Origin of the sequence: Ensifer sp. Root278 (assembly GCF_001429285.1) — a bacterium.
GTDB lineage: Bacteria > Pseudomonadota > Alphaproteobacteria > Rhizobiales > Rhizobiaceae > Ensifer.
Genome location: NZ_LMJJ01000034.1, coordinates 274,901 through 386,615, shown reverse-complemented (window position 1 = coordinate 386,615; position 111,715 = coordinate 274,901). Strand labels below are relative to the sequence as shown.

The following is a 111,715-nucleotide window of genomic DNA, read 5'->3' as shown; positions in this document are numbered from 1 at the left end:
GGCGGCTACCAGTCGGTGCCGAAGCTGTCGTTCCCCGGCGGCGCGCTGATCGGCTGTTCGGCCGGTCTCGTCAACGTGCCGCGCATCAAGGGCAGCCACAATGCGGTTCTGTCGGGCATTCTCGCGGCCGAGAAGCTGGCGGCGGCGATCGAAGCGGGCCGCGCCAATGACGAGCCGATCGAGATCGAGCGCGGCTGGCGCGACAGCGCCATCGGCCAGGACCTGAAGCGGGTCAGGAACGTCAAGCCGCTGTGGTCGAAGTTCGGCACGGCGATCGGCGTTGCGCTCGGCGGCTTGGACATGTGGACCAACCAGCTGTTCGGCTTCTCGTTCTTCGGCACGCTGAAGCACGGCAAGACCGATGCCCAGTCGCTGGAGCCGGCAGCGCAGCACCAGAAGATCGATTACCCGAAGCCCGATGGCGTGCTGACCTTCGACCGGCTCTCCTCGGTGTTCCTGTCGAACACCAACCACGAGGAAGACCAGCCGATCCAYCTGCAGGTCAAGGATCCGGAGCTGCAGCGCACGTCGGAACTCGACGTCTTTGCCGGCCCGTCGACGCGCTACTGTCCGGCCGGGGTCTACGAATGGGTGGAGAAGGACGGCAAGCCTGTCTTCGTCATCAACGCGCAGAACTGCGTGCACTGCAAGACCTGCGACATCAAGGACCCGAACCAGAACATCNGAATGGGTGGAGAAGGACGGCAAGCCTGTCTTCGTCATCAACGCGCAGAACTGCGTGCACTGCAAGACCTGCGACATCAAGGACCCGAACCAGAACATCAACTGGGTGCCGCCACAGGGCGGCGAAGGCCCGGTCTATCCGAATATGTGATCTTTGGATGGCGGCCGCAGGACCTCCGAGGTTCGCGGAAACGAAATTGTTCGAGGCGCCGGAGGGAACTCCGGCGCCTCTTTTGTATTCGCGCGCACCTGTCGAGCGGTAGTCCGATCATCGAAAAGGCAATCCGTGCCGCTATTGGGAAAGTCCTTGCCGGCAAACCCCGTTAGCTTTCATGGTGTCATCGGCTCGAAGCCGACGAATCCGCAGGCCTTTCGGTCCCTGTTGTTTCGAGTTGGACCGAGCCTTGTGACGCTGCCGATCCCCGCGGTGAGATCGGCAGTGCGACGGGATGCACCGCCAGAACAAAGGGAACGGAAATGAAGAAGCTTCTTGCAACGACGTGCCTGGCCGCCGGCCTTCTTGGCCTTGCAGGTGCGGCCTCGGCCGCCGAATGCGGCGATGTGACGATTGCCAATATGAACTGGCAGAGCGCCGAAGTGCTGGCGAGCGTCGACAAGATCATCCTGGCGGAAGGCTATGGCTGCAACGCCGAGCTCGTCGTTGGCGATACCGTGCCGACGATCACCTCGATGATCGAAAAGGGCCAGCCCGATATCGCGCCGGAAGGCTGGGTGGATCTTCTGCCCGACGTCGTCAATCGCGGCTTCGAAGAAGGCAAGCTCGTCGGTGCCGCCGTCGCACTCTCCGATGGCGCCGTTCAGGGCTGGTGGGTCCCGAAATACATCGTTGACGCCAATCCCGACATCAAGACGATCGACGACGTGCTGAAGCACAAGGAGCTGTTCCCGGATCCGGAAGACGCCAGCAAGGGCGCCGTCTTCAACGGCCCGCAGGGCTGGGGCGGAACGGTAGTGACGACGCAGCTCTACAAGGCCTATGGCGGCGAGGCGGCGGGCTTCACGCTGGTCGACACCGGATCGGCCGCCGGTCTCGACGGCTCGATCGCCAAGGCCTATGAGCGCAAGCAGGGCTGGGTCGGGTACTACTGGGCGCCGACGGCCCTTCTCGGCAAATACGAGATGGTCAAGCTCGGGCATGGGGTCGCGGCGGACGCAGCCGAGTGGAAACGCTGCAACACGGTTGCCGACTGCCCGGACCCGAAGAAGAACGACTGGCCGAAGGACAAGGTCCAGACGCTGGTGACAAAGGCTTTTGCCGATCGCGCCGGCCCGGCCATGGACTACCTCAACAAGCGCGCCTGGACCAACGACACGGTCAACAAGCTGATGGCCTGGATGACCGACAACCAGGCAAGCGGCGAGGAGGGCGCCAAGCACTTCCTTCAGGAAAACCCCGACATCTGGACCCAGTGGGTCTCGCCCGAGGTCGCCGAAAAGGTCAAGGCCGCGCTCTGATTGCGACCGATTGAATCCATGGGCGGCGCGATCCTTGCGCCGCCTCTTTGTTTGACCCCCGGCAACAGCAAAACAACAATCGCGGCCGGTGAGATGTGAAGGGGAATTGGAATGGACTGGTTGACCCAGTTTCCGCATATGGACGACGAAAGCCTGCGGGCGCTGAAGAAGGCTATCGACGAGGGGTTCCGGTCGTTCACGCGCGCCTATGGCGACGCAATCGAAGGTTTCTTCGAACCGCTGCAGTTCTTCCTCATCCAGTCGGAGCGCTTCATGACGAAGACGCCCTGGCCGATCATCCTGGTGCTGATCGCGCTGATCGCTTGGGTGGCGAGTCGGAACTGGAAGATCGTCGCCGGCTGCATCGGTACGCTGCTGCTCATCGGCTACTTCGACATGTGGGACGACACGATGAAGACGATCTCGATGATCTTCGTCTGTACCGTTTTGTCGATCGCCATCGGCATTCCGCTCGGCATCGTCATGTCCCGGTCGGACCGGGTCCAGAACATCGTCAATCCGATCCTCGATGTGATGCAGACCATGCCGAGTTTCGTCTATCTGATCCCGGTCGTGATGCTGCTCGGCATTGGCAAGGTTCCAGGACTGATTGCCGTGGTCATCTACGCGATACCGCCGATGATCCGGCTCACCAATCTCGGCATCCGCCTTGTCGACAAGGACGTGCTTGAGGCAGCCGATGCATTCGGCTCGTCGGCTTGGCAGAAGCTCAAGAACGTGCAGATGCCGCTGGCCCTGCCGACGATCATGGCGGGCATCAACCAGACGATCATGATGGCGCTCGCCATGGTGGTCATCGCCTCGATGATCGGCGTTCAGGGCCTCGGCCAGCCGGTGCTGAAGGCGATTGCCAACCAGTATTTCACGCTCGGCATCTTCAACGGGCTCGCCATCGTCGGCATCGCGATCATCTTCGATCGTGTCAGCCAGGCCTATGGCCATCGCCTGCAGAAGCATCGGGAGATCATCCACGGCTGAGCCGAGCGATCTCAGGAAAAGAAAAGGCCCCGGAGCGGAAACGCGCCGGGGCCATTGTCTTATTGGGGAACTTCTCGGTTTAGGTGCGGGTAGAGAGAATGCCGGTCGAAAGCGCCACGCCGATAGCCGTGACGATTGCGGCCAGCATTTCGAACGGGCCGATTTGCTCGCCGAGCAGGATCGCGCCGCCGATCATCGCCAGCACCGGGGTCAGCGCCGTAAAGGCAGCGGCCTGCGTGCCGCCGAGGCTCTTCACCGCAAAGCCATAGGCGACCATGGCAATGAGGCCGGAGAGGATGCCCTGGCTGGTGATCTGCAGGGCGATCTCCTTGACCGGAACGCTGGCAAGCGTGCTTCCGAAACAGGCGGCAAGCGCCAGATGGATCAGGAACGACCAGGCCGCAATCAAAGCGCTTCCCTGCAGCGGGCTCAGGCCCGAACGGCGGAAGGCGTGGGTGTAGATCGCCCAGAGCGTGGCCGCTGCGGGCAACAGCGCGTATCCGATCCACCCTGTGGACACTGAAACGGCAAGGTTGCGCGTCAGCAGGATAGCGACACCGGCGACGATCGCGGCAAAACCCACCATCCGCATTCGGTCCGGACGCTCGCCAAAGATCGTGATGCCGATCAGGGCGGTGGCAAGCGGCATCGATATCGACCGCAAGGAAGCCGGTCTCGGGCTCACCGTCTTCGTGGAGATCAAGGTGGGACGGCACAGCCGCGAGAATGCGCAGCGGCAGCAGGAGGCGCTGCTCGCCATTCCCGAGGTGGTGTCCTGTTTCCTGATCTCGGGCAATGCCGACTTCCTCGCCGAGGTCGTCGTCGAGGATCTCCCGGCTTACGAGACGCTCTTGACCGAGACGCTGCTTGCCTTGCCGGGTGTCACCGACATCCGTTCGAACTTCGCGATCCGATCGATCAAGACCGGCGGGCCACTGAAGTTGCCCGAGCCGCGCTGAACGGTTGCCATTACCGGTCTCCGAGCGCCGACCGGCACGCGCTCCATTCCCGTTAAGTTTCGGCAAGGTTCTGGAATTGGCCGCAATCGCGATTATCTGATCGCGGTGAGCAGCTTTGCCGCGGCAACGGAGTCAGTGACCCATTCATGAAAATCACGGCGATCTTCAATCGTGAAGGCGGAACCTTCCGCACGACGGATATGGCGGCCTATGGCCGGAAGGTCGAGGAGGTCTTCCATACCGCCGGCCACCAGATCGAAATTGCGACGGTTTCCGGAAGCGAGATGCGCGAGACCTTGGAGCGCACATGCCGCCGCGATGACCTCGATGCGATAATCGCCGGCGGCGGTGACGGCACGATCTCGGCTGCTGCCGGGGTCGCCTGGAAAAACCGCATGCCGCTCGGCGTTGTTCCCGCCGGGACGATGAACCTTTTTGCCCGCACGCTGAAGCTGCCGCTCGATATCTGGAAGGTTCCGGAGGTGCTGGCGAATGGCGTGATCATCGACGGTGACATCGGCAGCGCTGATGGCCGGGCCTTCGTACATCAGTTTTCGATGGGCCTGCATGCCCGCATGGTGCGCTATCGCGAGTCTTTCAGCTTTCGTTCGAGGGCAGGCAAAATCGCCGCAAGCACCCGCGCCGCGGTAGGCGTGATTCTCAATCCGCCCGATTTCGAGATCGAGTTCGACGTCGACGGCCATAAGGAGAGCCGTCATGTTTCGGCGGTTTCAGTCTCGAACAATCCGTTCGGCCGCGATACGCTGATGTATGCCGACGATGTCACAGCCGGCCATCTCGGCTTCTACACGGCGCCGCCCCTGAGCCCGCCGGGCGTGGCCAAGCTCGCCTTTGATGTGATGCGCGGCAAATTCCGCGACAGCCCGCTGATTACCGCCATGAGCGGCCATGCGCTCGATCTGCATTTTCCCAAGGTAGAACGCAAGATCAACTGCGTCATCGACGGGGAGCTCCTGCCGATGGGCCGTGACGTCGCGCTTCGCATTCACCCGGGCGAACTCAAGTTGCTCGTCGGCGCCGACCGCGACGGGTCGGTAATCCAGAAGTAGCCGAAGCCATAGCGATCCGGCAGATTGCCGTGGAGATAGGGCAGGGCGAGTTGCTGCGGCTTCATCGCCGCCTCCGGCACGCCGAGCGACTTCAAGATGTCGAGAAGCCCTTCAGGTGGTTGAGCATCGAGCTTGCCGTTGTCGCTCCAGACCACGAGGAGCGGTCCGGCCGGATGCTCGATCGGAGAGCTGCTGCTGTTGCCGGGGACGAAGACCTTGGCACCGTGCAGGCGCGTGCGCACATTGCCACCAAGCAGCTTGTCCGCGGCGATGACCATCGCCGGCTCGGCTCCCTCCTGTCGGACCACGGTATCGACAAGGGTGCTATAGGGAATGCTGAGCCTCGACAATTTGCCGAACCAGGGGCGAACAACCGCGCGTGCCGAGACGACCACCAAAGTGGTGACGATGATGAAGGCGACGAGCAGCAGGAAGGGGCGAACGCTGCGTGTGGTGTCGACGCCGGAAGCCTCCACCTTGAGGGCCAGGTAAAGCGGCAGCAGGACGAGAAAGAGAACCAGCCATTTCTCGCGCATGTGGGTGGCGCCGACGGCGAGCATGATCAGCAGCACGGCGCCGAGGCACAGCAGCAACATGCGCCCGACGACGCGTGTCCAGTGGTTTTCGGCGCGCCAGATCGTCGGCAGGTCCTTGCGGAAGACGAGAGCGAAGACGATCAGGGGAAGTGCGGCGCCGCGAAGCGTGGCGGCTACCAGCGCAACGATCCCTTTGAGCGCCTTCGTCAGGTAGCTCGTCTGTTGGGCCGTTCCCATTTCATTGAGGGTATTGCGCGAGGCGGCGCCGAGATTTTCGAGAATCCAGTAGCCGTGCGGCAGCGCAATCAGTGTGCAGACGGCGATCGCAACCAGAATGCGCCAGTCGAAGAGCCGGGCGCGAAGCTTCGGCTCGGGCAGGATCGCAAGAATCGCGGCGGTTGGGACGAGTGCGAAGTTGTACTTCGAGATGACGCCGATGCCGACCGCCGCTCCAGTCAGGACGTAGGCGAACAGACTTGGCCGCGTCATCGTCCGGACGAAAGCGTAAAGGAACAGCGATACGGCAAACAGTGCCGCGACCGTATGCGAAAGGTCGCGCTGTGCGAGCAGGAAAATCGGCGGAAAGGTCAGCACGCCGACCGTTGCGATCGCGGTCAGGCGTCGATCGCTGAGGACCTCGCGTGCTGCGAGGCCGTAGAAGAGGCAACACAGAAACAGGAGCCCATTCTTCAGCACCGTCATCGTCGCAAGCGACGGCCCAAAGGCCGAGGTCAGCCCGTATTGCAGCCAATTGTAGAACGGGGGCTGCGAACCATAGCCGAGCATCAGGAACTGCGAGACGAAGGCCTGTTCCGACTCGTCGATTTCGAGCGATGTGGAAATGGCGAGGCGTAAGCCGATGCAGAGCAGAAAGTAACCGGCGATCAGCGCAACGACGGTGTTTGGCCGACGATTGACGACGTCAAGCATCGGCCGGGTCCCGGACGAAGACCTGCCGCACGATGTAGTTGGTGGTACCGTCGTCGCGGAAATAGGTTCGCGCCATCATCTCAGCGAGAATGCCTGTCGTGATGAGCTGAACGGACGAAAGGAACAGCATGACACCGACGATCAGCATCGGTCGCGTTCCGATATCGTTGCCGAGGATGAACTTGTCGAAGCCGAGATAGATCAGGATCAGCGCGCTGAGCGCGCCGGTCGCAAGCCCGATCGATCCGAAGAAGTGCCCTGGGCGCGCTTTGTAACGCATGAAGAAGAGCACCGACAGCAGATCGAGAATCACGCGGAAGGTTCTGGAGATCCCATACTTGGATTGGCCGTGCTGCCGTGCGTGATGGGTAACGGGCATCTCGCCGATGCGGCTGCTCGGCACCACGCCGGCGACCCAGGCGGGGATGAAGCGGTGCATTTCCCCCATCAGCTTCACCTGCTTGATGACCGAGGTGCGATAGACCTTCAGGCTGCAGCCATAGTCATGCAGCCTGACGCCGGTGATCTTGCCGATCAGGCGATTGGCGCACCAGGACGGGATCTTCCTGAGCAGGAGACCATCCTGCCGGTTCTTTCGCCAGCCGACCAACAGGTCGAGCTCGCGCTCCTCGATCGCCTTGACCATTTCGGGAATATCGGCCGGATCGTTCTGCAGGTCGCCGTCAAGCGTGGCGATCAGGCGCCCGGCGGCAGCGTCGATGCCGGCCTGCATCGCTGCCGTTTGCCCGAAGTTCTTCTGCAATTCGACAATCTTGAGATCGAGGCCCGGATCGGAAAGAGCCATTCTTGCATTTGCCAGCGTTCGGTCGGTGCTGCCGTCGTCAACGAGGATCAGTTCCCACGGAGACGGAAAGTTCGCCAGCGCATCGCGGACACGTGTGATCAGCGGCTGGACGCTGTCCTCTTCGTTGAACACGGGAATGACGACGGATAGTTCAATGGGGTACATAGGAACAGCTCGTACATGCGGCGCTTACAATGCCGCAAGATTTGGATTGGGCTACATAACCGTTTTCTTGCACAGTTATCAGTGATAACCAACGTTCAATCTTGCGTTTCAACACGGGAAATCGAGACCTGATGACTTCGGATTGCGAGTCCGATCGGCGATCCTGGTTCGCCCGCAACCGGATGACATTACTTTCGGCAGGTGCCATTGCGGCCTATGCGGCCTTCGTCGAATGGTTCTGGGGATGGCCGGCGCTGCTGAGGCAATGGTCCGAGATCGGCTTCAGTTCCGCCGTCTCGGCTCTGGTGCTGCTTGTCGCAACCTATTTCATTCGCTGCTATCGCATCTACGATTACTTCCCGAACGAAACGGCGGGGCGCTTCCTGCCGCTGTTTCGCGTCACCCAGGTCCATAATCTCCTCAACATCATGCTGCCGTTTCGTGCCGGGGAAACGAGCTTTCCGCTGCTGATGCGCTCGGAGTTTTCCGTGCCGCTCGCGCGCGGCACGTCCGCTCTTCTGGTGATGCGCCTGCTCGACCTGCACGCCCTTCTCGTCGTTGCGGCCGTCGGCCTCGTCATCGGCCGCGGATCAGCCGCGCTGTGGATTGCATGGCTTGCCGCGTTCGTCTCGCCGCTTCTCTTCTTCCTGCTGAAGGATCAAGTGATTGCGCTGGCGCGTCGGCTGTTGCCGACAAAGCTCGATGTCATTGTCGACGAATTGGAGGCGGGCGTCCCGGCCAATATCGTCGCGTTCCTGCGCGCCTGGGGCATGACCATCCTCAACTGGGCGGTCAAGGTGCTTGTCCTTGCCTGGGTGCTGGCCTTCATGGGCGTTGCGCCGCTGGCCGCCTGTTTCGGTGGTGCCCTCGGCGGCGAACTTTCCTCGGTGCTGCCGATGCATGCGCCCGCTGGCGTCGGCACCTATCCGGCCGCGATCGCGGCCGGGGCAGTGTCCTTCGGCGCTGGCGCCGATCGCGCCGGAGTGGAACAACTCGCGGCGGCCGGCGTCAACGCACATCTCTTGATCATCGTGTCCGCGGTGGCGGGCACGATGCTGTCGATGGCGCTCGGGAGACGGCGCTGAGCAATTCCAGGAAAAGTGTGAAGCAGTTTTCCGTCCGGAATTGCGCAATTCCAATGGTTACTGGAACGAGGTTTCGTAGAAGCTTCTGAGCTTGCGGGAATGCAGCTTCTCCGGCGGCATGGCCGCAAGCTTCTGCAGCGCAAGGATGCCGATCTTCAGGTGCTGGCTGACCTGTGTCTTGTAGAAGGCGGTCGCCATGCCCGGCAGCTTCAATTCGCCATGCAGCGGCTTGTCCGATACGCAGAGCAGCGTTCCATAGGGCACGCGGAAGCGGAAGCCGTTGGCGGCGATCGTCGCCGATTCCATGTCGAGCGCAATGGCGCGGGCCTGCGACAGGCGCTTGACCGGGCCGCGCTGGTCGCGAAGTTCCCAGTTGCGGTTGTCGATGGTTGCGACGGTTCCGGTGCGCATGATCTGTTTGAGGTCGTAGTCCCGGTAGCCGGTGACCTCGGCAACGGCGTCCTGCAGTGCCACCTGCACTTCCGCGAGCGCCGGCAAGGGGATCCAGACCGGAAGGTCGTCGTCGAGAACGTGATCCTCGCGCATATAGGCATGCGCGAGCACGTAGTCACCAAGGCGTTGGCTGTTGCGAAGACCGGCGCAGTGGCCGAGCATCAGCCAGACATGCGGGCGCAGCACAGCGATATGGTCGGTGATCGTCTTGGCGTTGGACGGGCCGACGCCGATATTGACCATGGTGATGCCGCCGTGCCCCTTCTTCTTCAAATGATAGGCGGGCATCTGCGGCAGCCGTGCGAGCGTATAGTCGGTCTCCGGCTTGTCGGCGCCGGCGGGCGTGATGATGTTGCCGGGCTCGACGAAGGCCGTGTAGCCGTTGCCGCCTTCGGCCATCTGCTGGCGGGCCCAGGCACAGAACTCGTCGATATAGAACTGGTAGTTCGTGAAGAGCACGAAGTTCTGGAAGTGCGTGGCGTTCGTCGCGGTATAATGGCTGAGCCGCGCCAGCGAGTAGTCGATGCGCTGAGCCGTGAAGGGCGCAAGCGGCGAGGGTTCACCGGGGCCCGGCTCGTAGGAGCCGTTGGCGATCTCGTCGTCGGTCGTCGTCAGGTCAGGCGCATCGAACAGATCGCGCAGCGGAATGTCGATGGTGTTTGCCGCCGACGCCTCCACATAGGCGCCCTCGCCAAAGGCAAAATGCAGGGGGATCGGGGTTGCCGATTCCGAGACGGTGACGCCGAGGCCGTGGTTCCGTATGAGATGCCCGAGCTGTTCCTTCAGATAGTGCCGGAAAAGCTTCGGCCGGGTGATCGTGGTCGTATAGACGCCGGGCGCGCTGACATAGCCAAAGGACAGGCGGGAATCGACATGTCCGAAGCTGCTCGTCTCGATGCTGACCTGCGGGTAGCAGGCACGATAGCGGGTGAGGGGCTCATCGGACTTGCCCAGGCCCTCGAACGCTTCGCAGAGGAACCGGGTATTGCGCTCGTAGAGCGCCTCGAGGCAATCGACAGCAGCCGCAGGATCGTCGAAGTATTGCGGCTCGAAAGGCTCAGGCGTTGCGACGGAAAGGACGGAGTGTGAAGAGATTCGCTTGTTCATGTCGCATTATAGGCTGCGGCTTCTGACAAGCAAACGACAAGATATTGGCTTGCACAACCGCGCTGCGGCCTCAGGTCATCGGTTCAACGCGGGCCCGCGAGGATGACCGCGCTGCCGAGAAGGGCGATGGTCATGCCGGCCAGATCCCAGCGGTCGGGCCTGACCCCTTCGGCAAGCCAGAGCCAGAGCAGCGACGCGGCGATGTAGACGCCGCCATAGGCCGCGTAGGCGCGGCCCGCAGCTTCGCTGTCGATCCAGGTGAGGAGCCAGGCGAAAAGTGCCAGGGAGGCCATGCCTGGAATAAGCCAGACGATGGATTTATCGAGCTTCAACCACGCCCAGAAGGCAAAGCAGCCGGCGATTTCGGCAAGGGCGGCAAGCGTATAGACGAGATAGGCGGGCATCGGGGCTGACAAGGGGCTGTTGTGGCGAATCCCACAATCGTATCCAATTAGGGGAAACAAGCAGAAACTCAAAGTGCTGCAGCAACCTTGGCGTATCTTAAAAGAAGCACGACGCTGCAGGTGCGAGAGGACGCCAAGCGCAAGTCGGAAAGAACAAAGGGGCGCGAGCGCCCCTTTCATGCAATCCGATCGGGTGGCACCCGCCTCACGTCATCGATTGACGCTGCAGGGTGACGAAGAGGACGAGGCCCGCGCCCTGTTTGCCGATGCCGGCACCGTTGGCCTTGGAGTAGGCAAGCGCTCCAACCGGTGCCATCAGCAGGCCGGCCAGTGCAAGCACGCGCAGCGAGAGAAACGCGGATGTCGAAAGAGCGGCCAGCATGTTCGTTTCTCCATCAGATCACGCGGTGATCGGTTTCACTTGGCGGCGGAGCAGGGCGTAGCCCGTCTCGTCCCGGGTTAGAGTTTGGCCTGGCAGTATTGCGCCGTATGCGCGGTGCAATCCGTCAGCGAACCGAGATAGGTATTGGTGCGGCGACGTTCGGTGTCCGCGCTGACGGCAGCGGCGAGAGTTACAGCGAAAACGACCATCAGAAGGCTGATGATGGTGAGGCGCCGAGCAAGGATATCCATGGTTCTGTCCGTTGTTTGGAGGCAGGTTCAAATCGATTGAGTGTGTTTTCGCACACCCAAACTGAATTGATGCTGAGATGTCCGTTCATCTGGCGTTCATCTTCGGTTGCATGGCGAGCCGCGCTGCACGGACCGGGAGATCGAGACCGGCGCGATCACAGTGGGTGCGCAAGGAGGAGCCAAGGGGGCGGCGCTGCGAACGGTCGCGTAACAGCGAAGTCCATGGACCGCACATGCAAAAAGGGCAGCCGATGGCCGCCCTTTCAATTCGTCAATGTGTCCGGTGCCGCCGTATCGCGCGCTTAGAGGCGCGTCCAGGTCTGTGACTTGCAGAGCACTTTCAGGACGCAGCCCTTCATCTTCAGCGAATTGCCGTTGACGGCGCCAGAACCGCTATAGGTCTTGTCGGTATCCGGATCGGTGATTTCGCCCGAATAGCTGCCGTCGGTACCGGCGAGGTTGCCGATGCGCTTGCCGGCATGCTTGCCGGTCTTCAGCGTCACGCAAAAGGCTCCGCCACAAGGCACAATCTCCGCGGTCGCGCCGCTTGCGGTCTTCCAGTTGCCGACGATCGGTTCTGCCGCGGCCGCCGTCCCGGCAATGCCAAGGGCGAGCGTCGCGGTCATGAGCAAGGTACGTAACATTCCAGTCCTCCAGATCGAGGCTGCCGGCGTGGTCCGCTCCGCCGGCAGCTTTAGATGTCCTCGTATGCAAAAAGGCAGTCTCCTCACTGCCGCGCGCACGATAGCTTACGCGCACGTAAAGGTAAACAAGCCAAACGGCGGCTTTTGCCGCTTTTTCTTGGCCGTTTCAAGCAGGTCGAAATCTAGGAAATCCTGGCGGCTCTGCCACCGTCGATCTTTTCGTGGTTAGCGTTTGGTTGAAATCGGCAGTTGAATTTTTCGTAAATTTTGAAGCGAATGCGCCGGATTCCCGGACTTCCGATGTTTAACAAAAACTCAAGTTTACCAAGTGTTTGAACTTTGTTTGTCGCAAATTAAGCATGCATTTTAAGCGCGCATTGAAAGCCCTGCTGCATATTGGAGCCATAAGACGAGCGGACAAAAACGCTCCGAAAAACCACCGAAGACGACGCTGCAAAAAGACGGCGCGCTCCGGAAAGGCCCGCAAAGAGGCAAGGTCGAACAGGGACCAAAACAAGTGCTGATCTGGAGCATGGTCCGCCCCAAACGGGCGGGCCGCTTCGGAAGAACCAACCAGGCAAGACAGGGACAAGACAATGGCACGCTTTGATATGCAGATTGCTTCGGATGCCGCGATGGGTGGTGACAACCAGGCGGAAATCTTCTGTGAAATGGGTCTGGCCTATGCGACCGGCCACGGTCGCCCGGTCGATCTCGTCGCCGCCCACAAGTGGCTGAACATTGCCGCGATCAAGGGCTGCGACCGTGCAGTCGATCTGCGCGCCGATCTGGCGATGACGATGAGCAAGGCAGATCTCGCCGCAGCTCTGCGCGCCGCTCGCGAATGGATGACGGTTCATTGAACCAAATGAGCGGCACCCAGAGGGGCGCCGCCCGACAGCCGGACTCTGAAAGCTGGATCAGGCCAGCTTTTTCAGAACCTCGGGCAGCGCGGCCTCAAACAGGGCCATCTCCGCTTCCGGTCCGGTACTGACACGGACGCAGCGGTTAAGGGGCGCCACTCCCGGCATCCGGATGAAGATGCCATGGTCGTTCATCAGGGTATCGACGATCGCGCGGGCAAAGACCGCATCCCGGCCGCAGTCGATCGCCACGAAGTTCGTGGCCGAAGCGAGCGGCGACAAGCCGTTCTCTGTGCCGATCGCAGCGATACGCTGGCGAGAGGCCGCAATCTTAGCCGTCACTTCTTTCAGATACTCCTGGTCCGCAAGCGCGGCGATCGCCGCAGCGACACCAATCCGGTTCATGCCGAAGTGGTTGCGGATCTTGTCGAATGCCTGGGCGGTGCCCGGCGTGGCGATCACATAGCCGATACGTGAACCGGCGAGCCCGTATGCTTTCGAGAAAGTGCGCGTGCGCACGACGTTCGGGCGATCGATCAAGGCATCGATGGCCGGCAGGGATTCGGCCGGCGCTGTTTCGCAGTAGGCTTCGTCCAGAATAAAGAGCGTTGTTTCCGGAAGGGCCCTGGCAAACTCGACGATGCGGTCTGCCGGCCACCAGCTCCCCATCGGATTGTCGGGATTGGCGAAATAGACGAGCGGCGCATTTTCCCGCTTCACGGCCGCAAGCAAGCCGTCGAGGTCCTCTCGGTCGCCGGCATACAGCACCGTGACCAGCCGGCCGCCATGGCCGACAACGTGGTAGTTGAACGTGGGGTAGGCGCCAAGCGATGTGACGACCGGTATACCCGGCTCGATCACACTGCGGACGATCTGGCCGAGCAACCCGTCGATGCCTTCACCGATCGCGATATTGGCCGGCGTGGTGCCGAGGTGGGCCGCAAGTGCCTGCTTCAGGTCGTGGTTTTCCGGGTCGGCGTATTTCCAGGTTCCGCCGGCTGCTTCCCGGATCGCCGAGAGCACGCTTTCGGCGGGGCCGAAGCCGCTTTCGTTGGCTCCGATTCGCGCGGCGATCGGGCGACCCCTCTGGCGTTCGATGGCCTCCGGCCCGACAAACGGAATTGTTGACGGCAGGGATTGGATGAGCGGCGTGAAGCGAGAAAATGCGGACATGCTGAATAATGGGCCCCGTTCGAATAACGTCACGGGGAACTTATCGCATGCTTTGACAATTCGGAATCATTCCCGCGAGAAAAGCTGCAGGAATTCCGGTGCTCTTCGTTTCGCGCCGATTGTCGGACTACAGCCGCGGCTTTGCTTTCTTGACCTGCCCGGTGAAGAACTCTTGCCGGATGATCTCGCGCAGTAGGGTCTGCTCGATCGGCTTGATGAACTGGACACCGATGCGCTCGCCGTTGCGATAGACCTCGGCGCAACCGATCCTGAGCGGCGTGCCGACGATATGCAGATAATAGTGTTGGGGCAGGCCGATGTTGGTGTCGACGGCAAAGCTCGCGCCGCCACGCGAAATGTCGATCATCCGGCAGGATCGCACGGAGACGCTGCCGAGCCCCGGCTGCACAGCGGTCAGCGTGCCAGCGTGCCCGATGGAGAATCGCTCATAGCGCCGCTCGTAGAAAGGCGACGGGACGCAGGAGTACATCGTCTGGTTCTGCATGCGTCATTCTCCGCCAGTGCCGGGTCGGACGGTGCGATCAGTTTCTGATCGCATTCCTTGACCCCGGACAATTCATTTGTCCCACATTGTATCGGTGGGCGATTTCCACCGATGCTAGAATCACTTTTGCAGAAGAAACTTGCAATCCCCTGAAATCGATCACTAAAAATCTAATGTCGCACGGCCTGCTTTGAAGGGTCAGATCCCGCCAGTTGAAAATTGCATGCGGATCAGCCGGCGCAGGAAGTCCGGCGAAAGCAGCATATTGAAGCGCACGCCAAGCTCTGCGCCTTCGCGATGGACCTGCGAACAGCCGATTTCCTCTTTGAATCCCTCGATTTCCAGGAAAAAATGTTTGGGTATCAAGATTGCCGCGTTGAAGTCGAGCATTGCGCCGGCGATCGAGATATGGCGCAGCAGGCATTGATATTTGGTCTTCGCTTTCAGATGCTGGCCGATGACGAGGATGCGGCAGGGCCGTTCGATGAAGTAGTGCTGATGGGTCGTCGCAAGCTGGCCGGGCTTTCCTTCCGCGACATGCATCTTCATGGACATGGCAAGCTCCGAGACCGATAGCCTTTCGCAACCTTCGGCAACGTTGTCGTCGATGGAATCGACGGCCGTGCCGCTATCGTGTTTCAGCTAAGTGCATCGACTTGCTTCGACCTTGCGCCGGCCAACGCGCGTGTCACGGAATAAATTATGATGCGTGCGTACATTGAAAGCCCCCACCTCATACGTAATACTTTGGTCAGGCATGACCGGGACGCCCGATGTGGTGATTCCGCGGGACAGATGGGTGAGGGCATCGTTCGTCGTTTAAGCTGGGCAAGGCGAAGAACGATGGTCGGTGCCGGAGGGAAGGGCATGTTCATGGGGCATTTGCGGCATTGGCTGCCGCTCTCTATTCTTTGTATGGCGTTGTTTGTGTCGGCGTCCGATGCGTGGGCTGCCAAGCGCGTCGCACTGTTGATCGGCAACGAGAAATATGAAGCGACGTCACCGCTCAACAACCCTGCCAATGACGTGGAACTGATGAAGGCCTCCTTCGAGGAGGCCGGTTTCGATACCGTCACGACGGTGCACGACGTTAGTCGCCAGGGCATGGTGAAGGCGTTGCGCGAGTTCGAAGATCTCGCAACCGGCGCCGAAGTCGCGATCGTCTATTATTCCGGCCACGGAATGGAGATGAACGGCGAGAATTTCCTGCTTCCCGTCGACGTGCAATTGAAAACCGACAAGGACGTGGAGGACGAGGCGATCGGGCTCGACCGGGTTCAGCGTTCGCTCGAAGGCGCCACCAAACTCAAGCTCGTTATTCTCGACGCCTGCCGCAACAATCCCTTTGAACAGAGCATGACACGCTCGATCTCGACCAGGGCGGTTTCGCGTGGGCTGGCGCGTGTCGAACCGGAATCAGCCGACCTGCTCGTCGCATTTGCCTCCAAGGCTGGCACGGTCGCGCTCGATGGGGAGGGCAAGAACAGCCCCTTCGCCACCGCACTCGCCAAATACCTGACCGAACCCGGCGTCGATGTCCGCATTGCGCTCGGTAAGGTACGCGATGAGGTGGTGTCGGTGACCAATCGCGGCCAGGAGCCGTTCGTTTACGGGTCGCTCGGTGGTGCGCAGATCTTCCTCAATATCAAAGAGGTGAACATCAGTATCACTAACAATGGCGGCCAACTGTCGCCGAACAGCCAATCCGAGGCGGCTGCCGACTGGCAGAACATCCGCGATCTCGCCGACAAGGATCTGCTAACCGCCTTCCTGGCCAAGCATGGATCGGACCCGGTCTATAAGATGCTTGCCGAAAAGAAGCTGAAGCTTCTGACTGAGGCCGAGCAGACGTCGAGCGTGACGCCTGACGAGATTGCCTGGGAAGCCTTGAAACAGTCGACCGATGCGGCGGCGCTGACGCGCTTCATTGAGCGCTATCCTGACAGCAAGTATAAAGCCGAAGCCGAGCAGCAGATCGCGGCGCTCGAGCCGCAAAAGGGTCTCAACGTCTCGCCGACCGGCAAGGACACCCAGGCCTCGCGCGATTGCTATCTGCTGGCAGGCGAGCCGCAATCGATGCCGGGCTTCCTCGGGGTCAATTTCCTGAAGCTCGATTCCGAGCGGGCTTTGACCGCCTGCGCCCAGGCCGTCAACGAAAACCCGGACGATATGATGCTCGTCAACATGCTGGGTCGGGCGCAAGATGCCGGCCGCAATTATGTCGACGCGCGACGCAACTACCGGAAGGCGGCCGACGGCGGCAACATGTATGCGCTGACGAATCTGGCTTGGTTCTCAGTCTATGGGACCGATGGTCCGGTGGACGTAGACCAGGGCAAGCGCATGTTCGAGGAGGCGGCGAGAGGCGGCAACGCCTACGGCCAGGCGTCGCTCGGCTGGCTCTATCGTGAGGGTTACGGCGGCATCGCGCAGGACTATGCCGAGGCTGCCAGGTGGTACGAGCAGGCGGCCAATCAGGGCTATGCCAACGCCATGGCAACGATGGGTTGGTTCTATCGGGAGGGGCTCGGCCTGCCCAAGGACCTGGCGCAATCGCTGTCCTGGTACAAGAAAGCAGCCGAAAGCGGCGACACCAATGCCATGTCGTCACTCGGATGGGCCTATCAGAACGGATTGGGGACCGAGCAGAATTATGGCGAAGCCAAGGTCTGGTATGAGAAGGCGGCCAATATGGGCGATTCTTATTCCATGGCATTGCTCGGCTGGTTCTACGATATCGGCAACGGTGTCTCGCAGGACTATGTGCAGGCGCGCACCTGGTACGAGATGGCCGCGAATGCCGGCAGCGCCTACGCCATGGGCAATCTGAGCCGTCTCTATGATTACGGCCTCGGTACCAAGGCAGACGCAAAGGAGGCGGTTCGCTGGGCCGCAGCCAGCATCGAGGGCGGCGACCCGGCCAAGCTGGAAGAATTGCGAACGCAGCCCAACAACTTCACGCCGGCGTTCCGCAAGGAAATGCAGGCGCTGCTTAAGAACCGCGGCTACTATGGTGGACCGATTGACGGCGACTTCGGTGCCGCCACTCAGCAGGCGATCGAGCGTCTCGCACGCAAATCGTAGGGCATGAGAGGCAAGACTCGCGGATCTCGGGTTTCCATTTCTATTGCTTGTGAGAATCGGGGGACGGCAAGCGCCGAAACTTTCCAGCTACTCCTACTTGGCTGCACGAGTGGCCTGTCGCTACGCCCACACGTTTGCTTCCTGCCGGCCAGGCCCACACGGAAAATGGGGGGAATTGCCGGAAACCGACAAAAAAATCTTGCATTGGCCGCTGAGTGTCACTAGTCAGGCGCTAACGGAGAGGTGGCCGAGTGGTCGAAGGCGCTCCCCTGCTAAGGGAGTATACCGGAAACGGTATCGAGGGTTCGAATCCCTTCTTCTCCGCCACTGTTCTTTTGGGTCACAGGCGGCCCCAATTTCTTCTAAGTTTTCAGTGATTTGCGGACAGCCCTAATGATGGGCTTGTTGCTGCTGTGACCCAGTCGTGTGACCCAGAAATGTTTTGGGACACCTTGGACCAAGATTCCAGAAGACGATAAAGGCTGTCGGCCAGATGTCTGCCCTTCCGGGTTAGGGAGGCGACCTTTTGACGTGGGTCCTCGCTGTACTCCTCCAGCCTGACCAATCCGCACCCAGGCACGTTTGCCCCTTTCGAAGTCTTGCTCCAGTTTAAATCAATACCGGATCGAGTGGACGTATGAGAGTGAATGGCGATTAGTTACGGGGGCAGGAAGGTCCTCCGGTAGGCCCCTACGAGGATTGCCCTTTTGGTGCAGAGGAATTCGATGGACTGATCTTCGGCCTAGAGACCTCGAAGGAAGTCAGAGATGAACTGACTGCTCCAGCGGCGGCTTATCCCAACATCTCACGGATGGAGGCTCGCCGCGAGCCCTCCAGTTTCGTTCTGCATATTCACCCTACGCAGCCTCTTTCAGTATCCTAAGGACGCTCGCACGGCCTATTCCTACCGCGTTCACTATCTCGGCTGCTGTCTTACCCTCTGTTTTCAGCTTCAGCATCTCTCTCTCTCTCTCTCTCTCTCTCTCTCTCTCTCTCTCTCTCTCTCTCTCGTCCGAGATCTCTGCGGGCCGCGTCCGTCGATAGACGTTCTCTTCCTGCGGGTGCAGGCCACGATTCTCCCCGGACCAGAATCAAGGATGCGTTTCGTTTGCGAATCTCGGCATTGATTCTGATGAATCTTTCGATTGCGAATGGTCCGTTCGGTTCTCATTTCCGGGAGCGAATGCTGTTATAGCCGCTTGCCAACGAGGTGGAGTCGGCGTTTGTGGCCATCCTTTCCCCTATTTTGGGCAGCTTTCTGCCTCTTTCTGAAACAGGCTGCGTCTGTTTCCCTAATGCTAAGCCCCTGCCACCAAAGGCTTTTCTTAATGCTTTGTTAATTTTCTTCCGGGGTCTGCGGCGATTTTGTGTCGTTTCAGCAACAGGGTTCGGCGAAGGGCGATGCAAAGCGCGTGATCTCGCTAGTTGGACGTTGCGCCGATGATCCGGTCTTGTATTTTCAACTCCGGAAGCAAGGGCGGTTGATCGTCCGACTTCTTGAACGTTGGGGATGGGGCAGGGAAAGCTGTCCTTCAGCAAAATACCCAGACCCGTTTGAAACTTTTGACTGGAGGTCAGAAATGAACATCAAGAGCCTTCTTCTCGGCTCCGCTGCTGCTCTCGCAGCAGTTTCCGGCGCACAGGCAGCCGACGCAATCGTCGCAGCCGAGCCGGAGCCCATGGAATACGTTCGCGTTTGCGACGCTTTCGGCACTGGCTACTTCTACATCCCGGGCACCGAAACTTGCCTCAAGATCGGCGGCTTCATCCGTTTCCAGACTTCGTTCGGTGACAACGCCTCGCAGAGCCGTTACAACCAGGCGAACCATGACTTCCTCGGCAACGGCGGCCCGAACTATTCCACTTCGGACTGGGATGCCTTCTCGCGCGCTTACATCTCGTTCGACGCCAAGAGCGACACCGANCCATGACTTCCTCGGCAACGGCGGCCCGAACTATTCCACTTCGGACTGGGATGCCTTCTCGCGCGCTTACATCTCGTTCGACGCCAAGAGCGACACCGAGTATGGCACGCTCACCGGCTTCTTCGCTGCTGAGTTCAACGCCGACAACGACACCGACTCTGGCGACAGCGACTTCATCGACGTTGATGAAGCCTACATCCAGCTCGGTGGCCTCAAGGCTGGTTTCTTCTACAACTGGTGGGATAAGGGCCTGAACGGCGAAACCGACACGCTCGGCAACGTCACCGAGTTCAACTCGATCGCCTACCTCTACGACGGCGGTTCGTTCCAGGCCGGTATCTCGATTGACGAGCTCGAAGGCTGGTCCACTAAGGCAAACGGCATCGGCGTCTCCGGTATCGTTTCGGCTTCGGTCGGCGGCGTTTCGTTCGACTTGCTCGGCGGCTACGACACCGAATGGGAAGAAGGCGCGATCCGCGCTCTGCTCTCGGCTGACCTCGGCCCGGGCGTCTTCCAGCTCGCTGGTATCTGGGCTTCGAACCCGAACACCTACTGGGCTGAATCCGAGTGGACCGTTGCAGCTTCTTACCGCTGGAACGCTACCGACAAGCTCGCCATCACCCCCGGCGTTCAGTACTTCGGCAGCCTGCAGGACTCGTTCACCGACTTCGGTAGCGACGACATGTGGCGCGCTGGCGTAACGGTTGACTACAAGATCACCGAAGGCCTCGCGACCCGCGTTTCGGTTCAGTATGAAGATGCTGACAACAGCGACGACCAGGTATTCGGCTTCGTCCGTCTGCAGCGCGACTTCTAATATCGTCTGACTTCGGTCAGGAGAGAGAAACCCGGCTTTCGAGCCGGGTTTTTTCGTTTCTGAATTGTGCAACGCTCAGCCACGCGCCGGCGACGCGACCCGGTTAAGCCGGGTGCATGCGCCCGTCGAGGTCAATGGTCGAGATGGCCCTCTGAGTGCAGCCGATCGGTGCTAGCTTGGCGCCGCAGTTGTGATGGCGGTGACAAAGGCGCTCACTGCCTGGCGAGGGCCGTCGAGGTGCAGTAGCGGTGCATGGCCTTGACCTCGTGCGGTGAATGCTACCGTTCCCGAATGTCGCTTGCACATCTCGCTTACCGTCCCTTCCGAGAGTAGCCGGGAGTGCTCGCCTCTGATAACCAAAAGCGGCATCCGGGAAAGGGCCCCATACTGCGGCCAGAGATCTGGCAACAATGTCTCAGCGGTCAGGTCAAGCAGTTGCTGCGCGATGGCTACATCAAAATCTGGCACCGGCGTGCCGTCCTCGTCGCGGTAGACCGCCTTTGCCATTTGTAGCCAATCGCGTTCGCCAAGGATCGGGAAATCGGCTCCGTGGAGTTCTTTCAGATAGCCAGGCGCCATGGACCAGCTTGTCGGCTCGCCTGGCTCCTTGTGGAGATAGTCCCGGATGGCCAGCAGGCCCTCGATTTCGATGACGGGCCCAATGTCATTGAGCACCGCGCCTGCAATGAGGCCGGGTGCAACCCCGATGAGGTGGTGCAGGATCAGCCCCCCGCGGGAAGTGCCGATAAAAACTGCACGATCAATCCCCAGATGCGTGCAGGCCGCAATGACGTCGGTTGTTTCGATTGCGATTGAGTAGTGGCTCTTGTCGTCGTCACGCTGCGAATTGCCTCGGCCGCGATAATCGAGTGAGAAGACGGTGTGTCCGCCACCGCACGGTGACGACAAAAAGATTGCGAGTTCGTGAAAATCGCGGCTGTTGCGGGTGAGGCCCGGCAGGCAGATGATCGGAACTGCAGGTGTGGGACGCACAAGGCCGTAGCTCCGCACGTAGAGTTGCAAATCATCAGCCGCGAGGAACCGATGCTCCCGAAACCCGCCTTGATTCATCGTCTGCCTGCCTCCAACCGCTAACGGCAGGATCGTAGCGGCTCGAGGTGAAAGGGCAAGGCGCGTGCATAGCGCGCATTCGCTGCGAATGGCTCGCTAACAGCGCGCTACTTGCGAACGTGGTCATCTGCCTTGTCAGTAGGGCGAGCATTGTCGCCGTGGACCGCCATAGGGCTGATACGAGTTGTCCCAGGCGCGATAGGACCGATAGCGGGCGTAGCACCAGCGCGTATGGGCATTGCCGCTGACTGCACGCGACCCATTGTAGTATCGCGGCTGACTCAGCAAACCGCCGACGATTGCGCCTGCCGCAAGCCCACCAATGAAAGCGCCGACATCATTGTCGTTGTGGTAGTGGCGGCGATAACGGTCGCGATAGTAGCCATCCCGGTAATAGCCGTCCCGATAGTATCCGCGTCTATCGCCATCCCGGTAATAGCCGCGCCGGCCGCCGCGCTCGCAATAAGGAACGACACAACTGGGGCGGTTCTTTCGGGCTTCGCCGCGCTCGTATGGGAACTGAGCCTTTTGAATGTCAGTCGTTCGAGATACCTGCGGAGCGATCGGGAATGCATTGGCAGGCGGAACACTGCTCATTGCCGTCGCCAGAGACAGGGCGATAATGGATAAGGTCTTCATTGTGTTCACCATTTCCTTCAGGAAAGATCGAACCTTCAGAAGGGAAATGGCTTAAGCCGCCTTTTGTGCCGCCGGCGATCATCACGATTGCTTGAACGGCGGGTGGCGCGTTCGGCTATTGCCGCCCCACCCTCAGATCTTCGACGATGTCGGCGTTCTGCCCGAGCCTCGACTTGTAAACCTGATAGTTTTCCATGACCCGCTGCACATAATTGCGGGTCTCCTGGAATGGAATGCGCTCGATCCAGTCGACGACTTCGTCGATCGGTTTGCCGCGCGGATCGCCATAGCGGCCAAGCCATTCCGGAACACGGCGCGGTCCGGCGTTGTAGGCGATGAAGGTCAGGATATAGGACCCGCCAAAACTACTGATCTGTTCGCCGAGATAGTGCGCGCCAAGCGTGGCGTTGTAGCCGGCATCGCTGGTCAGCCGGTCCTGCGAATAGGCAAGGCCATAGCGGCTGGCGACGCCCTTGGCGGTACCCGGCATCAGTTGCAGCAGGCCGCGGGCATTGGCGGTGGAGATGGCTGCGGGATTGAAGGCACTCTCCTGCCGCGCGATCGCATAGGCGAGCGCCTTGCCGGAACCGTCGATATTGGCGCTTGAAGGGATCACGCCGACGGGAAAGGCGAGCGCCGCGACATCGATGCCGCGTCCGAATGCAATCTTGCCGATCTGGAGCGAAAGCTGGTGGTTTCCGGCCTTCTCGGCGCGCGCCGAAAGCAGGGCGAGTTCGCCGGGACTGTTCAGTTCTTCGGCAAGCGCACGGTAGATATTGTCGGCGCGCCAGGCATGGCCGGCGCTTTCAAGGCGGGAGATCGCCCGCACCGCCTCGCGATTTTCGAATTGTGTCCGATCGCCCGCCGACGGGGCAGGGTAGGCGACGTTCAGCGCCTTGCGGCCAAGCCGGGCGGCTGCGAGTTGACCATAGAAGGTGCCGGGGTAGCGCGCCGCATTGGCGAAATACTCGCTGGCATTGCCCGGTCCGCCGGCCTCGGCCGACCGGCCCAGCCAGTACCAGGCGCGGGAGGCGGAAAGCGGGCGGTTTGACGCATCGAGGATGCGGCGGAAATGGCGAGCTGCGATCGCCGGATCTTCCATGCCGCGTAGTGCATACCAGCCGGCGTGGAATTCGGCATCGACGATATCGGTCGCCTCCGTGGCCATATGACCGGCCGCGATCCGGTAGGCGCCCTTGAAGTCGCCGGCGTCGAGCAGGCCTCGGCTGACAACGCGTTGCTCGATCCACCATTCGCCAGGATTGACGAGCACCCCTCTGTCCCTTGGCATACGGGCAAGCAGCTTGGCCGCTTCCTCGTACTTCTTCTGTTTGCGCAAGGACTCGATCTGAATGAAGAGATAGGCGGGATCCTTGCGCCAGGAAGGATCGACCGCCGCGATCAGCGCATCTGCCTTGTCGTTGCCGCGGCTGACTGCTGCCCAGGCACGATAGAGCGACTGCGCCTTGCCGAGATCGCCAAAGCGTTCGGCCTGTTCGACGCGATTGCGGTAGAGGAGCATGGCCATGCGCCGCTGATGATCGGCGGGTGTTAGTAGACTGGAGAACTCCGCGAGAATCCGGGTCTCGATATCCTTGTCGAGCGCGTCCCGTTGCCAAATTCCGAGCAACCGTTTCGCCGCTGCTTCCGTTTGTCCCTGGGCGACAAGGGCACGAGCCAGGATGAGGGTTCCCTCGGTTGTCTCGGGCTGCGTGTTGCCAAAGGCGTCAAGGACGTCCGGCGCCGGCGGGTTTTCGCGATAGAGCGCCCGCTCCGAATTGGCGCGCAGGGATTTCAGGCCGGGCCATCCCTGAAGTTCGCGCTGGGCATCGGCGATCTCAAAGGAAGGAATGCCGCGCTGGCCGGAAACGGCAATCGCCCAGGTCAGGATGTGACGGTCGAGTGCATCGCGGCTCATGGCATTGCGCACGGAAATCGCGGTCGCCGGCTGCCGGTTGGAGAGGGCGTCGAGGCCCGTCTTCAGATCGCTGTTGACCGGGGTGACGATCGCCGGAATGGCATTGGTGGTTTCGTCGACGGCAACCTGCGCGGCCTTGTTCGATATGTCGGGTTTATGCGCCGGAACCGGTATCCGTTCCGGCGTTTCGGAACTGAAGGCCGGCGATGTGAGCAACGCAGCGCCGACGATGGCGGCGACAGGCAGAAAATTTGATCCGCGCATCAAGAGGCCGTGTTCCCCGTGTCTCACATTCAGCTGCCGCCGGATTGTCTGAGGCAAGACTAGCGGCCAATATTGATCATGGCAATCGCACCATGCCGCCCCAGGCCTATGGCGGAGCGGGACCATTATGCGGGCCGAACGTCAAGCTTTTGCATGAAAACCGGCGTGAAATGCCGTGTCACGACGCTTGCCGCAGCCCCCTCACATGATTATGGTGCGGCAGTTTTTTAACCGTCGATTACGGCCAAAGCATGAGTGCATTTTGCGTCTTTGCGCCGTCAGGAGTTGTGCATGTTCAAGGGTTCCATTCCCGCTCTCGTAACACCGTTCACCGCCACCGGCGCGGTGGATGCGGATGGTTTCGTCGCGCATGTGGAATGGCAGATAAAAGAAGGCAGCCATGGTCTCGTGCCGGTCGGCACCACCGGCGAGTCTCCGACCCTTTCCCATGACGAGCACAAGAAAGTCGTCGAGCTCTGCATCGAGGCGGCGGCCAAGCGGGTGCCGGTGATCGCCGGCGCCGGCTCCAACAACACGACGGAAGCAGTCGAGCTCGCGCAGCATGCCGAAAAGGCTGGTGCCGATGCGATCCTCGTTGTCACGCCCTATTACAACAAGCCGACGCAGAAGGGCCTCTTCGCGCATTATGCCGCGATCGCCGAAAGCGTGAAGCTGCCGATCGTCATCTACAACATCCCCGGCCGGTCGGTCGTGGATATGAGTGTCGAGACCATGGCGGCGCTTAGCAAGGCCTATGCGAACATCATCGGCGTCAAGGATGCGACCGGCAAGATCGAGCGCGTTTCCGAACAGCGCATGGCCTGCGGTCCGGATTTCGTTCAGCTCTCCGGCGAGGACGCGACGGCACTCGGCTTCAATGCCCATGGGGGCGTCGGCTGCATTTCCGTCACGGCCAACGTGGCTCCGCGCCTCTGCGCCGAGTTCCAGGAGGCGACGCTTGCCGGTGAATTCGCCAAGGCGCTTGCCTATCAGGACAAGCTGATGCCGCTGCACAAGGCGATCTTTATGGAGCCCGGCCTTTGCGGCGCGAAATATGCGCTGAACCGCCTCGGCCGGATGAGCCGCACCGTGCGTTCGCCGCTGCTGTCGACGCTGGAGCCGGCAACCGAAGCGGCGATCGACGCGGCGCTGAGGCATGCAGGATTGATGAACTGATGGCACCCAAAGGAAGCCAGCGCACGGTCAACAAGGTTGTGGCGGAAAACCGAAAGGCCCGCTTCAACTACGAGATCGTCGACACCTACGAGGCCGGTCTGGTTCTGACCGGCACCGAGGTCAAGTCGTTGCGCGAAGGCAAGGCCAACATTGCTGAATCCTATGCGACGGACGAAGGTGGAGAGATCTGGCTGATCAACTCCTATCTGCCGGAGTATCTGCAGGCGAACCGCTTCAACCATGAAACGCGGCGGCGGCGGAAACTGCTTCTGTCGAAGCGCGAGGTCAATCGTCTGCAGGGCGCGGTCAATCGCGAAGGCATGTCGCTGATCCCGCTGCGCATCTACTTCAACGAGCGCGGTCGGGCCAAGCTCGAACTGGCGCTCGGCAAAGGCAAGAAGCTCCACGACAAGCGCGAGACCTCGAAAGAGCGCGATTGGAACCGGCAGAAAAACCGCCTGCTGAAGGATCGTGGCTAGAGCAATTCCAGGAAAAGTGCGAAACGGTTTTCCGTCCGGAATTGCGTAATTTCAAAGACTTAGATCACTTCAGTGTTTCGATGAGACAATGAAATGATCTAAGCGATCCTTGGTCCGCTAGATCGCCGCTTTAGATTTCGACGGGGTCCGCCACCGGTTCGGCCGTATGCCGCGGCGTGCGTTCGGAAGGCTCGCGGCCGATTTCGGCCCGCAGCGTTGCGAGGTCGATGAAGTGATCGGCCTGGCGACGAAGGTCGTCGGCAATCATCGGTGGCTGGGTGGACATTGTCGACACGACCGAGACCTTGCGGCCCTTGCGCTGCAGCGCTTCGACGAGTGTGGTGAAGTCGCCGTCACCGGAGAAGATGACGAGGTGATCGACGGTCTCGGACTGTTCCATCGCATCGATCGCCAGTTCGATGTCCATGTTGCCCTTGATCTTGCGGCGGCCAAGTGAGTCGGTGAATTCTTTGGCCGGCTTCGTCACGACCTTGTAACCATTGTAGTCTAGCCAGTCGATCAGCGGGCGGATCGAAGAATATTCCTGATCTTCAATGAGGGCGGTGTAGTAGTAGGCGCGCAGCAGGTAACCGCGTTTTTGAAAGGCTTTCAGGAGTTTGCGATAGTCAATGTCAAAGCCGAGGCTCTTCGATGCCGCGTAGAGATTGGCGCCGTCGATAAAAAGTGCGATCTTTTCGCGGGGATCAAACATCGTCTTTCCTTTTCAATGCCGGCGCATCAAATGCCCGCTGCCGGCCGATACGCAAAAATAAGTCGGTTACATTAATAATTGCTGATATTGCAAATAATGTAGGCTAGGCATTGCATTATTCCAGCAGGGCGCTCGCGAATATAGCTAGTTTTAGCAGTTGCTATAGATAGTCCACATCCCTGGAGTGCCTTTTCTACCAGGCGTTTTGGCGTCGAGGCCAATGATGCAACCAGATGTTTGCGGCTAAGGTTTTCCAGCCCATTATGATCGCATTTTATCACGAAGTGTGACGTTACGTGAGCGGCACTTGCAGGAAAAACTTGAACTTGTCTTGTTTTGATTGTATCCGGGCGGCTAATTCCAGAAATCGGAGCCGACGAGGCCGTCGCTAGACGGCCGTTCCGGTTTCGTGTCGTCAATCCGTGCAGCGGCGATGCCGCCGCGCTTCGAGCCCAAAAGGACAGGCAATGGCCCGCGTCACCGTCGAAGATTGCATCGACAAGGTCGATAACCGTTTCGAACTCGTTCTGCTTGCCAGCCACCGCGCGCGCCTGATTTCCCAGGGTGCCGCCATCACCATCGACCGCGACAACGACAAGAACCCGGTCGTTGCGCTGCGCGAGATCGCCGATGAGACGCTTTCTCCCGGCGACCTCAAGGAAGATCTGATCCATTCGCTGCAGAAGCATGTTGAAGTGGACGAGCCCGAGCCCGATCCGGCTTCGCTGCTTCAATCGGAAGCGGAAACCACGTTCACCGAAGTTGCCGAAGACGAAGATCAGCCGGAAGCGATCACGTTCGACCGCATGTCGGAAGAAGAACTGCTGGCCGGCATCGAAGGTCTTGTGCCGCCGGAAAAGAGCGACGACTACTGAGATCCTTCGCGGAACGACCGTTCCTGCGTGTTTTCAAAGCAGTGCGCCACTCGTATGATTGGCGCACTTTTTTATTGATTTCTTCTGGAGCGGGATGAGGAAAAGTGGATGCGGTTGTCCGCCGGCATCCCGCTCTACCTTATGAGAAACGATTACGTTTATGATTTAGGTCGTTTCGACCTAAAATCACCCTGATCCAGAGGACCGCTAGCGAATGATGCGCCAATACGAGCTCGTTGAGCGCGTGCAAAAATACAAGCCCGACGTCAATGAAGCCTTGCTGAACAAGGCCTACGTCTATGCGATGCAGAAGCATGGCCAGCAGAAGCGGGCAAGCGGCGATCCCTATATCTCTCATCCCCTGGAAGTGGCTGCGATCCTGACGGAAATGCGGCTCGACGAGTCGACCATTGCGGTCGCGCTGCTGCACGACACGATCGAAGACACGACCGCGACCCGCCAGGAGATTGATGATCTCTTCGGCGAAGACATCGGTGCGCTCGTCGAGGGGCTAACGAAGATCAAGAAGCTCGATCTCGTCACCAAGAAGGCCAAGCAGGCTGAGAACCTGCGCAAACTGCTGCTGGCGATCTCGGACGACGTGCGTGTGCTTTTGGTCAAGCTTGCCGACCGGCTGCACAACATGCGCACGCTCGACCACATGTCGGCGGAGAAGCGGGCCCGCATCTCCGAAGAAACGATGGATATCTATGCGCCGCTCGCCGGCCGCATGGGTATGCAGGATATGCGCGAAGAGCTCGAAAATCTCTCGTTCCGCCACATCAACCCGGAAGCTTTCGAGACGGTCACTAGGCGACTGGAAGAGCTTTCCCAGCGCAACGAAGGTCTGATCAAGAAGATCGAGGACGAGTTGCGCGAACTGCTTCAGGCCGAAGGCCTGAAGGCTGCGCAGGTCAAGGGCCGCCAGAAGAAGCCCTATTCGGTCTTCCGCAAGATGCAGTCGAAGTCGCTGTCCTTCGAACAGCTTTCCGACGTCTGGGGTTTCCGCATCATCGTCGATGACATCCCGTCCTGCTACCGGGCGCTCGGCATCGTGCACACCCGCTGGCGCGTTGTTCCAGGTCGCTTCAAGGACTACATCTCGACGCCGAAGCAGAACGACTATCAGTCGATCCACACCACGATCGTCGGCCCTTCGCGCCAGCGCATCGAGCTGCAGATCCGCACGCGGCGCATGAACGATATCGCCGAATACGGTATCGCGGCCCACTCGCTCTACAAGGACGGGGAGGGGAACTCGGCGGATCAGGCCCTGTCGCCGACGTCGAACGCCTATTCCTGGCTCAGGCGCACGATCGAATCCCTCGCCGAGGGCGACAACCCCGAAGAATTCCTCGAGCACACCAAGCTCGAGCTGTTCCAGGATCAGGTGTTCTGCTTCACGCCCAAGGGGCAGCTCATCGCGCTGCCGCGTGGCGCGACGCCGATCGACTTCGCCTACGCCGTACACACCAACATCGGCGACACCTGCGTCGGCGCCAAGATCAACGGCCGCATCATGCCGCTGGTCACACGCCTCAACAATGGTGACGAGGTGGAGATCATTCGCTCGGGCATTCAGGTGCCGCCGCCGGCCTGGGAAGAGATCGTCGTTACCGGCAAGGCGCGCTCGGCGATCCGCCGCGCGACGCGCGCCGCGGTTCGCAAGCAATATGCCGGCCTCGGCTATCGCATTCTGGAGCGCACCTTCGAGCGCGCCAGCAAGACGTTTTCGCGCGAAGCGCTAAAGCCGGCGCTGCATCGTCTCGGTCAGAAGGAAGTCGAAGACGCGATCGCTGCGGTCGGTCGCGGCGAGCTCTCTTCGCTCGATGTCCTGCGCGCGGTCTTCCCGGATCACCAGGATGAGCGCGTGACGGTGAAGCCGAGCGCCGACGATGGCTGGTTCAACATGCGCAGCGCCGCCGGCATGGTGTTCAAACTGCCGGGGCTTGGTAAGGATGCGAACGGCGCAGTACAGGTCGAAGGGCCGGAAGCGCTTCCAATCCGCGGTCTCTCCGGCAATGCCGAGGTGCATTTCAGCCCCGCCGGTGCCATTCCCGGCGATCGTATCGTCGGCATCATGGAAAAGGACAAGGGCATCACCATCTATCCGATCCAGTCGCCCATCCTGCAGAAATTCGACGACGAACCGGAGCGCTGGATCGATGTGCGCTGGGATCTGGACGAAGCCAACAGCAGCCGCTTCATGGCTCGGATTGCAATCAGCGCCCTGAATGAGCCGGGAACGCTGGCCGAAGTGGCTCAGGCGATCGCGACCAGCGACGTCAATATCCGCTCACTGTCGATGGGCCGCGTGGCGGCGGACTTCAGCGAGTTGCAGTTCGATCTCGAAGTCTGGGATCTGCGCCAGCTCAACCATCTGATCACGCAGCTCAAGGAGCTTCCGAGCGTGTCCACGGTGAAGCGCCTCTTCGAATGAGCCAACCGGCGCGGCGCCTGCAGGGCCGCCGTGCCGTTGCTCTACATGTCGCTGCCTCAAAAACAGGCACGAGGTGCATGGCAAAGCGGCAAGGCATGCTGTGACTGCATGGCTGCCGCCTTTTCCTGGAACTGGTGGAAAAGGGACTTCTAAACTATCTTCTGTATCGGGAGGTAAACAAAGAGGTTTGCCATGTTCAATCAGTTGAAGAAGATCACCCGCGCACTGCGCGTCCCCACTCAGGAAGAGCGCGAGCTCGCCTATCTCAATAGCTCGGTCGATCGCATCGATCTCGAGTACCGTCAGCGCCAGATCGATCGCGGCCTGTTCCGCAACTACTAAGTCGATCGCGTCCCGTCTGATGGCGGGATGCTGAAGCCATGCGTTCCGTGAATGGCTCGCCTGCGACACGTGCGCGGCGCGCCAGCGGGTTGCAAGCCGCAGGCATGACGCCTATCTTGCGGCCAGCAAACAGGCGGACGCGCCGTCTTGTGCCGGTCGCACGGCTCCAAGATGCGGTCATGACGGCAGAATGTTATTTAGACGCAGAAAACCGGTCACGATTTCCGAAAGGCTCCGCGCACTCCTGTGGCCGCGCAAGGGCTTTCGGCGTGGCCCGCGCTACATTGCCTTGCGGATCCTGCGCCTCTCCTCGACACCGCACTCGATTGCTATCGGGGTGGCTGCGGGCGCGGCGTCGTCGTTTACGCCGTTCTTCGGTCTGCACATCGTCATAGCCGTCGCCCTGGCCTTCGTGTTCTCCGGCAATCTGGTTGCCGCCGCGATCACCACCGCGCTTGCCAATCCGGTGACGATCCCGATGATCCTGACCGCGTCCTACGAGCTCGGCATCGCCATCTTGGGTGTGGAAAGCGCGCACGCCGCCAGCAGCGCCGATGTGATGCGCATGGTCGAGCACTTCGACCTTTCTGCTCTTTGGGGACCGGTCTTCAAGCCGATGCTCATCGGCTCCCTGCCGCTGGCCGCCGCCGGCGCGCTGATTTCCTATCTTGCGGCTTACCACGCTGCTCGCATCTTTCAAAAGCGACGCCGCGCGCGCACCAAGGACTTCGGATCTTCCTCATGATCATAGGCATAGGCAGCGACCTGATCGATATCAGGCGGATCGAAAACTCGCTTTCTCGCTTCGGCGAGCGCTTCGTGCAGCGCTGTTTCACGGAAATCGAGATCGCCAAGTCCGAAGGCCGGAAGAATAGGGCTGCCTCCTACGCCAAGCGCTTCGCCGCCAAGGAAGCCTGTTCGAAGGCGCTGGGCACCGGTCTCGCGCACGGCGTCTTCTGGAAGGACATGGGCGTCATCAATTTGCCCGGCGGCAAACCGACAATGAACCTCACCGGCGGTGCGGCGGAGCGTCTGGCGCAGATGCTGCCGCCCCATCACCGGGCGGCCATTCACCTAACGATCACCGACGATTTTCCTCTGGCGCAGGCCTTCGTGATTATCGAAGCGCTGCCCGTTGCCCCGGTTGAGGGAACGGTTTAGAGCATTCCGCTGGAAAACCCGGTCCGAGGCGATTGAAGGGCAGGCAGCCTGCAGCATATGGGACCGGATTGTACGCAGTTTGAAGGTGGGATCAGAGCTGCGGAAGAAAGTTAAGAGCAAGCCCCGGTGAGGGCGTTGCCATGATAAAGGAAGACACGAGCGTGGCAGAAAAGACAGAAGCGAAGCAGAGCGGTCTCTGGGAAAACGTGAAGGTCGTTATCCAGGCGCTGCTCCTGGCCGTGGTCATCCGTACCGTTCTCTTTCAGCCCTTCACCATTCCCTCGGGCTCGATGATGCCGACGCTGCTCGTCGGTGACTACATCTTCGTCAACAAGTTCGCCTACGGTTTCTCCAAGTATTCACTGCCGCTTTCTCCCGATCTGTTCTCCGGCCGCATTCTCGCCAGCGAGCCGAAGCGTGGCGATATCGTCGTCTTCCGCTTCCCGCCGAACCCCGACATCGACTATATCAAGCGCCTCGTCGGCCTGCCGGGGGATCGCGTCCAGGTGCGCAACAGCATCCTTTACATCAACGACAAGCCGGTCGACCGCGTGCCGGACGGTGCGTTCCGCGCCGACGATCAGTACGACACCGGCGGAGACGTCCCGGTCTATCGTGAGACGATGGACAACGGCGTGTCCTACGACACGCTCGACCAGTTCCCGGATTCGCGCGGCGACAACACCCGCGAATTCATCGTGCCCGAAGGCCACTATTTCATGATGGGCGACAACCGCGACAACTCGGCCGACAGCCGCTTCGACGTCGGCTTCGTCCCGGCCGAGAACCTGGTTGGCCGCGCCAGCATGATCTTCTTCTCGCTCGGCAACGACACCTCGTTCCGCGAAGTCTGGAAGTGGCCGGCGAACCTGCGTTACGATCGTCTGTTCAAGGCGGTCGAATAATGAAGTCGCGGTCGCTGAGCGCGGAGGATCGGGCAAAACTCGAGACCGTGATTGGCTATCAGTTTGCTGAGAAGGAGCGCCTGGATCGGGCGCTCACCCATTCCAGCGCCCGTAGCGCCAAAGGCTCCAATTATCAGCGCCTGGAGTTCCTGGGCGACCGGGTGCTGGGGCTCTGCGTTGCCGAACTTCTGTTCCAGACGTTTCGCGATGCAAATGAAGGCGAGCTGTCGGTGCGGCTGAACCAGCTCGTCAGGGCCGAAAGCTGCGCCATGGTCGCCGACGATCTGGAACTGCACCAGTTCATCCGCACCGGTTCCGACGTCAAGAAGATTACCGGCAAGGCGATGATGAATGTGCGCGCCGATGTGGTAGAGTCGCTCATCGCCGCCATCTATCTCGATGGGGGCCTTGAGGCCGCCCGCGGCTTCGTGCTGCGCCATTGGAAGGATCGGGCGGTCCGCGCCGACGGTGCCCGCCGCGATGCGAAGACCGAATTGCAGGAATGGGCGCATGCCAAGTTTGGCATCGCGCCGACTTACAGAACGGACGATCGTTCCGGCCCGGATCATGATCCCCGCTTCACGGTAACCGTGGAGATCGCGGGGGTCGCGCCGGAGACCGGGATCGACAGGTCCAAGCGTGGCGCCGAGCAGGTCGCCGCGATGAAATTGCTGGAACGCGAAGGCGTGTGGCGGAAAAACTCCGCCGGAAATTGACGGAAAAAATGACGGACATGGAAAAAGATACGGCCGCTGAAGGCGCGCCGACCCACTCGGGTTTCGTGGCGCTGATCGGCGCGACAAACGCAGGCAAGTCGACTTTGGTCAACCGCCTCGTCGGCGCCAAGGTTTCGATCGTCAGCCACAAGGTGCAGACGACGCGCGCGATCGTGCGTGGCATCGCCATCCACGACAACGCGCAGATCGTCTTCATGGATACGCCCGGCATCTTCAAGCCGCGGCGGCGGCTCGACCGTGCCATGGTCACGACCGCCTGGGGCGGCGCTAAGGATGCGGACGTGATCATGCTCCTGATCGATAGCGAGCGTGGCCTGAAGGGCGATGCGGAAGCGATCCTCGAGGGGCTGAAGGAAGTGCACCAGCCGAAGATCCTCGTGTTGAACAAGATCGACCAGGTGCGTCCGGAGGATCTTTTGAAGCTCGCGGCCGCGGCCAACGAGACGATCAAATTCGAACGCACCTTCATGATCTCGGCGCTGAACGGTTCGGGCTGCAAGGACCTCATGGACTATCTTGCCGAGACGTTGCCGGAAGGTCCCTGGTACTATCCGGAGGATCAGATTTCCGATTTGCCGATGCGCCAGCTCGCGGCCGAAATCACCCGCGAGAAGTTGTTTCTGCGCCTGCATCAAGAGCTTCCCTATGCCTCGCATGTCGAAACCGAGAAGTGGGAAGAGCGCAAGGACGGATCGGTCCGCATCGAACAGGTGATCTACGTCGAGCGCGAAAGCCAGAAGAAGATCGCGCTCGGCAAGAACGGCGACGCGATCAAGGCGATTTCGACGGCGTCGCGCAAGGAGATCTCCGAGATCCTCGAGCAGCCGGTGCATCTCTTCCTGTTCGTCAAGGTGCGCGAAAATTGGGGCGACGACCCCGAGCGCTTCCGCGAAATGGGCCTCGAATTCCCGCGATAGGCTTGGGCACATAGGATGCCGGCAAGGGGCAAGCCGTGCGGTGGATGCCGCCTCAGTTTGCCCTGGCCTCAGCGATCTGCCGCTTTCCCAGGGCCGGGCCGATCATCTCGATGCGGTTGGTCCAGATGTAGCCGGAAAACCGCGGCGGGACCAATTCCAGATCCTGCGTCGTATCGATCCCGGTGGTGAAGTCGCCGCCGTGATAGGGGCCGAGCAGGATGATCTCGCTTCCGGCCGCTTTCATGCGCGCGGAGAACCGATCGGGCCAACCCCAGAGAAAATGCGCGTAATTGCCGGGCACGATGACGAGCGTGTTCCTGCAGGCCTCCGGCATCAGACCGGTCCAGCCATAGCCGAGATAGCGCGTTAGGCACGCCATCGTCGACGTCCGGTCATAGCCGCGCATCCCTTCCAGGCGCTTCAGAGTCTCGCGAGTCGGTTCCTCTCCGCCATAGACTCCGAACATAGCCTGCCGCCATTGTGGCTGCGCTTCGATCAGCGTTGCGAGTGCCGCGCCCTCCTCGGTGCGCCGGCTCTTGAAGTTGACGAGAAACCTGCGGTCGGGCAGGGCAGCCAGCACCTCATCCAGCGTCGGCATCTGGCCGACGCCCTTTCCGCGGAAGGGGAAGGTCTTGCCGCCATCGGCCGTATAGCCGTAGCCGATATCGAGGCTCTTCAGCGTCGCCATCGGCGTTTCCTCGGTGACGCCCTTGGCTTCGGTCCGGCAATCCAGCGTCCAGTCATGGAAGACCGCGAATTTCTTGTCCGGGGTAAGATGCACGTCGAGTTCGACGACGTCGGCCCCGGCGTCGAAGGCAGCCTGCATGGAGGCAATCGTGTTCTCCAGATAGGAATGCTGCGGCGTGTCGATGATCGTTGCCGTACAGGTGTCGTTGCCGACATTCGTCTTCGGATAGGTCTGGTGGACGCCTCGGTGCGACAGCAGTTTCGCCGAGCCTGCCGGTGGCGTGACGAACAGCGACGTGTTCATCAGCCAGACGACGGCGGCAAACAGAACAATGGCAGCAACGAACTTCTTCATCCTGATTCTCCTCTTCGAATCCGGATTGCTCGACATTGTGGCGTCAGGATGTTGATACACGCCTCACGTGCGTGTCGCGGATTGCGAACGATGTGTCACCCGCGCGCGCGGTTGACCCTCAGCCGCGCCCTGTGAGACGTAGCTATCGCTGATTTTGCGATCCGGAGAAAAGAGATGCCGCAGCTTGTCGAAGGAAAATGGGTCAAGGGCGACGTTGCGGCCAGCGAGATGAAAGGCGGTGCATTCTACCGGGAGCCGACGCGCTTTCATCGCTGGATCACGCCGGACGGGAGCCCAGGGCCGGATGGCCAGCCGGCTCTGCCGGCCGAGGCGGGGCGCTACCGCCTGTTCGTTTCCTATCTCTGCCCCTGGGCCTCGCGCACGATTGCCTTCCGCAACCTCAAGGGATTGCAGGAGATCATCGGACTTACGGTGGCCAACCCGGTGCTCGGTGAGGATGGCTGGACCTATGACGAGCCGGTCGATGCCGGCGAGCGCGTCGGCAAGATCCGTTTTCATCATGAACTCTATGTGGCGAGCGACCCGACCTATACCGGCAAGGTCTCGGTACCGGTTCTCTGGGACATGCGCGAAGGGCGGATCGTCAACAACGAGTCCGCCGACATCATCCGCATCCTGAACTCAGGCTTTGATCATCTGACCGGCAACCGGCTCGATTTCTATCCGGAGGCGTTGCGTGGCGAAATCGATCGCTGGAATGGCCCGATCTACGAGCGGGTCAACAACGGCGTCTACCGATCCGGCTTTGCAAAGACGCAGGAAGCCTATGATGAGGCGGTGTCGAGCCTGTTCGGCATGCTCGACGAGCTCGAGGCGCATCTTACGGTCAATCGCTATCTCGCAGGCGAGTACCTGACCGAGGCAGACATCCGCTTGTTCGTCACCCTGGTTCGCTTAGATGCGGCCTATCACGGCGCCTTCAAATGCAACATCCGCCGGATCGAGGACTACCCGGCGTTGTCGAACTATCTGCGCGAAATCTATCAATGGCCGGGTATCCGCGAGAGCGTGCGCATCGATCAAATCAAACGCGGCTACTACGGCATTGCCCATATCAATCCGACCCGCATCGTTCCCGCCGGCCCGATGCTGGATTTCGATCGCCCGCATGATCGTGCTCGCTTGCGAGGGCGCGGAGTCGTTGGCGCATAGCCGCGTTTCCTCATTTGCTAAGGAAACAAATCTATGAGGGGCCATAGAGAACCCATTGCCAATCGATGGAAGCTTCCTAAATTAAATGGAAGTTCTGATGGATAGGAGCCCGATGGCGGCTGGCCTGACGAATTTCCGGCGGGGCAAGCACAAGGATCCTGACGCGCCCGCTGGATACCCGTGACGCCACGCCCGAGCCGGTTCTCGCCGCTTCCGGACGTGCTCGCGTCTGTTCGCCATGCGCGCTCACGCAACCCCCGGAAGCCCCGAAAGAGCCGGCCCTTCGCATCTCTCGTGCGCCAGGACACGTATGTAGGTCTGGTAGGGGTGAGATATGAATGCAGCATTGTTGACTTTGCTTCGCCGTCTGGTGCGCAACGGCAATCTGACGGTGACTTTTTCTTCCGGCGAACAGGTCATTTTGGGTGACGGCACCGGAAAACCGGCATCAATCCGCATCGTCGACGCGGAGGCGGAGAATGCGATCGTCCGGGACCCGGGCCTTCGCTTTGGTGAAATGTACATGGATGGGCGCGTCGTCATCGAAAGAGGTGACATTTTCGACGTGCTTTCGATCGTGAAGGCGAACGGCATCGAGAATGCGGCAAATGCCACCAACACGATCACAGGCCTGTGGCATGTGCTGCGCCAGCAGTTGGTGAGCCGCATGCCGGTCAATCGCAACCGGAACAACGTCGCCCATCACTACGATCTCGATCGCAATCTCTTCAACCTGTTCCTCGACGAGGACTGGCAATACTCCTGCGCCTATTTCCAGCCGCGGGGAATATCGCTCGACGCAGCACAGCTCGCCAAGAAGCGGCACATCGCCGCGAAGCTTCTGCTGGAGCCGGGGCAGAAGGTGCTGGAGGTCGGCTCGGGCTGGGGCGGGATGGCCATGTATCTGGCCGAATCTTCCGGAGTCGAAGTCACGGGCATCACGCTCAGCGAGGAGCAACTGAAGGTTTCCCGTGATCGTGCCGCCAGGCGCGGGCTTTCCGATCGCGTCCGCTTCGAACTGCAGGACTACCGAACCCTTGAGGGCCGGCAGTTCGATCGCATCGTTTCCGTCGGCATGTTCGAGCATGTCGGCATCGGCAACTACGGAAATTTCTTCAGCAAGATAAAGGAGCTGCTGACGCCGGAAGGCGTCATGCTGCTGCATTCGATCGGCCAGGTCTACAAGCCCTGGGCGACCAACCCGTGGATCGAAAAGTACATCTTCCCCGGCGGTTATATTCCCGCTCTCTCCGAGGTTCTGCCGTCGGTCGAGCGTATGCGGCTGCTGGTGAAGGATGTCGAGATCCTGCCGATGCACTATGCCTGGACCTTGCGGGCCTGGCGTGAGCGTTTCGTCGCGCGCCGCGAAGAGGCGGTAAGGCTCTACGACGAACGCTTCTTCCGCATGTGGGAGTTCTATCTGGCGGCTTCCGAAACGGCCTTCCTCTACGACAAACACTTCATCTTCCAGCTTCAGCTCTCGCCTTCTCTCGATGCCGTGCCGGTCACGCGCGGCTACATCGAGGAGCGGGAGCGGCAATTGATCGAGTTCGAGAAGCGTCGGCCGCCGCTCGAACCGGTCAACAATTGGGACGAGGCGCCGGCGGAAGAACACATCGAACCGGCTGCGATCGCGGTCTGATGCAAGGGCCATCCCTGTCGCTATAGGTCGACACGGGATGGCCATCTCCCATCTTCTGTGGAGTTCGGAATTTCCTCCGAAGGCCTTCACTTGGCCTCGAAGCCCTGCGCCTTTATGGTCGCCGACCAAACGACTGCCTGTTTCCGCGGATCATCTCCGATCCAAGGACAAAACGTGCAGTGCTTCCAAGCGCTGCAGGAAAGACGGAATTCCCATGGCCAACCCCGCTAAATCCATCGCCGCCATTATTGCCAGCGAAATCAAGGCAGCACCTTCGCAGGTTAAAGCCGCTGTCGAGCTGTTGGACGAGGGGGCAACGGTGCCGTTCATCGCGCGCTACCGCAAGGAAGTGACCGGCGGCCTAGACGATACGCAATTGCGTATGCTGTCGGAGCGGCTGACTTACTTGCGCGAACTCGAGGCGCGTCGGGCATCGATCCTCGAGTCGATCCGCGGGCAGGACAAGCTGACGGACGAACTGGAAGCCAAGATCGCTGCCGTCGAAACCAAGGCGGAACTTGAAGACATCTATCTGCCCTACAAGCCGAAGCGCCGCACCAAGGCTGAGATCGCCCGCGAGCGTGGCCTCGCGCCGCTGGCGGAAGCGATTCTGGCCGATCGCTCCGTCGCGCCGGCCGATCGCGCAACGGCCTTCCTGACCGCCGAGGTGGTTGATGTGAAGGCGGCGCTTGATGGCGCGCGCGACATCATCGCCGAAGGCATGACCGAAAACGCCGATCTGCTTGGCCGCCTTCGCAATCATATGAAGGGCGCCGCCTTCCTGCGCGCCAAGGTCGTCGACGGCAAGCAGGAGGCCGGCGCCAAGTTCTCCGACTATTTCGACCATTCCGAGCGCTGGGCGACGACGCCCGGTCACCGGGCGCTGGCGATGCTGCGTGGTTGGAACGAAGAGGTTCTGTCCGTTGATATCGTCGTCGATCAGGACGACACGTCGCCGGTAAAGCCGGTCGAGCGCATGATTGCCGCCGCCTACAATGTCGGCGCCCATCTGCCGGGTGACAAATGGCTGGCCGAGATGATCGGCTGGACCTGGCGCGTGAAGCTCTCCATGTCGCTGTCGCTCGACCTGATGCGTGAACTGCGCGAGCGTGCCGAAGAGGAGGCGATCCACGTCTTCGCCCGCAACCTCAAGGACCTGCTGCTTGCCGCGCCTGCGGGATCGCGGGCCACGATGGGCCTCGATCCGGGCATCCGCACCGGCGTCAAGGTCGCGGTGGTCGACGGCACCGGCAAGCTGCTCGAAACGACGACCGTCTACCCGTTCCCACCGAAGAACGACGTTCGTGGCACGCAGGCCGAGCTCGCCTCGCTGATCCGCAAGCACAAGGTGGAGCTGATCGCGATCGGCAACGGAACCGGCAGCCGTGAGACCGAAAAGCTCGTTGCCGACATGCTCCTGCAACTGCCGGCGCCGAAGCCGACCAAGGTCATCGTTTCCGAAGCCGGCGCCTCGGTTTACTCGGCATCTGAAACGGCCGCCTTGGAATTCCCCGGCCTCGACGTTTCGCTGCGTGGTGCAGTCTCGATCGCCCGCCGCTTGCAGGATCCGCTGGCCGAGCTTGTGAAGATCGAGCCGAAGTCGATCGGCGTTGGCCAGTACCAGCACGACGTCGACCAGTCGAAGCTCAGCCGCTCGCTCGATGCGGTGGTGGAAGACGCGGTGAACGCCGTCGGCGTCGACGTCAACACGGCGTCGGCACCGCTGCTTGCCCGGGTGTCCGGCCTCGGCAAATCCTCGGCCGAGGCGATCGTCGCGCATCGTGACGCGACCGGGCCGTTTGGAAGCCGCAAGGAACTGTTGAAAGTGCCGCGGCTCGGCGCGCGCACCTTCGAACAGTGCGCAGGCTTCCTGCGCATCCCGAACGGCAAGGAGCCGCTCGATGCCTCCTCCGTCCATCCGGAAGCCTATGGCGTCGCCAAGAAGATCGTGGCCGCCTGCGGGCGCGACGTGCGCGCTCTGATGGGCGACAGTGTCGCCCTGAAGCAACTCGACCCACGGACCTTCGTGGACGAGCGCTTCGGCTTGCCGACCGTCAAGGACATTCTCGCCGAACTCGAAAAGCCGGGCCGTGACCCGCGCCCGAGCTTCAAGACCGCGACCTTTGCCGAGGGCATCGACGACATCAAGGACCTGAAGGTCGGCATGCAGCTCGAGGGCACCGTCACCAACGTCGCGGCTTTCGGTGCCTTCGTCGACATCGGCGTCCACCAGGATGGCCTCGTCCACGTGTCTCAACTCGCGGACCGTTTCATCAAGGACCCCCATGAAGTGGTGAAGGCCGGGGATGTCGTGACTGTCCGCGTCACTGAGGTGGATGTCGCCCGCAAGCGCATCGGCCTGACGATGCGGAAGGATGGTGGCGCTGAGTCAGGCCGCGAGGCCCGTGGCAGCGCACCGAATGGCGGCAACCGTGGCGCGCCCACGCGCCCGCAGAAGCCGCAAGCGCCGTCGCAGGGCGCCTTTGGTGCGGCCCTGATGGAGGCGATGAAGCGCAAATAGCAGCTTCGGCATCGGTTCTGCAGCGCCGCGCGTCATTACGACGCGCGGCGTCTCCGATGGATGGTCTATAATTTAGATAATTGTAATAATCGCGGCTTTCCGCCATACTCTCTCCATCGTGGCAACTGCGCTGTTTTGTGAGCAGTGCGCCGATGGAGCAGCCGGATTTACGGCGGAAAAGGTTAGCGGAAACTCCTCCTCCGCCGGGCATCCGGTGAAAGGAGTTGCGTGATGGTACGCAAGGTGATCCGCGGCTTCGCGCTGGCCGCCCTTCTGGCAGCCGGGGTGACGGCGCGCCCGGTCCCCGCAGTTTCGCAGGCCCCGATAAATTGCGCGAACCGATCCGAGGTGATCGAGTTTCTGGCGCGGCAGTATCGGGAAAAGCCAGCCGCGACGGCGCTCATCAATCCTCAGGCGATCCTGGAAGTCTATGCGGCCGACAACGGCAGCTGGACATTGATCGTCACGGACGTCAACGGCCGTAGCTGCGTCATCCTTGCCGGCAAGAGTTGGGAAGCTCTGCCGCCGCTGCCAGTTCCAAAAGCATAGTCGGCCCTCCCGCCAGCCGAAGCCCTCAGAGGGGCCGGCCGATGCTGGAATAGGCAAAGCCGTGCTTGGCAACCTCGTCCTGGCGGTAGATGTTCCTGAGGTCGACGAGAATAGGCGTCTTCATCGCGGATTTCAGGCGGCGGAAGTCAAGCGCGCGGAACTCGTTCCATTCCGTTACGATCACTAGCGCATCCGCTTCGTTGGCCGCCTCATAGGGATCGCTGGCATAGTCGATGCCGTCGATGATCTTCTTGGCGTTCTCCATGCCTTCCGGGTCGTAGCCGATAATGTGGGCGCCGGCATCCCGCAGCGTCTGCACGATGGCGATCGCCGGACTGTCGCGCATGTCGTCGGTGTTCGGCTTGAAGGTGAGGCCGAGGATCGCGATCGTGTGCCCGCGCACGTCGCCGCCGGCAGCCGCAATCACCTTGCGGCCCATTGCCCGCTTGCGGTTGTCGTTGATCGCAACCGTGGTCTCGACGAGCCGGACGGGCGCGTCATGGTCCTGCGCGGTCTTGACCAGGGCCAGCGTGTCCTTCGGGAAGCACGAGCCGCCATAGCCGGGGCCCGCATGCAGGAACTTCGAGCCGATGCGGCCATCGAGGCCGATGCCGCGGGCGACGTCCTGGACATTGGCGCCGACCTTTTCGCAGAGGTCGGCCATCTCGTTGATGAAGGTGATCTTCATCGCCAGGAAGGCATTGCCGGCATACTTGATCAGTTCGGAGGTGCGGCGTGACGTGAACACGAGCGGCGACTGGTTGAGATAGAGCGGCCGGTAAACCTCGGTCATGACGTCACGCGCCCGCGCATCATCGTCGACAACACCGATGACGATCCGGTCCGGCCGCTTGAAGTCCTCGATCGCCGCACCCTCGCGCAGGAATTCCGGATTGGAGACGACGGCGAAATCGGCGTCAGGATTGGTTTCGCGAATGATGCGCTCGACCTCATCGCCCGTGCCGACCGGAACGGTGGATTTGGTAACGATGACGGTGAACCCCCTGAGGTTCTCGGCGATCTCGCGGGCCGCTGCATACACGTAGGAGAGGTCGGCATGACCATCGCCGCGGCGGGAAGGGGTGCCGACCGCGATGAAGATCACATCGCTGTCGGCGACGGCGGACACGAGATCGGTCGTGAACGACAGTCGACCCGAGGCGACGTTGCTGGCCACCAGATGGTCGAGGCCGGGTTCGAAGATCGGAATACGCCCCTGCATCAGCGCGTCGATCTTGCTCTCATCCTTGTCGAGACAGACGACGTCGTGACCGAAATCCGCAAAACACACACCCGAAACGAGGCCTACATAACCGGCGCCGATCATTGTGATTTTCATAGGCTCTTTCCTTTGTTGTCTGGCGAGCTCTTGTCCGCGAACGCGGAAACCATGCTGGTTTGCACGTATCTATGCCTGCGAGGCCGAGGATCCGGCTTTCCCGCCAGCATTGTAGTATTCCTCATACCAGGCGGCAAAGCGCGCCACGCCTTCTTCCACCGGGATTGAGGGTCTGAAATCTGTCAATGCCTCCAGAAGATCAGGGGAGGCATAGGTGCGCGGCACGTCGCCCTGCTGCATCGGCAGCATGTTGCGCAGTGCCGGTTTGCCGACGGCCTTCTCGACCGTTTCGACGAACGTCATCAGTTCGACCGGCTGGCCGCCGCCGACGTTGACGACACGGAACGGTCCTTGGCGCGACAGCGTGTCCTCGGCCTTCTCGGATGGCACGCGGTTTTCTTCCGCCGGTGCCACGTGCGAGAGCCTGAGGATGCCTTCGACGAGGTCGTCGATATAGGTGAAGTCGCGGCTCATACGGCCTTCGCCATAAATGTCGATCGGCTGCCCCTTGTGGATGGCGTCGACGAACTTGAACAGCGCCATATCAGGCCGGCCCCAGGGACCATAGACCGTGAAGAAGCGGAAGGCGGTGGTTGGAACCTTGTAGAGATGGGCATAGCTATGCGCCATCAGTTCCATCGATTTCTTGGTGGCGGCATAGAGCGTCATCGGCTCGTCGGCGCGATCGGTCTCCGCAAACGGGATCTTCTCGTTGGCGCCGTAGATCGAGGACGTCGAAGCGAGCATCAGGTGCTTCGGGCCGAGTTCCCGCGCCAGTTCCAGGATGTTCCACGAGCCGATGAGGTTGGAATCGACATAGGCCTTGGGATTTTCAAGGCTGTAGCGGACGCCGGCCTGGGCCGCGAGGTGGATGATGACCTCGGGCTCGGCAATCTCCGCCGCATGGTTGAGCGCCGCCCGATCCTCAAGCATGCCGACGACAGCCTTGAAGCCGTTCGAACGCGCCAGGATCTCATGCCGGCGCTGCTTCAGCGTCACGTCGTAATAGGGCGTCATGCCGTCGAAGCCGACCACGAAATGTCCTTCGTCGATCAATCGCTTGGCGAGATGAAAGCCGATGAAGCCCGCGGTGCCGGTGATGAGGTAGCGCACGACCATGTCCCCAGATTGTGTTGTCAGGGCGTTCTTACGAAGAAAGCCGGGCAATGGAAAGTCGAAACCATCACTCCGACGGTTGGTCCAGCCCCTGTTGCAGGGCGGAGAGGACCGACATCGCGTGCCCCGCATATTGGCTGATCCAGCGGTCGTGAATGGCTTGGATCGGCAAAGCGTTCAGGTGGTTCCAGCGCTCGCGGCCCTCGCGGCGAACGAGCACGAGTTCTGCCTCTTCCAGCACCTTCAGATGCTGCATGACGGTGCAGCGATCGAGATTGCCGAATTGTTCGCAGAGCATGCCCGTCGTCTGCGGCGCGTGCTTCATGGCGTCGAGCATCTGGCGGCGCAATCCATTGGCCAAAGCTTTGAAAACGAGATCGTCTTTCGATTCGGTTGACATGTTATGTTTTTATAACATATTCTGTTCGGGCTCAATAGGAGGAACATCAGATGCCCTTCGAATTCCGTGTGAATGGACGGATCGATCGCCCGGTCGCCCAGGTATTCGATGCCGTCGTCAATCCGGATCAGCTCAGTCGCTATTTCGTCACCCTTGGCGGCATCAGCGGGCCGCTGGTCGCCGGGGCTACGGTCAAATGGTGGGGGCAGGTGCCGGTCCAGGTCGAGGCGGTCGAGCAGAACGAGCGGATCGTCTTTCGCTGGGACGCCATGGTCGCCAAGGGCGAGGAGCCCTACCAGACCCGTGTGGAGATGCGTTTCCAGTCGCTGGATGACGGCGCCACTATGGTGACGATCGCCGAAAAGGGATGGCGTGAGAACGGGCAGGGGCAGAAGGGGTCTTATGTCAACTGCGAAGGCTGGTCGCAGATGCTTGCCTGCATGAAGGCCTGGCTCGAATACGGCATCAACCTGCGCCAGGGCTATTACCTCAGCGAACTCTCAGGCAAGCCGGCACTCGAGCCGCAAGCCTGAGCCAGCCGGCGCCCGGCATCCCGCTCCGAATGCGGGCGCGAAATTATCGGCAATCGAAACACAAACAATGAGCCGCGTCGGCAGGCGCCGGGCGGCAATAGGAGATTGCGTCATGACGAAAATTACAGGCGGCATCAATATCGCGGTGAAGGTTCCCTCGCATCAATACGAGGCAGTCGTCGCCTTCTATCGCGACACGGTCGGCCTCGAACCCATCGAAGAAAAGCTGCCGGCCATCGGGTTCAAGCTTGGGCCCAACCAACTCTGGATCGACGAGGCGCCGAACTACAGCCAGGCCGAGGTCTGGCTCGAACTCTTTACCGATGACCATGTGGGCGCGCTTGATCACCTCGCCGCCAGGGGCGTTGTGCGCTGTGATGCCGTGGAAGATCTCGGCGAAGGTTTTCGCGGCGGCTGGATCATGAACCCGGCCAATATCGTGCACATGGTGCGGACGCCGGACGCCTGGTAGGCGCCCGGCATTCCGTCAAGCAGGTATCAGTAGGCCGGCGGCAGGCCGCCGTTCGAAACGCTCGCCATCGGCACGCCGCCGGCCGGTTCGGTCATCGGCGGTTCCGCCTGCAGGACGACGACGCGCGAATCGAGCGGGACGCGGCTGTAGAGATCGATGATATCGGGGTTGAAGAGACGGATGCAGCCGCTCGAGACGGCTTTGCCGACCGACCAGGCCTCGGTCGTGCCGTGGATGCGGAACAGCGTGTCGCGGCTGCCCTGGAAGAGATAGAGCGCGCGCGGCCCGAGCGGGTTGCGCACGCCCGGCTCCATGCCGCCGGCAAGCGGGCCGTAGCGCTCCGGCTCGCGTGCCACCATGTCCTGTGTCGGCGTCCAGCGCGGCCATTCCGCCTTGCGCGCAATGCGCGCCTCGCCCTCGAACTCGAGGCCCGCCTTGCCGACGCCGATTCCGTAGCGCATCGCCATGCCGCCATCCTGGACCAGGTAGAGGAAGCGGTTCTGGGTATCGATCACGATCGTGCCCGGCGGCTCGTGCGTCTGGTAGGCGACCTGCTGGCGCAGATAGCGCTTGTCGACCTTGCTGATGTCGATCGCATCCAGCGGGAACTTTTCGTTGGGTAGCGGCCCGTACATCGCCACATAGTATGGATCCGGTCCCTTCGGCTTGGCTGGCCCCGACGTGGTGACGCAACTGGCGAGCGTCGAGGTGGCGAGAAGAAGGGCGAAGAGCTGCGCCAGGCGGCCGGCGCTGTTCCGGGACACACACATACTGAAATTTTGATCCTGCTGATTGTCATTTTGGGCGGGAGGCACGGCTTTTGCCGCTCTTCCGTTCTAATGTCAAAGACGGCGTCGGGGCGGCGACAGCATGTCGCAAATGAGGCAACCAGTGAGTGTGGCCGAAAGGCGACAATCGGCCGGGTCACGCTGGCTATCGCAACATCGCTTGATCCGCTTTCGACCGCGGGTGTATGCCATATCCATGCAATGGAGCGATCAGGCTATTATTCTCGGCATACGACGGCACGGCGAAAGCTCTGCCATCGTGGAGGTCATGAGCGCCGCCCACGGCCGGCATCTCGGCATGGTGCGCTCGGGCCGCTCGCGCATCATGCAGCCGGTGTTGCAGCCGGGAAATTCGGTGGAAGTCACCTGGCGCGCGCGGCTTGACGAGCATATGGGCGAATTCCGCATCGAGCCGGTGGAACTGCGCGCTGCTCGTTTGATGGAAACGGCAACCTCGGTCTATGGCATCCAGGCGCTCGGAGCACTCCTGCGGCTGCTGCCTGAGCGTGACCCGCATCCGCATCTCTACGAGGCGCTGACTGTCATCGTCGATCATCTCGCCGATCCGGCCGATGCCGGAGAATTGTTCGTGCGCTTCGAGCTCGCGGTTCTCAACGATCTCGGCTTCGGGCTCGATCTGACGGAATGTGTGGCAACCGGCGCCCGCACCGAGCTTGTCTATGTGTCGCCGAAATCGGGCAGGGCGGTTTGCCGCTCGGCCGGGGAGCGTTATGCCGACCGTATGCTGGCGCTGCCGGAATTCCTTTCCGCCGAAGCACGCCGGGCTGCCGATCACGACAGCCTTGCCGCCGCCTTCCGCCTGACCGCCTTCTTCCTCCACCGCCATGTCTATGAGCCGCGCGGCCTCGACGTTTCTTCCGCGCGCGACGGCTTCGTCCATGCGGCACTCAAAGCGCTGAAAGCGCAATCCTCAGCCGCCTGATCCCCAGGAGTTATCAATGTATCAAGAACTTTATCCCGGCATGTCCGTATCCGGCATCGGCGTGCTGTCGCTCGACCGCGTCGCCCGCGACGGCGGCCTCAAAGCGATGCAGGACCTGCTGAGCGGCGAGCTGCCGGCGCCGCCGATGTCGAAGACGCTGAAGTTCGGACTGAGCGAAGTCGAAGAGGGCCGGGTGGTCTTCAAGGGATTTCCGACCGAAGAACATCTCAATCCGCTCGGCACGGTGCATGGCGGATGGACGGCGACGATCATGGACTCGGCGCTCGGCTGCGCGGTTTTCACCACGGTGAAACCCGGCGAGGCCTATACGACGGTCGAATTCAAGGTCAACCTCGTCCGGCCGCTACTGCCGGGCATGGGCGAGGTCTTCTGCGAGGGGCGCATCGTGCATCGCGGCCGAACGATCGCGACTTCGGAAGCCTGGCTTCGCGATGGAAACGGCAAGCTGCTGGCCCACGGCACCGAAACCTGCGCGATCTTCCCGATCGACAATCTGCGGCGTTAAGAAGCAATTTCCAGGAAAAGTGCGAAGCGGTTTTCCGTCCGGAATTGCGTCGCTTCAAATACATTTCCAGGAAAAGTGCGAAGCGGTTTTCCGTCCGGAATTGCGGCGTCAAATAAAACTCCAGAAACAAGAAACGCCGCGCAGTAGCGCGGCGTTCTTCTTTGCGATCGCAGCTTTTGTCAGCCGATACGGCCGCCGCCCTGCTTGGTCACCGCGACGACGGCCGGGCGCACCGGCATGTCATCCCTAAAATCAGGCCAGCGGGTTGCTGGCGTCTCGAAAGTGGCAAGACCGGCGTCGCCCGGGTGCTGGACGGCCAGGAAGAAGGTGTCCGACGTCGGGTTGAAGCAGGGACCGCACATTTCAGCGCCAACCGGCACGCGGAAGAAGAGCTTCGACGTGCCGCGGGCATTGCCGTCCGTGTCGATCGCCCAGATGCCGTCGGTGCGGCCAGTTTCCTTCTGGTTGTTGCCGTCGGTCGAAACCCAGAGGCGGCCGTCGGTGTCGATGGCGCAGTTGTCGGGCATGCCAAACCAGCCGTTCTTGGTGGTCGCCGTCGAGAACGAGGCGCCAACCTCGGCAACGGCGGGATCGCCGCACTTCAGCAGCACGTCCCAGCGGCTCTTGAGCGACGCGAAGTCGCCGTCGGTCTCGGTGATCTCGACGATGTGGCCAAAAGCGTTCTTGGCGCGCGGATTGGCGGCGTCGACTTCTTCTGCCTTGCGCTTGGTGTTGTTGGTCAGCATCACGTAGACCTTGCCCGTCTTCGGGTTCGGCTGAACGTCCTCCGGGCGATCCATCTTGGTGGCACCGAGCGCGTCGGCGGCGAAGCGGGTGTTGATCAGCACGTCCGCCTGCGAGGCGAAGCCGTTGGCTTCGGTCAGCGGGCCTTCGCCGTGGGTAAGCGGCATCCAGGTGACGGTGCCGTCCTCGTCGAACTTGGCGACATAGAGCGTGCCTTCGTCGAAGAGGTCCATGTTGGCGGCGCGATCATCAGGGTTGAAGGCGCCCTTGGTCACGAACTTGTAGACATAGTCGTAACGCTCGTCGTCGCCGGAATAGAGCACGACGCGCCCATCCTTGTTGACGATCGATTCACAGCCTTCGTGCTTGTAGCGGCCGAGTGCGGTGCGCTTCTTCGGTACCGAGGTCGGATCCAGCGCGTCGACCTCGACGATCCAGCCGAAGCGATTGGCTTCGTTCGGTTCCTTGGAGACGTCGAAACGGTCGTAGAAGGAGGCCCATTCGTACTGGCCGCCCGGTGCGCCCAGGCGCTTGAGCTGCTTGTACTCCGGGTGGTCTTCGGCGAGCTCGCCGCCGAAATAGCCGTTGAAGTTTTCTTCGGCCATCATGTAGGTGCCCCAGGCGGTGACCCCGCCGGCGCAATTGTTGATCGTGCCGAACACCTTCTTTCCCGTCGGGTCGGACGGCGTCTTCAGGCGGTCATGACCGGCGGCCGGCCCGGTGATCTGCATCTCGGTGTTGACCGTGATGCGGCGATTGTTCTTGCCGTCGAGAACCGGCTGCCACTTGCCGTCGACCTTGCGGATCTCGATGATCGTGCCGCCATGGGCGGCCATTTCGATGTCGACCAGTTTCTTGGTGTACTCACCGAGAACGACCTTCTCTTCCTCGACTTCCTTGCCGTCCTTCGTCACCTTTTCCTTCACGACGCTGGCGAAGGCCGGGAACATCAGCTCGGCATTGGTATATTCGTGGTTGACGACCAGGAGGCCATGGTCGGCGCTGCCGTCGAGCGGAATGAAGCCGACATAGTCGTTGTTATAGCCGAACAGCTTTTCCTGGGCAGCGGCCGTCTGGTTCTTCGGGTCGAACTCCGGGCTATCCGCGAAGATCTTGTCGCCCCAGCGCAGCAGGATGTCGGCATCGTAACCCTCGGCGACGTGGTGCTTCTCGTCGACGCCGGCTTCGATCTCGGTGAAGTCGAAGCGCGAACCTTCCTCGGCGCGTGCTTCTTGTGCGGTCAGGAGAGCCAGCGGGCTGACCGTCGTCGAAATCGCGGCAACGGCGAGCGAGCCGCCGATGAAGGAGCGGCGCGAGAAACGGCGATGGATGATGTCGCCCATCGTCGGGTTGGTGGAACAGTTGTGGCCAATGTCTTCCAGCTCTTCCCTGCGTTCCGTCAGCGTCTTGAATTCGGTCTCTTCCGTCTGGCCGAGATGCTTGTCCATGATCGGGTCTCCTGGTTGAACGATGGAAACCACCGCGCTGAGACAGCGGTGTTCATCCGCCTGTACCAGTTGCCCGGTGACAGTTCTGCGACATTTCCGTGAAGAGATTACAGCGCTCGGCCGTCTATTGTATGTTTCCTGAAATCCCATTCGATTTCAGGATAAAAACATGCAGCTACAGGGACCTTTGTGCGTCTGATAAGACGCGCGGCGCTGTAGAGATTTGGCGAGCGTACAAAAGTTTGTATGGTTGCGCCGAGCACGCCGGTGCGACCGTCAGGGGTATACATGTTCGAACTCTTTGCTTTTCTTGCCTTTATCCTCGCTCTTTCCGCCTTCGCCGGCGGTCGCAAGACGGCCGAGCGGCTGGGGGCTGAAATCTCCGCGCTGAAGGCCGAGGTCGCAAAGCTGAAGACCTCATCGGGCGAAGGCGTTCAGGCCGAAGCGACGACCGAAGAGCTCGCCGCCGCGCCCGAATCGCCGGTGGAACCGGAGACGGTCGAGGAGACTGCGATCGGCCTGACGGCCGGCGCGCGCGAGGGTGCCCGGATCTTCGGCGAAGTGGAGAAGGCGGCGGAAGACATCGAGGGTGGCGAGACCATTGCCGCCAGCACAGAAGCGCCACAGCCGGTACCGGCTGCGCTCCGTCAGACCGAAAGCCTGGAAAGCCGCCTCGGCGCGCGTTGGGCGGTCTGGGTCGGCGGCATTGCGCTCGCGCTCGGCGGCGTCTTCATGGTCAAATATTCGATTGATGCCGGCCTCCTGAGCCCGGCGGTTCGCCTGACGCTTGCCGCCCTGTTCGGCCTCCTGTTGATGGCCGCAGGGGAGGTCATCCGCAGGCGTGCGGTGCCTGTCATCGCCAATGAATTCCAGAACGCGATGATCCCCGGCATCCTGACTGCGGCCGGTGCCGTCACCCTGTTCGGTGTCGCCTATGCCGCCTATGGCATCTACGGCTATATCGGCACGGGCGCGGCATTCGTTCTGCTGGCCGCGACCTCGCTGGCGACCGTTGGTCTGTCGCTGCTGCATGGGCAGGCGCTCGCCGGCCTCGGTCTGCTTGCCTCGCTCGCAACCCCGGCACTCGTCTCGAGCGACGAACCGCGCCCCTGGGTCCTCTTCGGTTTCCTCTCGGTCGTCTGGCTGGCGACTTTGCTCGCGTCGCGGCTGCGGACTTGGACGGTAGTGCCGACCCTTGCCAACGTCGGCATCGGGCTTTGGGGGCTTGCCTATATCACTGCGGCCTCGCCATTCGAACCGCTGCCGGTCACATTTGCGCTGTTGGTGATGATCGTCGGCATCGGCCTCGTCTGGCCAGGTGCTACGGAAGCTGCTCCCGCGCCCGAAGTGCCTGAGGGTGCGCAGCGGCGCGGCGCCGTTGCCGGACAGTGGGAACGGTTGTTTATCCCGCCGCATGCGGCAATCTCCATTTCCGCGGCCATCGCCGCCACGGTGCTTGCGCTCCTTCTGATCAGCCCGGCGGTTTCCGCGGCGACGTATCCGGTGACGGAGTTTGCCGTTGTCATTGCTGTCCTCGCTGCCTTGGGAGCCTGGCGAGCGACGGCGGTCTATCCCGCCGTACTTTCCGCCGTCGGCGCAGTCGCCGGCGTCTGGAGCCTGACGGCGCTGAGTGGCGTGCTCGCCTATCTCGATCCCTCGCTTGCCGACGCTCTGCCGACGATCGTGCTGCCTGGCCGCACCGCCATGATCACGGCAATGCTGCTTGCGGCGCTGTTCGTGTTGCTCGGCGGCTTCGTGCTATCGCGCCGCCTCGTCACCCATCCGCATTATTCGACCCTTTGGGCCGGCATCGCCGCGGTTGTCCCGATCGCCCTGACGGCGATGTCGTTCCTGATGACCGGCAACTATGCCTTCGATCTGCCGCACGGCCTGTTCTCGCTCTTCGCCGGAGCCGCGCTGCTCGCGTTAGTGGACTGGCTTTACCGCCGCGGCGGCGAGGCGGAGGCGCGCGATATCACGGCTGGATTACTGGTCGCCGGTTCGTTCGCGTTCTTTGTCCTTGCCCTTCATGCCTGGACCGATGGGCTCGTCACCACACTTGCGATTGCCGTGCTCGGAACAGCCTATGCGCTCGCGACACGCATCCGCACCTGGCCGATCCTGCCCTGGATGACCGGTGCTGCGGCTGTGGTCGTTCTCGGGCGCATCGCCTGGGAGCCGACGATCGTCGGTGCTGGCAATCTCGGCACCACGCCTGTCTTCAACGCGCTCCTGCCGGGCTACGGCATTCCCGCCGCGCTCCTCGCCGGCTCCGCCTATTTCCTGAGATCCTGGTCGAACACACGAGTACGCAACCTCCTGCAGGCGCTCGCCAGTCTCTTCGTGCTCTTGACGCTCGCGATCCTCGTGCGTCACGCGATGAACGGCGGCGTGCTCGACAGCGCTGTGCCGACGCTCGGCGAGCAGTCGATCTACACGCTGCTGGCGATCGGCGCCTCGGCGATCTTCATGAGCCTCGACATGAAGTCGCCGAGCCCGGTCTTCCGCTATGGCGGCATGGGCCTCGGCGTACTTTCGATGTTGTCGGTGCTTTCGGCGCATCTCCTCGGCCTCAACCCTTACTTCAGCGGCGAGCTTCTCGGTCATATCCCGTTCTTCGATCTCCTGCTGATCGGCTATCTGCTACCGGGGCTCGGCTATGCGGGGCTGGCCTGGTATGCGCGTGACAAGCGGCCGTTGCCCTATGTCATGGCGCTTGCGGTCAGCGGCGCTGTGCTGGCCTTCGCCTGGGCGAGCCTCACGGTCCGCCGTGCATGGCAGGGGGAAGACATCGCGGATTGGAAGGGTTTCCTGCAGGGGGAGACCTACACCTATTCGGTTGTCTGGCTGCTGCTGGGCGTGTTGCTGCTCGTGCTCGGTTCGCGTTTCCATGCCAAGAGCATTCGCATCGCTTCGGCCGTTCTCGTCTTCGTCGCTGTCCTGAAGGTGTTCCTGATCGACATGTCCAACCTCGAAGGTTTCCTGCGGGCCCTGTCCTTCATCGGCCTTGGCGGGGTATTGATCGGGATAGGGCTCTTCTATCAGAAGATCCTGTCCGGTGTCGGCGTCGCATCGACGGCGCCGACAGATCCTGCCGAACAGCAATAGGACGTCATGACACATATTTCGAAACTGGCGGCAGCCTTCGCGCCGCATGAGGATCTCGCCGCGGTGCTGCTGCCGCATGCCTTTGCCGCCGATGACGGCTCGCATGATGCCGCGCATCTGATCCGCGTCTGGAAGAATGCTGCGCGCATCCACGCGGAGGAGGGCGGCGATACGCGTTCGCTCGCCGCCGCCGTCCTGCTCCATGATTGCGTCTCGGTCGAGAAGAACTCGCCCTTGCGCACCCAGGCATCACGTCTGGCGGCGGAGAAGGCGACCGGCATTCTGCAGGAACTCGGCTGGGGTACGGGAGAGACCGGCGCCGTGGCGCACGCCATCCTGACCCACAGCTTCTCCGCCAACATTGCACCGGAGACGCTGGAGGCGAGGATTCTTCAGGATGCCGACCGGCTGGATGCGATCGGTATGGTCGGCGCCGCCCGCTGCTTCTATATCGCCGGGCGCATGGGCAGCGGTCTCTATGACCCGCTCGATCCGCTGGCGGAGGCAAGGGAACTCGATGACAAGGCGTTCGCCATCGATCATTTCGAGACCAAGCTGTTCCGGTTGGCCGATGGCTTCAAGACCGAAGCTGGCCGCCGATTGGCGGCGGAGCGCGAGGAGCGCCTGCGCGACGTGCTTGCCATGATGCTCGATGAAATCTAATTCTTTCAAGATATTGCCGCTATCCCGTGAATCGGATCGTCAGGCGCTTGAATCTATTTTTGAACATGAAGGAATTGTCCATGAAGGTGACCGGTCTCAACATTCATCCGCTGAAAAGCGGCCGCGCCATCGCCCGTGAGACGGTTACCGTCAACCTCGATGGCGTCGAGGGCGACCGGCGCTTCATGCTGATCGAGCCGGACGGGCGCTTCATCACCCAGCGCGAATTGCAGGCGCTGGCGAAGGTCGAAGCCAGCCACATCGATGGCGGTGTGCATCTTAGGATGGGCGACCGGGAAACCTCGGTACGCTTTGATCCGGATCGCCGGCTGAACGTCCAGGTCTGGGGCAGTGAAGTCGATGCCGCCGTTTCCGACGATACGGCGGATGAGACGCTGTCCGCATGGTTCGGCCGCCCGGTCAAGCTTGCCCACATGGACGCCTCGGCCGAGCGCTTGGTCGGTGCCGAGTGGGCCGGCACCGCAGCGCCTGTCGGCTTTGCCGATGGGTTCCCGGTCCTGATCACGACGACCGGCTCGCTCGCCGATCTCAACCGGACCCTCGCCGAAAAGGGCCAGGAGCCCGTCGGCATGGACCGGTTCCGCACCAACATCCTCGTCGATTGCGACGACGCCTGGGATGAGGATTTCTGGGAAAGCGTCGAGATCGGCGGCATTCGGTTCGATCTCGTCAAGCCCTGCGCCCGCTGCATCATGACGACACAGGATCAGATCACCGGCGAGCGTATTGGCGGCAACCCGATCCAGGGACTGGCCGAAAAGCGCATGTCCTCCGATCGGCGCGTGCCCGGCGTGCTCTTCGGCTGGAACGCGGTGCCGCGCAGCGAAGGCACCCTCAAGCTTGGCGATGAGGTCAAGGTCACCGGCCGGCGCGGTGAACGCTGGCCGATGAAGGTGCGTGCTTCGGCTTAAATCGGACGCAACTCCGGACGGAAAGCCGTTTCACATTCTTCTCGGAATTGCTTCCGGGCCGCATCACGCCCAGGGCGTGATTCCGAGAAGCTTGGCGCCGAGATCCGAGAGGCTGGCGGGGGAGGCATTGAGCTTTTCCCATTGGCGCGGGTCGCCGGGAAAGGCGTCACGCTTGGGGTGGTCGAGTTCCCGCCACAGCCGCACCCGTTCCTCGCGCTCGGCGACATTGTCCCATTCCGCCGGATGCATCGAGATATATTGCGCCATCCGCACACGGTCGTCGGAGTGGTTGGGGCGCACACCATGGGCGAGCAGGCTGTTGAAAATCATCAGGTCGCCCGCCTCCATCTCGATGTTAACAGTCGAGAGACCGGCCATGTCGGGGTGCATCGGGTCGCGGTCGGCAGCTTGCGTCTTCTCCCAGCTTTCGAAGTTTTCGAAGAGTTCCGGCACGCATTGGAAGCCGCCGACGTCGCCGTCCTGTTTCTTCAGGCTCAGCACGCCCTGAACGCCGATCGGCAGAGGCCGGATCGAGGTGTCGACATCCCAATGGATGAATCCGTCAGGATTACCCTTCACCTTCTTCGGCGGATTGAGGTTGGCGCGGTCAATCGTCACCCACAGATCCTCGCGATCCCAGATGTCGACGAAGGCGCCGTAGATGCGCGGCTCCTGCCGGTTGTCCCAGAGATACTGGTGATTGTAGATCTCCAGCATGCCGGTGTTGTTGAGTTCCTTCATCTTGTGCTCGCGCCGCTGCGGCGCATACCAGGTCGAAGGATCGCTCGGATCCTTCTCGTCGAAGCGCCAGAGCAGATCGACGAGGCGCTCGACATTGGCCGGCGGCACCGCCTGTCTCACGATGACGTAGCCCTTGCTGACCCAATGCTGCCAGTCCGTTTCCGAAAGCACGCGCAGCGGCAGCCGCTTCTTGATGTCCTTCAGTTGTACCTCGAGATTGGCAGCCGTGGGGTGGCTGTCTCTGAGCGCCTGCATGAATGTCTCCTCGCCTTGAATGTTCGATTGGTCGATGGAGAAAGCCTAGCCTTCTGGTCGAGGCCATGTTGCACGAAGCATGCCAATATTGATACTATTCTGGCATCGTGAGGCGAAGGCATGCAACATGAAGCCTGTTTTGCAGAAAATACCGCGGGCGACCAATGCTTCGTCGATCCTGCTCGACCGCCGCCTCGACGATTCCATTCCGTTCCAATGGCACCATCATCCGGAGTTCGAACTGACGTTGACGCTCAACTCGCGCGGCCAGCGCTTCATCGGCGACCATATCGGCGCCTATGACGACGGCGATCTCGTGCTCGTCGGTTCCAACCTGCCGCACACCTGGCACTCGTCGGGTAAGATTGACAGTGCCGAACCGCACGTGGCGCTGGTGCTCTGGTTTCATCCGGAATGGGTGGAACGTCTGGACGACGGCTTTGTCGAGCTCACCGGTGTCAAGGCGATGTTCGAGCGATCCGCCCCGGGCTTGCAGTTCACTCCGGAAGTTGCCGCCCGTGTCAGGCCGCTGTTTGAAGGGTTGCGCAGGCTGGCGCCGGAGGAACGGCTGCCTGATGTCCTCTCTCTGCTGACAATCCTGGCGCGTGAGCAACAGGTGGCGCCGTTGTCCAGCCGTGTCGTCACGCCATCGGGCCGATCGGTCGATCGTGGTCGCCTCGACCGTGTGCTCGACCATATCCATCTGCACTACGCCGAGAACCCATCGATGGAGGAACTCGCCGACCTTGCCGCCCTCAGCCTTTCCGGTTTGCATCGCCTGTTCCTGCGCCACCTCAACATGCCGGTCTCGGAGTATCTGATGCGGTTGAGGATCGGCGAAGCCTGCGCGCTCCTCAGCGGCTCGGGACGATCGATCGCCCACATCGCCGAAGCCGTGGGCTATCGCTCGATCGCCAACTTCAATCGGCAGTTCAAGGCGGCCAAGGCCATGACGCCCAGGGAGTTCCGCAACCGATTCCGAAGCGCTGCGTAACTCAGGCATCAATTCCGGTGATCGCGGCGTCAATATAATTGGCTTTTATCTGTTTTAGCCGCCGCCTAGGATGCCGGTCCATCAATCGGAGATATTTCATGTCCGCTGTTTCCGGAGCATCCGCGCCGTCCCATGCTCGTCAGGAGATGCCCTGGCTGATCATCGCGGCTGGTTCGGTCGTTGCGATGCTCACCTTCGGCCCGCGCTCGGCGATGGGCTTCTTCCAGTTGCCGATGCTCGCCGACACCCGCTGGGATCGGACGACTTTCGGCCTCGCCATGGCCTTGCAAAACCTCTGCTGGGGCTTGAGCCAGCCGTTCTTCGGCGCGATCGCCGACCGGTTCGGCACTTGGCGGGTGCTTGCCATGTCTGGCCTTCTCTATGCTGCGGGCCTCATCATCATGGCCTTTGCCAATGCGCCGATCTGGCTGCATATCGGTGGCGGCGTGCTCGTCGGCATGGCGGTCGGCTCCGGCTCCTTCGGCATTCTCCTCGAAGCCCTACTTTCTGGCGCTGATCTATATCGCCCGCTCGGTGGCGGTGACCGCCTTCCTGCTGCTGCCGCAGACGCCGGTCTCCGTCGTCATCTTCGCGATCGTCATGGGCCTTCCTGTCGGCCTTTGCCCGCAACGTCACGCCGCATCAGCGGTCGCTCGAGGCGATCGTCCATTGGCCGATCGAGGAGAAGAGCGTGGTGCGGCCGGCGATGGCCTGACCGCATGTGCAAACTGGGGCGCTGCGAAAAACAGCGCTCCATTCTTGAATTCTGTCACAAAACTTTCTAAATCAACCCATGCGGCTTTGCCGCTTTTGTTTTGGTTCAATTATGCTCAGATTGAGCATAATTGAAAAAGCTGCCCGGGAAGAGGGCGGAGAGGAGATCTCGATGACGCGCGTTGTTTCCCGCAAAGAGGCGGTGGCGAACCCGGTTCTTGTCAGCGCTGCCCAGCGCTTTGGTGTCATCGAAAGACCCGAACTTGCCTTCACGCCAGCGGTCGCACGCGAGACGGAACATCTCTACGAGAAGGTGAAGGACTTTATCCCGGCGATCGAGTGGCCGGTCTATGCGCCCTATGTGCACGCCATCAACCGGCTGAAGAAGGAGCGCAATGCCGTCATCCTCGCGCATAACTATCAGACGCCCGACATCTTCCACTGCGTCGCCGATATCGTCGGCGACTCGCTGCAGCTTGCCCGTGACGCCAGCAAAGTCGATGCCGAGATCATCATCCAGTGCGGCGTGCACTTCATGGCCGAAACGTCGAAGCTGTTGAGCCCGGAAAAGACGGTTCTGATCCCGGACGGTAAAGCCGGCTGCTCCTTGTCGGAATCGATCACCGGCGCCGATGTGCGCCTTCTGAAGCAGCGTTACCCCGGCGTTCCTGTCGTCACCTACGTCAACACCTCCGCCGACGTGAAGGCCGAGACCGATATCTGCTGCACCTCGTCCAACGTGCTTGACGTCGTCGAGAGCCTGGAATCCGACACGGTGCTCTGCATCCCCGACGAATATCTGGCGATGAATGTCGCGCGCCAGACCAACAAGAAGATCCTGACCTGGAAGGGCCACTGCGAAGTGCATGAGCGCTTCACCGCTGCCGAGCTGCTCGCTTACAAGGAAGCCAATCCGGGCATCGAGATCATCGGCCATCCGGAATGCCACCCGGATGTGATCGCCGTTTGCGATTTCGCCGGTTCGACGTCGGGCATGATCAACTATGTCAAGGACAACCGCCCGTCGAAGGTCCTGCTCGTCACCGAATGCTCGATGGCGTCGAACATCCAGGCCGAGATCGAGGGCGTCGAGTTCGTCAAGCCCTGCAACCTCTGTCCGCACATGAAGCGCATCACGCTGCCGAAGATCCTCGACAGCCTGCTCAACATGACGGAGGAGGTTCTCGTCGATCCGGCGATCGCCGCCCGCGCCCGCCTTGCGGTCGAACGCATGGTGAACCTCAAGCAGTAGCAATTCCGCCTGGCGGTTCGCCCGGCCTACAGCGCCGCGCGCCTTATAAGGCGCGCAAAGGTCGCTGTAGAATATAGAAACTCTGCATGCGCATTGGAGGAGAATGAAACATGCTGACCGACCACTTCCGCCCGCAATCCTTCAACGGGATTGACGACATCGTCATCGTCGGCGGCGGCCTGGCCGGCCTTTTCTGCGCGCTGAAGCTGAGCCCGAGGCCGGTGACGATCCTGGCTGCCGCGCCCATCGGCCACGGCGCCTCGTCGGCCTGGGCTCAAGGGGGCATCGCCGCGGCCATGAGCCCGGGCGATACCTTCGAGAAACACGTTGCCGACACGCTCGCCGCCGGCGCCGGCATCGTCGACGAGAAGATGACGCGCATGATGGTCGCCGAAGGCCCGGCGCGCATTCACGATCTTCTGGAATATGGCGTGCCCTTCGATCGCGACCTCGAAGGCAAGCTGCTCTTGTCGCGCGAGGCGGCGCATTCCGAGCGCCGCATCGTCCGGGTCAAGGGCGACATGGCCGGCAAGGCAATCATGGAAGCGTTGATTGCCGCGGTGCGCAAGACGCCTTCGATCCGCGTGATCGAGGGTTACGTCGTGGAGGAACTGGTTCGCGAGGGCCGGTTCATCTCCGGCGTCATCGCGCGACCGGATGCGGGACAGTCGAAGAAGCGCGTCTCGTTCCCGGCGCGTGCCGTCGTACTTTGCTCCGGCGGCGTCGGTCATCTCTATGCGGTCACCACCAACCCTTGGGAAGCCTGCGGGCAGGGGGTCGGCATGGCAGCGCGCGCCGGCGCGATCATCGCCGATCCGGAGTTCGTGCAGTTCCACCCGACCGCGATCAATATCGGCAAGGATCCGGCGCCGCTAGCGACCGAGGCGCTGCGCGGTGACGGTGCCCACCTCCTGAATGCAGCCGGCCATCGCTTCATGCTCGACATTCACCCCGACGGCGAGCTTGCGCCGCGCGACATCGTTTCGCGCGGGGTCTTCGCCGAGGTCCAGGCCGGGCGTGGCGCCTTCCTCGATTGCACCAAGGCGATCGGCAAGCACTTCCCCGACATGTTCCCGACGGTCTATGCCTCGTGCACCGCGGCCGGCATCGATCCGGTGACCCAGCCGATCCCTGTCGTGCCCGCGGTCCACTACCATATGGGCGGCGTGCTGACGGACGCGGAGGGCCGCACCTCGATCGATGGCCTCTGGGCCGCCGGCGAAGTCACCTCGACAGGCGTGCATGGCGCCAACCGCCTTGCCTCCAACTCGCTGCTCGAAGCCGTCGTCTTTGCGGCCCGTATCGCCGAAAACATCAAGGGCACGCTGCCGACGCCGCAGCTCACCGAGTGGGGCGACAATGCCGGCGAGAATGACGATCCGGTGACCGTCGAGGATAGCCCGCAGCTCAAGGTTCTGCGCCAGGTGATGAGCGATTGCGTCGGTGTGATCCGCACGCGCGAAAGCCTGCTGAAGGCAATCCGAGAGATCGCGGTGCTCGAGCGCGAAAATTCGCGCATGCGCTTTACCAACATCATCACCACAGCCAAGCTGATCACCGTCGGTGCGCTACGCCGCACGGAAAGCCGCGGCGGCCACTTCCGCGCCGATTGCCCGGCGGAGCGGCCGGAATGGCGCCGACGCACCTACCTGACGCTCGCCGAAGCCAATCGCCTTTCAAAGGAATTGGCTGAAACGGAACCGGCGTGATCCGGCACTCCGCCACTCGCATGTGACTGAAGCTCAAGGACCGCCAGCAGATGACCGCAGCCTTCCGCCCCGAACTGCCCGCACTGATGATCGAGGACCAGGTGCGCGCCGCACTGCTTGAGGACCTCGGCCGCGCCGGCGACATTACCACGCAGTCGACGATCGGACCGGAGCTGACGGCAACGGCCGGCATGAATGCCCGCGACCCCGGCGTCGTCGCCGGGCTCGATCTCGCGCGCGCCGCCTTCCGTCTGGTCGACCCGTCGATCGGTTTCGAGGCGTTGGTGGCGGATGGGGACCGGGTGGCGCCGGGCACGGCAATCGCCCGCATCTCCGGCCGTGCCCGCGGCCTGCTATCGGCCGAGCGGGTGGGCCTGAATTTCCTTATGCATCTCTCGGGTATTGCGACCTATACGGCGAAATTCGCCGACGAGATCGCCCATACGCGTGCGAAGGTTTGCTGTACCCGCAAGACCATCCCGGGGCTGCGCGCACTCGAGAAATATGCCGTGCGTCTCGGCGGTGGCTCCAACCACCGCTACGGGCTCGACGACGCGGTGTTGATCAAGGATAACCACATCGCCGTTTCCGGCGGTGTCGCCAGCGCCATCCACGCGGCGCGGGCCTATTGCGGCCATCTCGTCAAGATCGAGGTCGAGGTCGATGGTCTCGACCAGATGCGCGAGGCGCTGACCGCCCAGCCCGACGTCATCCTGCTCGACAATATGGGCCCGGAGCTGCTGCGCGAAGCCGTCGCCGTCAACCAGGCATTCTGGCAGCTCTCCACCGACGCCTACGCGCTCGACGCCCGCCGCACCCGGCTCGAGGCCTCCGGCAACGTCAAGATCGATACTGTGCGCGCGATTGCCGAAAGCGGCATCGACTACATCTCGACTTCAAAGATCACCATGGCCGCTCCAACGCTCGACATTGGCCTCGATGTGGTGATCAACCGGTAACGAGCAGTTCAACTACAGCGCCGCGCGTCTTACCAGACGCGCAAAGGTCGCTGTAGCACTTTGATTTTCTGCATGTCTTGGACCTTAAATCGAGGTCGATTTAAGGAGACACCCAGTAGCGTTATCGCTGCATGATGAACGGGCAGGCGAAGCGCTCGCCGACGGTGATCTGCGTGCCGCAATCGTAGCGGCAGGTCTTGAACTGCCCGTTCGAATCCTGGCTGTTGAGATTGCAGATCGTGGTCTGCGGCTGCATGCCGCCGCCCTGCTGGTTCTTGAAGTAGTCGGGCATCTTCGGCTTCTCGTCGATACCCGACTGGGGCGAGGTGCCGAGCAGCGACGTCAGCAGGGTCAGTGCGAGCAGCATGGTTGTCACCTCCGTCATGAGCAGCGCGGAAGCTGGACCCATTCGCACCGCGATGGACGCGTCCTGTACCCGCGTCATGGCCTAGAATGTAGTGCGATTTTCGCGATCTGTTAGACGTAGCGCCGATTTTCCGCGGCCGGCATCCGCAATCATCGCCCGCCAACCTTGAGGCCCGGGGCAGGGCGCTCGTCGAGGATCTGGCGGCGGAAGCGGAAGAGGGCGGCCGGGCGCCCACCGGTCGAAGACAGTGTCATGCCTGTCGGTTCCACCAGCTCCGCACCTTCGACGAGGCGGCGGAAATTCTGCTTGTGCAGGTGACGGCCGGAGATCGCTTCGACGGTCGCCTGCAGGTCGGTCAGCGTGAACTCCGGCGGCATCAGTTCGAAGACGACAGGGCGATATTTGAGCTTGCCGCGCAACCTCGCGATCGCTGTCGCGACGATGCGGCGATGGTCATGGCGCATGGCCTGTCCGACGGTCAGAACGTCGTGGCCGTTGCCGTGGCCGTCGAGCACAGCTTCGGGCACGAGCCCGGCCTCGTAGAGCAGCTCGTAGCGCTCCAGCACCCGCTCCTCGTCCCAGGGAAAATCGTCGAGACCAAATGCCAGGCGAATGCGTGCCCGGCGGCGGGCGATCCGGGCGGCCTGTTCTTCGCCGGTGGCGCCAGTCTCCCAGCGGGCAAGCCCCGGCAGGATCGCCTGATCGAGGACCGGTGGGCGGCCCTGCCGCCAGTCTTCCCAAGGCAGGTAGCCGTACCAGTCGCGCCAGTGCGCGCCGGCTTCGGCGAGCCGCTCGGTGTTTTCGGCGTCGGTCCTGGTTAGCGCCAGATAGCCGACCGAGACCATGTGTTTGCCTTCTTCGCCCGGAAGCCGCTGCCGGCCGCGATCACCGAAGGTGTAGAGCTGTTCGATATAGCCGAGTTTCAGCGCCGTACGCTTTTCGACGCGATCGCGCAGGCTCGTCTCAAAGGTCCGATGCAGCGCCGGATCAAAGGGGCCGAAGGGCAGGCTGTCTCGCGCGTCGCCGTCGGTTTCGCTGACGGCAAGGATCCGAGGACTGCGCTGGACGACGGCGACGATCGCCGCATTGAGGCCGATTTCGACCGTCGTCGGCTGCGTTTCAGTCGGCAACGGCTGCCCCCTCGGCAAGGAGCGGCAGGACAAAGGGTGCGTTACCATCGGTGTCCGCACCTCGGCCGATCCCGCGCACGGCGGCCATGAGCCGCCCGTTACGCTGGAGCACCGTATCACCGATCTCGATAAGCCGGCTGTTTGGCGTTGCGAAGGGCGAGGCGCGCCGCAGGCGCTGAACCAATTCTGCGTCATCCTGGTCCGGCTCGGCGGCAAGGGCCGCGATAAGCGCCGCTGCCGGCGAACGCGAAACGCCCATCCAGCAATGGACGAGCAACGGCCGCGCGCGATCCCATTCGCGCGCAAAGGCGACGATCTGCCGGACATGCTCTTCCTGCGGCGCGATGAGGTCGCCGGTGCCGGCAAAGGTGATGTCGTTCATGCCGAGCGTCAGGTGCCGCGCCTTGGCGATGACCCCGGGGCGATGAAAGTCCTGGCCCTTGGCGACAAGGCTGATCATCTCGGTGCAGCCATGGCGAACGGCCATTTCGGCGATGCGGGCGAGTGGCGAAACGACGATCTCCGGCATGTCAGATTTCCGCGCGCGCCGGCAGGCGCTCTGCTTCCAGAACCTGGAACCGTTCCGTGAACAGCCGCTGCGCTTCGACGGCCGGCAAAGGATCGATCAGCAGCGTTTCGCGGGTAATGCCGCGTGGCTGGCCGAAGAACTTGCGCGCCTCTTCGACCGAGAAGCCCGCAAGCACGGTCGCTTCGAAATAGGCGGCGACGTGGTCGGCCTTCTTGATGCGATCCTTCAATTCCTTGGAGCATTGCGCTGGCAGGCCGAAGCGCAGGTGAATGGCGCTTTCCAGCCGCTTTTCCACCGACTTGTAGCCGCCGCCGACCACGGCCTTGAACGGCGAGATCATGTCACCGATCACATATTCCGGCGCGTCATGCAGCAGGGCCAGCAGGCAGTCGTCGGTGCTGCATTTGTTGCTGCGGCGAAAGATGTCCTCGACCATCAGGCTGTGCTGCGCCACCGAGAAGGCGTGGTCGCCGGCCGTCTGGCCGTTCCAGCGGGCAACGCGCGCGAGCCCATGGGCGATGTCGCCGATTTCGACGTCGAGCGGCGACGGATCGAGCAGGTCCAGCCGGCGGCCGGAGAGCATGCGTTGCCAGGCGCGAGTCGACGTCACGCGCTTGCCTCGTCGGCGCTCGTCGGGAAGGTGAGCCCGGTCCATTCGGGCAGGACCATGGTCACCGGTACGTCACCGGCAAGCAACTGGACATCGTTCGCCATGGCTTCGCCGGCCTTGTCGATGCGCACAATCGCGAGTGCCGACTTGCCTTGAACCGTACCCAGCGTGCCGATGGACTTATCGTTCGCAGTAATCGTCGTTCCCGTCGGGGGAAGCGCGGTCTGCGCAGAGACGATCACGACCCGGCGGCGCGGCATGCCGCGGTGCTGCATCCGCGACACCACTTCCTGGCCGACGTAGCATCCCTTCTTGAAGGAAAGGCCGCCGTTCTTGTCGAGGAGAACATCATGCGGAAAAGCATCCTGCGCCACATAATCAGTGCCGGCACGCGCGACGCCCGCTGCGATTCGAAGCCGCTCGAGTTCGTCGACACCCGCCGTGTCGCCGGCTGCATCGCCATAGGCGCGGAAGAGTGCGACGCCGGCTTTCTCGAAGCGGTGATCCCGATAAGCCCCCTCAGGCGGGGCCTCGTCAAATATCACGGTGACGACCGCGGACGCATCGATCGAAAGGTCGACCGCCGAGCGAAGCTTGTACATCGTCAGGCGCTTCAGCAGTGCTTCCGCCTGGTCGCGCGCGGTCTCCAGCCTAAGGCCGTCGCCGTCACGGGAGATCATGAAGTCGAACAGGATCTTGCCCTGCGGCGTCAGCAAGGCGCCGGGACGCGATTCATCGGGCGCCAGCGCATCGAGGTCGGTGGTGATCAATCCCTGGAGGAGATCTTCGGCGTCCTTGCCGGAGACGGCGACAATCGCGCGGTCGTCGAGGCGAACTCTGGGCATCGTTCGAATCCTGCTCGGCGGGTGGGAACCCGCTCAACCTAGAGCATTTCCAGCAAAAGTATGTAACGGTTTTGTGCCCGGAAATGCGTACAACAAACACCGATCACGTCGCGATCCGGGTCGACTCGACCTGGTACCATCGTGATCTCTTGGCGAAGAGGTAGGATGTTCGGAGAGGATCGGCAAGCTCGGTCGCCCGCGGTCAGTCGCCGGCGATGAAGAATTTCCACTTTCCGTCCGGCATGATGCCGACGCGGTAGAAGTTGTAGCTGCCGAACTCTTCCATGTCTGCAAAGTCCCCTGCGGTGACCAGGCGGAACAGATCGACCTTTTCCGGTGCCGTGAGCGTCGAGAGCTTCTTCTCGGCGAAATAGGGCCAGACATAGGCCTCCTGCGGCGTGCCCTTGTCCACCAGCACGAAACCGGTCGATAGAACGTCGAGCAGGATTGCCAGGATTTCGACACCCTCTTGATCGCCCGAAAGTCCCTTGAGAATCGCGACCGGGTCCTCGTCGCCGGTGACGCCGGTGACCTGGGTTTGGGTCGGGCCCTTGCCGAGCAACGGGCGCAGGCGCTCGATATCGCCGGAAGCCGCCGCTTCGACGATCAGTTCACGCATCCGGGCAACAGGCGCCGGAATCTTGGAAACGTCTGTCAGAACCTCGACAGGCCCGGCCGTCTCAGGCTCTTCGGCCGCGGGGGCCTCGTCCTTGGTGGCCGTCGCTGACTTGTTGATCAGCGGATCGGGCATCGGGATTTCGAGCGGAAGCTTCTCTTCTTCTTCCGGCTCCTCCGCGACAGGTTCGGCCACAGGCGGCGCCGCCTTCTGGTCGCCGGTAGCGGGCTGTTCGGTGGGAACGGGTTGCGGCGCGCCCTGCAATTCGCTGAGAGCAAAGGCCGGGGAGAACGCTGCCGGGGTGCTCAAGGCGACACCGGCCAAAAGCAGCGTGGCGAGGCGAACCGGAAGGGTCCGGTTTGCAAGATTCCGAATCATCGGGCAGTCCTGATATTACTGAAGCGTGCGCTGGGGCGAAAATTCGCCGGCGAGGACGCGTTCGCGAAGCGAATTGAGCATCGCTTCCGCACCGTCTTCGCCATGAAGCCGAACGGTTTCCCGCATGGCGAGCGCGATGGCCGCATCGGCGATGATTTCCGGCTCGATACCATCAGCCATGCCATCCGCCCAGGCCTCGCTCTGGTGTTCCAGCGCAGCCTGCATTTTCTCGTGGACGATCATGTCATCGATGTCGGTCAGGCTTGGTTCCATCATTCGTTCCATGCGACTTCCATTGTGCAAGCGGTTCATTCTTTGGCCGTCCGGCTGAACTCCAACTGAACGGCTGTGACGGACTCGCCACTTCTTACCACTCTCTTAACGAACTTAGCAGCCTTTTCCCGAAACGACACGGGGTCGTGAGAAAAGAGGTTAATTTATTGCTAATTTCCAAAGCGGGCGACGATTTCTGACGCAAGTGTTGCGCCTTCGGCACGGTATCGCTGCTCGGCGACGATCGCCGGTCCCGTGCAGGTCGTATAAACAGAGGCAAAGGTGCGATACCCACGGTTGAAGGCGGCGGTCATCCTTTCGCGTCGTTTGATCTCGTCGGCCGTTTCCTTGTCGATCAGTTCCTGCATCGAACGACGCCAGACATCCTCCGGCTCCTTGACGCAAAGGTTCCTGAGATAGTGAACGGAGCCGATGATTTCGGAAAGCCGGATCAACCTTTGGTCGTAGGGTGTGGGTTTCTCCTCCACGACGGCAGGGGCTGCAGCCTCGGTGGTTGCCGTCTCTTTCGTCGGCGTTTTTTGCGCCGCCGCACCGGTGGCGGCTGTCAGCGCGAGGCCGGCCAGGGCAAGCCGCGCAAGGATCGGGGCAGTGATCATGGCTCCACCAAGCCGGAATTGACGGCGGTTTCAAGGCCGCGGCCGGATTCCGTGTCGATCTCCGCGAGCCTTTCCACGCATTCGCGCACGCTGTCCGGGATCGGCAAGGCAAAGATTTCGGCCGGCGTGAACCAGCCAAGACCGGCGGCGTCGTCGCTGGCAACGGCTACCGCGTCGCCACCCGCGTCGGCTCGGAAGACAGAAAGCAGGAAATGCCGTCCTTCCGATTCCTTGCCGGGCAGGTCGTAGGTTTCGAACAGCACGGGATTGCGGGCCTCTATGCCGGTCTCTTCCAACAATTCGCGAAGCGCAGTTTCAGCCGGCGTCTCTCCGGGCTCCGCCCGTCCACCGGGAAAGGCGTACATGTCGGCCGACGGCGGGTTGGCCCGCCTCACGAGCAGGTAGCGGCCGTCGCGTTCGAGAATGACCGAGGAGGCGAGTTCAGGCTTGGTCGACATCGGGAATCAAATTGCCTCAGTAACGTTGACCCATCCTACGTGAAGTGCCACATCCGTGTCATGTGCGGACGTTTTGCGTTGACGGCGACGCCGGAAGAATTGTTGGAATTATTTGCGCTGCTGGAAAGCGAAGACTTTCCGGCGCGCTTCAACATAGCGCCCACCCAGCCGATCATGGTCGTCGTTTCCGGCGAACGGGCTCAGCCCGGCAGCAATCTTCCGGAACGCAAGGCGGTCCTCGTCCGCTGGGGGTTCATGCCCGGGTGGGTCAAGGACCCGCGTGACTTTCCGCTGCTGATCAATGTCCGCGCCGAATCGGCGATTGAAAAGGCATCGTTCCGGGCGGCCATGCGACACCGGCGCGTGCTGGTGCCGGCCTCCGGCTTCTACGAGTGGCGCCGGCCGCCGAAAGGCAGCCGCGAGCCGTCGCAAGCCTATTGGGTGCGCCCGCGCAAGGGCGGGATCGTTGCCTTCGCCGGTCTGATGGAGACCTGGTCGTCGGCCGATGGCTTGGAAGTCGACACCGCCGCCATCCTGACGACGGCGGCCAATGCCTCGATCCGGCAGATCCACGACCGTATGCCCGTCGTCATTAAGCCCGAGGATTTCGCCCGCTGGCTGGACTGCAAGACGCAGGAGCCGCGCGAGATTGTCGATCTCTTCGGCCCCGTGGCGGAGGATTACTTCGAGGCGATCCCCGTTTCCGACAAAGTCAACAAGGTTGCCAATGCCGGCCCTGACATTCAGGAGGCGGTGACGCCCAAGGTCGCGCCGGACGCTCGACCCGAGAGCAAACCGGCCGAACCGGCTAACGCACAGATGTCCCTGTTCTGAGGGTCAGGCGGGCCGCTTGGTCAGCTTGGTCGCAGGCTTCACCTTTGCCTGCAGCGCGGCGGCGAGTACGGCCTTCAGGCCGAGCGGGCGATACTGTTCGATGAGATTTGCGGATTTGGCGACGTCTTTGGTCTTTGCGGCTTTCACTTGCACTCACTCCTTGATGCTTACCTGAACCGGATACATGCCGTTCTCGTCATTCAGCGCGAAAACGACGCTCCTCCCTGTTCTCCGGAGACAGGAACCGTGGTGCAGAACCAACTACACCGCGAATCTGTTTTCCGCGTGGCGCTCTCAGATAAGCCCAATCATGACAAATCCATGGCCGCCGTTTCCCTTTCGATAGCTTACTGTGCTTGCATGCGGCTGACCTCTTGACCGAGCACAGGCGACGCGCGATAAGTGAGCCTATGAAAACGGTTATCTGCATTATCTGCCGGAAGATTATTCGCTAGCGTCCCGCTGGCCTGGCCGTTTTCGTCTCCTAAAATCCAAGATGACAAACGCGCGGGCCGCCCGGGCGCCGTGTTTCGACGGTCGTATGCATATGGAGATTGGGAATGGGCGGAGCGCCGACACTAAAGCTGTACAACACGCTGACGCGGGAGAAGGTCGAGTTCCGGCCGATCGATCCCGACAACGTCCGCATGTATGTCTGCGGCCCGACGGTCTATGATTATGCCCATATCGGCAATGCCCGGCCGGTGATTGTCTTCGATGTGCTTTTCCGGCTGCTGCGCCACGTCTATGGCGCGGAGCACGTGACCTATGCCCGCAACATCACCGACGTCGACGACAAGATCAACGCGCGGGCGCTGCGCGACTATCCGACCCTGCCGCTCAATGAAGCGATCCGGCGGGTGACAGAGAAGACCGAAACGCAGTTTCTGGCGGACGCCAAATCGCTCGGCTGCCTCGATCCCGACGTGCAGCCGAGGGCGACCGACAACATCGCGCAGATGATCGATATCATCGAAAAGCTGCTTGCCAAGGCGCATGCCTATCAGGCGGGCGGCGAGGTGCTGTTCGATACCAAGTCGATGGCCGACTACGGTCAGCTTTCAAAGCGCAACCTCGACGAACAGCAGGCCGGCGCCCGCATTGCCGTGGAAGTGCACAAGAAAAATCCCGGCGATTTCGTGCTGTGGAAGCTTTCGGCCGACAACGAGCCGGGCTGGGACAGTCCGTGGGGCAGGGGCCGTCCGGGCTGGCATATCGAGTGCTCGGCGATGAGCAAACGTTATCTCGGCGAGGTCTTCGACATTCATGGCGGCGGGCTCGACCTGATCTTCCCGCATCATGAAAACGAGATCGCCCAGTCCCGTTGCGCCCACGGCACGCAAGTGATGGCGAATGTCTGGATGCACAACGGCTTCCTGCAGGTCGAAGGCCGCAAGATGTCGAAGTCCGAGGGCAACTTCGTCACCATCTACGAATTGCTGCACACGGAGAAGTTTGCCGGTCGCCAGTGGCCGGGCGACGTGCTGAGGCTTGCCATGCTGATGACGCATTACCGCGAACCGATCGATTTCTCGGTGAAGCGGCTGGAGGAAGCCGAGCACCTGCTTTCGAAATGGCCTGTGCCGGGCGAGGCGAAGGGCGAGGCCGATCCGCCCGTCGTGGCGGCGCTCGCCGACGACCTCAACACCGTCGCTGCGGTTCAGGCGCTCCATGCGCTCGCCCAGAAGGCGGCGGCCGATCCGAAGCTGCTCGGCACCTTCGCCGCCAGTGCTGCGCTGATCGGCGTTGTGCCTGAGGCGGTCGAACTCGACGAGGGCGTGGTACGCGACATCGACGGCCGTGTCCGCGCCCGCCTGGAACTGCTGAAGGCGAAGAATTTCGCCGAGGCCGACAAGATCCGCGACGATCTTCTCGCCCAGGGCATCCAGCTCAAGGATGGCAAGGATGCGGCAACCGGCGAGCGTGTGACGACCTGGGACATCAAACGGTGATCGCGAGCCCGGCGGCGAGTTTTGTCCGATCCCTTTGAGCGGGATCGGACAATGCCTCCAGGAACGGCGGAAACGCGGAGAGCATGCATGAAAGAGGAGTTCGTGCGATGATCGACCACACGGGCATTCCCGTCTCGGATTTCGACCGGGCGCGGTCGTTCTACGACAAGGCCCTCGCTCCGCTCGGCGCCTCGCTGCTGATGATGGTGCCGGTGGAACATACCGGCGGCGTCAAGGTTGGCGGCTATGGCCGCGAACGGCCGGTCTTCTGGTTGCATGAGGCGACCACCGGTCCGGGACGGCACTATGCGTTTTCGGCAAGAAGCCGCGCCGAAGTCGACGGCTTCTACGAAGCGGCAATGGCCGCCGGCGGGCGCGACAACGGCAAGCCCGGGCTTCGGCCACACTATCACCCCGACTACTACGGGGCCTTCGTACTCGATCCCGACGGCAACAACATCGAAGCCGTCTGCCACGCGCCGGCTTGAGGAGGGGTTGCGATGAGTCTCGACAACAGGCCCTATTATACCGGAGGCTGTCAGTGCGGCGCGGTCCGCTTCCGCGTCGAGGGCAAACTTGGTGACGCATCCGTCTGTCATTGCCGCATGTGCCAGAAGGCGAGCGGCAACTTCTATATGCCCTTGGTTTCCGTTCGCGGCGCCCATGTGACCTGGACGCGCGGCGAGCCGAAGCGCTTTCAGTCGTCAAACGCCGCGCGACGCGGCTTCTGCGCCGATTGCGGCACGCCGCTGACCTACGAGGCACCGGATGGCATGGCGCTCGCCATCGCCACCTTCGACGAGCCGCAAGGCATCGTGCCCACCATCCAGTGGGGCATCGAGGGCAAGCTGCCCTATGTCGATCACGTGGCCGATCTGCCGGGCGTTCAGACGATGGAAGATCCGGACGCGATCGAATTCCTGACCAATCTCGTTTCCTACCAGCATCCCGACCACGACACCGAAACCTGGCCCCCGGAGGAAAGACGATGAGCGAAAACGTTCGAACAGGCGGATGCCAGTGCGGCGCAGTCCGTTTCCGTATCCGGGGGCAGCTTGGCCGTCCGTCGATCTGCCATTGCCGCATGTGCCAGAAGCAGTTCGGCTCGTTCTTCTCGGCGCTGGTGACGGCGCCGAAGGACGGCGTCGAATGGGCGCGGGATGAGCCGAGCTATTTCCAGTCCTCGGTCAACATCGATCGCGGCTTCTGCCCGAAATGCGGCACGCCGATGACCTACCGGCACCCCGGCGGCCTCGAGATCGCCATCGGCACCTTTGACGATCGCACCGATCTCGCGCCGAAAATCCAGGTCAATCACGCGTCGCGGCTGCCCTGGGTCGATACCATCTTCGAGCAGCCGGTGCTGGAGGATCAGGACTTCTACGCGCGGCAGGAGAGCATCATCTCCTTCCAGCACCCGGATCACGAGACCGAGCAATGGCACCCTTCGGGGGCATTCCGGTGACCATCGCCCGCATCTATACCGGTGGATGCCAATGCGGCGCCGTCCGCTACCGTGCCGAAGGCACGCTCGCGGATCCGCATATCTGTCATTGCCGCATGTGCCAGAAGGCGGCCGGCAACTATTTCATGCCGCTGGCGAATGTCGCGCGCGACAGTTTCGATATTACCCGCGGCCAGCCGTCCTGGTTCCGCTCGTCGCATCTGGTTCGACGCGGCTTCTGCAGCGACTGCGGCACGCCGCTGTTCTATGACATGCCGGATGCGGATTTCATCAATATCACGCTCGGTTCGCTCGACGATCCGGATGACGTGTTGCCCGTCTATCAGGCCGGCGTCGAGTCGCGCGTGCTGTGGTTTTCGCGGCTCGCCAGACTGCCCGAAAAAGAGACGGATGACGGCAGCGAGGTGTCCGCCACCCGCCATCTGATCATACTCGAAACGAACCGCCAGCACCCGGACTACGACACCGTGCACTGGCCGCTGACGAAAGACTGAAAATGACGACTGTACTGCGTACGCTCTACCCGGAAATCGAACCCTATGCATCGGGCCACCTCGATGTCGGCGACGGTCACGTGATCTATTGGGAAAAGGTCGGCACGCCAGGCGCCAAGCCTGCCGTCTTCCTGCATGGCGGACCGGGCGGCACGATTTCTGCCAACCATCGTCGCCTGTTCGATCCGGCGCTCTATGATGTGACTTTGTTCGACCAGCGCGGCTGCGGCAAGTCGACTCCGCACGCGAAGATCGAGGCCAACACCACATGGCATCTCGTCGCCGATATCGAGCGGCTGCGCGCACAGGCTGGGGTCGCCAAGTGGTTGGTCTTCGGCGGCTCCTGGGGATCGACGCTGGCGCTCGCCTATGCCGAGAAGCACCCGGAGCGGGTTTCGGAACTCGTGCTGCGCGGCATCTACACGCTGACGAAGGCCGAGCTCGACTGGTACTATCAGTTCGGCGTCTCGGAGATGTTCCCGGACAAATGGGAGCGGTTCATCGCGCCGATCCCGGAAGACGAACGGCACGAGATGATGCACGCCTACCACCGCCGCCTGATGAGCGACGACAAGGCGACGCGTCTTGCCGCCGCCAAGGCCTGGAGCATCTGGGAAGGCGAGACGATTACGCTGCTGCCGGAACTGTCGACGAGCGCACCTTTCGCCGACGACGAATATGCCGATGCCTTCGCGCGCATCGAAAACCACTTCTTCGTCAATGCCGGCTGGATGGACGACGGCCAATTGTTGCGGGATGTTCACCGGCTTCGCGGAATTCCCGGCGTCGTCATCCACGGGCGCTACGACATGCCGTGCCCGGCGAAGTACGCCTGGCAGTTGCACAAGGCCTGGCCGGGGTCCGAGCTCCATCTGATCGAAGGGGCAGGGCACGCCTATTCCGAGCCCGGCATTCTCGACCGGCTGATCCGGGCGACGGACCGATACGCAGGCAAGACCGAGTAAGACCAGCAAGAACCGAGCATTTGGACGATTAGCCATGACCAGGGAACGCATCTACCTCTTCGACACGACGCTACGGGACGGGCAGCAGACGCCCGGCATCGACTTTTCGGTCGAGGACAAGATTGCGATTGCGGGTCTGCTCGACGCGTTCGGCATGGACTACATCGAGGGCGGCTATCCCGGCGCGAACCCGACCGATACCGAGTTTTTCACGCGCAAGCGCACGCAGAGGGCATCTTTCGTCGCCTTCGGCATGACCAAGCGCGCCGGGGTTTCGGCGTCGAATGATCCGGGCCTCGCGGCCCTGCTTGCCGCAAAAAGCGACGCCATCTGTCTGGTAGCCAAGAGCTGGGACTATCATGTCGAGGTCGCCCTCGGCTGCACGAACGAGGAAAACCTCGACAACATCCGCGCTTCTGTCGAGGCGGTGGTCGCCTCCGGTCGTGAGGCGATGGTCGACTGCGAGCATTTCTTCGATGGCTACAAGGCCAACCCGGCTTACGCGCTCGCCTGCGCGAAGACCGCTTTTGAAGCCGGCGCCCGCTGGGTTGTGCTCTGCGACACCAATGGCGGCACGCAGCCGCCGGAGGTGCGCGAGATCGTCACTGCTGTGATCGCTGCCGGCGTGCCGGGCGCCAATCTCGGCATTCATGCCCACAACGACACCGGCCAGGCGGTCGCCAACTCGCTGGCGGCGGTGGAAGCCGGCGTGCGCCAGATCCAGGGAACGCTGAACGGCATCGGCGAGCGTTGCGGCAACGCCAATCTCGTCACGCTGATCCCGACGCTCGCGCTCAAGGAGACCTATTCCAATCGCTTCGAAACGGCGATCGATGCCGATCGCCTGCAGGAATTGACGAAGCTCGCCCATTCTTTCGACGAGCTGTTGAACCGCTCGCCGGACCAGCAGGCGCCCTATGTTGGCGCATCGGCCTTTGCCACCAAAGCCGGCATCCATGCTTCGGCGCTGCTCAAGGACCCGCGCACCTATGAGCACGTCGCGCCGGAAAGCATCGGCAACCTGCGCAAGGTCATGGTCTCCGATCAGGGCGGCAAGGCCAATTTCATCAACGCGCTGAAGCGCCGCGGCATCGTCGTCAGCAAGGACGACCCGAAACTCGACAAGCTGATCGCCATCGTCAAGGAACGGGAAGCGACCGGCTATGCCTATGAGGGGGCGGATGCGAGCTTCGCGCTGCTGGCAAGCCGCATCCTCGGCACGGTGCCGGATTTCTTCCACGTCGAAAGCTTCCGGGTGATGGTCGAGCGCCGCTTCGACGCCAACGGCCATCTGAAGACCGTATCGGAAGCGGTGGTGAAGGTGGTGGTCGACGGCGAGACGATGATGTCGGTTGCCGAAGGCCATGGCCCGGTCAATGCGCTTGACCTCGCGCTGCGCAAGGACCTCGGCAAGTACCAGTCGGAAATCGAAGATCTCGAACTGGCGGACTATAAGGTCCGTATCCTCAATGGCGGCACCGAGGCGATCACGCGCGTGCTGATCGAGTCGACTGACGGGACCGGCGCACGCTGGTGGACGGTGGGCGTCTCCGACAACATCATCGACGCATCCTTCCAGGCACTGATGGACAGCATCATCTTCAAGCTGTTGAAGAACCGCGACCATGTCGGCCTGATTGCCGCCGAATGACGTCGGCGGCGAGGTAGGGCAGGCTCCGCTGCGGTGGGATGATAAGCAAAACTCACCATCTCTTCACGGAAATGAATTGGTGCATTCCCGGGCGTTGGAGTAGGACGCATCCGTGGGAGGCTTTGTCGGTTGGTAAGCCGCGCCTTCCCTTCAGCACCGCGCGTCTTATCCGACACGCAAAGGTCGCTGTAGCACTTTGAATTGCTGCATGTTTTTGTCCTTAAATCGGATGCGATTTAAGGACGCACGCAGGAGCGACCGGAGAGCGGCCCGTTGCCACCACGGCTTCGCCAAACACACCAGGAAAAGATGTTATGGCTGAGCCGAACGCGAAAGCACCCGCCGAAAATACCGATTCCGCGAGAGGCTTTGCCTTCGCGCTGACCGCCTATCTGCTTTGGGGCTTTCTGCCCTTCTTCATGAAGGCCGTCTCTCACATTCCGGCGCCGGAAGTGGTGGCGCACCGGATCGTGTGGTCGGTGCCGCTCGCGGGTCTGGTTCTGCTTTGGCTCGGTCGTACCGATGACATCAAGGTGGCGCTGCGCTCGCCGCGCATGCTGCGCATGGCGGCGTTGACCGCCGTGCTGATCACCATCAACTGGGGCATCTATGTCTGGGCGATTGGCGCCGGCCGCGCGATCGAGACGGCGCTCGGCTACTATATCAACCCGCTGTTTTCGATCTTCCTCGGCGCGGTGCTGCTGAAGGAAAAGCCGAACCCGGCGCAGATGGTTGCGATCGCGCTTGCGGCATCGGCCGTCGCCGTGCTCGCCTTCGATGCCGGCGGCCTGCCGTGGGTGTCGATCGGCCTTTGCCTGTCCTGGGGCTTCTATGCTTTCTTCCGCAAGACGCTGCCGGTCGGTCCGAACCAGGGCTTCTTCCTGGAGGTGTTGCTGCTCAGCGTTCCGGCGCTCGGCTATATCATCTGGCTCGAGGCGACCGGGCAGGGGCATTTCGGCGATACAGGCACGGCCGATGTTCTCTGGCTGATGTCCTGCGGCGTCGTCACCGCCATTCCATTGATGATCTATGCCAACGGCGCCAAGCTGCTGCGGCTGTCGACCATCGGCATCATGCAGTACATCGCCCCGACGATGATCTTCCTGATCGCCGTCTTCGTCTTCCACGAGCCCTTCGGCACCGCGAAGCTCATTGCCTTCGGCCTGATCTGGGCGGCGCTGGTGATCTATTCGGGCGCGATGTTGGCCGAAAGCCGTGCGCGTCGCGCAGCATTGCAGGCGAGTCCGGCCGAGTAACACAAGCGAATGGGACAAAAACGAAAAAGGCGCGCCGGTGAGCGCGCCTTTTTGTTGTCCGGAAATTAAAAGATCAAAGCCTGGAAATGATCTCAGCCTCGCCCTCGCGCCCGTTGCCACCACTGGCAGCAGCAAGAATGGTCGGAACGATGTCGACCGCATCATTGACGACGAGCGGCTGCACGAGGTGCGCCGTGTGTACGAAACCCTCCTCGCGCATGTGCTGCAGCAGATCCAGCATCGGCCGCCAGAAGTTGTTGATGTTACCGAAGACCATCGGCTTGCGGTGACGGCCAAGCTGCGCCCAGGTCATGATCTCGACGATCTCTTCCAGAGTGCCGATGCCGCCCGGGAGCGCCACGAAAGCGTCGGCCCGTTCGAACATCGTGTGTTTGCGCTCGTGCATGTCGGCAGTGACGATCAGTTCGTTCAGCTGGCCGAGCGAATGGCGGGTGGCTTCCTTGTCCATGAGGAATTCCGGGATGATCCCGGTGACTTCGCCGCCGTTGGAAAGGACGCCGCTGGCGACGGCTCCCATGATGCCGCGCGTGCCGCCGCCATAGACCAGGCGAAGACCGTGATCGGCAATCGAGCGGCCAAGTGCGCGGCCGGCTTCCATGTAGGCGTTGTCGCGTCCCGGCTGTGAACCGCAATAGACACAGATGGATCGAATCGTGCTTTTCTCAGTGCTCATGCCCCCAAAAAACATTGCAGCGCAGCATGGGTCAAGAAAAATGAGGGGAAAGCCGGGTTTCCGGCGGTTGCGGCGCCCTTGACTGCTTGTATGCCGAATCGCGAATCGCTAGCAATTTCAGGGATTGATTGAAGAAATCGGACGAGTTGCTTGCTGTTGCGCTATAATGAATGGCGCAAGCCCGCACCGCAGGCCGATGAGTGGGCATGCGCGGAGCGTTGCTCCGCTCCGTGTGGAGAGTGGCATGATCAAAAATAAGGCCGGCTGGGTGGCCATTACTGTCCTCGTGGCAGCGACAGCGTTGATGGTATTCGTGGTGCAACCGAACCTGCGTGGTGACGGCAAGAAGCCGGCGGACGAACCGGCCGCAGGCAACGCGAGCCAATCGAACGAGACTGCTTCTGGCACCGGTGGCCCGCAGGCGACCGAAGGAACCGCGAAGCCGCTGGACGCCAAGGCCGGTGAGGCCGAACAGACAGCCAATGCTGCGCCGACGAACGCACCCGCCGAAAATCCGGACGTGCCCGGTTTCGACGTGCTGCGCGTGGAGCCCGATGGATCGACCGTGATCGCTGGGCACGCCGAGCCCGGTTCGAAGCTCGAGATCCTGAGCGGCGACACCGTTGTCGGTACCGCCGATGTCGGCGCGACGGGTGACTTTGCGGCCGTCTTCGACAAGCCTCTGCCGGCTGGCGACTATCAGTTGACGCTGCGCAGTACTGGTGAGGACGGCACGGTGAAGAGTTCCGAGGAAGTTGCGACCGTTTCGGTTCCCAAGGACCCCTCCGGTCAACTTCTCGCCATGGTGTCGAAGCCAGGTGAGGCAAGCCGACTGATCGCGACGCCGGAAGCTGCCAAGGCCGAAAGCGAGCAAGGGACCGACAACAAGCCGGCCGAGGTCGCATCGACTGCGACGCAGACGCCGCTCGCGACCGGCGACGCATCCTCGGCTCCGGCAAAGGCGCTCGGTGTTCCCGGCTTGCAGGTGAGTGCCGTCGAGATCGAGGGAAGCAAGATGTTCGTCGCGGGCAGCGCCAGGCCGCGTGCGCTGGTGCGCGTCTATGCGGATGACAAGCTGCTCGGAGAAATGAAGGCCGACGACAAGGGCAATTTCGTCGTCGATGGCGAGATCGAGTTGACCGTTGGCAGCCACATCATCCGCGCCGATATGCTGAACGAGGATGGCACCAAGGTCGCTATGCGCGCTTCGGTTCCCTTCGACCGCCCCGCAGGCTCGCAGGTCGCCGCCGTGGCGCCGTCGGGCACGCCCTCGGCGACAGCCGGTCTTGATGGCGTACGCGCCGAGGCAGGCAAGGCGCTGGCTCTGTTGAAGGGGCTCTATGCCAATGGCAAGGTCCCGACAGGCGAGCAACTCGCCGCAGCGCGTTCCGCAACGGAGATCGCTCTGAAGTCGCTGGCCGACTTCCGGCTCGCCGACAACTCCGATCAGGCGCTGGCCGCGGCCTCGGCACGGGCGTCGAAGGCGGCAGCCGATGCGCTGGCAGCCTTGAAGGCCGCGCCGCAGGATGCGCCGAGCGTTGCTTCGGCGCTTGCCAAGGTCGACGCGAGCGTTGGTCCGGTTCTGGCCGAGCGCGGCAGCGCGACGCCGGCGTCGGACGCGCGGGCCCAGCCGAAGGGCAATGCCCCGGCGCAGGGTGAACTGGCGAAGGCGATGGGTGCAGGCAGCGCAGTGGCGAGCGACGCCACGACGACGCCAAGCACTGAAACTGCCGCGGCTGCTCCCCAGCAGGAAGAGCCTCAGACGGTCCAGCAGGAGCCGCTCAAGGAGAGCAAATCCTCCGTGATCATCCGTCGCGGCGACACGCTGTGGCAGATTTCGCGTCGCGTCTATGGTGCCGGCTTGCGATACACCACGATCTACCTGGCCAACCAGGACCAGATCGAAGACCCGGACCGCATTCGCCCGGGACAGGTTTTCGGTGTGCCGGATAAGGCGCTGCCGGACGATGAATCGCGCGAGATTCACAAAAAGCACATGAAACACGAGCGATAGGCAGTCGATCGCCCGCCAACAACATTGCGGCGGCGACGATGGATGCCTATCTCTCGATCAAGGGCGGCGCCTTCAACGAGGCGCCGCTTTTCATTGAACGGTGATGACGGCGCTGTAGAGGGAAAGCACGGTGCGGCAAGGCTCGTGGGGCTCCCTAAGCCGTCAAGCAGCGCGAAACGTAAGAGCGGATCAGAACGTGGCACCCCAGAAGAAAACTGTTTCGGCCGATACGAGCAATCCGTTGCAGACGATCGCCAATCTCTGGCCCTATATGTGGCCGACGGACAGGGCCGATCTCAAGCTCCGGGTCATCTGGGCAACGGTCATTCTGATCATCGCCAAGGTCGTTCTGATCCTCGTTCCCTATTCCTTCAAGTGGGCAACCGATGCGCTGAACGGCAAGCCGGATGCCTTGGGTTTCCTGCCTCAGTTCCTCACCGGCGCGGTGATGCTGGTGCTCGCCTACAATCTCGCGCGATTGCTGCAGGCCGGCTTGAACCAGCTTCGCGATGCGCTGTTTGCAAGCGTTGGCCAACACGCGGTTCGCCAACTTGCCTACAAGACCTTTGTCCACATGCACCAGCTCTCGCTGCGCTTCCATCTGGAGCGGCGCACCGGCGGGCTTTCGCGCGTCATCGAGCGCGGCACCAAGGGCATCGAGACGATCGTCCGATTCACGATCCTGAACAGCGTGCCGACCCTGATCGAATTTCTGCTGACGGCGGTGATCTTCTGGTGGGGCTACGGTTTCAGCTATCTGTTTGTGACGGCCGTCACCGTCTGGCTGTACATCTGGTTCACGGTCAAGGCGAGCGACTGGCGCATCGCCATTCGCCGCTCGATGAACGACAGCGACACCGACGCCAACACCAAGGCGATCGACTCGCTCCTGAACTTCGAGACGGTCAAATATTTCGGCAACGAAGAGATGGAAGCCCGTCGCTTCGACAAGTCGATGGAGCGCTATGAGGCCGCGGCGACCCAGGTCTGGACGTCGCTCGGTTGGCTCAACTTCGGCCAGGCGCTGATCTTCGGCGCCGGCACGGCTGTCATGATGATCATGTCGGCGCTCGCCGTTCAGCGCGGTGAACAGACTCTCGGTGATTTCGTCTTCATCAACGCAATGCTGATCCAGCTTGCAATTCCGCTCAATTTCATCGGCTTCGTCTACCGCGAAATTCGCCAGGGCCTGACCGATATCGAGCACATGTTCGATCTGCTCGACGTACGCGCCGAAGTGGTGGATCGCCCGGATGCGAGCGAACTCGTCATCGGCAAGGGCGCCATCGCCTTCAAGGACGTGCATTTCGCCTATGATCCGGCGCGACCGATCCTCAAGGGCATTACCTTCGAAGTGCCCGCCGGCAAGACGGTCGCGGTCGTCGGCCCGTCGGGCGCCGGCAAGTCGACGCTCTCCCGGCTGCTCTATCGCTTCTACGACGTGCAGGAAGGGGCCATCACCGTCGATGGCCAGGACGTGCGGACCGTGACGCAAAAGAGCCTGCGCTCGGTCATCGGCATGGTGCCGCAGGATACCGTGCTCTTCAACGACACCATTGCCTATAACATCCGCTACGGCCGGGTCTCTGCCAGCGAGGCCGAGGTCGAAGCGGCCGCTGAGGCGGCACAGATCGCCGGCTTCATCCACACGCTGCCCGAAGGCTTCCAGGCCATGGTCGGCGAGCGTGGCCTGAAGCTCTCAGGCGGCGAGAAGCAGCGCGTCGCAATCGCCCGCACCATCCTCAAGGCGCCGCCGATCCTGATCCTCGACGAGGCGACATCGGCACTCGACACGCGCACGGAACAGGAAATCCAGTCAGCGCTCGACGTGGTCTCGCGCAACCGCACGACGCTCGTGATCGCCCACCGGCTTTCGACCGTAATCAACGCCGACGAGATCATCGTGCTGAAGGATGGCGTCATCGCCGAGCGCGGCACCCATGGCGAGCTGATTGACCGCGACGGCCTCTATGCGTCGATGTGGAGCCGCCAGCGCGAAGCAACGCAGGCCGAGGAGCAGTTGAAGCGCGTGCGCGAAAGTGACGATCTCGGCATCGTTACCCGCGGCGAGCCGGCGATCTGATGGCGTTTCTTTCTTTGCTGAGCGCGACGCGTTTTGTCGCTGTCTGGCGGGCAACGTTGCCCGCCAGGGGATTTCGCGCTAGTTCACGTTCCACGGAAAATCTGGAGTAGAGTTTATGAGCCTGGTCAATACGATCCGCAACACGCTCGTACCGGTGCACAAGGAAGGCTATCGCTTCGTCGCGATCTTCTTTGTCATGTCGCTGGTGCTTGGCTTCCTGTGGGAGCCGTTGATGTGGATCGGCTTCGTGCTGACCGCCTGGTGCGCCTATTTCTTCCGCGACCCTGAACGCATGACGCCGATCGACGACGATCTGGTGATCAGCCCAGCCGATGGCCGCGTTTCGTCGATCGCAACGGTGCTGCCGCCGGAAGAGCTGAACCTCGGCTCGGAACCGATGCTCCGCATCTCGGTTTTCATGAACGTGTTCAACTGCCATGTGAACCGTGCGCCGATGGCCGGCACCATCACCCGCGTCGCCTACCGCGCCGGCAAGTTCGTCAATGCCGAGCTCGACAAGGCCAGCCACGAGAACGAGCGCAACGGCCTGGTGATCGAGACCAAGCACGGTGCGATCGGCGTCGTCCAGATCGCCGGCCTCGTTGCCCGTCGCATTCTCTGCTGGAAATATGAGAACGGCTCGCTGGACGCAGGCGAGCGCTTCGGCCTGATCCGCTTCGGTTCGCGGCTCGACGTCTTCCTGCCCGCAGGAGCCGAGCCGCGCGTCAGCGTCGGCCAGACTGCCGTTGCCGGCGAAACCGTGCTTGCCGAGTTCGGCTCGGCCAAGGGCCCGGTCCTCAGCCGTCGCGCATAAGGAGTGTACATGGAAGGCTCTGAACAGGAAAACCCAGCCGAACCGCCGAAAGCTACCGGCGACGCGAGCGGTTCAAACGACACCGGTCGTGGTCCTCGGCTGCGCGAGATACCGCTGCGGCTGATGATCCCGAACCTGATCACGGTGCTGGCGATCTGTGCCGGTCTCTCGGGCATTCGGCTCGCCTTCGAAAACCGCATCGAGCTTGCCGTTGCCATGGTCTTGCTCGCGGCCTTCCTCGACGGCATCGACGGCCGCGTTGCACGCCTGCTGAAGGCGACGTCGAATTTTGGCGGCCAGATGGACTCCCTCGCCGATATTATCAATTTCGGCGTTGCGCCGGCGCTCGTGCTTTACGTCTTCATCCTGGATCAGGCCCGCTCGATCGGCTGGATCGCGGCGCTGATCTACGCGATCGCCTGTGGCCTGCGGCTTGCGCGCTTCAACGTCATGGCCGAGCGCCAGTCCAAGGCGCCGTGGCAGTCGGAATATTTCGTTGGCGTGCCGGCACCGGCAGGCGCCATGCTGGTCCTGCTTCCGGTCTATCTCGGCCTCTTGGGATTGGCGCCCGAGCGCACCTTCGCGCTGATTGCATCGGGCTACACCGTGCTGATCGCCTTCCTGCTGGTCAGCCGTCTGCCGGTCTGGTCCGGCAAGTCGGAAAACAGCCGTGTGCGCCGCGATCTCGTCCTGCCGGCCATTCTCGGCGTCGTCTTCTATGTCGCGACGCTGATGACCTATACCTGGGAGACGATGGCGGTGACGGCCCTTGGCTACCTGATCACGCTGCCTTTCGGCGCGCGCTCCTGGCAGCGCAAATACGGCGGCGACTGGCCGGCCCATCCATCGACAGGCGGCGACGGCCTGCCGGGTGACAAGGACTGACTGAGTTTCAGCTAAGGTACAAAAAAGGCCACCGTGGTGACACGGTGGCCTTTTTGTTTGGAAAGCGCGCCGAAGCTTACTCCGGCATCCGGTAATCGACGATCTTGTCTTCGCGGACGATGTAGAGCTTGCCGGTCTCAGTCTGGTCAGGGCCGACGAGCGGCAGAAGCTTGGCGGCAACTTCGGAGGGATGCGGCACGGTCTCCGGATCCTCGCCGGGCATCGCCTGGGCGCGCATCGCCGTGCGGGTGGCGCCGGGATCGACAGAGAGGATGCGCAGCGGCAGGCGCTGCGTTTCGCCGGCCCAGGTGCGAGCCAGCGCCTCGACGGCGGCCTTCGATGCGGAGTAGGGGCCCCAGAAGGGCTTGCACTTGTGCGCAGCGCTCGACGACAGGATCAGCGCACGGCCGGCGTCCGATTTGATCAGCAGCGGCTCCAGCGAGCGGATCAGCCGCCAGGTGGCGTTGACGTTGATGTTCATTACCTTTTCGAACACCTTCGCCTCGACATGGCCGATCGGCGAGATCGTGCCGAGCACGCCGGCATTGGCGACCATGATGTCGAGCTTGCCCCAGCGCTCGTTGATGGCGCCACCGAGCTTGTCGATCGCCGCCATGTCGGCGAGATCGAACGGCACCAGCGTCGCCGAACCGCCCGCCGCCTTGATCGCGTCGTCGAGTTCTTCAAGCCCGCCGACGGTGCGCGCGCAGGCGACGACATGGGCACCGGCCTTGGCCAGTTCGAGAGCGGTGAAATAGCCGATACCGCGCGATGCGCCGGTGACCACGGCCACCCGGCCTTTGAGATCGATCGTCATTTTATTGTCTGATTATCCGTTGCTGGCGAGAACCGAGAGTTTGCGGACATTGCTGGCGCCTTCCTGGTCGAGAAGGCGGGTCGGATAGTCCCCGGTGAAATAGTGGTCGGTGAACTGCGGCGCCTTCGGATCGCGCTTCTCGCCGCCGACCGCCTCATAGAGGCCGTCGATCGACAGGAATTCGAGCGAGTCTGCCCCGATGTAGCGGCACATGGAGGCGAGGTCGACATGCTGGTTGGCGAGCAGCTTGTCGCGATCCGGCGTGTCGATGCCGTAGAAATCCGGGTGGAAGATCATCGGGCTCGCGACCCGCACATGCACTTCGCGTGCACCGGCCTCCCGCATCATCTGCACGATCTTCACCGACGTCGTGCCACGCACGATCGAATCATCGACCAGAATGACGCGCTTGCCTTCGATCATCGCGCGGTTGGCTGAGTGCTTGAGCTTGACGCCGAAGGCGCGGATCTGCTGCGTCGGCTCGATGAAGGTGCGGCCGACATAGTGGTTGCGGATGATGCCGTATTCGAAGGGAATGCCGCTCTGCTGGGCATAGCCAAGGGCGGCCGGCGTTCCGCCGTCCGGTACCGGAACCACCACATCGGCTTCGACGGGCGCCTCCTTGGCGAGATTGATGCCCATGTTCTTGCGCGACACGTAAATGCTGCGGCCGCCGACGACCGAATCCGGGCGGGCGAAATAGACATATTCGAACAGGCAGAGGCGTTCCGGCTGCGATACCTCCGGCTTGCGAGAATCGATCGAGATCGATCCGTCGGGCTGGATCTCGCAGATGATCACCTCGCCGTTCTCGACATCGCGGACGTAAGTTGCGCCGATGATGTCAAGCGCGCAGGTCTCGGAGCAGAAGATCGGCTTGCCGTCGAGTTCGCCCATGACGAGCGGTCGGATGCCGATCGGGTCACGCGCGGCGATCAGCTTGGTGCGCGTCATCGCCAGCATCGAGTAGCCGCCTTCCATCTGTCGGATGGCGTCGATGAAGCGGTCGGACGAGGAGGCCTGCTTGGAACGGGCGATCAGGTGCAGGACGACTTCGGTGTCGGAGGTCGACTGACAGATGGCGCCATCGGCGATCAACTGACGGCGAAGGGTGAGGCCGTTGGTGAAGTTGCCGTTGTGAGCGATCGCGATGCCGCCGACTTCAAGTTCGGCAAAGAGCGGCTGGACGTTGCGCAGCGCCACTTCGCCCGTCGTCGAGTAGCGGGTGTGGCCGATGGACATGAAGCCGGGGAGCTTTGCCAGCGTCGCCGGGTCGGTGTAGTGGTCGCCGACGAGGCCCATGCGCTTTTCGGTGCAGAACTGCTTGCCGTCGAAGGTGACGATGCCGGCGGCTTCCTGGCCGCGATGCTGGAGCGCATGCAGGCCGAGCGCCGTCAGCGCCGCCGCGTCCGAGTGCCCCAATATGCCGAAGACGCCGCACTCTTCGTGCAGTTCATCGCCTTCGAGTTCATCGTGGATTTCCATGGATCTCAGATCGGTCATCACTGTCGCCTTTGCTCCGTACCGGTGCGCATATCGTGATCAGGCCCGCCATCTTCAAGCGATCTTAGCTGAAAACGGCTGCAAGCGTTATTCCCCAAAAGGACAAAGCCCGCGGGGCGGGCTTTGTCGGCAAATCGTTCCTGTCTCAGCCGTTGGTGGCCGGTGCGTCGTCGGCGGGCGCCTGCTCCGGCGTCGTCGACGGTGTCTGGCCGGGGGTCGCCGCCGGTGCTTCGCCTTCACCTTCGCCGGTGGTGTCCTTGCCGCGCAGGCGGTCGAGAATGGTGGCGTCGGCTTCTTCAGGCAGAAGCGCGATCAGCTTGTTGCCGAGATTGTCGAGCAGCGGCTTCGATTTCGCCTGGGTTACCCAGGTCGGCTGCTGCTGCGGCGCGACGAGCCAGTTGAAGAACAGCATGGCGACGACGACCAGCAGGATGCCGCGGGCGGCACCGAACAGGAAGCCGAGGGTGCGGTCGAGCGCGCCGATGCGGCTGTCGATGATGAAATCGGCAATCCGCATGGTAATGAAGGAAATGATGATCAGCGCGACCAGGAAGATCACCGCCGCCGATCCGATCAGCGCGACAGTATCGCTGTTGGTGTACTGCTTGGCGTAGGGCAGAAGCTGCGGGTAGAGGAAATAGGCGGCCGCGGCCGCACCGACCCAGCTCGCGACCGAGAGCACCTCGCGCGAGAAGCCTCGAACCATGGCCAGGATTGCGGAAAACAGGGCGACGCCGAGAACGATACCGTCGAGAATTGTAATGGGCATTTTGTCCTTACTCCGGACCCGGTTCGTCCGGGTCTCCTCAAGCCTATCCGCCATCGGCCCTGCTTGACGTTCAGGGCATTTTCAGCCTCTTCGCGGCCCCTACAGCGCTGCGCGTCCTTTCGGGCGCGCAAAGGTCGCTGTAGCGCTCAGACCTGCTGCATAATTTTGTCCTTAAATCGATCCCGATCTAAGGAACTATGCAGTAGTGGACGGTCTGCGACACCCGCATCTTCAATCTTCGTCCTCCACCGGTCTCAGCGCGTTTCGCGATCCCGCGATGCGCGCCACCAGATCCGGCAGGCTTTCCATTTCGCTCCATCGGCCATTGCCGTTTTTCGGCAATTCGGTGGACGCGGACGGCAGGACCGCCTGCGAGAACCCGAGTTTCTCGGCTTCCTTAAGGCGTTGTGCGGTATGCGCAACCGGCCGGATGGCGCCCGACAAGCTGACTTCGCCGAAATAGACGCAATCCGCCGGAAGGGCAAGCCCGGCAAGCGATGAAACCAGTGCGGAAGCCACAGCTAGATCGGCGGCCGGCTCGGAAATGCGGTAACCGCCGGCGATATTGAGATAAACGTCGTGCTGGCCGAGGCGTACGCCGCAATGGGCTTCGAGCACAGCGAGGATCATCGATAGGCGGGCCGAGTCCCAGCCGACGATAGCGCGCCGCGGCGTACCGAGTGAGGTCGGCGCGACGAGCGCCTGCACTTCGACAAGAATGGGGCGGGTGCCTTCCATGCCGGCAAAGACGGCGGCGCCCGGCGATTTTTCGTTGCGTTCTCCGAGGAACAGTTCCGACGGGTTGGCGACTTCGCGCAGACCCTTGTCCGACATTTCGAAAACGCCGATCTCGTCGGTCGGGCCGAAGCGGTTCTTGACGGTGCGCAGGATGCGGTAGTGGTGGCCGCGGTCGCCTTCGAAGTAAAGCACCGCATCGACCATGTGTTCGACAACGCGAGGGCCGGCGATCTGGCCCTCCTTGGTGACGTGGCCGACGAGCACGACGGCGGTGCCTGTCTGTTTGGCGAAGCGGATCATCGCCTGCACCCCGGTGCGCACCTGGGTGACGGTGCCGGGCGCCGAATCGACGATGTCGCTCCAGAGTGTCTGGATCGAATCGATGATCACCAGATCGGGGCGCTTGCCTTCCGAAAGCGTTGCCAGGATGTCCTCGACATTGGTCTCTGCGGCCAGCAGCACGTCGCTATCGGCAGCACCCAGGCGCTGCGCACGCAGACGCACCTGCGCCACGGCCTCTTCACCGGAGACATAGATGACGCGGTGCTTGCGGCGCGAAAGTGCGGCGGCCGCCTGCATCAGCACCGTCGATTTGCCGATGCCGGGATCGCCGCCGACGAGCAGCGCGGAGCCGCGCACGAAGCCGCCGCCAGTCACCCGATCCAATTCCGAAATGCCGGTCTGGATACGCGGCGCGTCCTCGATCTCGCCGGAAAGCGTGGTGAGCGCCACCGGGCGGCCCTTCTTCGGAGCGCGCGTCGGACCGCCGCCGATGCCCGCTGTCGGATCGTCTTCGATGATCGTGTTCCATTCGCCGCAGCCTTCGCATTTGCCCGCCCAGCGGGTGTGGACGGTGCCGCAGTTCTGGCAGATGAATTGGGTACGGGCTTTCGCCATCAGGATCGGACTTTCGAAATCTGGGAGCCGCCGGCACACATGCGAGGCGATGCCGCCGACGACCGAAGAATCACCTTCGTCGTCACATAATGCCGCGGAACGCGGAACAAAAGGTGAATTTTAGCGAAGGCCGCAAGGAAAATGCAGGAAAGCCACGTCAGACGGCGCCGACATAGTTCCTGATGTAACGATGCCCGAGGCTGGTCAGCAGCTCATAGCCGATGGTTCCGCCGGCGCGCGCCACGTCGTCAATGGCGATGTTTCGGCCGAAAAGCTCGATGTAATCGCCCGGCCGCGCTGCACCGGCCGGCAGGTCGGTGACGTCGAACAGGCTGAGGTCCATGGTGACGCGCCCCACATGCGGCACGCGCTTGCCGTGCAGGAAGCCGAATGCCCCTGACGGGGCTGCCTGCCGTAGAGTCACGCCGCCGCCGGAGACCGAACGATGGTAGCCGTCGGCGTAGCCGACCGCGACGGTGGCGATGCGGCTGTCTCTGTCGAAGCGGGCGGAGGCGCCGTAGCTCGCCGTGCCTCCGGCCGCGACCTCGCGGATCTGGATGATCCTGGCTTCGGCGGTTACCACTGGGGTCATCAGGTTGATGGCATCGTTGACCGCCTCGCCGCCATAGACGGCGATGCCCGGCCGGGTGAGCTCGAAATGATAGTCGGCGCCCAGGAAGACACCGCCGGAATTGGCAAGGCTTGCATCGACACCCTCATAGGCAGCTGTCGCTTCGCGGAAGCGCCCGAGCTGGTAGGCGTTCAACGGGTGCTGCGGTTCGTCGGCACAGGCGAGGTGGCTCATGATCAGGACTGGCGAGAAGCTTGCGGGTCGCGCCGGGTCATTGGCAAGCGCCACGGCGGCCTCGACCGAGAGACCCAACCGGTTCATGCCGGTATCGATATGCAGCACGCAGGGGTGGTCGCCGCGCTCGGAAAGAGCCGCCATGAACACCGCAAGCTGCTCGTCGGAATTGATGATCGGCACCAGGTCATTGTCGAAGAAGAGCTCTTCGTTGCCCGGCCACATGCCCGCGAGAATGTAGATGCGGCCCTCCGGAACGAGGGGGCGCAGTTCCGCACCTTCCTCGGCATTGGCGACGAAGAAGTCGCGCGCACCGGCGGCATAGAGGGCAGGGGCTGCGTCATCGATGCCGAGGCCATAGGCGTCCGCTTTCAGGACCGCTGCCGCCCGCGCCTTGCCGGAGCGGGCATTCATCGTCCGCCAATTGTCGGCAAGCGCACCGAGATCGATCGTGAGGCGGTTGGAGGCGGAAAGAAATTCTGGGGGGAGCATGCCGGACACTCTTCGTGGACGATACGAAGAGCAATACAGCCAACGGCCCATGGTCGCAAATGCTCGCCTGTCGCATCGCCGTCACGCGGGCCCTGAAGGAAGGATGAGCACTTTTGTGCAAGACGGGATCGCCTCGGGTCACTATGGTTGCCCAATGCAGACGATTTCGCAGGAAGAAGCCATAGAGGTCATGCCGATTGAAGGCGGTGAGCGCACGCGCTTCTGGCGCGATCCTCGCTTTATGGGCATGGAATGTCTGACGGCGACCTTCATTACCCATGAATTCGCGCCGCATGCACATGAGACGTTCAGCATCGGCGCGATCGAGGCCGGCTCGCAGATCAGCAAGATCAAGGGCGAACGTTCGGAGGCGGGCCCTGGGTTCTTCTACCTGATCAACCCCGACGAAATCCACGACGGCCACCCCGGCGGCAGCGGCTATCGTTATCGCATGGTCTATCCGAGCGCCGATCTGCTGGTGAACATCATCGAGGACGTAACGGGTCGCGCTTTCAAGGGAACGCCGTCCTTCTCGAGGCGGGTGCTGCAGGATCCGGACCTCGCCTTGTCCTTTCATCAAGCGCACCGAACGCTTGAGGTGGCAGGCGGCACGCTCGAGGCCGAAGAAAGAATGTTCGGCGTGCTTGCGGCGATGTTCGAGAGGACGGCAGTACGATCATCACCCCGATCGAGACGCGCGAGCAGTCCCCCGTGCATCGGGCGCGGGACTATCTGATCGAGAATTATGCTGAAGACGTCGGGCTCGAGGAACTCGCCAAGGTCGCAGGGCTCAGCCGCGCGCACCTGATCCGCGCCTTCCGCAAGGAATTCCATATCACTCCACATGCCTTTCTGACCGACAAGCGCGTGCGCACCGCCAAGACCTTGCTCAGGCATGGCTGGTCGGCGGTGGATGCGGCCTATCAGTGTGGCTTCGCCGATCAGGCGCATTTCAGCCGCCACTTCAAGGCGCGCACCGGCGTAACACCCGGCGCCTTCCGCGCCGGCTGATCACTTTCGTTCAATACGGGACCCGCTTCCGCCTATAGACGTTCTCCGTTTCGTGTGAATGGAGACAGGGACGTTGCAGGTAAGAAATGCGTTGCAGGAATTTCGGGCCGCGGCGATCGCGATGACGCCGCTGATCGTCGCCGTCATGCCGATCGGCCTGGTGTTCGGTGCCGTGGCGGCGGCCAAGGGGCTGACGCCGGCGGAGGTGACGCTGATGAGCGCACTGGTCTTTGCCGGTGGATCGCAATTCGTCGCCATGGATATCTGGACACATCCGGCGTCCTGGGCCGCACTCGGCTTCTCGGCACTGCTCGTCAACATCCGCCATGTGCTGATGAGCGCTTCGATCGGCAGCAAGCTTGACGGTTTCTCCGGGCCGGCGCGCTATGCCTCGATGCTGCTTCTCGCCGATGAAATCTGGGCCATGGCCGAGATGCGCGCGAGCAATGGCAAACTCACGCCCGCCTGGTATGCCGGCCTTGCCGTGCCCTTCTACTGCGCCTGGGTCCTGACGAGCCTGACGGGCGCGATGGTTGGCGCCCTGCTGGGCGATCCCAAGGTCATCGGCCTCGACTTCGCATTCCCTGCCGTTTTCATCATCCTGGTCATGGGTTTCTGGAAGGGGCGCGAAACGGGTGCCGTTCTGGCCGCGAGCGCTTGTGCGGCGGTGGTCACGCATCAATTGCTGCCGGGCGTCTGGTACATTGCGGCGGGTGCTGCAGCCGGCGTCGTCGTGGCTATGCTTTCAGGCGGACACAAGGAGGCCCACGCATGAGCGTCGATCTCAACACTTTGCTTGCGATCCTGGCCATGGCAGTCGCGACGGTCGCGACCCGCATCGGCGGTCTCGTGCTGATCCGCTATGTGACGATCGGAGAAAACCAGAAGCGCGCCCTCGAGGCCATTCCGCCAGCGGTTCTGATGGCGGTCATCGCTCCGACGGCACTGGTCACCGGCCCGGCCGAAACGATTGCCGCTGCGGCGACGGCCGTTGCTGCAACCAGGCTGCCGCTCTTGGCATCCGTTGCCGTCGGCGTGGTTTCGGTGGCGTTGTTGCGTCAGGTTCTAGGCGGTGCCTGGTAAAAGGCGGTGCCGGTTGAGCCCATCACGCTTGGGCGGCTCGTTGTGAAGTAGAGCGGGCTGGGAAACCGCAAACATTTTTCCCAGCCCGCTCCGGCCGCCCCCACGGAACTCTAGTGTTCTTCGTACTGGGTGAAGGAGGGATCGGCGAGATCGGTGAAGCGCGTGAATTCCGACTGGAAGGCGAGCTTCACGGTGCCGGTCGGTCCGTGACGCTGCTTGGCGATAATCACGTCCGCCGTGCCCTTCACCTGCTCCATCTTCATCTTCCACTCTTCGTACTTCGGATCGAACTCGTCGCGCGGCTCCAGGTTCTTCACGTAGTATTCCTCGCGGAACACGAAGAGCACGACGTCGGCGTCCTGCTCGATCGAGCCCGATTCACGAAGGTCGGAGAGCTGCGGGCGCTTGTCTTCGCGGCTCTCCACCTGACGGGAGAGCTGCGACAATGCGATGATCGGAACGTTCAGTTCCTTGCCGAGCGCCTTGAGGCCGGTGGTGATCTGGGTGATTTCCTGCACGCGGTTGTCGCTCGACTTGCCCGAGCCGGTCATGAGCTGGATATAGTCCACCACCAGGCAGTCGAGGCCGCGCTGGCGCTTCAGGCGCCGGGCGCGTGCGGAAAGCTGGGCGATCGAGATACCACCGGTCTGGTCGATATAGAGCGGCACCTTCTGCATCATCTGCGAGCAGGCGACGAGCTTCTCGAAGTCGGCCTCGGAAATGTCACCGCGGCGGATCTTCGACGAGGAGACCTCGGTCTGTTCGGAGATGATACGGGTGGCGAGCTGTTCGGACGACATTTCGAGCGAGTAGAAGCCGACGACGCCGCCGTTCCTGGCCTTGAACGAACCGTCCGCCTGGACTTCCGGCTCGTAGGCGGCAGCGATGTTGTAGGCGATGTTGGTGGCAAGCGAGGTCTTGCCCATGCCCGGACGTCCGGCAAGCACGATCAAGTCCGAGCGCTGCAGGCCGCCCATGCGGCCATCCAGCGAATGGATGCCGGTCGAAATGCCCGAGAGGCTGCCGTCGCGCTCGAAGGCCGCACCCGCCATGTCGATCGCAAGCGCCACGGCATCGTTGAACGACTGGAAGCCGCCGTCGTAGCGGCCGGTCTCGGCGAGTTCGAACAGGCGACGCTCGGCATCTTCGATCTGGCCCTGCGGCGGCATGTCGAGTGGCGCGTCATAGGCGATATTGACCATGTCCTCGCCGATCGTGATCAGCGAACGGCGAAGAGCGAGGTCGTAGATCGCGCGGCCGTAGTCTTCCGCGTTGATGATCGACACGGCTTCGGCAGCGAGACGCGCAAGGTACTGCGCGACGGTCAGGTCACCGACCTTCTCGTCGGCCTTGAGGAAGGTCTTGATGGTGACGGGGTTCGCGGTCTTGCCCATGCGGATGATATCACCGGCAACCTCGAAGATCTTGCGGTGCAGCGGCTCGTGCAGATGCACGGGCTTCAGGAAGTCCGAGACACGATAGAAGGCGTCGTTGTTGACGAGGATCGCGCCGAGCAAAGCCTGTTCGGCTTCAAGGTTGTTCGGCGCCTCGCGATAGTGCTGGTCCGCCTGATCCTTGCCGATAGGGGATAGCTTTCGCGCCGCGTCATTCATGTCGTTTTATCTCTGCCTTTGTCTGGTGTGGCACCGGTTTGCGATCTACCGCGAGCCGGGTCAAGTGCAGGGGGGACACACTCGCAAAGCGTCTCATCGCAGCCTCGCGCTTTTCCCGTTGTTCGACTGATCCACAGGTCAGGTTCACAAAAGCGTAGAATCTCGCCTTGCCACAAAATTGGCCGTTGACGCGACGAATCACCCGAGCCTTCCGGGCATGGGGGAGTCTAGCGCCGTCCTCCCCCACCTCAAAATCCTGATCTTGAAAATCCCCCGCATTTGGATTAGATAGAGTCAAAATAATTAGCATGCTAGTAATATGGAAAAGATACCAATGTATCAGCCCACCGTGAACCGCGAATTGTTCGATGCCCTGTCGCTGGTCAATCGCAAGCTGCGGGCCGTGTTCGATGCTCGAGTGAAGGAGAGGGGTCTCACGCTGTCGCGGGCCCGAGCGCTCTTCGCCTTGACCCGGAAGGATGGTTTGAACCAGCGCGAGCTGGCCGATGAGCTCGATATTGAAACGCCGACACTGGTGCGTCTGCTCGATGGCATGGAGAAGCAAGGTTTCATCGAACGGCGGGTCGAGGCCTCCGACCGGCGCGCCAAGCAGATCCATATGACTGAGTTCGGTCGCTCGGTCGCTGACGAAATCCTGCGGCTTGCCGACGAGATCCGGGCGGAAGTGCTGCAAGGTATCGATGCCGCCGAACTTGCCGTGACGCAGCGGGTGGTGCGGGCGATCGCCGATAACGTCCAGTCGCTGGCGCGGGAGTGACGGCGATGAGCGCAGTCGCCACTGCTGCTGCAAACGACAATCGCAACGCCGCTCCGCTGGAGACGGGCGCGGCCGGCGACGACCAGGAGGAAATTTCGCCTGCTGCGCCGGTCCCGGCGCCCGCCCCAATGCCGGTCGACAAAAGCCTGGCACTATCGGCGGTCTATGTCGTCGGTTCGGTTCTCCTGTTCCTGACGCAGGGCCTGGGCATGAACCTGGCGCTTGCCAATCTGACGCAGATCCAGGGTTCGCTCTCGGCGACCTCGGTCGAGGCCGGCTGGCTGTCGGCGGCCTACATGGCGCCCAATGTCAGCCTGTCGATCGCGCTGGTGAAGATTCGCGCTCAATACGGGCTGCGCCGCTTTGCCGAAATCAGCATCGTCGGCTTCGTCATCGTATCGCTGATGAACGTCTTCGTTTCCGACCTGCATTCGGCCATCGTCGTCCGCTTCATCAGCGGCATTGCTGCTGCGCCGATGTCGACGCTCGGCTTTCTCTACATGCTCGAAGCCTTTCCGCCGGCGCGCAAGCTGACGGTCGGTCTGGCACTGGCGCTCACCTGCACGACGATCTCCGCGCCGATTACCCGTCTCATCTCGCCGACCCTGATCGAATACGGCCAGTGGCATGCGCTCTACACGCTCGAAATGGCGTTGGCACTGATCGCGCTGCCGATCATCTATCTGCTGCCTCTGACGCCGGTGCCGCATGCCAAGGTCATCCAGCGCATGGATATCCTGAGCTATCTGCTCGTTGCCGTTGCCTTCGGCTGCCTGGCCATCGTGTTGACCATGGGGCGTCTCTACTGGTGGTTCGAGGCACCCTGGCTCGGCGTCCTTCTGGTCGTTTCAATCGCAACACTGACGACCGTGGTGCTGATTGAACTCCATCGCAAGGTGCCGTTGATCGACATACGCTGGATCGCCTCGAAGGAGATCGTGCACCTTGCTGCCGTTCTGCTCGTCTTCCGCCTGGTTGCCTCCGAGCAGTCCACGATCGCGACGAATTTCTATCAACAGCTCGGCCTCCAATTCGAACAGGTCGCGACGCTGTATTGGATCATCCTTGCCGCGGCGATAGCCGGCGGCCTGCTCTGTGCCGTGCTGATGAACCCGCAGCATGCAGAGAGTGTGCACGTCCTGGCGCTCGGCCTGATGGCGACCGGCGCCTACATGGACAGCCAGGCGACGAGCCTGACACGGCCCGAGCAGATGTATCTGAGCCAGGCGATGATTGCCTCGGGCACTGCGCTCTTCCTGCCGCCGGCCATGGCGCGCGGCTTCAAGGCGGCGCTTGCGAAGGGGCCGAGCTATATCCTGAGCTTCATCGTGATCTTCCTCTTCACCCAGAGCATCGGCAGCCTGATCGGCTCCGCAGCCTTCGGCACCTTCGTAACGATCCGTGAAAAATTCCACTCCAACATTCTCTCCGAACAGATCGTCTTGTCGAACCCGTTGGTTGCCCAGCGCGTCAACCAGCTCTCCGCCGCCTATAGCAAAGTGATGGGCGACAAGACCTTGCTGGGTGGCGAGGGCACCGTGCTCCTGTCGCAGCAGGTCACCCGCGAAGCCTACATCCTTGCCTACAACGACGCATTCCTGCTTGCCGCCGTGATCTCGCTTGTCGCGCTCGCCGGCCTGCTCCTGCACATGTCCTACAATTGGCTCACGCAGCGGCTGACCGGCCCCGCGCCGGCGCCGGCCGCCTGATTAATCGAGTTGAAGACCATGCTGAAGTTCCTACGTTCCCCGACCACCATCATTGTGCTTCTCGCCGGCATCGCCGGCGTGACCCTCGTGCTCTATGCCTGGCGGCTGCCACCGTTCCACAGCTCCGTGGAGATGACGGAGAATGCCTATGTGCGCGGCTACGTGACAATCATGAGCCCGCAGCTTTCGGGCTATGTCGCCGATGTTCCCGTGCACGACTACGAGGCGGTCAAGGCCGGGCAGTTGCTGGTGAAGATCGACGATCGCATCTACGCCCAGAAGCTGGCGCAGGCCGAAGCGACGCTTGCCGGGCAGAAGGCGGCGCTCGCCAACTCCCATCAGCAGGAACTGTCGGCCAAGGCCGGTATCGCCGCCAGCGAAGCGCAGCTCGATAGCGCCAAGGCGGCCTTCAATCGGGCGCGCGCCACCTGGGATCGCATTCGCCCGCTTGCCGAAAAGGGCGTGTCGACGCGCAGCGATGCCGATCAGGCGCGTGCCGGCTTCGAACAGGCGGACGCGGCTGTGAGCCAGGCTGAGGCCGGGCTGGAAGTGTCGAAGCAGGCATTGGCGACCACGCTTGGCGCGCGCGCCGGATTGGAAGCTGCCGTGACCGGTGCCGAGGCGGCCGTCGAACTGGCGCGTATCGATCTCGAAAATACCCGCATCGTTGCGCCGCGTGACGGCAGGCTGGGCGAGATCGGCGCTCGGATCGGTCAATATGTGACGGCGGGATCACAACTGCTCGCGCTGGTGCCGAACGAAGTGTGGGTCGTCGCCAATTTCAAGGAGACGCAACTCGACGGCATGAAGGCTGGCCAGCCCGTCGCCATTGCGGTCGACGCCCTGCAGAAGAGCGAACTTACGGGACACATCGAGCGCTTCTCGCCGGCAGCCGGTTCGGAATTCAGCGTGATCCGCGCGGACAACGCCACAGGCAACTTCACCAAGGTGGCTCAGCGCGTCGGCGTGCGGATCGTGGTCGATCCCGGTCAGCCGCTGGCTGAGATGCTCTCGCCCGGTCTCTCGGTCGTCGTGCGCGTCGACAAGGACGCGCCGGCGCGGACTGCGGCGGATCAGGTGACCAGCGACGCCGTGCCCGTCGCTGCGCATGGGTAATCTGCCGCCTTGCGTCTTGCGATTTTAGTTCTACCCCCTGGGGCCAATAAAAAAGCCCGGATCGATGATCCGGGCTTTCGTATATGGGATGGCCGCTAAGGCTTATTCTTCTTCGCCTTCGAATTCGGCTTCCGGGTTGAAGAAGTCTTCCGGCTTCAGAGCGTCTTCGTCAACGCCGTAGATGGCGTCGGCCGAGGTCAGGCTTTCGCCCTTGGACTGGCGCTCGGCTTCTTCAGCCGAACGGGCAACGTTGACTTCAACCGAGATCTCGACTTCCGAGTGCAGGTGCAGCGTGACCTTGTGCAGGCCGATCGACTTGATCGGGTGGTTGAGGTCGACCTGGTTGCGGCCGACGTTGAAGCCTTCGGCAGCGAGCACTTCGATGATGTCGCGAGCAGCAACCGAACCGTAGAGCTGGCCGGTTTCGCCAGCGGAGCGGACGATGACGAAGGTCTTGCCGTCGAGCTTTTCGGCAACCGACTGGGCTTCCGACTTGCGCTCGAGGTTGCGGGCTTCGAGCGTCGAACGCTCAGCTTCGAAACGGGCCTTGTTGGCGGCGTTGGCGCGCAGCGCCTTGCCGAGCGGCAGCAGGTAGTTGCGAGCAAAGCCGTCGCGGACCTTTACGGTTTCGCCCATCTGGCCGAGCTTGGCGATACGTTCGAGAAGAATGACTTGCATGTTGGTTTTCCTTTCAGTGTTCCAATTCGTTGGTCAGTTTTTTCCAACCGGCGTGACCGCGATGGTGCGTCGCGTATCGATCAGGCCGGACAGGAGGAAGAAGAATGCCGGGATCGTGAACACGAGCACCGACAGGTATGCGATCCACAGCACGGGAAGCCGCCAGGACTTGCCACGCGTGCGGAAATGGAAGGAGGCGAAGCCGGCGAGCAGAAAGCCTGCGCCGAAGGTTCCGCAGATCAGCGCGCCGATCGTTGCCGGCGCGCCGCCGAGGAAGGTGAGGACCAGGCCGCCGAGGAAGATGAAGATCGCGTTGCGGTGCATGCGCAGCGTCGAGGGGATATCCTCGCGCGGGCGCAGCGACCGGCCCGACATCTGCACGATGCGGGTCGCGACATAATAGGCGGTAAAGAGCATCAGCACCCAGATCGCACCCTGGACGAGCGGCAAAGCGAGTGTGAAGAGCGACTTGATCTGGGCAACGGCAGTGACGTCCGGATTGTAGCCCGGGTCCTGCGCCTTCACCGCCTGGATGACGATATCGACCATGCGGTCGGAGATGTCGGCGCCATAGCCGACGATGAAGCCGACGATGATCATGCCGACCGTCACGAGACCCGCGAGGTGGCTGAGAATATCGGAGAGCGGATACCAGGCGAGCGCTTCGTCGGGGCCACCGAGTTCGGAGGCCGGACGGGCAAGATTGGCGAGGTGGCTGAGCCAACCGGCTGGGATCAGCGTGACGACGAGGATCAGCAGCGCGAAATAGGGCGAGATGAGCGCGGCAGCGGTGGCACCTGCGCTGACGATCGCGGTGATCGCCGCTGCATTGCCCCAGCCAAGGCCGGCAATCAGGATCGGGAGTGCGGAGGCGGCATAGAGGACGATCGCAAGAGACGACTGCGTGTTCGCGCCCATCGACAAGAGGGCGGCGGTAAAGCCGGCGAGAACGCCGGTCAGCAGCGATGTCCTGTTCACGTTCGTCACGTTCGCTGTCCTGCTTCGTGCAGTTAGGGGATGGCAGAGCCCGGCCCCAGCATGGGATTTTGGTGCTGTCGCACCTGTTCCGATCCGCGCCCACCGCGGAAGGGAGAGAAAGAGGCGCTCACCTAAGGGGAGCGCCTCTCCCTGGAGTCAATTTCCGTCGAGTCAGATGACCAACGGAGAGTCAGCCGCTCTTAGGAAACGACGTAGGGCAGCAGGCCGAGGAAGCGTGCACGCTTGATCGCCTGGGCGAGCTCGCGCTGCTTCTTCTGGGAAACGGCCGTGATGCGGGAAGGAACGATCTTGCCGCGCTCGGAAATGTAGCGCTGCAGCAGACGGATGTCCTTGTAGTCGATCCGCGGAGCGTTTGCGCCCGAGAAGGGGCAGGTCTTGCGGCGACGGTGGAACGGGCGACGAACCGGAGCGGAAGAAACTTCAGCCATTGTCTTTATCTCCTAAAGCTTCTTGATTACGCGCGGTCTTCGCGCGGACGACGCGGGCGGTCTTCGCGGTCGCCACGGTCCGGACGCGGACCACGGTCGCCGAAGCTGCGCTCCGGACGGTCGCCATCGCGGCGCGGACGATCGTCGCGGTCGCGCTTCTGCATCATGGCAGACGGGCCTTCTTCGTGCTTCTCAACGGCGATCGTCATGTAGCGCAGAACGTCTTCGTTGATGCGCATCTGACGCTCGATTTCGTGAACAGCCGCTGCCGGAGCGTCGATGTCCATGAGAACGTAGTGAGCCTTGCGGTTCTTCTTGATGCGGTAGGTGAGGGACTTCAGGCCCCAGTTCTCGACGCGACCGACCTTGCCGCCGTTTGCTTCGAGCACGCCCTTGTACTGCTCGACGAGACCGTCGACCTGCTGCGGCGTGATGTCCTGGCGGGCCAGGAATACGTGTTCATAAAGAGCCATTGTGGCTTGCCTTTCTTGCGTTAATCAGCCCGGACCTCGGCGGCTAAGCCTCAACGACTGTTCTTAGTGGCTGACAGGCAGCCGGCAAGAAAGTGTTGTATCGAGACGGTCGAGAGCGGAGACACGGGAGGCCGGAAAGACTTGCAATCCTAACGGCTCCCCTCGAGGAAGCCGGCCCTCCGTTCAGCCACCAGCCAGAAGACCGGGCATTTCGAACAGCGCGCTTATACGCATTTTTCCACGGAAGGCAAGGCTTGGCGCATCTTTTAGATATCTAGGCCAGCGCTTTGACCTTCTTCCACTTGCGCAAACGCCCTGAGGCATTGGCGTAGGGAGAGGATGTGTTGAACTGAATCATGCGACCAAGCGTCCATTTGCCGTACCACGGTTTCCCGTAGAGCGCCTGGTCGTCCCGCGCCTTGATCAGCGCTTCCAGCGTTTCCTTGCTGCGTCTCAGGCGGGCGATGAGCTCCGTCGGCGAAAGAGCCCGGAAATCGGCATAGAACTTCTGTGCGAGCCTGCCGAGCTCGTTCCATTTATATCCGGTCTCGGGGAAGTCGACCGGTTCGCCGCGCTGATCGCGGTCGATCCACTTGGTGACGAGTTCGCCCCAGCCGATGAGGTAGGCGACGAGATCGCCGACGCTCATCGTGGTGCCCTTGGCGTGCCCTTCGAGCGAAGGCTCGCGAAATTGGTCGTCGGAGACCTGTTCCAGTTCGCGCATCAGCTTGGCGAACTGGACGTCGATCGCCTTGAGCAACTCCGCTTTTGTCTGAGGCACGGCCATCGGCGATCGATTCTCGCCTTTAGATCGGCATGGGGTAGAGACGGTGCAGCCGCCGAATGCCATTCACGACGTCCTGCGACAGGGTGAGGTCGACGGCGCCAAGATTGGTCTTCAGCTGTTCCATCGATGTCGCGCCGATGATGACGGACGCCATGAACGGCCGCGTCAGGCAGACGGCGATTGCCATCTGAGCGGGATCGAGGCCGTGCTCGCGTGCAAGCTGCACATAACCGGCAACCGCCGGCTCCTGGTGCGGGGTGAAGCGGCCGCCGAGGTCGCCGTTGATCGAGAGGCGGGAGCCCGTCGGCTTGGCGCCGTCCAAATACTTACCGCTGAGCAGCCCGGCTGCGAGCGGCGAATAGGCAAGCAGCCCCACGTCCTCGTGATGCGATAGCTCGGAGAGGTCGAGATCATAGGCGCGGTAAAGCAGATTGTATTCGTTCTGGACCGAGGCGACCCGCGGCAGGCCGTGACGTTCGGCCATGTCGATGAACTTCATCGTTCCCCAGGCCGTTTCGTTGGAGAGACCGATGGCGCGGACCTTGCCGGCCTTCACGAGATCGCCGAGCTTGTCGAGGATCGCCCTGAGATCGCCGGCGACATGCGCCTTGTCCTGCTTGGCCGGGTCGTAGGACCAGGCATTGCGGAAATGGTAGTGACCGCGGTTCGGCCAATGGATCTGGTAGAGATCGACGTAGTCGGTCTTCAAACGTCGAAGGCTGGCGTCGATTGCCTGTTCGATGCCTTCCGGCGTGGTAGGACCGCCATTGCGAATATAGGGCCGGCCGGGGCCGGCGACCTTGGTCGCGAGCACGACGTCGTCGCGGCGGCCGCGCTTTGCCAGCCACTCGCCGATGAAGCGCTCGGTATCGCCGTAGGTCTCGGACGAGAGCGGCGTCGTCGGGTAGAGTTCTGCCGTATCGATGAAATTCACGCCCTTGTCGAAGGCGTGGTCCAGTTGTTCATGCGCTTCGGCGACGGAATTCTGCGAGCCCCATGTCATGGTGCCCAGGCAGATTTCCGAAACCTTGATGTCGGTGCGGCCAAGCGTGTTGTAACGCATTGAATGGAGATCCTTGTGAAAGACGTGCATCGGCCCCGTGGGACAAGGGGTGCGCGCGCCGGAAATGGAGTGATAGCCTTCGCCCTTGGGAGTGTTGAAGGCAGGTCGACTTCGGGCGGCAAACTTACGCCTTGATTGGTGAAGATCAAGGGCAAAAGGCGGCTGCGGCTCGGTTCGGCGGGCCTTGCGCGCTTGACTCGCCGTTCAGGAATGTGAATGGAGAGGAAACCAGAGCGGGGCAAGAAAAAGCGTGTGCGGTTATCCGCCCGCGTCCCGCTCTAACTCATAAGAACCGATCACTATGATTTTGTGTCGATTCGACCCAAAATCATAGTGATCTAGGGAAGGGACTATCCCATGAGCATTGCATTCACGTTTCCAGGCCAGGGCAGCCAGGCTGTCGGCATGGGCAAGGATCTGGCGGACGCTTTTCCGGAAGCCGCTGCCGTCTTCGTCGAGGTTGACGAGGCGCTCGGAGAGAAGCTGTCCGAGATCATGTGGAACGGCCCCGAGGAAACGCTGACGCTGACCGCGAACGCGCAGCCGGCGCTGATGGCCGTATCGATGGCCGTCATCCGGGTGCTCGAAGCCAGGGGACTCGACATCAAGTCGAAGGTCTCCTTTGTCGCCGGCCATTCGCTGGGCGAATATTCGGCGCTCTGTGCTGCCGGCACCTTCTCGATCGCCGACACGGCGCGTCTCTTGCGCATTCGCGGCAACGCGATGCAGGCGGCCGTACCGGTCGGCAAGGGTGCGATGGCCGCGATCATCGGGTTGGAGCATGCCGATGTCGAAGCCGTCTGCCGCGAGGCTTCGGCACTCGGCTCCTGCCAGATCGCCAACGACAATGGCGGCGGCCAGCTGGTCATTTCCGGAGAGAAGTCTGCCGTCGAGAAGGCTGCCGCATTGGCATCCGAAAAGGGAGCGAAGCGCGCATTGATGCTGCCGGTCTCCGCACCCTTCCATTCGAGCCTGATGGCGCCGGCCGCCGACGCCATGCGCGAGGCTCTCGCCAAGGTCGAGAAGCACAATCCCGTCGTACCCGTGGTCGCCAACGTGCTCGCCGCACCGGTCAGCGATGCCGACGAAATCGCCCGATTGCTCGTCGAGCAGGTCACCGGCCAGGTCCGCTGGCGCGAGACGGTCGAATGGTTTGCCGCCAACAATGTCACGACGCTTTATGAACTCGGTTCCGGCAAGGTCCTGACCGGGCTTGCCCGCCGGATCGACAAGACTGTCAACGGTATCGCCGTCAATACGCCTGCCGATATCGACACGGCTCTTGCAGCACTGCTCGCGTAAGCCGTCGAACAAGCGCACCAGTTACAAGGAATCAATCAGATGTTCGATCTTTCCGGCCGCAAGGCTCTCGTCACCGGTGCATCCGGTGGTATCGGCGAAGAAATCGCCCGCATGCTGCACGCGCAGGGCGCGATCGTCGGCCTGCACGGCACGCGCGTCGAAAAGCTGGAAGCGCTCGCCAATGAACTCGGTGATCGCGTGCAGCTCTTCCCGGCGAACCTTTCCGACCGCGCCGAAGTCAAGGCGCTCGGCGAAAAGGCTGAGGCCGAGCTTGGCGGCGTCGATATTCTCGTCAACAACGCCGGCATCACCAAGGATGGCCTCTTCGTGCGCATGAGCGACGAGGACTGGGATGCCGTTCTCGAGGTGAACCTGACCGCCGTCTTCCGCCTGACGCGCGAGCTGACCCACCCGATGATGCGCCGCCGTTTCGGCCGCATCGTCAACATCACCTCGATCGTCGGTGTCACCGGCAATCCCGGTCAGGCCAACTACTGTGCCTCCAAGGCCGGCATGATTGGCTTCTCCAAGTCGCTGGCTCAGGAGATCGCGACGCGCAACGTCACCGTCAATTGCGTTGCTCCGGGCTTCATCGAAAGTGCGATGACCGGCAAGCTCAACGACAAGCAGAAGGACGCGATCATGGGCGCGATCCCGATGAAGCGCATGGGCACCGGCGCGGAGATTGCGTCGGCCGTCGTCTATCTCGCGTCGAACGAGGCTGGCTACGTCACCGGCCAGACGATTCACGTCAATGGCGGCATGGCCATGATCTGATCCGGTTTCCGGGATGTGCCGCCCGCCGAGATTGTGCGACGGGTGATATTCAACGTCTCGGGACACCGCCTGCCAAATGCCTGAAATTCAATGTTGAGCAAGCGAATGTCAGGCATTTTCGGACTTTGCGGCAGACTTAAACCGTGTTAATCGGGCCATGACTGTTAGCAGTCGACCGGTCCCGCCAGGTGTCCGGCAGCCTTGGCTGCCCTGGGTTTGCCGCAGTTCCGGTTGGATGGATTGCCGGGTAGGCCGTCTTGGTCTATCAGGCTTACATAAGAGTACCGGTGCCGGAATAGGCGCCTACAGAAACGAAGGTCGAGGAACTCCGACATGAGCGATATCGCAGAACGCGTAAAGAAAATTGTTATTGATCATCTTGGCGTCGACGCCGAAAAGGTCAGCGAAGGCGCAAGCTTCATCGATGACCTCGGCGCGGACTCGCTCGACACCGTCGAACTGGTCATGGCTTTCGAAGAAGAATTCGGCGTTGAAATCCCGGACGACGCTGCTGACTCGATCCTGACTGTCGGCGACGCCGTCAAGTTCATCGAAAAGGCTCAGGCCTAATATCTGAGCGGCTACGGCCGCAGACGGGCCGCCGAAAGCGGCCCGTTTCAGCCCAGGGAAGTGGGCTGTCCCGCAAGCGCGGGTGCCGATCAGCAAGCGTTCTCCGCTTTTCCCTCTGATCGTGAATGAGAACCTTAAAATGGATGCCCGGATCGGGTTCGTTACACGTGGTCCGATCCGGCTCTGAAATTGAAAAGTCAGGGTGGGTCGCGGACTATGAGACGTGTCGTTATCACCGGTACCGGCATGGTATCTCCCTTGGGTTGCGGAACTGAGGCGACGTGGGCGCGCCTTCTTGCCGGGCAGAATGCTGCACGCAAGGTAACCGAATTCGAGGTCGAGGACCTTCCTGCCAAGATCGCCTGCCGCATTCCCTTCGGTGACGGCACCGACGCAACATTCAACGCCGACGACTGGATGGAGCCGAAGGAGCAGCGCAAGGTCGATCCGTTCATCGTCTACGCGATGGCGGCCGCCGACATGGCGCTTGCCGACGCCGGCTGGAAGCCGGAGACCGACGAAGACCAGATCGCGACCGGCGTGCTGATCGGTTCGGGTATCGGCGGTCTCGAAGGCATCGTCGAAGGTGGCTATACGCTGCGCGACAAGGGCCCCCGCCGCATTTCGCCATTCTTCATTCCCGGCCGCCTCATCAACCTTGCCTCCGGCCAGGTGTCGATCCGCCACAAGCTGCGTGGCCCGAACCATTCGGTTGTCACCGCTTGTTCGACCGGCGCGCATGCCATCGGCGACGCCAGCCGGCTGATTGCGCTCGGCGATGCCGACGTCATGGTCGCCGGCGGCGCGGAATCGCCGATCTGCCGCATTTCGCTCGCGGGCTTTGCAGCCTGCAAGGCGTTGTCGACGCAGCACAATGACGACCCGCAAAAGGCATCGCGCCCCTACGATATCGACCGTGACGGCTTCGTCATGGGCGAGGGCGCCGGCGTCGTCATCCTCGAAGAGCTCGAGCACGCCAAGGCGCGTGGCGCCAAGATCTATGCGGAAGTGGTCGGTTACGGCCTTTCCGGCGATGCCTTCCACATCACCGCCCCGTCGGAAGATGGTGACGGCGCCTATCGCTGCATGCAGATGGCGCTGAAGCGCGCCGGACTGACGGCGGCCGACATCGACTACATCAACGCCCACGGCACTTCCACCATGGCGGACACGATCGAGCTTGGCGCCGTCGAGCGCCTTGTCGGCGAGCATGCGTCGAAGATCTCCATGTCCTCGACCAAGTCGGCGATCGGTCACCTGCTTGGCGCTGCCGGTGCTGTCGAAGCGATCTTTTCGGTGCTCGCGATTCGCGACAATATTGCGCCGCCGACGCTCAACCTCGACAATCCGTCTGTGGAAACCAAGATCGACCTCGTGCCGCACGTCGCGCGCAAGCGCGAGATCAACGTGGCGCTGTCGAACTCCTTCGGCTTCGGCGGCACGAACGCCTCTCTGGTCCTGCGCCGTTACACGGGCGCCTGATCGGGGCCCTGGCAATCATCGGATCGATCCAACAAGTCGGTCCGATGATCCTGCTTTTGCCGCATTGCTCGCTACAAGCATGTTTTGGGAGGATGCGCCGCCATCGCGGCGGCGTTGCCGACCGCTATGTTCGCGCAAGGCATATCTGTCAGTTTGCCATTTAGCTATTGCCGGGAACATGTCGTTCGCCCCAGGGATAACCGAAGGCGGCGCGTTCCGAACGACTGCATGTCTCCTGTCCGGTTTAAGGATGAAGCAGGCAGCCATTTAGAGTGTTACAGCGACCTTAACGCGTCCTATAAGACGTGCGGTTCTGTAAAGTGTCAGGTCCCCGTCGCGTTCTCTTGAATGGACGGTGAACCGACACATTTCTGTGGTTCTTGGGTGCCAATGCACCGCGCCGCAGGTCTATTGTGTTGAAGACTGCGGAATGCCGCCCGCCAGGTCGGCGCCGTTTATGAAATTGACTTAAGCCTGCCATGGTCCAGTCCGAAATTCGCACCGGGGCAGGATAGAGAATGAGGCTGCGAATTTCGGGTTCGGGATAATCGTGAGCGACTCAAACGATAACGGCGCGGCGCAATTCGGCCGCAATGAAAACGCGAGCAACGGGCCGATCATTCCGAAATCGGCAAACGAGGCACTGCGCCCGGAAAAAGTGCCACAGCCCCCGAAGCGGTCGCGCAAGGCGCGCAGCCAGGTGGTGATTTTCCTGAATTTCGTGATGACCATCATCGTCTTTGCGGCACTCGCTGCGGCCGGCACGGTCTACTATGCCATGCATCAGTACGAGAAGCCGGGTCCGCTGCAGGCAAACCAGAACTTCATCGTCAGGGGCGGCGCCGGCATGAGCGAGATCGCCAGCGGTCTCGAGCGCAGCAACATCATCACCGATGCGCGCGTCTTCCGTTTCGTCTCGGAGGCCTATCTCGACAACGAGACGCTGAAGGCCGGCGAATACGAGATCAAGGCCGGCTCGTCGATGCAGGACGTGATGCAGCTTCTGAAGTCGGGCAAGTCGATCCTCTATTCGGTTTCTCTGCCCGAAGGCCTGACCGTCAAGCAAATGTTCCACAAGCTTTCCGACGATCCGGTCCTGGTTGGCAATCTGCCGACCGAGCTTCCGCCGGAAGGTTCGCTGATGCCCGACACCTACAAGTTCACACGCGGTACCAAGCGCGGCGAGATCGTTCAGCAGATGGTTGCCGCCCATAAGGTTCTGGTCGATCAGATCTGGGAGAAGCGTGATCCGAACCTGCCGGTCTCGACGGTCGAGGAGCTGGTGACGTTGGCTTCGATCGTGGAGAAGGAAACCGGCCGCGCCGACGAACGGCCACGGGTCGCCTCCGTCTTCATCAACCGGCTCGACAAGGGCATGCGGCTGCAGTCCGACCCGACGATCATCTATGGCATTTTCGGCGGTGACGGAAAGCCGGCGGACCGGCCGATCCTGAAGTCCGACATCGACAAGCAGACGCCCTACAACACCTATATCATCAAGGGGCTGCCGCCGACGCCGATCGCCAATCCGGGCCGTGCGGCGCTGGAGGCGGTCGCCAATCCTTCGCGCACGCCGGAGCTCTACTTCGTGGCCGACGGTACGGGCGGCCATGTCTTTGCCGAGACCCTGGACGAACACAACGCGAATGTAAGGCGTTGGCGCAAGGTGGAAGCCGAGAAGGCTGCGGAAGCCGCAAAGGCGGCCGCCGACGCTGGAACGGCCGAACCGGCAGCGACAGCAGCGCAGCCGCAATAAACGCCTGCATTGTGGACGGATAGATCACGGCGCGGATATCCCTTGCGGGATGCCGCGCCGTCGACTTATTGCTTCTGCTGAAACACAACGGAGGTGACGATGCCGCTCCAATCGATGACCGGCTTTGCCCGGAGGGAAGGCAGCAGTGGCCGCCGCCGTTGGGCCTGGGAACTGCGCTCCGTCAACGGCAAGGGTCTTGATCTCAGGTTACGCCTGCCGCAGGGGCTCGAGCGCTTCGAGCCCGAAGTGCGCAGGCTCGCGGCCGATTATTTTTCGCGCGGCAATCTCCAGATCGGACTTTCCGTCAGCGGCGCGGAAGCGACCGTCGAGGCGGTGGTCAATCAGGGTGCGCTGACGGCGGTCTTGAACTTGCGCGAACAGCTCGGCGATCTCGTCGACCCGGCGCCGCTGAAGTTCGACACGTTGCTTTCCATCCGCGGCATTGTCGATTTTCGCGAACCGGAAGAAAGTGAAGAGGAACGCGCTGCGCTTGATACGGACATCCTCGAAGGACTGAGGCTGGCGCTTTCCGATCTCCGCGTCATGCGCGAAGACGAGGGGGCCACGCTCTGTCAGATCCTGCTGGCGCAGGTTGAAGGCATCGAGACACTCACGGCGACGGTAGAGGCGGATCCATCGCGCAGCGCCGCGGCGATCGCCGATCGGCTCGCGCAGCAGGTGGCCCTGGTCATGGACAATGGCTCCTCGCTCGACCGGGAACGCCTCTACGCCGAAGTGGCGCTGCTTGCCACCAAGGCGGATCTTCGGGAAGAAATCGACCGGCTCGGCTCGCACATCGTTGCGGCGCGCGATCTGCTGTCGAAGGGCGGCCCGGTTGGCCGCAAGCTCGACTTCCTGGCACAGGAATTTAACCGAGAATCGAATACGATCTGTTCCAAGTCGAATGCGGCCGCCGTATCGGCCGCCGGCATCGAACTCAAGGTCGTCATCGACCAGTTCCGCGAACAGGTCCAGAATCTGGAGTAAAGCATGACCCCGGCGACCCCTTCGCCCATCAAGATTGCCCGTCGTGGGCTGATGCTCGTCATTTCCTCGCCGTCCGGTGCTGGAAAATCGACGATCGCGCGCAACCTCCTGGAAGCTGATCCGGAGATGAGCATTTCCGTCAGCGTGACGACGCGCCAGCGCCGCCCGAGCGAAATCGACGGACGGCATTATCATTTCAAGACGATCCGTGAATTCGAGGCGCTCAGGGCAACCGACTCGCTGCTCGAATGGGCCGAGGTGCACGGCAACTTCTACGGAACGCCGCGCGACGCCGTCGAAGCGGCGATGGCCGCCGGCCGCGACATGCTCTTCGACATCGATTGGCAGGGCGCTCAGCAGCTTCAGGAAAAGATGGCCGGCGACGTCGTGTCGATCTTCATTCTGCCGCCGTCGATGGCCGAGCTGCAGTCACGCCTGCATCGCCGGGCGGAGGACAGCGAAGAGGTGATTGCCACGCGGCTTGCCAATTCGCGCGCCGAGATCGAGCACTGGCGGGAATACGACTACATCGTCCTCAACGACGACCTCGACCGCGCGTTTTCTGCGGTGCGGGCGATTGTCGAGGCGGAGCGTCTGCGCCGCGACCGGCGCCCGGGTCTGTTTGACTTCGTCAACGGGCTCCTGACGGAGAACCCGTTCTGACAACTGCAAAAGAATGGCTCCTTCGGGAGCCATTTTCGAATCGCGCCATATCTCGCCCGACTGGCGGCTGACCGGTCGCGATTGGTCTCTCGCTTAGAGGCAGTTTGCCAACCGGCAGAACTCTTCCACCGAAAGCGTCTCGGCCCGTCGCTGCGGGTCGATATCGACCTTTGCCAACAGGGCCTCGCCGCCAAGCGGCTTCAGGCTTTGCCGCAACATTTTGCGGCGTTGGCCGAAGGCAGCGTGCGTTACCTTCTCCAGAGATGAAACGGAGCAGGGGATCGGATTTTCCACGGGCTCCAGATGGACCACCGATGACGTCACCTTGGGTGGCGGCGTGAAAGCTTGCGGCGGCACGTCGAAGGCCATCCGTGCCTCTGTACGCCAGCCGCAGAGCACACCGAGGCGCCCGTAGTGATCGTCATCCGCCTCGGCGACGATCCTGAGGCCCACTTCACGCTGGAACATCAGCGTCAGCGATTGCCAGAAAGGCGGCCAGCGTTCGGGCAGCAGCCAGTTGACCAGCAATTGCGTGCCGACATTGTAAGGCAGGTTGGCGATGATCTTGACCGGCCCGCCGTCGGCAAGCGTCTCGAACCGCGTCTTCAGGGCGTCGCCTTCGATCACCTGCAACCGGCCGGGATAATGCGCGCCGATTTCGGCAAGCGCCGGCAGGCAGCGGGAGTCGCGTTCGATCGCGATGACCTTCTTGGCGCCGAGAGCCAGGATGGCGCGCGTCAGGCCACCGGGACCAGGGCCGACCTCGATGACCGTCACGCCTTCGAGCGAACCGGCAGTCCGCGCGATCTTCTGTGTCAGGTTGAGGTCGAGCAGGAAATTCTGGCCGAGCGCCTTCTTGGCGTCGAGGCCGTGGCGCTGGATCACGTCGCGCAAGGGGGGGAGACCGTCGAGCGCGGCCATCAGCGGGTATCTCCTGGCATATTGGCCGCGAGCGTTGCGGCAAGGTCGAGCGCAGCTCTCAAGCTGTCGTCGCGGGCAACGCCCTTGCCGGCCAGACTGAAGGCAGTACCGTGGTCGGGCGATGTGCGGATGAAGGGAAGGCCGAGCGTGACGTTGACGCTGTCGTCGAAGCCGAGCGCCTTTGCCGGGATCAGCGCCTGATCGTGGTACATGCAGATCGCAACGTCGTAGGTCGCGCGCGCCCGATCGTGGAACATGGTATCCGCGGGCAGCGGCCCCACGGCATCGATGCCTTCAGCGCGCAGCCGGTCGATGACGGGGCGGATGATCGCGTCATCCTCAAGGCCGAGCGCGCCGTTTTCGCCGGCGTGTGGATTCAGTCCGGCGATCGCGAGGCGCGGGCGCTCAAGCCCGAAGCGGTTGCGCAGATCCGCCGCCGTTATCACGCAGGTGCGATAGATGAGATCCGGCGTCAGCTGGTGCGGCACATCCTTCAGCGGGATGTGGATCGTGACGGGGACGGCGCGCAGCTTCGGCCCGGCAAGCATCATGACAGGCAGAACAGGTTGCCCCGTTGCTTTCTCGGCGAGATCCGCCAGGTACTCGGTATGGCCCGGAAAGCGGAAGCCGGCATCGTAAAGGACTGCCTTGGCGATCGGGTTGGTCACGACCGCGGAGGCTTCGCCGGCGGTCACGAGCCGTACTGCCGTGTCGATCGCGCCGATGACGGCGCTGGCATTGGCAGTGTCGGGATCGCCTGCAGTGACCGGGTGAGGGCAGGCAAGCGGCAGCACCGGCAGCGCCGCATCGAACGCGGACATGGCGCCGGCACAATCCGTCTCCCGAAGGGGAACCAAATAGCCAAGCGTCGCCGCACGCGCGGCAAGCACCGAAGGATCCCCGATGAACAGGAAGGGTGCCGTCGCGTGTTCGCGGCGGCCAAGCCAGGCCGAAAGGCTGATGTCCGGCCCGATACCGGCCGGGTCGCCCATGGTCAGGGCGAGTGGTCCGCCGGTTGGTTCGCGCATGTTGCCGTTGTGCTTACTTGTTGACGATCTGCGCTTTCTTGCGCAGTTCCTCGAGGTATTTTTCGCTGTTCGGATCTTCCCCGCCGGCCTTCTTCTTGCCGATGTCCTCGGCACGGAAGACGATTTCTGCGGCCGTGTCGTCGTTGACTTCACGCTTCTTGCAGATTGCCAGGTACTCGACGCCCTTTTCGGTCACGCGGGTTCCGGTCGTGCCGTTCTCCCCGGCCTTCTCGACCAACGGCTTCCACTCGTCCGGCAGCTGCTGGGCAAGCATCCGGCCGAGACTGCGGATCGAAACGTCGCGATAGTTGGCGGCAAAGGTCTTCGACGTCTCGCAGCCCGGGAACTGTGAACGGGAGGCGTTCGCCTCGGCCTGCCGCTTTGCCGTGATGGCGCCGCGCTTCTTCTCGGGAATGACGAAGATCACCTGCTGCAGGAAGTATTCGGTGGTCACCGGCTTGTTGCCGCCGCCTTCCATCATCCGTTTGACGAGATCGGCGCCCTGGAGGCGGCTCGAATTGCCATAGCGGAAGTTGACCGCGCGGGGCCAGCTCATCTGTACGGCGATGAATTGCTTGAAGTGATCGGCGCCGACACCGGCCTGGTCGAGGATCTTGCCGAGCTGTTCCGCCGAAAGCTTGTTGCCCGCAGCAAAACGGGCATAGGCGGCATCGACGTCCTGCGTGCTGACGGATTGTCCGATGCGAACGATTTCGGCGCGCTTCAGGACCTCGTCCACCAGTTGCTTCTTCGCTTCCTCGGGGCCGCCCTTCTGGCGCTGAAGACGCAGGAATGCAACCCGCTTGGCAATATCGCCCGAGGTGATCACGGTGTTGTTGACCGTTACCTTGACCTGGCTTGCAGCCTGCGCACCGGCACATGCCGCGATGCTCAGGGCTCCGGCCACAGCCAATACCGAAAGCGTCCTCAAGATCGACATTTTCCCGCCCATTACCTTTTCCTGTTTGCCGGACGATCACCGCCGTCGGGCCTTGTCCGCCTACCGGCTTTGCGCCGTTGCCTTATCTTGTCGGAGGAAATGCATAATACATGCGGCCAAACGATGACAAGACCGTTTGAGCAGCCCAAAATTGCGCGAGGGGGCGAACTTCGCGTTCCGCCCCCTCGTTTCAATGATCTTAATAGTAATCCAGCTCTTCGAACTTGGTGTCGCCGACATTCACGTCACCGAGCGTACGGAAGCTGATTCTGGCGCCGATCGACCAATCGTTCGCCAGCGTGCTGCCGGTATCGCGTTCCTGCTTGTAGACAAGCGAGAACAGGGTGTCCTGATCGTCGTAGGTGATGCCGAAGCCGTTGCGCGTGATGACGTCCTGGTTGATGTCGTAAGTGATGGCACCAAAGACCGACCAGTAGTCATGGAACTTGTAGGCGGCCGCCGTCTGGATTTCGTCCTGGTTCACCTGCGAGCCATAAAGCGGCTGCGCTTCGATGCGTGTATAGGTCATCGCCGCCTGCCACGTCGTGCCGAGATACCCGACGGTCGCATCGGCACGGCGCAGTGCCAGATCCTTTTCGTCGAGGCGGCCCGAGAGGCTCGCCATCAGGCCGGACGGTGCGTCGATGCCGAACATCGCGACATAGTCCGAGCGCTTGGTTTCCAGACCGGAATTCGCGCCGGCCTTCACCAGGTCGTCGGTTGCGAAGGAGTTCAGGCCTCCGAGATGGAAGGATTGGCCGACGATGCTGCGCAGGCCGTAGCCACTGTCGAAGGTACCGGTATAGCGGAAGCCGACGTTGGCGCGCGTACCACCTTCGACCCGGTCGAAGCCAGAGAACTTGTCGCGGTCGAAAAGGTTGGTCGCATCGAACACAAAGCTCTGGGCGTCTTCGTTCGGCAGGCCACCGGCGTCCTGTTCGTCAGGGCGTGCGTAGAGCTGAGCGATCGGCTCAAGCACATGGCTGCTGTTTTCGCCGACGAACAGGATCGGGTAACGGGCTTCGAGACCGGCGGTCAACATGTGCCGCGTCGCCGCGTCGCTGGTGTCGTAGTCGCCGGTGTAGAGCGGTCCCGGCGCGTCCATGTTGAGGCCGAGGGCATCGCCGCGCGCCGCAAGGAGCGGCGTGACGACGAGACCGCCGGGAGCGATGAACATGCGCTTCCATTCAAGCTCGCCGGTCAGGCGGTGGGTCGTGCCCTCAAGGCCGCGGAAACGATTGACGACACCGGGGACGGTTTCGAGGTCCAGCCGGTTTCGTTTGACGTTCGTGAAGTTGACGGTTGCCGAAAGCTCGCCGCCCAGCACGGGCTTTGGCGCCTTGTAGGAGTAGTCAAGGACCTGCGTAACGGGTTGCTGGTTTTCATTGATGCTATTCGGGTCCGCGTCCTGAATGTCGAAGTAGAAGGCGCGCAGATCGAAGAAGTTTCGCTTGCCGAGGCCGGTCAGATAGGCCTGGTTGACATAGGTCGTGTTATCGAAGTTCGACAGTTCGTAGGTCTTGGCGAAGTTGGCATCCGACTGGACGAGGACGTTCCAGCCGAACGTCCAGCGCGGATTGATCTCGAATTCAGCCCGCGACGCGATCATGCCGCGATTGGTCTTCATCGCGTCGACCGTGCCCGGCGTGAACTTGCTCTTGTCGAGCTGGCTGATGCCGGCAACGTTCAGCGTATGGAAGCCGTTGTGGAACCGCTGACGGAACTCGCCCTCCAGCAGGAAGCCCTGCCGGGTCAGGCCCGTCACGGTTGCCGTTGCATCCATATAGGGCGAGATCGCCCAATAGTAGGGGACGCCGACGCCGACGCCGAGCTTCTGGGCCGAGCGGAACGTCGGGAACAGGAAGCCGCTCTTGCGCTTGACCGTATGGTCGGGCAGCTCCATCACCGGGATATAGGCGATCGGCTTGCCGAAGAGTTCGAAGCGGGCATTCTCAAGCCGAATCGTCCGCGTGCGACCGTTCTGAACGACGCGTTGCGCCTTGATATGCCACAGCGAGCGATGCTCCGGCTTGGTCGAGCAGGGCGTGCAGGCCGTGTAGACAGCCTCGTTCAGAATGAACTCC

At 62.1% G+C, this 111,715-nt stretch carries 105 protein-coding genes, 1 tRNA gene and 7 pseudogenes (1 of these 113 only partly in view); 64 read left to right on the top strand and 49 right to left on the bottom strand.

Features of this window, described 5'->3' with window-relative positions; translation table 11 throughout:
- The 4 genes and pseudogenes from ASE60_RS21725 to ASE60_RS21715 all read left to right on the top strand — a co-directional run.
- Positions 1-684 (top strand): annotated as a pseudogene (locus ASE60_RS21725) (electron transfer flavoprotein-ubiquinone oxidoreductase); the annotation flags it as partial.
- A gap of 1 nt (position 685) precedes the next feature.
- On the top strand, positions 686-835 hold a 150-nt coding region (locus ASE60_RS34035), incomplete at its 5' end, for a 4Fe-4S dicluster domain-containing protein (protein ID WP_244495680.1).
- Positions 836-1,161: 326 nt separating this feature from the next.
- Positions 1,162-2,160: an ABC transporter substrate-binding protein gene (locus tag ASE60_RS21720; RefSeq protein ID WP_057252857.1), complete on the top strand. Its 999-nt coding sequence runs from the start codon at positions 1,162-1,164 to the stop codon at positions 2,158-2,160.
- A 111-nt stretch (positions 2,161-2,271) separates the two neighbouring features.
- Positions 2,272-3,159 carry a proline/glycine betaine ABC transporter permease gene (locus ASE60_RS21715; protein ID WP_057252855.1) on the top strand — a complete coding sequence of 296 codons (888 nt, stop codon included), beginning with the start codon at positions 2,272-2,274 and terminating at the stop codon, positions 3,157-3,159.
- A 79-nt stretch (positions 3,160-3,238) separates the two neighbouring features.
- Here the strand turns inward: ASE60_RS21715 and ASE60_RS21710 are convergent.
- A pseudogene (locus ASE60_RS21710) lies at positions 3,239-3,811 on the bottom strand (DMT family transporter); the annotation flags it as partial.
- On the opposite strand from ASE60_RS21710, the pseudogene ASE60_RS21705 reads away from it, so the two are divergent.
- Positions 3,810-4,118 (top strand): annotated as a pseudogene (locus tag ASE60_RS21705) (Lrp/AsnC family transcriptional regulator); the annotation flags it as partial. The pseudogenes ASE60_RS21710 and ASE60_RS21705 overlap by 2 nt on opposite strands.
- Before the next feature lie 146 nt (positions 4,119-4,264).
- Complete coding sequence (locus ASE60_RS21700; protein ID WP_057252850.1) at positions 4,265-5,188, top strand: diacylglycerol kinase family protein; 924 nt, start codon at positions 4,265-4,267, stop codon at positions 5,186-5,188.
- Here the strand turns inward: ASE60_RS21700 and ASE60_RS21695 are convergent.
- Together ASE60_RS21695 and ASE60_RS21690 are read right to left on the bottom strand one after the other, a co-directional pair.
- Positions 5,125-6,654, bottom strand: coding sequence for a glycosyltransferase family 39 protein (locus ASE60_RS21695; RefSeq protein WP_057252848.1), 1,530 nt, complete (start codon positions 6,652-6,654; stop codon positions 5,125-5,127). The genes ASE60_RS21700 and ASE60_RS21695 overlap by 64 nt on opposite strands.
- A complete protein-coding gene (locus ASE60_RS21690; RefSeq protein WP_057252846.1) occupies positions 6,647-7,624 on the bottom strand; it encodes a glycosyltransferase family 2 protein in 978 nt (325 codons plus the stop codon). Before ASE60_RS21690 ends, ASE60_RS21695 begins: the two co-directional genes overlap by 8 nt.
- A 131-nt stretch (positions 7,625-7,755) precedes the next feature.
- Between ASE60_RS21690 and ASE60_RS21685 the strand changes: the two genes are divergently transcribed.
- On the top strand, positions 7,756-8,709 hold the full coding sequence (locus ASE60_RS21685; RefSeq protein ID WP_057252844.1) for a lysylphosphatidylglycerol synthase domain-containing protein: 954 nt from the start codon (positions 7,756-7,758) through the stop codon (positions 8,707-8,709).
- Positions 8,710-8,766: 57 nt separating this feature from the next.
- Here ASE60_RS21685 and ASE60_RS21680 read toward each other — a convergent pair whose 3' ends face one another.
- The 5 genes from ASE60_RS21680 to ASE60_RS21670 all read right to left on the bottom strand — a co-directional run bounded on the left by ASE60_RS21680 (position 8,767) and on the right by ASE60_RS21670 (position 11,950).
- Positions 8,767-10,269 carry an AMP nucleosidase gene (locus ASE60_RS21680; RefSeq protein WP_057252842.1) on the bottom strand — a complete coding sequence of 501 codons (1,503 nt, stop codon included), beginning with the start codon at positions 10,267-10,269 and terminating at the stop codon, positions 8,767-8,769.
- 83 nt (positions 10,270-10,352) lie between these two features.
- On the bottom strand, positions 10,353-10,673 hold the full coding sequence (locus tag ASE60_RS21675; protein ID WP_057252839.1) for a YnfA family protein: 321 nt from the start codon (positions 10,671-10,673) through the stop codon (positions 10,353-10,355).
- Between the two features lie 205 nt (positions 10,674-10,878).
- Positions 10,879-11,055: a hypothetical protein gene (locus tag ASE60_RS34765; RefSeq protein WP_162261310.1), complete on the bottom strand. Its 177-nt coding sequence runs from the start codon at positions 11,053-11,055 to the stop codon at positions 10,879-10,881.
- Between the two features lie 77 nt (positions 11,056-11,132).
- A complete protein-coding gene (locus ASE60_RS35260; RefSeq protein ID WP_093232134.1) occupies positions 11,133-11,306 on the bottom strand; it encodes a hypothetical protein in 174 nt (57 codons plus the stop codon).
- Between the two features lie 302 nt (positions 11,307-11,608).
- Positions 11,609-11,950, bottom strand: coding sequence for a DUF2147 domain-containing protein (locus ASE60_RS21670; protein ID WP_057252837.1), 342 nt, complete (start codon positions 11,948-11,950; stop codon positions 11,609-11,611).
- A gap of 596 nt (positions 11,951-12,546) precedes the next feature.
- On the opposite strand from ASE60_RS21670, the gene ASE60_RS21665 reads away from it, so the two are divergent.
- The gene (locus tag ASE60_RS21665) at positions 12,547-12,813 is read left to right on the top strand and encodes a sel1 repeat family protein (protein ID WP_057252835.1); all 267 of its coding nucleotides are present in this window, start codon (positions 12,547-12,549) and stop codon (positions 12,811-12,813) included.
- 57 nt (positions 12,814-12,870) lie between these two features.
- On the opposite strand, the gene ASE60_RS21660 is transcribed toward ASE60_RS21665, so the two are convergent.
- From ASE60_RS21660 to ASE60_RS21650, 3 genes are all read right to left on the bottom strand, one after another.
- Positions 12,871-13,986: a pyridoxal phosphate-dependent aminotransferase gene (locus tag ASE60_RS21660; RefSeq protein WP_057252833.1), complete on the bottom strand. Its 1,116-nt coding sequence runs from the start codon at positions 13,984-13,986 to the stop codon at positions 12,871-12,873.
- Between the two features lie 127 nt (positions 13,987-14,113).
- Positions 14,114-14,491, bottom strand: coding sequence for a PilZ domain-containing protein (locus tag ASE60_RS21655; protein WP_057252832.1), 378 nt, complete (start codon positions 14,489-14,491; stop codon positions 14,114-14,116).
- Positions 14,492-14,689: 198 nt separating this feature from the next.
- A complete protein-coding gene (locus ASE60_RS21650; RefSeq protein WP_057252830.1) occupies positions 14,690-15,046 on the bottom strand; it encodes a hypothetical protein in 357 nt (118 codons plus the stop codon).
- 288 nt (positions 15,047-15,334) lie between these two features.
- Here ASE60_RS21650 and ASE60_RS21645 point away from each other — a divergent pair, with 288 nt between their 5' ends.
- From ASE60_RS21645 to ASE60_RS21635, 4 genes and pseudogenes are all read left to right on the top strand, one after another.
- Entirely contained in the window at positions 15,335-17,575 is a 2,241-nt protein-coding gene (locus ASE60_RS21645) for a caspase family protein (protein WP_057252828.1), read from the top strand.
- A gap of 237 nt (positions 17,576-17,812) precedes the next feature.
- Positions 17,813-17,902 (top strand) — tRNA-Ser (locus tag ASE60_RS21640).
- 1,253 nt (positions 17,903-19,155) lie between these two features.
- Positions 19,156-19,499: pseudogene (locus tag ASE60_RS35800) on the top strand (porin); the annotation flags it as partial.
- Between the two features lies 1 nt (position 19,500).
- Positions 19,501-20,317 (top strand): porin (locus ASE60_RS21635; protein WP_244495678.1); only part of this gene is annotated, 817 nt, incomplete at its 5' end.
- Positions 20,318-20,488: 171 nt separating this feature from the next.
- On the opposite strand, the gene ASE60_RS21630 is transcribed toward ASE60_RS21635, so the two are convergent.
- From ASE60_RS21630 to ASE60_RS21620, 3 genes are all read right to left on the bottom strand, one after another.
- Complete coding sequence (locus ASE60_RS21630) at positions 20,489-21,388, bottom strand: alpha/beta hydrolase (protein ID WP_057252827.1); 900 nt, start codon at positions 21,386-21,388, stop codon at positions 20,489-20,491.
- A gap of 135 nt (positions 21,389-21,523) precedes the next feature.
- The gene (locus ASE60_RS34030) at positions 21,524-22,027 is read right to left on the bottom strand and encodes a BA14K family protein (protein WP_082615971.1); all 504 of its coding nucleotides are present in this window, start codon (positions 22,025-22,027) and stop codon (positions 21,524-21,526) included.
- 115 nt (positions 22,028-22,142) lie between these two features.
- Entirely contained in the window at positions 22,143-24,209 is a 2,067-nt protein-coding gene (locus ASE60_RS21620; protein ID WP_057252823.1) for a transglycosylase SLT domain-containing protein, read from the bottom strand.
- Positions 24,210-24,500: 291 nt separating this feature from the next.
- Between ASE60_RS21620 and dapA the strand changes: the two genes are divergently transcribed.
- Positions 24,501-25,385: a 4-hydroxy-tetrahydrodipicolinate synthase gene (dapA, locus tag ASE60_RS21615; protein ID WP_057252820.1), complete on the top strand. Its 885-nt coding sequence runs from the start codon at positions 24,501-24,503 to the stop codon at positions 25,383-25,385.
- Positions 25,385-25,864 carry an SsrA-binding protein SmpB gene (smpB, locus tag ASE60_RS21610; protein WP_057252818.1) on the top strand — a complete coding sequence of 160 codons (480 nt, stop codon included), beginning with the start codon at positions 25,385-25,387 and terminating at the stop codon, positions 25,862-25,864. The genes dapA and smpB overlap by 1 nt, the downstream gene beginning before the upstream one ends.
- Before the next feature lie 130 nt (positions 25,865-25,994).
- Here the strand turns inward: smpB and ASE60_RS21605 are convergent, their stop codons facing one another.
- Positions 25,995-26,576: an NYN domain-containing protein gene (locus ASE60_RS21605; protein ID WP_057252816.1), complete on the bottom strand. Its 582-nt coding sequence runs from the start codon at positions 26,574-26,576 to the stop codon at positions 25,995-25,997.
- Positions 26,577-27,043: 467 nt separating this feature from the next.
- Between ASE60_RS21605 and rpoZ the strand changes: the two genes are divergently transcribed.
- The 8 genes and pseudogenes from rpoZ (at position 27,044) to era (ending at position 33,953) form a co-directional block, all read left to right on the top strand.
- Positions 27,044-27,451 carry a DNA-directed RNA polymerase subunit omega gene (rpoZ, locus tag ASE60_RS21600; RefSeq protein ID WP_057252814.1) on the top strand — a complete coding sequence of 136 codons (408 nt, stop codon included), beginning with the start codon at positions 27,044-27,046 and terminating at the stop codon, positions 27,449-27,451.
- A gap of 214 nt (positions 27,452-27,665) precedes the next feature.
- Positions 27,666-29,891: a bifunctional (p)ppGpp synthetase/guanosine-3',5'-bis(diphosphate) 3'-pyrophosphohydrolase gene (locus ASE60_RS21595; RefSeq protein ID WP_057252812.1), complete on the top strand. Its 2,226-nt coding sequence runs from the start codon at positions 27,666-27,668 to the stop codon at positions 29,889-29,891.
- Between the two features lie 192 nt (positions 29,892-30,083).
- Positions 30,084-30,233, top strand: a complete 150-nt coding sequence (locus tag ASE60_RS34025; RefSeq protein WP_065377015.1) for a DUF3563 family protein — start codon at positions 30,084-30,086, stop codon at positions 30,231-30,233.
- 104 nt (positions 30,234-30,337) lie between these two features.
- A pseudogene (locus ASE60_RS21590) lies at positions 30,338-30,978 on the top strand (DUF2062 domain-containing protein).
- Entirely contained in the window at positions 30,975-31,394 is a 420-nt protein-coding gene (gene acpS / locus ASE60_RS21585) for a holo-ACP synthase (protein WP_057252809.1), read from the top strand. The pseudogene ASE60_RS21590 and the gene acpS overlap by 4 nt, the downstream one beginning before the upstream one ends.
- Before the next feature lie 161 nt (positions 31,395-31,555).
- Complete coding sequence (gene lepB, locus ASE60_RS21580; protein WP_057252913.1) at positions 31,556-32,299, top strand: signal peptidase I; 744 nt, start codon at positions 31,556-31,558, stop codon at positions 32,297-32,299.
- Entirely contained in the window at positions 32,299-33,015 is a 717-nt protein-coding gene (gene rnc / locus ASE60_RS21575) for a ribonuclease III (protein WP_156414699.1), read from the top strand. The genes lepB and rnc overlap by 1 nt, the downstream gene beginning before the upstream one ends.
- A gap of 8 nt (positions 33,016-33,023) precedes the next feature.
- On the top strand, positions 33,024-33,953 hold the full coding sequence (era, locus tag ASE60_RS21570) for a GTPase Era (RefSeq protein ID WP_057252807.1): 930 nt from the start codon (positions 33,024-33,026) through the stop codon (positions 33,951-33,953).
- Between the two features lie 52 nt (positions 33,954-34,005).
- On the opposite strand, the gene ASE60_RS21565 is transcribed toward era, so the two are convergent.
- On the bottom strand, positions 34,006-34,995 hold the full coding sequence (locus ASE60_RS21565) for a glycerophosphodiester phosphodiesterase family protein (RefSeq protein WP_057252805.1): 990 nt from the start codon (positions 34,993-34,995) through the stop codon (positions 34,006-34,008).
- A gap of 174 nt (positions 34,996-35,169) precedes the next feature.
- Here ASE60_RS21565 and ASE60_RS21560 point away from each other — a divergent pair, with 174 nt between their 5' ends.
- The 4 genes from ASE60_RS21560 to ASE60_RS21545 all read left to right on the top strand — a co-directional run bounded on the left by ASE60_RS21560 (position 35,170) and on the right by ASE60_RS21545 (position 40,880).
- Positions 35,170-36,168, top strand: a complete 999-nt coding sequence (locus ASE60_RS21560) for a glutathione S-transferase family protein (protein ID WP_057252803.1) — start codon at positions 35,170-35,172, stop codon at positions 36,166-36,168.
- A gap of 334 nt (positions 36,169-36,502) precedes the next feature.
- On the top strand, positions 36,503-37,810 hold the full coding sequence (locus tag ASE60_RS21555) for a cyclopropane-fatty-acyl-phospholipid synthase family protein (protein ID WP_057252801.1): 1,308 nt from the start codon (positions 36,503-36,505) through the stop codon (positions 37,808-37,810).
- A 214-nt stretch (positions 37,811-38,024) separates the two neighbouring features.
- The gene (locus tag ASE60_RS21550) at positions 38,025-40,331 is read left to right on the top strand and encodes a Tex family protein (protein WP_057252799.1); all 2,307 of its coding nucleotides are present in this window, start codon (positions 38,025-38,027) and stop codon (positions 40,329-40,331) included.
- Between the two features lie 231 nt (positions 40,332-40,562).
- Positions 40,563-40,880 carry a hypothetical protein gene (locus ASE60_RS21545; protein ID WP_057252797.1) on the top strand — a complete coding sequence of 106 codons (318 nt, stop codon included), beginning with the start codon at positions 40,563-40,565 and terminating at the stop codon, positions 40,878-40,880.
- Positions 40,881-40,905: 25 nt separating this feature from the next.
- On the opposite strand, the gene rkpK is transcribed toward ASE60_RS21545, so the two are convergent.
- The 3 genes from rkpK to ASE60_RS21530 form a co-directional block, all read right to left on the bottom strand.
- A complete protein-coding gene (gene rkpK, locus ASE60_RS21540) occupies positions 40,906-42,219 on the bottom strand; it encodes a UDP-glucose 6-dehydrogenase (protein WP_057252796.1) in 1,314 nt (437 codons plus the stop codon).
- Between the two features lie 69 nt (positions 42,220-42,288).
- Positions 42,289-43,332 (bottom strand): NAD-dependent epimerase, encoded by a 1,044-nt coding sequence (locus tag ASE60_RS21535; protein WP_057252909.1) that lies wholly within the window; start codon positions 43,330-43,332, stop codon positions 42,289-42,291.
- Positions 43,333-43,402: 70 nt separating this feature from the next.
- A complete protein-coding gene (locus tag ASE60_RS21530; RefSeq protein WP_057252795.1) occupies positions 43,403-43,735 on the bottom strand; it encodes a helix-turn-helix transcriptional regulator in 333 nt (110 codons plus the stop codon).
- Positions 43,736-43,785: 50 nt separating this feature from the next.
- On the opposite strand from ASE60_RS21530, the gene ASE60_RS21525 reads away from it, so the two are divergent.
- Positions 43,786-44,268, top strand: coding sequence for an SRPBCC domain-containing protein (locus ASE60_RS21525; protein ID WP_057252794.1), 483 nt, complete (start codon positions 43,786-43,788; stop codon positions 44,266-44,268).
- Between the two features lie 112 nt (positions 44,269-44,380).
- Complete coding sequence (locus ASE60_RS21520) at positions 44,381-44,740, top strand: hypothetical protein (RefSeq protein ID WP_057252792.1); 360 nt, start codon at positions 44,381-44,383, stop codon at positions 44,738-44,740.
- 26 nt (positions 44,741-44,766) lie between these two features.
- Here the strand turns inward: ASE60_RS21520 and ASE60_RS21515 are convergent, their stop codons facing one another.
- Positions 44,767-45,510 (bottom strand): L,D-transpeptidase, encoded by a 744-nt coding sequence (locus ASE60_RS21515; RefSeq protein ID WP_057252790.1) that lies wholly within the window; start codon positions 45,508-45,510, stop codon positions 44,767-44,769.
- A gap of 214 nt (positions 45,511-45,724) precedes the next feature.
- On the opposite strand from ASE60_RS21515, the gene recO reads away from it, so the two are divergent.
- Positions 45,725-46,471, top strand: a complete 747-nt coding sequence (gene recO / locus ASE60_RS21510) for a DNA repair protein RecO (RefSeq protein ID WP_057252789.1) — start codon at positions 45,725-45,727, stop codon at positions 46,469-46,471.
- A gap of 16 nt (positions 46,472-46,487) precedes the next feature.
- Positions 46,488-46,997 (top strand): PaaI family thioesterase, encoded by a 510-nt coding sequence (locus ASE60_RS21505; RefSeq protein ID WP_057252787.1) that lies wholly within the window; start codon positions 46,488-46,490, stop codon positions 46,995-46,997.
- A gap of 179 nt (positions 46,998-47,176) precedes the next feature.
- Here ASE60_RS21505 and ASE60_RS21500 read toward each other — a convergent pair whose 3' ends face one another.
- The gene (locus ASE60_RS21500; RefSeq protein WP_057252785.1) at positions 47,177-49,189 is read right to left on the bottom strand and encodes a PhoX family phosphatase; all 2,013 of its coding nucleotides are present in this window, start codon (positions 49,187-49,189) and stop codon (positions 47,177-47,179) included.
- Positions 49,190-49,477: 288 nt separating this feature from the next.
- Here ASE60_RS21500 and ASE60_RS21495 point away from each other — a divergent pair, with 288 nt between their 5' ends.
- The 3 genes from ASE60_RS21495 (at position 49,478) to ASE60_RS21485 (ending at position 53,892) form a co-directional block, all read left to right on the top strand.
- The gene (locus ASE60_RS21495; RefSeq protein ID WP_057252783.1) at positions 49,478-52,297 is read left to right on the top strand and encodes a DUF2339 domain-containing protein; all 2,820 of its coding nucleotides are present in this window, start codon (positions 49,478-49,480) and stop codon (positions 52,295-52,297) included.
- A gap of 6 nt (positions 52,298-52,303) precedes the next feature.
- A complete protein-coding gene (locus ASE60_RS21490; RefSeq protein ID WP_057252781.1) occupies positions 52,304-52,960 on the top strand; it encodes an HD domain-containing protein in 657 nt (218 codons plus the stop codon).
- A gap of 80 nt (positions 52,961-53,040) precedes the next feature.
- Complete coding sequence (locus ASE60_RS21485) at positions 53,041-53,892, top strand: MOSC domain-containing protein (protein WP_057252779.1); 852 nt, start codon at positions 53,041-53,043, stop codon at positions 53,890-53,892.
- Between the two features lie 63 nt (positions 53,893-53,955).
- Here ASE60_RS21485 and ASE60_RS21480 read toward each other — a convergent pair whose 3' ends face one another.
- Entirely contained in the window at positions 53,956-54,888 is a 933-nt protein-coding gene (locus ASE60_RS21480) for a phytanoyl-CoA dioxygenase family protein (RefSeq protein ID WP_057252777.1), read from the bottom strand.
- A gap of 127 nt (positions 54,889-55,015) precedes the next feature.
- Between ASE60_RS21480 and ASE60_RS21475 the strand changes: the two genes are divergently transcribed.
- The 5 genes and pseudogenes from ASE60_RS21475 to nadC all read left to right on the top strand — a co-directional run bounded on the left by ASE60_RS21475 (position 55,016) and on the right by nadC (position 60,516).
- Positions 55,016-55,882, top strand: coding sequence for an AraC family transcriptional regulator (locus ASE60_RS21475; protein ID WP_057252775.1), 867 nt, complete (start codon positions 55,016-55,018; stop codon positions 55,880-55,882).
- Positions 55,883-55,980: 98 nt separating this feature from the next.
- Positions 55,981-56,376: pseudogene (locus ASE60_RS34755) on the top strand (MFS transporter); the annotation flags it as partial.
- 392 nt (positions 56,377-56,768) lie between these two features.
- Complete coding sequence (gene nadA / locus ASE60_RS21465; protein WP_057252773.1) at positions 56,769-57,848, top strand: quinolinate synthase NadA; 1,080 nt, start codon at positions 56,769-56,771, stop codon at positions 57,846-57,848.
- A 110-nt stretch (positions 57,849-57,958) separates the two neighbouring features.
- Positions 57,959-59,557: an L-aspartate oxidase gene (locus tag ASE60_RS21460; protein WP_057252771.1), complete on the top strand. Its 1,599-nt coding sequence runs from the start codon at positions 57,959-57,961 to the stop codon at positions 59,555-59,557.
- A 50-nt stretch (positions 59,558-59,607) separates the two neighbouring features.
- The gene (nadC, locus tag ASE60_RS21455) at positions 59,608-60,516 is read left to right on the top strand and encodes a carboxylating nicotinate-nucleotide diphosphorylase (protein ID WP_057252769.1); all 909 of its coding nucleotides are present in this window, start codon (positions 59,608-59,610) and stop codon (positions 60,514-60,516) included.
- Between the two features lie 121 nt (positions 60,517-60,637).
- Here the strand turns inward: nadC and ASE60_RS21450 are convergent, their stop codons facing one another.
- The 9 genes from ASE60_RS21450 to ASE60_RS21410 form a co-directional block, all read right to left on the bottom strand.
- Positions 60,638-60,883 (bottom strand): hypothetical protein, encoded by a 246-nt coding sequence (locus ASE60_RS21450; protein WP_058320251.1) that lies wholly within the window; start codon positions 60,881-60,883, stop codon positions 60,638-60,640.
- 149 nt (positions 60,884-61,032) lie between these two features.
- Positions 61,033-62,061, bottom strand: a complete 1,029-nt coding sequence (locus ASE60_RS21445) for a hypothetical protein (protein WP_057252765.1) — start codon at positions 62,059-62,061, stop codon at positions 61,033-61,035.
- Positions 62,003-62,542: a tyrosine phosphatase family protein gene (locus tag ASE60_RS21440; protein ID WP_057252763.1), complete on the bottom strand. Its 540-nt coding sequence runs from the start codon at positions 62,540-62,542 to the stop codon at positions 62,003-62,005. The genes ASE60_RS21445 and ASE60_RS21440 overlap by 59 nt, the downstream gene beginning before the upstream one ends.
- A gap of 1 nt (position 62,543) precedes the next feature.
- Positions 62,544-63,152 (bottom strand): HD family hydrolase, encoded by a 609-nt coding sequence (locus ASE60_RS21435; protein WP_057252762.1) that lies wholly within the window; start codon positions 63,150-63,152, stop codon positions 62,544-62,546.
- The gene (locus tag ASE60_RS21430; protein WP_057252761.1) at positions 63,149-63,997 is read right to left on the bottom strand and encodes a folate-binding protein YgfZ; all 849 of its coding nucleotides are present in this window, start codon (positions 63,995-63,997) and stop codon (positions 63,149-63,151) included. The genes ASE60_RS21435 and ASE60_RS21430 overlap by 4 nt, the downstream gene beginning before the upstream one ends.
- A gap of 202 nt (positions 63,998-64,199) precedes the next feature.
- On the bottom strand, positions 64,200-64,991 hold the full coding sequence (locus tag ASE60_RS21425; RefSeq protein ID WP_057252759.1) for a hypothetical protein: 792 nt from the start codon (positions 64,989-64,991) through the stop codon (positions 64,200-64,202).
- A 15-nt stretch (positions 64,992-65,006) separates the two neighbouring features.
- Positions 65,007-65,276 (bottom strand): hypothetical protein, encoded by a 270-nt coding sequence (locus tag ASE60_RS21420; RefSeq protein ID WP_093232155.1) that lies wholly within the window; start codon positions 65,274-65,276, stop codon positions 65,007-65,009.
- A gap of 158 nt (positions 65,277-65,434) precedes the next feature.
- Positions 65,435-65,881, bottom strand: a complete 447-nt coding sequence (locus tag ASE60_RS21415) for a TIGR02301 family protein (protein WP_057252758.1) — start codon at positions 65,879-65,881, stop codon at positions 65,435-65,437.
- Positions 65,878-66,339 (bottom strand): NUDIX domain-containing protein, encoded by a 462-nt coding sequence (locus tag ASE60_RS21410; protein ID WP_057252757.1) that lies wholly within the window; start codon positions 66,337-66,339, stop codon positions 65,878-65,880. The genes ASE60_RS21415 and ASE60_RS21410 overlap by 4 nt, the downstream gene beginning before the upstream one ends.
- A gap of 60 nt (positions 66,340-66,399) precedes the next feature.
- On the opposite strand from ASE60_RS21410, the gene ASE60_RS21405 reads away from it, so the two are divergent.
- The gene (locus ASE60_RS21405) at positions 66,400-67,173 is read left to right on the top strand and encodes an SOS response-associated peptidase (protein WP_057252755.1); all 774 of its coding nucleotides are present in this window, start codon (positions 66,400-66,402) and stop codon (positions 67,171-67,173) included.
- A 3-nt stretch (positions 67,174-67,176) separates the two neighbouring features.
- Here ASE60_RS21405 and ASE60_RS35255 read toward each other — a convergent pair whose 3' ends face one another.
- A complete protein-coding gene (locus tag ASE60_RS35255) occupies positions 67,177-67,320 on the bottom strand; it encodes a hypothetical protein (protein ID WP_176907119.1) in 144 nt (47 codons plus the stop codon).
- A 413-nt stretch (positions 67,321-67,733) separates the two neighbouring features.
- On the opposite strand from ASE60_RS35255, the gene cysS reads away from it, so the two are divergent.
- From cysS to rarD, 8 genes are all read left to right on the top strand, one after another.
- Positions 67,734-69,125 carry a cysteine--tRNA ligase gene (gene cysS, locus ASE60_RS21400; RefSeq protein WP_057252753.1) on the top strand — a complete coding sequence of 464 codons (1,392 nt, stop codon included), beginning with the start codon at positions 67,734-67,736 and terminating at the stop codon, positions 69,123-69,125.
- A gap of 107 nt (positions 69,126-69,232) precedes the next feature.
- Positions 69,233-69,613, top strand: a complete 381-nt coding sequence (locus ASE60_RS21395) for a VOC family protein (protein WP_057252751.1) — start codon at positions 69,233-69,235, stop codon at positions 69,611-69,613.
- A 12-nt stretch (positions 69,614-69,625) separates the two neighbouring features.
- Positions 69,626-70,117 (top strand): GFA family protein, encoded by a 492-nt coding sequence (locus ASE60_RS21390; protein ID WP_057252749.1) that lies wholly within the window; start codon positions 69,626-69,628, stop codon positions 70,115-70,117.
- Positions 70,114-70,590, top strand: coding sequence for a GFA family protein (locus tag ASE60_RS21385; RefSeq protein ID WP_057252748.1), 477 nt, complete (start codon positions 70,114-70,116; stop codon positions 70,588-70,590). Before ASE60_RS21390 ends, ASE60_RS21385 begins: the two co-directional genes overlap by 4 nt.
- Positions 70,563-71,084, top strand: coding sequence for a GFA family protein (locus tag ASE60_RS21380; protein ID WP_057252746.1), 522 nt, complete (start codon positions 70,563-70,565; stop codon positions 71,082-71,084). The genes ASE60_RS21385 and ASE60_RS21380 overlap by 28 nt, the downstream gene beginning before the upstream one ends.
- 2 nt (positions 71,085-71,086) lie before the next feature.
- The gene (gene pip / locus ASE60_RS21375; protein ID WP_057252745.1) at positions 71,087-72,049 is read left to right on the top strand and encodes a prolyl aminopeptidase; all 963 of its coding nucleotides are present in this window, start codon (positions 71,087-71,089) and stop codon (positions 72,047-72,049) included.
- 34 nt (positions 72,050-72,083) lie between these two features.
- Positions 72,084-73,700 carry a citramalate synthase gene (cimA, locus tag ASE60_RS21370; RefSeq protein WP_057252743.1) on the top strand — a complete coding sequence of 539 codons (1,617 nt, stop codon included), beginning with the start codon at positions 72,084-72,086 and terminating at the stop codon, positions 73,698-73,700.
- Positions 73,701-74,014: 314 nt separating this feature from the next.
- Positions 74,015-74,956 (top strand): EamA family transporter RarD, encoded by a 942-nt coding sequence (gene rarD, locus ASE60_RS21365; RefSeq protein ID WP_057252741.1) that lies wholly within the window; start codon positions 74,015-74,017, stop codon positions 74,954-74,956.
- Positions 74,957-75,029: 73 nt separating this feature from the next.
- Here the strand turns inward: rarD and ASE60_RS21360 are convergent, their stop codons facing one another.
- Positions 75,030-75,650 carry a TIGR00730 family Rossman fold protein gene (locus tag ASE60_RS21360; protein WP_057252740.1) on the bottom strand — a complete coding sequence of 207 codons (621 nt, stop codon included), beginning with the start codon at positions 75,648-75,650 and terminating at the stop codon, positions 75,030-75,032.
- 244 nt (positions 75,651-75,894) lie between these two features.
- Here ASE60_RS21360 and ASE60_RS21355 point away from each other — a divergent pair, with 244 nt between their 5' ends.
- The 4 genes from ASE60_RS21355 to pssA all read left to right on the top strand — a co-directional run bounded on the left by ASE60_RS21355 (position 75,895) and on the right by pssA (position 81,446).
- Positions 75,895-77,664 carry an Ig-like domain-containing protein gene (locus ASE60_RS21355; protein WP_057252738.1) on the top strand — a complete coding sequence of 590 codons (1,770 nt, stop codon included), beginning with the start codon at positions 75,895-75,897 and terminating at the stop codon, positions 77,662-77,664.
- 196 nt (positions 77,665-77,860) lie between these two features.
- Positions 77,861-79,747 (top strand): ABC transporter ATP-binding protein/permease, encoded by a 1,887-nt coding sequence (locus ASE60_RS21350; RefSeq protein ID WP_057252736.1) that lies wholly within the window; start codon positions 77,861-77,863, stop codon positions 79,745-79,747.
- Positions 79,748-79,862: 115 nt separating this feature from the next.
- Positions 79,863-80,561 (top strand): phosphatidylserine decarboxylase, encoded by a 699-nt coding sequence (locus ASE60_RS21345; RefSeq protein ID WP_057252734.1) that lies wholly within the window; start codon positions 79,863-79,865, stop codon positions 80,559-80,561.
- Between the two features lie 9 nt (positions 80,562-80,570).
- Positions 80,571-81,446: a CDP-diacylglycerol--serine O-phosphatidyltransferase gene (pssA, locus tag ASE60_RS21340; protein ID WP_057252733.1), complete on the top strand. Its 876-nt coding sequence runs from the start codon at positions 80,571-80,573 to the stop codon at positions 81,444-81,446.
- 76 nt (positions 81,447-81,522) lie between these two features.
- Here the strand turns inward: pssA and ASE60_RS21335 are convergent, their stop codons facing one another.
- The 5 genes from ASE60_RS21335 to alr all read right to left on the bottom strand — a co-directional run bounded on the left by ASE60_RS21335 (position 81,523) and on the right by alr (position 87,467).
- Positions 81,523-82,263 carry an SDR family NAD(P)-dependent oxidoreductase gene (locus tag ASE60_RS21335; RefSeq protein WP_057252731.1) on the bottom strand — a complete coding sequence of 247 codons (741 nt, stop codon included), beginning with the start codon at positions 82,261-82,263 and terminating at the stop codon, positions 81,523-81,525.
- A gap of 12 nt (positions 82,264-82,275) precedes the next feature.
- Positions 82,276-83,766 (bottom strand): amidophosphoribosyltransferase, encoded by a 1,491-nt coding sequence (purF, locus tag ASE60_RS21330; RefSeq protein ID WP_057252730.1) that lies wholly within the window; start codon positions 83,764-83,766, stop codon positions 82,276-82,278.
- 145 nt (positions 83,767-83,911) lie between these two features.
- Positions 83,912-84,535, bottom strand: a complete 624-nt coding sequence (locus ASE60_RS21325) for a CvpA family protein (protein ID WP_057252728.1) — start codon at positions 84,533-84,535, stop codon at positions 83,912-83,914.
- Positions 84,536-84,766: 231 nt separating this feature from the next.
- Positions 84,767-86,170, bottom strand: coding sequence for a DNA repair protein RadA (gene radA / locus ASE60_RS21320; RefSeq protein ID WP_057252727.1), 1,404 nt, complete (start codon positions 86,168-86,170; stop codon positions 84,767-84,769).
- A gap of 157 nt (positions 86,171-86,327) precedes the next feature.
- On the bottom strand, positions 86,328-87,467 hold the full coding sequence (gene alr / locus ASE60_RS21315) for an alanine racemase (RefSeq protein WP_057252726.1): 1,140 nt from the start codon (positions 87,465-87,467) through the stop codon (positions 86,328-86,330).
- Between the two features lie 154 nt (positions 87,468-87,621).
- Here alr and ASE60_RS21310 point away from each other — a divergent pair.
- From ASE60_RS21310 to ASE60_RS21300, 3 genes and pseudogenes are all read left to right on the top strand, one after another.
- Positions 87,622-88,478 (top strand): annotated as a pseudogene (locus ASE60_RS21310) (AraC family transcriptional regulator).
- Between the two features lie 121 nt (positions 88,479-88,599).
- Entirely contained in the window at positions 88,600-89,253 is a 654-nt protein-coding gene (locus ASE60_RS21305) for an AzlC family ABC transporter permease (RefSeq protein ID WP_057252904.1), read from the top strand.
- Complete coding sequence (locus ASE60_RS21300; protein ID WP_057252725.1) at positions 89,250-89,561, top strand: AzlD domain-containing protein; 312 nt, start codon at positions 89,250-89,252, stop codon at positions 89,559-89,561. Before ASE60_RS21305 ends, ASE60_RS21300 begins: the two co-directional genes overlap by 4 nt.
- A gap of 110 nt (positions 89,562-89,671) precedes the next feature.
- On the opposite strand, the gene ASE60_RS21295 is transcribed toward ASE60_RS21300, so the two are convergent.
- A complete protein-coding gene (locus tag ASE60_RS21295; protein ID WP_057252724.1) occupies positions 89,672-91,174 on the bottom strand; it encodes a replicative DNA helicase in 1,503 nt (500 codons plus the stop codon).
- A 334-nt stretch (positions 91,175-91,508) separates the two neighbouring features.
- Between ASE60_RS21295 and ASE60_RS21290 the strand changes: the two genes are divergently transcribed.
- The 3 genes from ASE60_RS21290 (at position 91,509) to ASE60_RS21280 (ending at position 94,777) form a co-directional block, all read left to right on the top strand.
- Positions 91,509-91,952 carry a MarR family transcriptional regulator gene (locus ASE60_RS21290; RefSeq protein ID WP_057252722.1) on the top strand — a complete coding sequence of 148 codons (444 nt, stop codon included), beginning with the start codon at positions 91,509-91,511 and terminating at the stop codon, positions 91,950-91,952.
- A gap of 128 nt (positions 91,953-92,080) precedes the next feature.
- Positions 92,081-93,661 carry an MFS transporter gene (locus tag ASE60_RS21285; protein ID WP_156414703.1) on the top strand — a complete coding sequence of 527 codons (1,581 nt, stop codon included), beginning with the start codon at positions 92,081-92,083 and terminating at the stop codon, positions 93,659-93,661.
- An 18-nt stretch (positions 93,662-93,679) separates the two neighbouring features.
- Positions 93,680-94,777, top strand: coding sequence for an HlyD family secretion protein (locus ASE60_RS21280; RefSeq protein ID WP_057252719.1), 1,098 nt, complete (start codon positions 93,680-93,682; stop codon positions 94,775-94,777).
- Positions 94,778-94,879: 102 nt separating this feature from the next.
- On the opposite strand, the gene rplI is transcribed toward ASE60_RS21280, so the two are convergent.
- From rplI to ASE60_RS21250, 6 genes are all read right to left on the bottom strand, one after another.
- A complete protein-coding gene (rplI, locus tag ASE60_RS21275) occupies positions 94,880-95,455 on the bottom strand; it encodes a 50S ribosomal protein L9 (protein WP_057252717.1) in 576 nt (191 codons plus the stop codon).
- Positions 95,456-95,488: 33 nt separating this feature from the next.
- A complete protein-coding gene (locus ASE60_RS21270) occupies positions 95,489-96,442 on the bottom strand; it encodes a hypothetical protein (protein WP_057252716.1) in 954 nt (317 codons plus the stop codon).
- A gap of 191 nt (positions 96,443-96,633) precedes the next feature.
- Complete coding sequence (gene rpsR / locus ASE60_RS21265) at positions 96,634-96,882, bottom strand: 30S ribosomal protein S18 (protein WP_025426448.1); 249 nt, start codon at positions 96,880-96,882, stop codon at positions 96,634-96,636.
- A 26-nt stretch (positions 96,883-96,908) separates the two neighbouring features.
- On the bottom strand, positions 96,909-97,355 hold the full coding sequence (gene rpsF / locus ASE60_RS21260) for a 30S ribosomal protein S6 (protein WP_057252714.1): 447 nt from the start codon (positions 97,353-97,355) through the stop codon (positions 96,909-96,911).
- 274 nt (positions 97,356-97,629) lie between these two features.
- The gene (locus tag ASE60_RS21255) at positions 97,630-98,142 is read right to left on the bottom strand and encodes a ClbS/DfsB family four-helix bundle protein (protein ID WP_057252711.1); all 513 of its coding nucleotides are present in this window, start codon (positions 98,140-98,142) and stop codon (positions 97,630-97,632) included.
- A gap of 19 nt (positions 98,143-98,161) precedes the next feature.
- A complete protein-coding gene (locus ASE60_RS21250) occupies positions 98,162-99,205 on the bottom strand; it encodes an aldo/keto reductase (protein ID WP_057252902.1) in 1,044 nt (347 codons plus the stop codon).
- Between the two features lie 357 nt (positions 99,206-99,562).
- Between ASE60_RS21250 and fabD the strand changes: the two genes are divergently transcribed.
- The 7 genes from fabD (at position 99,563) to gmk (ending at position 106,742) form a co-directional block, all read left to right on the top strand.
- Positions 99,563-100,507, top strand: coding sequence for an ACP S-malonyltransferase (fabD, locus tag ASE60_RS21245; RefSeq protein WP_057252709.1), 945 nt, complete (start codon positions 99,563-99,565; stop codon positions 100,505-100,507).
- Positions 100,508-100,546: 39 nt separating this feature from the next.
- Positions 100,547-101,284 (top strand): 3-oxoacyl-[acyl-carrier-protein] reductase, encoded by a 738-nt coding sequence (fabG, locus tag ASE60_RS21240; protein WP_057252708.1) that lies wholly within the window; start codon positions 100,547-100,549, stop codon positions 101,282-101,284.
- A 333-nt stretch (positions 101,285-101,617) separates the two neighbouring features.
- Entirely contained in the window at positions 101,618-101,854 is a 237-nt protein-coding gene (locus ASE60_RS21235) for an acyl carrier protein (RefSeq protein ID WP_003531676.1), read from the top strand.
- A 216-nt stretch (positions 101,855-102,070) separates the two neighbouring features.
- Positions 102,071-103,336, top strand: coding sequence for a beta-ketoacyl-ACP synthase II (gene fabF, locus ASE60_RS21230; protein WP_057252706.1), 1,266 nt, complete (start codon positions 102,071-102,073; stop codon positions 103,334-103,336).
- 550 nt (positions 103,337-103,886) lie between these two features.
- Entirely contained in the window at positions 103,887-105,092 is a 1,206-nt protein-coding gene (mltG, locus tag ASE60_RS21225) for an endolytic transglycosylase MltG (protein WP_057252704.1), read from the top strand.
- A gap of 99 nt (positions 105,093-105,191) precedes the next feature.
- Positions 105,192-106,079, top strand: a complete 888-nt coding sequence (locus tag ASE60_RS21220; protein ID WP_057252703.1) for a YicC/YloC family endoribonuclease — start codon at positions 105,192-105,194, stop codon at positions 106,077-106,079.
- Positions 106,080-106,082: 3 nt separating this feature from the next.
- On the top strand, positions 106,083-106,742 hold the full coding sequence (gene gmk, locus ASE60_RS21215) for a guanylate kinase (protein ID WP_057252701.1): 660 nt from the start codon (positions 106,083-106,085) through the stop codon (positions 106,740-106,742).
- A gap of 93 nt (positions 106,743-106,835) precedes the next feature.
- Here gmk and rsmA read toward each other — a convergent pair whose 3' ends face one another.
- From rsmA to ASE60_RS21195, 4 genes are all read right to left on the bottom strand, one after another.
- On the bottom strand, positions 106,836-107,663 hold the full coding sequence (gene rsmA / locus ASE60_RS21210; protein WP_057252700.1) for a 16S rRNA (adenine(1518)-N(6)/adenine(1519)-N(6))-dimethyltransferase RsmA: 828 nt from the start codon (positions 107,661-107,663) through the stop codon (positions 106,836-106,838).
- Positions 107,663-108,691, bottom strand: coding sequence for a 4-hydroxythreonine-4-phosphate dehydrogenase PdxA (pdxA, locus tag ASE60_RS21205; RefSeq protein ID WP_057252698.1), 1,029 nt, complete (start codon positions 108,689-108,691; stop codon positions 107,663-107,665). Before pdxA ends, rsmA begins: the two co-directional genes overlap by 1 nt.
- A 13-nt stretch (positions 108,692-108,704) precedes the next feature.
- Positions 108,705-109,643: a peptidylprolyl isomerase gene (locus tag ASE60_RS21200; RefSeq protein WP_057252696.1), complete on the bottom strand. Its 939-nt coding sequence runs from the start codon at positions 109,641-109,643 to the stop codon at positions 108,705-108,707.
- 187 nt (positions 109,644-109,830) lie between these two features.
- Positions 109,831-111,715, bottom strand: the 3' portion of a protein-coding gene (locus tag ASE60_RS21195) for an LPS-assembly protein LptD (RefSeq protein WP_057252695.1). 467 nt of this gene lie beyond the right edge of the window; only the last 1,885 of its 2,352 coding nucleotides appear in the window; its start codon lies off the right edge, out of view — the gene reads right to left on this strand; it ends in the stop codon at positions 109,831-109,833.

What these genes read in the sequence shown, in the direction of transcription:
- ASE60_RS21720 (WP_057252857.1), top strand. Translation starts at nt 1,162, where the DNA reads ATGAAGAAGCTTCTTGCAACGACGTGCCTGGCCGCCGGCCTTCTTGGC.
- ASE60_RS21715 (WP_057252855.1), top strand. Translation starts at nt 2,272, where the DNA reads ATGGACTGGTTGACCCAGTTTCCGCATATGGACGACGAAAGCCTGCGG.
- ASE60_RS21700 (WP_057252850.1), top strand. Translation starts at nt 4,265, where the DNA reads ATGAAAATCACGGCGATCTTCAATCGTGAAGGCGGAACCTTCCGCACG.
- ASE60_RS21695 (WP_057252848.1), bottom strand. Translation starts at nt 6,654, where the DNA reads ATGCTTGACGTCGTCAATCGTCGGCCAAACACCGTCGTTGCGCTGATC.
- ASE60_RS21690 (WP_057252846.1), bottom strand. Translation starts at nt 7,624, where the DNA reads ATGTACCCCATTGAACTATCCGTCGTCATTCCCGTGTTCAACGAAGAG.
- ASE60_RS21685 (WP_057252844.1), top strand. Translation starts at nt 7,756, where the DNA reads ATGACTTCGGATTGCGAGTCCGATCGGCGATCCTGGTTCGCCCGCAAC.
- ASE60_RS21680 (WP_057252842.1), bottom strand. Translation starts at nt 10,269, where the DNA reads ATGAACAAGCGAATCTCTTCACACTCCGTCCTTTCCGTCGCAACGCCT.
- ASE60_RS21675 (WP_057252839.1), bottom strand. Translation starts at nt 10,673, where the DNA reads ATGCCCGCCTATCTCGTCTATACGCTTGCCGCCCTTGCCGAAATCGCC.
- ASE60_RS34765 (WP_162261310.1), bottom strand. Translation starts at nt 11,055, where the DNA reads ATGCTGGCCGCTCTTTCGACATCCGCGTTTCTCTCGCTGCGCGTGCTT.
- ASE60_RS35260 (WP_093232134.1), bottom strand. Translation starts at nt 11,306, where the DNA reads ATGGATATCCTTGCTCGGCGCCTCACCATCATCAGCCTTCTGATGGTC.
- ASE60_RS21670 (WP_057252837.1), bottom strand. Translation starts at nt 11,950, where the DNA reads ATGTTACGTACCTTGCTCATGACCGCGACGCTCGCCCTTGGCATTGCC.
- ASE60_RS21665 (WP_057252835.1), top strand. Translation starts at nt 12,547, where the DNA reads ATGGCACGCTTTGATATGCAGATTGCTTCGGATGCCGCGATGGGTGGT.
- ASE60_RS21660 (WP_057252833.1), bottom strand. Translation starts at nt 13,986, where the DNA reads ATGTCCGCATTTTCTCGCTTCACGCCGCTCATCCAATCCCTGCCGTCA.
- ASE60_RS21655 (WP_057252832.1), bottom strand. Translation starts at nt 14,491, where the DNA reads ATGCAGAACCAGACGATGTACTCCTGCGTCCCGTCGCCTTTCTACGAG.
- ASE60_RS21650 (WP_057252830.1), bottom strand. Translation starts at nt 15,046, where the DNA reads ATGTCCATGAAGATGCATGTCGCGGAAGGAAAGCCCGGCCAGCTTGCG.
- ASE60_RS21645 (WP_057252828.1), top strand. Translation starts at nt 15,335, where the DNA reads ATGGTCGGTGCCGGAGGGAAGGGCATGTTCATGGGGCATTTGCGGCAT.
- ASE60_RS21630 (WP_057252827.1), bottom strand. Translation starts at nt 21,388, where the DNA reads ATGAATCAAGGCGGGTTTCGGGAGCATCGGTTCCTCGCGGCTGATGAT.
- ASE60_RS34030 (WP_082615971.1), bottom strand. Translation starts at nt 22,027, where the DNA reads ATGAAGACCTTATCCATTATCGCCCTGTCTCTGGCGACGGCAATGAGC.
- ASE60_RS21620 (WP_057252823.1), bottom strand. Translation starts at nt 24,209, where the DNA reads ATGCGCGGATCAAATTTTCTGCCTGTCGCCGCCATCGTCGGCGCTGCG.
- dapA (WP_057252820.1), top strand. Translation starts at nt 24,501, where the DNA reads ATGTTCAAGGGTTCCATTCCCGCTCTCGTAACACCGTTCACCGCCACC.
- smpB (WP_057252818.1), top strand. Translation starts at nt 25,385, where the DNA reads ATGGCACCCAAAGGAAGCCAGCGCACGGTCAACAAGGTTGTGGCGGAA.
- ASE60_RS21605 (WP_057252816.1), bottom strand. Translation starts at nt 26,576, where the DNA reads ATGTTTGATCCCCGCGAAAAGATCGCACTTTTTATCGACGGCGCCAAT.
- rpoZ (WP_057252814.1), top strand. Translation starts at nt 27,044, where the DNA reads ATGGCCCGCGTCACCGTCGAAGATTGCATCGACAAGGTCGATAACCGT.
- ASE60_RS21595 (WP_057252812.1), top strand. Translation starts at nt 27,666, where the DNA reads ATGATGCGCCAATACGAGCTCGTTGAGCGCGTGCAAAAATACAAGCCC.
- ASE60_RS34025 (WP_065377015.1), top strand. Translation starts at nt 30,084, where the DNA reads ATGTTCAATCAGTTGAAGAAGATCACCCGCGCACTGCGCGTCCCCACT.
- acpS (WP_057252809.1), top strand. Translation starts at nt 30,975, where the DNA reads ATGATCATAGGCATAGGCAGCGACCTGATCGATATCAGGCGGATCGAA.
- rnc (WP_156414699.1), top strand. Translation starts at nt 32,299, where the DNA reads ATGAAGTCGCGGTCGCTGAGCGCGGAGGATCGGGCAAAACTCGAGACC.
- era (WP_057252807.1), top strand. Translation starts at nt 33,024, where the DNA reads ATGACGGACATGGAAAAAGATACGGCCGCTGAAGGCGCGCCGACCCAC.
- ASE60_RS21565 (WP_057252805.1), bottom strand. Translation starts at nt 34,995, where the DNA reads ATGAAGAAGTTCGTTGCTGCCATTGTTCTGTTTGCCGCCGTCGTCTGG.
- ASE60_RS21560 (WP_057252803.1), top strand. Translation starts at nt 35,170, where the DNA reads ATGCCGCAGCTTGTCGAAGGAAAATGGGTCAAGGGCGACGTTGCGGCC.
- ASE60_RS21555 (WP_057252801.1), top strand. Translation starts at nt 36,503, where the DNA reads ATGAATGCAGCATTGTTGACTTTGCTTCGCCGTCTGGTGCGCAACGGC.
- ASE60_RS21550 (WP_057252799.1), top strand. Translation starts at nt 38,025, where the DNA reads ATGGCCAACCCCGCTAAATCCATCGCCGCCATTATTGCCAGCGAAATC.
- ASE60_RS21545 (WP_057252797.1), top strand. Translation starts at nt 40,563, where the DNA reads ATGGTACGCAAGGTGATCCGCGGCTTCGCGCTGGCCGCCCTTCTGGCA.
- rkpK (WP_057252796.1), bottom strand. Translation starts at nt 42,219, where the DNA reads ATGAAAATCACAATGATCGGCGCCGGTTATGTAGGCCTCGTTTCGGGT.
- ASE60_RS21530 (WP_057252795.1), bottom strand. Translation starts at nt 43,735, where the DNA reads ATGTCAACCGAATCGAAAGACGATCTCGTTTTCAAAGCTTTGGCCAAT.
- ASE60_RS21525 (WP_057252794.1), top strand. Translation starts at nt 43,786, where the DNA reads ATGCCCTTCGAATTCCGTGTGAATGGACGGATCGATCGCCCGGTCGCC.
- ASE60_RS21520 (WP_057252792.1), top strand. Translation starts at nt 44,381, where the DNA reads ATGACGAAAATTACAGGCGGCATCAATATCGCGGTGAAGGTTCCCTCG.
- ASE60_RS21515 (WP_057252790.1), bottom strand. Translation starts at nt 45,510, where the DNA reads ATGTGTGTGTCCCGGAACAGCGCCGGCCGCCTGGCGCAGCTCTTCGCC.
- recO (WP_057252789.1), top strand. Translation starts at nt 45,725, where the DNA reads ATGCAATGGAGCGATCAGGCTATTATTCTCGGCATACGACGGCACGGC.
- ASE60_RS21505 (WP_057252787.1), top strand. Translation starts at nt 46,488, where the DNA reads ATGTATCAAGAACTTTATCCCGGCATGTCCGTATCCGGCATCGGCGTG.
- ASE60_RS21500 (WP_057252785.1), bottom strand. Translation starts at nt 49,189, where the DNA reads ATGGACAAGCATCTCGGCCAGACGGAAGAGACCGAATTCAAGACGCTG.
- ASE60_RS21495 (WP_057252783.1), top strand. Translation starts at nt 49,478, where the DNA reads ATGTTCGAACTCTTTGCTTTTCTTGCCTTTATCCTCGCTCTTTCCGCC.
- ASE60_RS21490 (WP_057252781.1), top strand. Translation starts at nt 52,304, where the DNA reads ATGACACATATTTCGAAACTGGCGGCAGCCTTCGCGCCGCATGAGGAT.
- ASE60_RS21485 (WP_057252779.1), top strand. Translation starts at nt 53,041, where the DNA reads ATGAAGGTGACCGGTCTCAACATTCATCCGCTGAAAAGCGGCCGCGCC.
- ASE60_RS21480 (WP_057252777.1), bottom strand. Translation starts at nt 54,888, where the DNA reads ATGCAGGCGCTCAGAGACAGCCACCCCACGGCTGCCAATCTCGAGGTA.
- ASE60_RS21475 (WP_057252775.1), top strand. Translation starts at nt 55,016, where the DNA reads ATGAAGCCTGTTTTGCAGAAAATACCGCGGGCGACCAATGCTTCGTCG.
- nadA (WP_057252773.1), top strand. Translation starts at nt 56,769, where the DNA reads ATGACGCGCGTTGTTTCCCGCAAAGAGGCGGTGGCGAACCCGGTTCTT.
- ASE60_RS21460 (WP_057252771.1), top strand. Translation starts at nt 57,959, where the DNA reads ATGCTGACCGACCACTTCCGCCCGCAATCCTTCAACGGGATTGACGAC.
- nadC (WP_057252769.1), top strand. Translation starts at nt 59,608, where the DNA reads ATGACCGCAGCCTTCCGCCCCGAACTGCCCGCACTGATGATCGAGGAC.
- ASE60_RS21450 (WP_058320251.1), bottom strand. Translation starts at nt 60,883, where the DNA reads ATGCTGCTCGCACTGACCCTGCTGACGTCGCTGCTCGGCACCTCGCCC.
- ASE60_RS21445 (WP_057252765.1), bottom strand. Translation starts at nt 62,061, where the DNA reads ATGGTAACGCACCCTTTGTCCTGCCGCTCCTTGCCGAGGGGGCAGCCG.
- ASE60_RS21440 (WP_057252763.1), bottom strand. Translation starts at nt 62,542, where the DNA reads ATGCCGGAGATCGTCGTTTCGCCACTCGCCCGCATCGCCGAAATGGCC.
- ASE60_RS21430 (WP_057252761.1), bottom strand. Translation starts at nt 63,997, where the DNA reads ATGCCCAGAGTTCGCCTCGACGACCGCGCGATTGTCGCCGTCTCCGGC.
- ASE60_RS21425 (WP_057252759.1), bottom strand. Translation starts at nt 64,991, where the DNA reads ATGATTCGGAATCTTGCAAACCGGACCCTTCCGGTTCGCCTCGCCACG.
- ASE60_RS21420 (WP_093232155.1), bottom strand. Translation starts at nt 65,276, where the DNA reads ATGGAACGAATGATGGAACCAAGCCTGACCGACATCGATGACATGATC.
- ASE60_RS21415 (WP_057252758.1), bottom strand. Translation starts at nt 65,881, where the DNA reads ATGATCACTGCCCCGATCCTTGCGCGGCTTGCCCTGGCCGGCCTCGCG.
- ASE60_RS21410 (WP_057252757.1), bottom strand. Translation starts at nt 66,339, where the DNA reads ATGTCGACCAAGCCTGAACTCGCCTCCTCGGTCATTCTCGAACGCGAC.
- ASE60_RS21405 (WP_057252755.1), top strand. Translation starts at nt 66,400, where the DNA reads ATGTGCGGACGTTTTGCGTTGACGGCGACGCCGGAAGAATTGTTGGAA.
- cysS (WP_057252753.1), top strand. Translation starts at nt 67,734, where the DNA reads ATGGGCGGAGCGCCGACACTAAAGCTGTACAACACGCTGACGCGGGAG.
- ASE60_RS21395 (WP_057252751.1), top strand. Translation starts at nt 69,233, where the DNA reads ATGATCGACCACACGGGCATTCCCGTCTCGGATTTCGACCGGGCGCGG.
- ASE60_RS21390 (WP_057252749.1), top strand. Translation starts at nt 69,626, where the DNA reads ATGAGTCTCGACAACAGGCCCTATTATACCGGAGGCTGTCAGTGCGGC.
- ASE60_RS21385 (WP_057252748.1), top strand. Translation starts at nt 70,114, where the DNA reads ATGAGCGAAAACGTTCGAACAGGCGGATGCCAGTGCGGCGCAGTCCGT.
- ASE60_RS21380 (WP_057252746.1), top strand. Translation starts at nt 70,563, where the DNA reads ATGGCACCCTTCGGGGGCATTCCGGTGACCATCGCCCGCATCTATACC.
- pip (WP_057252745.1), top strand. Translation starts at nt 71,087, where the DNA reads ATGACGACTGTACTGCGTACGCTCTACCCGGAAATCGAACCCTATGCA.
- cimA (WP_057252743.1), top strand. Translation starts at nt 72,084, where the DNA reads ATGACCAGGGAACGCATCTACCTCTTCGACACGACGCTACGGGACGGG.
- rarD (WP_057252741.1), top strand. Translation starts at nt 74,015, where the DNA reads ATGGCTGAGCCGAACGCGAAAGCACCCGCCGAAAATACCGATTCCGCG.
- ASE60_RS21360 (WP_057252740.1), bottom strand. Translation starts at nt 75,650, where the DNA reads ATGAGCACTGAGAAAAGCACGATTCGATCCATCTGTGTCTATTGCGGT.
- ASE60_RS21355 (WP_057252738.1), top strand. Translation starts at nt 75,895, where the DNA reads ATGATCAAAAATAAGGCCGGCTGGGTGGCCATTACTGTCCTCGTGGCA.
- ASE60_RS21345 (WP_057252734.1), top strand. Translation starts at nt 79,863, where the DNA reads ATGAGCCTGGTCAATACGATCCGCAACACGCTCGTACCGGTGCACAAG.
- pssA (WP_057252733.1), top strand. Translation starts at nt 80,571, where the DNA reads ATGGAAGGCTCTGAACAGGAAAACCCAGCCGAACCGCCGAAAGCTACC.
- ASE60_RS21335 (WP_057252731.1), bottom strand. Translation starts at nt 82,263, where the DNA reads ATGACGATCGATCTCAAAGGCCGGGTGGCCGTGGTCACCGGCGCATCG.
- purF (WP_057252730.1), bottom strand. Translation starts at nt 83,766, where the DNA reads ATGACCGATCTGAGATCCATGGAAATCCACGATGAACTCGAAGGCGAT.
- ASE60_RS21325 (WP_057252728.1), bottom strand. Translation starts at nt 84,535, where the DNA reads ATGCCCATTACAATTCTCGACGGTATCGTTCTCGGCGTCGCCCTGTTT.
- radA (WP_057252727.1), bottom strand. Translation starts at nt 86,170, where the DNA reads ATGGCGAAAGCCCGTACCCAATTCATCTGCCAGAACTGCGGCACCGTC.
- alr (WP_057252726.1), bottom strand. Translation starts at nt 87,467, where the DNA reads ATGCTCCCCCCAGAATTTCTTTCCGCCTCCAACCGCCTCACGATCGAT.
- ASE60_RS21305 (WP_057252904.1), top strand. Translation starts at nt 88,600, where the DNA reads ATGACGCCGCTGATCGTCGCCGTCATGCCGATCGGCCTGGTGTTCGGT.
- ASE60_RS21300 (WP_057252725.1), top strand. Translation starts at nt 89,250, where the DNA reads ATGAGCGTCGATCTCAACACTTTGCTTGCGATCCTGGCCATGGCAGTC.
- ASE60_RS21295 (WP_057252724.1), bottom strand. Translation starts at nt 91,174, where the DNA reads ATGAATGACGCGGCGCGAAAGCTATCCCCTATCGGCAAGGATCAGGCG.
- ASE60_RS21290 (WP_057252722.1), top strand. Translation starts at nt 91,509, where the DNA reads ATGTATCAGCCCACCGTGAACCGCGAATTGTTCGATGCCCTGTCGCTG.
- ASE60_RS21285 (WP_156414703.1), top strand. Translation starts at nt 92,081, where the DNA reads ATGCCGGTCGACAAAAGCCTGGCACTATCGGCGGTCTATGTCGTCGGT.
- ASE60_RS21280 (WP_057252719.1), top strand. Translation starts at nt 93,680, where the DNA reads ATGCTGAAGTTCCTACGTTCCCCGACCACCATCATTGTGCTTCTCGCC.
- rplI (WP_057252717.1), bottom strand. Translation starts at nt 95,455, where the DNA reads ATGCAAGTCATTCTTCTCGAACGTATCGCCAAGCTCGGCCAGATGGGC.
- rpsR (WP_025426448.1), bottom strand. Translation starts at nt 96,882, where the DNA reads ATGGCTGAAGTTTCTTCCGCTCCGGTTCGTCGCCCGTTCCACCGTCGC.
- rpsF (WP_057252714.1), bottom strand. Translation starts at nt 97,355, where the DNA reads ATGGCTCTTTATGAACACGTATTCCTGGCCCGCCAGGACATCACGCCG.
- ASE60_RS21255 (WP_057252711.1), bottom strand. Translation starts at nt 98,142, where the DNA reads ATGGCCGTGCCTCAGACAAAAGCGGAGTTGCTCAAGGCGATCGACGTC.
- ASE60_RS21250 (WP_057252902.1), bottom strand. Translation starts at nt 99,205, where the DNA reads ATGCGTTACAACACGCTTGGCCGCACCGACATCAAGGTTTCGGAAATC.
- fabD (WP_057252709.1), top strand. Translation starts at nt 99,563, where the DNA reads ATGAGCATTGCATTCACGTTTCCAGGCCAGGGCAGCCAGGCTGTCGGC.
- fabG (WP_057252708.1), top strand. Translation starts at nt 100,547, where the DNA reads ATGTTCGATCTTTCCGGCCGCAAGGCTCTCGTCACCGGTGCATCCGGT.
- ASE60_RS21235 (WP_003531676.1), top strand. Translation starts at nt 101,618, where the DNA reads ATGAGCGATATCGCAGAACGCGTAAAGAAAATTGTTATTGATCATCTT.
- fabF (WP_057252706.1), top strand. Translation starts at nt 102,071, where the DNA reads ATGAGACGTGTCGTTATCACCGGTACCGGCATGGTATCTCCCTTGGGT.
- ASE60_RS21220 (WP_057252703.1), top strand. Translation starts at nt 105,192, where the DNA reads ATGCCGCTCCAATCGATGACCGGCTTTGCCCGGAGGGAAGGCAGCAGT.
- gmk (WP_057252701.1), top strand. Translation starts at nt 106,083, where the DNA reads ATGACCCCGGCGACCCCTTCGCCCATCAAGATTGCCCGTCGTGGGCTG.
- rsmA (WP_057252700.1), bottom strand. Translation starts at nt 107,663, where the DNA reads ATGGCCGCGCTCGACGGTCTCCCCCCCTTGCGCGACGTGATCCAGCGC.
- pdxA (WP_057252698.1), bottom strand. Translation starts at nt 108,691, where the DNA reads ATGCGCGAACCAACCGGCGGACCACTCGCCCTGACCATGGGCGACCCG.
- ASE60_RS21200 (WP_057252696.1), bottom strand. Translation starts at nt 109,643, where the DNA reads ATGGGCGGGAAAATGTCGATCTTGAGGACGCTTTCGGTATTGGCTGTG.